Here is a 112,321-nt window from a genome sequence, read left to right on the forward strand (position 1 = left end):
ACGAGCCCGTCCTTTACTACGTAGATTCGTAGTGGGGGAAAGGGGCGGCGGCGCCCGGGATCAGGGGGCGCCGCCGCGGTCTGCTGTCCCGGTCAGAACCGGGAGCGGTCGAACCAGTCGCGGGCCTGCGCCAGCACGTCCGGGTCCAGCCGGTGTCCCCCCGGGTGCTCGCGCGCCTCCACGTCCGCTCCCCTGTCGCCGAGCTGGGCGGCCAGCAGCCGCGCCTGGTCGGGGGTCGTGACGGGGTCGGCCGCCCCGGACCCCAGGAACACCCGGACCCCGGACAGGTCCACCGGGTCGGGTTCGCGCCCCTGGAGGGGAGCCCCCGCCGCGAACAGGGCGGCCCCGCCGAGCAGGCGGGGGTGGAGCAGCAGCAGCGCCGCACCGGTGTTGGCCCCGTTGGAGAACCCGCTGACCACGATCCGGTCGGGGTCCAGGCCGTAGTCCCGGGCCGCGGCGGTGACGAACCCCGCCAGCTCGGCGCTGCGCGCGACCACGTCGTCGACGTCGAAGACGCCCTCGCGCAGGCGGCGGAACCAGCGGTTCATGCCGTTCTCGCTCACACGGCCGCGGGGTGAGAGCAGGGCCGCGCCGGGCGAGAGGGCCCGGCCCAGCGGCAGCAGGTCGCGTTCGTCGGCGCCGGTGCCGTGGAGCAGCAGGAGCGTGGGCGCTCCCGGCCGGGTGGCGGGCTCGAAGACGTGGACGAAGTCCTGGGTCGCCGTCACCGGGGGACCTCCAGCGCGGGCAGGCGGCGGGCGATCTCTTCGCGGCCGGGCTCCAGCCACGGCGGGAGCCTCAGCTCCCGGCCCAGTGCGAGCAGCGGCTCGTCGTAGTCGAAGCCGGGGCCGTCGGTGGCGATCTCCAGCAGGACCCCACCCGGCTCGCGGAAGTAGATGGAGGTGAAGTAGGTGCGGTCGCGGATCTCGGTGACGCCCACGCCGTCGTTCTCCAGGGTCCGGCGCCAGGCCTCCTGGACGTCGCCGTCGGGGGCGCGGTAGGCGACGTGGTGGACGGTGCCGGCCGCGACCAGGCCGCGCTCCGCTCCGGGGGCGGCCAGGACGTCGACGATGGTGCCCACCCCGTCGCCGGAGCCGCCGGTGCGGAAGCGGAGCCGGTCGCCGTCCTCGCCCTCCAGCCGGAAGCCGAGCTGCCCGCTCAGCATCTCCACGGTGCCCTCGACGTCCTGTTCGGTGAGGGTGACCGCGCGGATGCCCCGGACGGCGTGCTCGGGGGGCACCGCTCCCCCGTCCCAGGGGTCGGTGTCGTGGGCGTCGGCACTGGCGGCGAGCTCGATGGCGAGGCCGTCGGGGTCGCGCAGCACGAGCACGTCCTCCTCGCCCCTCTCGGCGGGCCGGGTGGCGTCCACGCCCAGGGAGGCCAGGTGCTCCGCCCACCATCCCAGGGAGCCCTCGGGCACGGAGAGGGTCGTGGTGGTGGCCTGGCCCGCGCCGATCCTGCCCCGGGGCGCGTCGGGCCAGGGGAAGAAGGTCATGATCGTGCCGGGGTTGCCCGCGCGGTCGCCGTAGTAGAGGTGGTAGGTCTCGGGCGCGTCGAAGTTGACCGTGCGCTTGACCAGCCGCATGCCGAGGGCGTTGAGGTAGAAGTCCGCGTTGGCCTGCGGATCGCTGGCGATCGCGGTCACGTGGTGGATTCCCGTGGGGCGCACGTCCATGTCGTCACCTTCCGTCGAAGTCGCCGGTGTGTCTTCGGACCAAGGTAGTTGAATTTTAAACTAACCCGGCCGATGCGTCTCCCCCACCCTCCCCCGGCGGGGCGCCCCCGACGCCCAGGGACACGGGGCGGGCGCCTCCGCGGACCGGCGCCCGGACACGCCGGACAGCCCGGGGCGCGCACGCGGGCGGTGCAGCGCGGACCGGTCCCGCCACCGGGGCGGGGCGGGCGAGCAGGGGGGCGCCGCGGCCTCAGGCCGCGGGGGGCAGGCGGCGCAGCCGCAGCCCCACCAGGGCCGCCGCCGCGCACAGCCCCGCCGCGAAGGCCACGGCGCCTCCCCAGCCCACCGCGTCGTAGACCAGACCGCCGCACCACCCGAACAGGCTGGAGCCGAGGTAGTAGGCGAGCGTGTACAGGGCCATGGCCTGGGCGCGGCCGGTGACCGCGCGGGCCCCCACCCAGGCCGAGGCGGTGGCGTGGGCGCAGAAGAAGGCGAACGTCAGCACCAGCAGGGCGGCCATGAGGCCGGCCAGCGCGGTGGTGAGCAGGCCGCCCAGGCCCGCGGCCATCAGCGCCGTGGCGGCGATGAGGACGGGGTAGCCGCCCCAGCGCCCGGAGAGGTGCCCGGCGACCGCCGAGCCGAGCATCCCTGCGGTGTAGGACAGGAAGAGCAGGGACGCCGCGGACTGGGAGAGCCCGAAGGGCTCGCCCATGAGACGGAAGCCGAGCAGGTTGTACACGGTCATGAACGCGCCCATGAGCAGCAGGGCCTGGGCGTAGAGGGCGGGCAGGCCGCGCGTGGTGAGCGCGGCGGCCAGGCGCCGCCCCATCCCCGGGCCCCCGGGGGCCTTCGCGCCGCCCGGGCCGTCCCCCCGCGCCCCTTCCCCCGGGCGCCCGGAGGGGGGCGCGGCCCCGGCCGCGCGCCGCGGGCGCGGCAGGACCAGCACGAAGACGACCAGGCACACCAGTCCCAGGAGGGTGTTCGCCGCGATCCCCCACTGCCAGCCGCCCAGGTCGGCGGCGAACCCGGCGAGCAGGCGCCCGCCCATCCCGCCGAGGGGGTTGCCCGCGATGTACAGCCCGGTGGCGCGCGCGGCGTCGGCCGGGTGGACCTCCTCGGACAGGTAGGCGACGGCCGCGGCGGGGACCCCGCCCAGGGCCGCGCCCTGGAGCGCGCGCAGGGCGAGCAGGACCCAGAGATCGCCCGCCAGGGGCGTCACACAGCCCAGGAGGGTGGTCAGGGCCAGGGACACGGCGATGACGCGGGCCCGGCCGAACCGGTCGGCGGCGCCGCTCCACACCAGTGTGAACCCGGCCAGTCCCCCGGTGGCCACGGAGACCGTGAGCGCGGCCTGGGACGCGGTGGAGCCGAAGCCGTCGGCGATGGCGGGCAGGACCGGCTGGACCGACCACAGCTGGGCGAAGGTGGCCACGGCGACGGCCACCATGGCGGCGACCGTGCGCCGGTAGGCGGCCGTGCCCGCGCGGAGGCGGGCGTCGTGGTCGGGCGGGGACGTGGTCGCGGTCATGGGTCCACGCTAGGAACCACGGTTTCATACGTCCAATGCATGGTTTGTCCCTGACTCATACTGGAATGCATGGAACATACGGAGGGGTCGGAGCGGGCGGGGCGGCACGGGCGCGCGGACGGGGCCCGGGAGCCGGACGCGGACGCGCTCGCCCGGGTGCTGGCGCCCCGGCTGAGGATGGTGGCGGCGGTCGCCGGGACCGAGCACGTCACCCTGGCGGCCGAGACGCTGGGGGTGCCCCAGCCGACGCTGAGCCGGGCCCTGGCACGGGCCCAGGAGGAGCTGGGGATCGCCCTGGTGGAGCGGACCGGCCGGGGGGTGCGGCTGACCCGCGCCGGCCGGATCCTGCTCCCGCACGTGGAACGCGCCCTGGACGACCTGCGCAGGGGGATGGCGGAGCTGACCGGCGCCGAGGAGGGGCGGGTGGCGCTGACGTTCCTGCCCACGCTGGGGGTGGAGGTGGTGCCGGTGCTGCTGCGGGGGTTTCGCGCCGAGCACCCGGGGGTGCGGTTCTCGCTGACCCAGGAGCCGTGGGCGGAGTCGCTGAGCCGCGTGTCCTCGGGCGGGGCCGACCTCGCCCTGACCTCCCCGCTGCCCTCGGGCAGGGGGCTGGCGTCCGCGGTGCTGCACACGCAGTCGCTGCGGCTGGTGGTGCCCGAGGGGCACGCCCTGGCGCGGTCCCCGCGGGGGGTGGCAGCGGTGGCGGCGGCCGAGGAGGAGTTCGTCCTGCTCAAACCGGGCCGGGGCGTGCGCCACCTGACCGACCGGCTGCTCGACCGGGCGGGGTTCACCCCCCGGGTCGCGTTCGAGGCCGACGACATCTCGACCGCGCGCGGCCTGGTGGCGGCGGGCCTGGGGGTGTCGGTGCTCCCCGCCCGCCCGCGCGGGCCGCTGGCCGGGACGGTGGAGCTGCCGGTCCTGGGCGGTGGCGCGGACCGGCCGATCGGGGTGGTCTGGCCGCGCGAGGGCTCGGGCGGCGGGTACGAGCCCCCGGCCGTGGCCCTGTTCCGCGACTACGTGCGGCGGGTGGGGCCGCGCATCATCCCCGGCCTGACGGGCTGAGCCGCCGCACCGGGGCCCGGCAATTCCGTTGCCCCGCCGCACACGCCGCGCCACGATGGCCGCATGACCTTCTCACCGCCCTCCTCCCCCGCCCGGCCGGTCGCCCTCGTCACCGGGGTGGGCCGCACCGTCGGCATCGGCTCGGCGATCGCCCGCCGCCTGGCGTCCTCGGGCTGGGACGTGGCCTTCACCCACTGGACCCCCTACGACGCGCGCATGGACTGGGGTGTGGAGGCCGGCGCGGCCCGGGCCACCCTGGACGCACTGGCCGAGCGCGGCGCGGCGGCCCACTCCGTGGAGGCCGACCTGGCCGACCCGGCCTCCCCCGCCCGGATCTTCGACGAGGCCGAGGAGCGCCTGGGCCCCGTCACCGCGCTGGTGATGGCCCACTGCGAGTCGGTCGACTCGGGTCTGCTGGACACCACCGTGGAGTCCTTCGACCGCCACTTCGCGGTCAACGCGCGCGCCACCTGGCAGCTGGTCCGCGAGTTCGGGCTCCGCTTCGGCGGGGCGCACGGGACGGGGCGGATCGTCGCCCTGACCAGCGACCACACGGTCGGCAACCTGCCCTACGGGGCGAGCAAGGGCGCCCTGGACCGGATCGTCCTGGCCTGCGCACGCGAACTCGCCCACCTGGGGGTGACCGCCAACGCCGTCAACCCCGGCCCCGTCGACACCGGCTGGATGTCGCGGGAGACGCGGGAGGAGTGCGCGAACCACACCCCCCTGGGACGGCTCGGCACCCCCGAGGACACCGCCGACCTGGTGGACTTCCTGTGCTCCCCCCGGGGGGTGTGGGTCAACGGCCAGCTCCTGCACAGCGACGGCGGCATCTCCGCCTGAGCACGCCGGGCGTCCGCCGAGGGGGCGGCGGGCCCGGCCCCTCCCCGCCGGGTCCGGGGGGCCGGCCCGGTGGGGAGAGGCCGACCGCGCCCGTGCGGAACCTGCCCCTAGACTCGGGGGCGAGCCCCTCGACAGCTGCCGGAAAGAACCTCCATGAGCCAGACGGACGGCGTCCGCACCGCCCACCACGGGCAGGACCGTCTGTCCCTCCCCCAGGTCCGGCTCGACGACCTCCTGGACGAGGTCCGGTCGCGGCTGAGCGAGATCTCCGCCGGCCAGGAGCGCATCCACACGCTCCTGGAGGCGGTGGTCTCCATCGGGGAGGGACTCGAACTCGACCCCCTGCTGGTGCGCATCACCGAGACGGCCGCCAGCCTGGTGGACGCGCGCTACGGCGCCCTGGGCGTGATCGGCCCCGACGGGGAGATGAGCCGCTTCATCCCCGTGGGCCTGGGACCGGACGAGATCGCGGGCATCGCGCACTGGCCCAAGGGCGAGGGCGTGCTGGGCCTGCTCATCAAGGACCCGCGCCCCCTGCGCCTGCGCGAGGTGCGCGACCACCCCGAGTCGCGCGGGTTCCCGGCCGGGCACCCGCCCATGCACACCTTCCTCGGCGTTCCCATCAGCATCCGCGACCAGGTGTTCGGCAACCTGTACATGACGGACAAGCGCGACGGCGCGGAGTTCACCGGGGACGACGAGCTCCTGCTGCGCGCCCTGGCCACCGCGGCGGGAACCGCCATCGAGAACGCCCAGCTCTTCGCCCAGACGCAGAGCCGGGAGACCTGGTTGGACGCCTCGGGCCAGATCACCACCCGGCTGCTGTCCGGCGCCCCTCCCGAGGAGGTGCTGCGCCTGGTCGCGCGCCGCGCCCGGGGGATGGTCGACGCCGACCTCGCGGTCATCGCCATGCCGGGCGAGGAGCCCGACACCCTCACCGTGCGGGTGTGGGACGGGCCCGACAAGCACAGCGGGGCCGTGGCCGCCGGTGCGCGGGGGGCCACGCTCACGTGTGCGCCCCACACCCTGCTGGGACGCGTCTACCGCAGCGGTGAGCCCGTCCAGACCGACGTGTCGGCCTCGGACGGGGACGGGGCGGGCTTCCTGACCCGGCTGGGGGTGGGGCCCGTGCTGGTGCTGCCGTTCGGTCCCCCGGACGGGGCGCGGGGCGTGCTCGTGCTCGCCCGGGGCCGGGACGGCGGGGATTTCCAGGACAGCTGGCTGAGCATGCTGTCGCCGTTCGCCGACCAGGCGGCGGTCGCGCTGGAGCTGGCCGAGGCCCGGCTGGACTCCGAGCGCCTGAGCGTGCTGGAGGACCGCGACCGCATCGCGCGCGACCTGCACGACACGGTCATCCAGCGCCTGTACGCCACCGCCATCACGCTGATGGGCACCGTGCGCCGCATCGACGACACCGTGTCCTCCCAGCGGGTGCAGAACGCGGTCGACGACCTGGACGACACCATCCGCCAGATCCGCTCCACGATCTTCGCGCTCCAGAGCTCGGGCGAGGAGGGCCCCTGGCTGCGGTCGCGGGTGCTGGACCTGGTCAACTCCGCCTCGGAGACGCTGGGGTTCGCGCCCCGCCTGCTCACGCAGGGGCCGATCGACAACGCGGTGGACGAGGCGGTCGGGGAGCACCTGGTGGCGGTGCTGCGCGAGCTGCTGTCCAACGCGGCCCGCCACGCTCGGGCCACCGCCGTGGACGTGGAGCTGTCCGTGGGCGAGGAGCTGGTCCTGCGGGTGAGCGACGACGGCCGGGGCATCACCGGGGGCGTCTCGCGCAGCGGGCTGCGCAACGCGGCCTCCCGGGCCGAGGAGCTGGGCGGCCGCCTGTCGGTGACCTCCGGTCCGGGCGGGGGAGCGTGCGTCGAGTGGTCGGTGCCGCTCCGCCGCACCGGCGGGGCCGGGGAGGTGCGCGGGTGAGGCCCGCGGGGGCCTCCTATCCCTGGTCCATGGACAGCCGCACCGCGTAGGCCGCGGCCTGGGTGCGCCGGGCCATCCCGAGCTTGGCCAGGACCCTGGAGACGTAGTTCTTGACGGTCTTCTCCGCCAGGTACATCCGCGCGCCGATCTCGCGGTTGGTGAGCCCCTCGCCGATGAGCTCCAGGACGCGGCGCTCCTGCTCGGTGAGTTCGCTGAGCGGGTCCTTGCGCACCGCCTCCTCGCGCAGCCGCTTGAGCATGCGCGCGGTGGACTCGGGGTCCAGCAGGGAGCGCCCGTCGGCGACCGTGCGCACCGCTCCGACCAGGTCGGTGCCGTGGATCTGCTTGAGGATGTACCCGGACGCCCCGGCCATGACCGCGCCGTAGAGCGCCTCGTCGTCGGAGTAGGACGTCAGCATGAGCATGCGGGTGTCGGGGAGCAGGGAGCGGATCTCCCGGCACACGGTGACGCCGTCGCCGTCGGGGAGGCGCACGTCGAGCACGACCACGTCGGGGGCGAGCGCGGGGACCCGCGCCAGCGCCTGCGCCGCTGTCCCGGCCTCGCCGACCACCTCGATGCCGTCCTCCTCGTCCAGGAGTGATCCCACACCCCGCCGGACGATCTCGTGGTCGTCCACCAGGAACACCCGGATCGTTCTGTCTCCACCCATCGGGCGGGCACCTCCTCAGAGCTGGGGACGGGAGCCCGAGGCGGCCCGTCCGCCCTGTGTCGGGGTCGCCCGCCGCCGCGTGCCCATTGTCGGGCACCCGCGGCGGGGGCGCTCCGGCCGCGGGAGGGGCGGGGCGGGAGGCAGGCTCCCGTCCACCCAGCCTAGCCAGCGAAGATTCATGCCATATGAGTCGAACGTCCCGTTCTGTTTGAGCCCTGCGTCCCCCCGGGTAAGCGCACAGGAGGGGACCTCCGCCGCCCGACGAGGGGCCGGCGGTCCACGCCTTCGGGGCCGGGACCGGCGAGAATGGCGGGGAACGGAGCGAGGGCACCGACTTCGGGGAGCCTGTCATGGACGGATCACACGGCGCCGGGGCGCCGGACCAGGATCGGGGAACGGTCGCGGGAGCGGCCGCACCGCCCGCCCAGCGGGAGGCGGACGACTACGCGGGGACCGACCGGCTCGCGGAGGAGCAGGAGCTGATGGAGGGCGCCGACGTCGCCGAGGGGGACGACGGGGCGAGCTTCACGGTGCTGGAGCGGCAGACCTGCCTCAACCTGCTGGGCACCCGCGACATCGGCCGGGTGGCCTTCACCATCGACGGGGACGCCGCCCCGACGGTGCTGCCGGTGAACTACGCGCTGTTCAACGACACGGTGGTGTTCCGCACCACCCTGGCGGGAACCGTGATGCGCTACGCGCGCGGCCACGCCGCCTTCCAGGTCGACCTCTTCGACGAGGAGCGCCGTGACGGCTGGAGCGTCCTGGCGAGCGGGCGGTGCAGGTGGGTCCGCGACGCGGAGGAGCTGGCCCGCATCCCCCGGGGCCGCCTGCCCCTGCCCTGGGCGGCGGGCGAGCGCGACCAGGTCCTCAAGCTGGTCCCGGGCCGGGTGAGCGGGCGGCGGGTCCACCGGCCCTGAGCCGGCGGGCGGCGGCGCGGCCGCCTCCGGCCCGTGGCCGGGGGTCGCGGGGCCCGGCCACCGGCGCGTCACCCGGGGGTCGGCGAACGTCTCCCCAGCCTTGTCCGTACCGGGCGTTCGGTCTGTCCGGTTGCGGGTACCGAATCCGTCATGGGAGCACATCACCCCCTTCGGGCCCGGTACGCCACGGGCTCCCCCCACCGCCGTCCGGGCCCGGCCGCCCCCTGCGCGCACCCCGCCCACGGGGCGCCGGGGCCCGGCCTCCGGCGCCCCGGGCAGCTGCCCGTCCCCTCCCGCGTCCCCGGGGACGCGGCCCGCCGCGCCCGCTCCGCGGGACACGGCTCCCACCGGCCCGGCCGGTACCCTGCGGGGCGCCCGGCCCCCTGCGGTCGCCCCGGACGCACGTGAGGGCGGGACCGCGGGGCCGCACGCTCCTGGGCGCCGCGGCGGCCGCCGCGGCCGTCCTCCTCACCGTCTCCGGCGCGCCCCTGCCCTCCGCCCTGTGGGCGCGGCCCGCCGCCCCCGAGACCCCCCGCGACGCCGACGCACCGCTCTCCCTGGAGGTGCTCTCCTCCCGCCCCGACACCGTCATGGGCGACACCGCCCTGGTCAGGGTGGTTCCCTCCCCGTCCGTGCCCGCCGCCGACGTCCGCCTGGACGCGGGAGGCGCCGACGCCACCCCCTCCCTGCGCACGGTGCGCCTGGCCGACGGCACCCCCGCCCTGGAGGGCCTGGTCTCCGGGCTGCCCCGGGGGAACACCGTCCTGACCGCCTCGGCGCCCGGGGCCGGGGGAAGCGCGCAGGAGGGGACCGACCCGGTGACGGCCAGGGTCACCGTCACCGCCCACCCCCTCACGGGCCCGGTCTTCTCCGGCCCCCACCAGGAGCCCTTCGTGTGCGACACCGAGCGCTTCGAGCTGCACGGCGGCGGCACCCTCGGCCCGCCCCTGGACCCCGACTGCTCGGCCCCGACCGTGGTCCGCCACATGTACCGCACCGAGGAAGGGGCCTGGGCCCCCATGGCCGACCCCGACCGGGTGCCCGGCGACGCCGCCCGGACCACCACCTCCACCGGCCACAGGGTCCCCTACACCGTCCGGGTCGAGACCGGCACGGTGAACAGGTCGATCTACGAGACGGCGCTGCTGTACACCCCCGGCGACCCCGGGCCCGACCCGTGGCAGCCGCCGCGGGGCTGGAACCGCCGCCTGGTGTACACGTTCGGCGGCGGGTGCGCGGGCGGCTGGTACGTCCAGGGGACCAGGACCGCCGGGGTCCTGGACCACGGCATGCTCTCGCAGGGGTACGCGGTGGCCTCCGCCTCCCTCAACGTGTTCGGCAACAACTGCAACGACCTGCTGGCCGCCGAGACCGCGGCCGCCGTGGTCCAGCGCTTCTCCCTCACCCACGGCGCCCCCGACCTGACCCTGGGCCGGGGCTCCTCCGGGGGCGCCTACCAGGCGCACCAGATCGGCGACAACCAGCCGGGCCTGCTGGACGGCCTGCTGGTCTCCCACTCCTTCCCCGACGTGGCCTTCTCCGTGGTGCCGACCGCCACCGACGCCCTGCTGCTGCACGAGTACGCGCGCGAGCACCCCGGCACCCTGAGCAGGGAGGAGCAGCGCGCCGTGTCCGGGTTCGCGCGCTGGGACGCCATCGGCAAGCTCGCCGGGGAGGCCGACCGCGTCGACCCCGCGGGCGTGTGCGCGGACCGGGTGCCCGAACGGGTGCGCTGCGAGCTGTACGCGCACACCGGCAACGTCTACGGGACCGACCCCTCGACCGGTCTGCCGCGCCGCCCCCTGGACAACGTCGGCGTCCAGTACGGCCTGGGAGCCCTCCTGGACGGCACGATCGACGCCGACCAGTTCCTGCACCTGAACGAGCACGTGGGCGGCCTGGACGCCGACGGCCGGGTGGTGGAGGAACGCACCGAGGCCGACCCCGCCGCCACCGTCGCCGCCTACCGCACCGGCCGTCTCCTCAACGGGGGCGGCGGACTGGCCGACATCCCCGTCGTGGACCACCGCGCCTACGAGGACGACGTCCCGGGCGGCAGCATCCACATGCGCTTCCACTCTTTCTCGCTGCGCGAGCGCCTGCTCGCCGCCAACGGCACGGCCGACAACCACGTGATGCTCGTGGAGCGGGGCGGGCGGGGCGGGTTCTCCTCCTCCGCCCCGGTGGCCGGAAGGGCCCTGGCCGAACTCGACGCCTGGGCGAGCGGGGTGCGGGAGCTCGGCGCCGCCGACCCCGGCCGCCCCGCCATCGACCACGTGCGCGCCGCGCGCCCGGAGTGGCTCACCGACTCGTGCTGGGTGGGCGACCCCGCCCGCCGGGTGGTGGCCGAGCAGCTCCCGCTCAGCGCCGGGCAGGGGGACGCGTGCGCCGACGCCTACCCCGTGCACGCCTCGCCCCGGCTGGTCGCGGGCGCGCCCCTGGCCCTGGACGTGGTCGCGTGCCGCCTGGTCCCCTTCGACGCCGCGGAGCACCCGGCCGACCTGACCCCCGAGCAGGCCGAGCGCGCCGCGGAGGTGTTCGCCGACGGGGTGTGCGACTGGTCGGCCCCCGGACGGGGGCAGCAGGGGCTCGCGGGAACCTGGCTGCGCTTCTGAGCCGCCGCGGGGGGCGGCGGGGGCGGGCCCCGGTCCGCCGGTGCCCGTGGGCCCGTCGGCGGCCCCGGGCCCGAGGACGCGGAGCCTCCGGGTGCGGAGTCCGCACGTCCCGGCGGCGCGCCCCGGGGCGGCCCGCTAGCGGCCGGCGCCGTCCGGGCCCGGCCCGGCCTCCCCGTCGCGGGGCGCGGCCGCCCCGCCCCCGGCCGGGTCACGGTCGGCCAGGGCGTGCAGCAGGAACGCCCCGCCGTAGGCCGGCCTCCCCCGGCGCTCGTGCTCGGTGAGCACGTACTCGTCCAGGACGGCGAGGATGCGCCGACCCAGTTCGTCCCGGTCCTCGTCGGACAGGTGCAGCACGAACCGCGCGTAGTCGCGGACCGAGTCCGGCCCGGCCTCCTCCAGTTCCCGGCGCAGGGCCTCCACCGGCGCGTCGGCCGCTTCGTCGCCGGCGCCGATCAGCGGCCCGTCCAGCCACCAGGACTCCCCGGTGGCCCGGTAGGGCTTCTCCAGGGCCCCGCTCGCCCCGGTGCGCACGGGCGCGGGCACGAGCAGGCCCGAGTCCACGAGCTGGCGGACGTGGTACAGGACCGTGCCCGGGGTCGTGTCGAGCCGGTCGGCCAGTTCCCGGTTGGTGAGCTCCCGCACCGCGCACAGCCTCAGGATGCGGATCCGCAGCGGGTGGGAGAGGGCCTTGACCTCCTTGACGGTGGCCGGTCGCCTCCTGCGCGCCGGGGGCGCCTCCCCCTGCGCCCGCGTCCCGGTCCCCTCCGCGCCAGCCCGTTCTCCCATGGGGCCAGCGTAGCAACGATCGACAAAAGCCAAATCGATTGTTTTCTCTCAATCACCCTGTCAGGCTCGACCCATGACGGAGACGACCCCCCTTTCCGACCCCCCGCCCCCCACCGGACCCCGGCACCTCGGAGGCCGGTTCTGGACCGTGTGGACCTCCTCCGGACTCTCCAACCTCGCCGACGGGGTCCTCAAGGTCGCGCTGCCCCTGGTCGCCCTGCGCTTCACCGACTCCCCCCTCCTGATCGCGGGCGTGGCGTTCGCGCTGACGATCCCCTGGCTGCTCCTGTCCCTCCCGGCCGGCGCCCTCGCCGACCGGTACGACCGCCGCCGCCTCATGGTCGGCGCCAACCTCGCGCGGGGGCTGCTCCTCGCCGGCCTGGCCGCGGCGCTGGCCCTGGACCTGGGGTCGGTCTGGCTGCTCTACGCGGTGGCACTGGGCGTCGGGACCGCCGAGACCGTCCACGACACCTCGGCCCAGTCGATCCTGCCGCAGGTGGTCGGCCGCGACCGGCTCTCCCGCGCCAACGGGCGCCTGCACGCCGTCGAACTGACCGCCCACCAGTTCGCCGGACCGCCCCTGGGCGGGATCCTGGTCGCCCTGGGCCTGGCCGCCGCCTTCACCGCCCCCGCCGCCCTGTGGCTCGTCGCGGCCGGCACGCTGGTCCTGGTGCGCGGAAGCTTCCGGACCGAACGCGCCGCACCCGCCACCATGCGCACCGACATCGCCGAGGGACTGCGGTTCCTGTGGCGCCACCGGACCCTGCGCACCCTCGCCGCCATGGTGGGCCTGAGCAACTTCTCCACCAACGCCGCCTTCACCGTCATGGTCCTGTTCGCGGTGGGCCCCGCCTCCCCCATGGGCCTGTCCGAGCCCGCCTACGGGCTGCTGCTGACCGCCACCGCGGCGGGCAGCGTGCTCGGCGCCCTGACCGCCGAGCACGTCGAGCGCCTCCTGGGCCGGGCCTGGTCCCTGCGCGTGAGCGCGCTCGCCTTCGCCGTCCTGGTGGGGGTCCCGGCGCTGACCGCCGACCCGCTCGTGATCGGGGCGGGCTTCTTCGTCGGCGGGGTGGGCCTCTCGGTGTGGAACGTGGTCACCGTGTCGCTGCGCCAGCGGATCACCCCCGACCACCTGCTCGGACGGCTCAACAGCGCCTACCGGCTGCTGGCCTGGGGCACACTCCCGCTGGGCGCCGCCGCGGGCGGGCTGATCGCGCAGTTCTTCGGACTGACCGCCGTGTTCGCGGGCATGGGCGCACTGGCCCTGGTCACGTTCCTGTGGCAGTTCACGCTGAGCGAGGCGGACCTGGGCGGCGCCGGGCGCGCCACCGCCGGGGCCTGAGCCCCCCCCCCCCCCCCCGAGCGCCGGGAGAAGCGCCCCTCCCGGCGCCGCGCGGGCCGCGGTGCGGCGCGGGAAAACCACCTGCGCCCCGGAACGTCGCCGGGGATACTGCTGCGATGACCGAACCAGAACACCGGGAGCAGCACGAAGAGGTCCTGGAGGGCGGCAACGTCGCCGACGGGGTCGTACGGGTGGGGCAGACCGTGCGCAAACCGTGGACGCGGTCGTCCCCGTCGGTGGCGTCCCTGCTCCGGTACCTGCACCGGTGCTCCTTCGAGGCCTCCCCGGTCCCCTTGGGCGCGGACGCCCGCGGGCGCCAGGTGCTCGGCTACCGCCCCGGCGCGATGGCCGACACCCTGCCGCCCCTGACGGGGGCCGAACTCCGCCGGCTGGGCGGGATCGTCCGGCGCCTGCACGACCTCACCGCCGGCTTCCGGCCGGACGGGGAGCCGGAGTGGGACATCGCGACCCCGGACCCGCGCGAGGAGGTGCTCTGCCACTACGACCTCGCGCCGTGGAACCTGGTGCGCGACGGCGACGACTGGACGTTCATCGACTGGGACGGCGCGGGGCCGGGCACCCGGATGGGCGACCTGGGGTACGCGGCGCACGGGTTCGTGCCGCTGCACGCGGGCGGCGACCCCGGGTCGGACGCCCTGCGGCTGCGCGCCCTCGCCGACGGCTACGGGTGCGACGACGCCCAGCGCCGTGAGCTGCCCGACGCCGTCCTGCACCGGGTGCGCGGCATGTACGACCTGCTGGAGGAGGGCGCCCGGACCGGCGCCCAGCCCTGGGCCCGGCTGCACGCCCAGGGGCACGCCGACCACTGGGGGCCGGCCGCCGACTACGTCGAGCGCCACCGGGCGGTGTGGCTGGCGGCGCTGACCGGCCCCGGGGAGCCCGCCGCCACGTGAGCGCCTCCGGCGGGGGCCTGCGCCGGCGGGCGGCGGAGGCCCTCCGCGCGGAGCGGGCCGGCCGGCCCGCGCGGTGACCGGCCGGACCGGGCCTGCCCCGGGCGCCGCCGCGGCAGCGCCGCGACCGGTCCGGAAGGCGCCTCCCGGACCGGCTCCGGGAACCCTCCGCGGCGGTACCGGCGCGGAGGGCTCAGGCTGGCCTGGTCCACACGTAGGCCGCCGAGACCGGGTGCCCCCGGAACCTCTCCCACGTGGGCTTGGCCGCCACCCACGTGTCGTCCACCGTGCCCTCGGAGAGCTCGGCCAGGGTCCAGCCGGCGGCCGTCGCGGCGCGCACGTGGTCGCTGATCAGGTGGACGTGCGTGGTGATGGCGATGTCCTCGCCGGAGGCGTCGGTGTAGTGGGTCGGCATCCCGGAGACCATCGAGAAGTGCGGGTGGTAGGAGACCAGCACGCAGGTGCCGCCGGGGCGGGTCAGCCGGAAGGCCTCGGCGTAGAAGGGGGCCAGGTCGGGCAGGTGCTCGTCGATGAGCGAGGCGATGGCCAGGTCGTAGGAGCCCCCCGAAAGGCCGGTGTCGCGCACGTCGCCCAGGGTCAGGGTGTCGTGGGCGCCCCGCTTGCCGGCCAGTTCCAGCATCCCGGAGCTGATGTCGACGCCGTCGATCCGGGCGACCCCGCGCGCCCGCAGCCAGGAGCCGGTGCGGCCGGTCCCGCAGCCGAGGTCGGCGGCGGCGGTCACGGCCGACCAGTCGGGGACGGTGAGCCCGTCCAGCAGTCCGAGGTCCATGGCGTCCAGGACCGAGCCCTCGTAGGTGGCCGACCAGCCGTCGTAGCCGGTGGCCGGGTCCACGGTGCGGTAGTGGCGGGTGTCGAAGTCCGCGAAATCTGGCATGGGGCCGAGTATGGCGCGACCCGGGATCGGGCCGCGAACGCTTTTCCCGTCCCGTGCCCGCTGCCGGGCAGGCGCCGTTCGTACGCCCGGCGCCGCACTCCGGGCCGTGCGGCGGGAGAGGCCCGCCCGAAAGGGCCCTCCGGTGCGGGAGGGACCGTGCGGGAGGGCCGCCCCGCCGCCGGGACCCGGCGGCGGCCGAGCGGCGGTGCCGCGGCGCCGGGTCGCACGGCGGAGGGGGCCGGCTCCGGCGCGGCCGGCACCTCGTGCAGGTGCGCCGGGAGCGCGGCGAACACGTCCGCACCGGCGTTGACCAGGACGACCTGGTTCGGGGAGGGCCCCGGGCGGGAGCGGGGCCGTGGAGCGGCGCCGGGGCCGGCACGGCGGAAAACCGGTTGCGGCGCCCCGGCGCGGCCTCCTACGGTGCATGCCATGTCCTGCTGCCACGCGATCTTCGACGGGGCGCTCGCCTGGTCGGTGAACGCCCACCCGTACGCCAAGCGCCTCCGGTCGGCCCGCCTGCACCGGTAGGCCGGGCCCCGGTCGGCCCCGGTCCCCCCTGGGGGTCCGCGCCGACCGCCCCGCTTCGCGTACGCGTCCCCTTCCGCCCCGCGCTCCCCGCGGCGCCGCCCAGCGGCCCCGGTGGCCGCGCCGGGCGGTCCCTCCCGTGTGGCCCGCCGGTCCAGGCCCAGTCGCGTCCCCTTTCCCACGGACGGGCTGCCCGGACCCCTTCACCCGCACGCCGGCCGGCGTGCCCGTTCGTGCTGCCCGTCCTCGCCTGCCACCCCGCGTGGCCGGAACGGACCTTCCTGTGGCACGAACCGAACGACCCTCCCGGACGAACGCCCGCGACAACCGGCGCCGCCTGTCCCAGAACTTCCTCGCCGACCCCGGCGCCGCGCGCCACGTGGTGCGCGTGTCCGGGGTGGGGCCCCGGGACCTGGTGGTGGAGGTGGGGCCCGGCGAGGGCGCCATCACCCGCTTCCTGGCCCCGGCCGCACGCCGGGTGCTCGCCTACGAGCTCGACCCCCGCCTGGCCGAGCGCCTGGCCGCCCGCTACCGCGATCCCGAGCGGGGCGTCCGCGTCACGCGGGCCGACTTCACCCGTGTGCGCCCCCCGGGCGAGGACTTCGCCGTCGTCGGCAACATCCCCTACGCGCGCACCGCCGACATCGTGCGCTGGTGCCTGGCCGCCCCGCACCTGACCTCCGCCACCCTGGTCACCCAGCTGGAGTACGCGCGCAAGCGCACCGGCGGGTTCGGCAGGTGGAGCCTGCTGACCGTGAGCACATGGCCCGAGTGGTCGTGGGCCCTGGCCGGGCGGATCGACCGCCACCGGTTCCGCCCGGTGCCCCGGGTCGACGCCGGCCTGCTGGTGCTGCGCCGCCGCCGCACGCCCCTGGTGGATCCGGGGAGGATGGGCGGGTACCGGCGCATGGTCGAACTCGGTTTCGGCGGGGCGGGCGGCTCCCTGGGCGCGTCGCTGCGCCGCGCCCACCCGGCCCGCCGCGTGGACCGCGCCCTGGACGCGGCCGGGGTGGCCCGGGGCACCCCCGTCGGCCACGTCTCCCCCGACCAGTGGCTGGAGGTGTTCGACGTGCTGGACCCCCGGGGGCGGTGACCGGGGAGGGCCCGGGGGCGCCTTCGCCCTCCCCGGGCCCAGGCCCCGCGACGGGGGACGCGGGGCGTCCGGCCGCGGCGGTGTCCGGGCGCGTTCTCAGCGCAGGAAGTCCAGGAGCGCGGCGACGAGTTCGGCGGGCGCGTCCTCCTGGACCAGGTGCCCGGCACCCTCGAGGAAACGGAGGCGGGCGCCCGGGATCGCGGCGGCCAGCCGCTCCCCCCGTTCCGGGGGCAGCCAGGTGTCCTGCCGGCCCCACACCACCAGGGTCGGCTGGTCGAGGCGGGCGTACCCGTCCTCCACCTCGGCCGTGTGGCGCTCGTCGGCCTGGGCGATCTGGCGGTAGAACGCGGGCTGCCCCTCCTCCCCCAGCCAGGGCCGCACCAGCGCGTCCAGGGTCCCGGCACGCAGTTCGCGGTGGGCGGCCGAGGCCACGTAGGCGCGCACCAGCGCCTCGTGCAGGTGCGGCGGGAGCGCGGCGAACACGTCCGCACCGGCGTTGACCAGGCGGAAGAAGTCGCTGCCCCAGGGGCGCACGCTCACCGCGTCCACCAGGGCGAGCCGCTCGTAGGCGACCCCGTCGAGCACTGCGGCGCGCAGGGCGACCGCGCCGCCGAAGTCGTGGGCGACCACGGCGGGCCGCTCCAGCCCCCAGTGGCCGAGCAGAGCGGTGAACGCGGCCTGCTGGGCGGGCAGGGACACGTCCTGCCCCTCGTACTTGGCGGAGGCGCCGTAGCCGGGCATGTCCCACACGTGGACGGTGTACCGGTCGCCGAGGGCGCGGACCGCGTGGCGCCACACGTAGGACGAGAACGGGGTGCCGTGCAGGAGCACGAGGGGGGCGCCGTCACCGAACCTGTCCCAGTGGACCGTCCCGTTGGGCGCCTCGAACCTGCGGCCGAGCCTCCAGTCGGCTTCGGTCATCATGAACCCTTCCGTCGAACCGGCCCGGCGCCGGATACCCGGTGCCGGGAGCAGCCAGCCTAGGCAGGACCGGTGACCGGCGGCCCGGGCGGCCCGGGCGGCCCGGGCGGAGGCTCACATCCGCAGGACCGCGAAGCACTCCCCGGGCAGCGCGACGGTGGCGCCGCAGAACCGCGCGGCGCCGTTGGCCAGGACGAGTTCGCGGGGGGCGGCGTCCAGTGCCACCTCGGCGCCGCCGGGGTCCAGGTTGACCACCACCCGCAGCCCGCCCCTCACCAGGACCAGCCTGCGGCCCTCCCCCTCGGCGGTCACCGCGAAGCGGTCCAGCCGCGGGTCGGACAGCTCGGGTTCGCGGCGGCGCAGCGCGATGAGCGCCCGGTACGTCTCCAGGACGAACCGGTGGGGCCCGGCCCCGGGCTGGGACCAGTCCAGGACCGCTCCGTCGCGGGTGGCGGGGTCCATCGGGTCGGGGACCTCCTCCCCGGCCCACCCCAGGGCGGCGAACTCGCGGCGGCGGCCCGCGCGCACCCCCTCCGCCAGCGCGGGGTCCTCGAAGGAGGCGAAGAACGGCCACGGCGTGGTGGCGCCCCACTCCTCGCCCATGAAGACCATGGGGGTGAACGGCGAGCACAGCACGAGGGCGGCGCCGCACACGAGCAGGCCCGGCGAGAGGTGTTCGCCCATGCGGTCGCCGCGCGCCCGGTTGCCGATCTGGTCGTGGGTGCTGAGGTAGGCCAGGAACCGGTGCCCGGGGACGCGGGCGGTGTCCACGGGCGCCCCGTGGGTGCGCCCGCGGAAGCTCGAGTAGGTTCCGGCGTGCCAGAACACGCGGCCGAGCGTGGCGGGCAGCGCCCCGGGGCGGGCGAAGTCGCCGTAGTAGCCGTGGGTCTCCCCCGTCAGGGCCACGTGCAGCGCGTGGTGCAGGTCGTCGGACCACTGCGCGCTCATCCCCAGGCCGCCCGCCTCGCGGGGCAGGACGGTGCGGGGGTCGTTGCGGTCGGACTCGGCGATCAGCGGCAGCGGGCGTCCCAGGGCCGCGGCCAGGGCGTCGGCCTCGGCGGAGAGTTCGGCCGTCAGGGGGACGGCGCGGTCGTCGCGCAGGGCGTGGACCGCGTCCAGGCGCAGCCCGTCCAGGTGGTAGTGGCGCAGCCAGCCCAGGGCGTTGTCCAGGACGTGGCGGCGCACGGGGTCGGAGTCGGGGCCGTCCAGGTTGAGGGAGGGGCCCCAGGCGTTCTCGCCGCGGAAGTAGGGGCCGAACCGCGGCATGTGGGCGCCCGAGGGGCCCAGGTGGTTGTAGACGACGTCGAGGAGCACGGCCAGACCCCGGGCGTGGCAGGCGTCCACCAGGGCCTTGAGGGCGTCGGGGCCTCCGTAGGGGGCGTGGACCGCCGCCCACAGGACCCCGTCGTACCCCCACCCGTGGGTGCCGTCGAAGGCGTTGACGGGCATCAGCTCGACGTGGGTGACGCCCAGGTCGACCAGGTGGTCCAGCCGGTCGACGGCGGCGGTGAGGGTGCCCTCGGGGGTGAAGGTGCCCACGTGGAGCTCGTAGACGACCGCGCCGGGCAGCGCCCGGCCGGTCCAGGAGGCGTCGGTCCACCCGAAGGCCGCGTGGTCGTGCACGCGGCTGGGGCCGTGCACGCCGTGGGGCTGGTCCTGGGAGCGCGGGTCGGGCAGGGGGGTGGGGTCGTCCTCCAGGAGGTAGGCGTACTCGGTACCGGGCCCGGCCCCCTCGACCCGGGCCCGCCACCACCCGTCCGCGCCCCGTTCCATGGGGACCACGCGCGCACCGGGGGCGGGGGAGCCGCCCGGTCCCCCGGCGCCTGCCCCGGGGGCCACGCTCAGGCGGACCCTCTCCAGGCGGGGTGCCCACACGGCGAAGTCGCCGTGGACGCCCAGGCCGGTGTCCGCGGGGGGCCGGGCGGTGGTCGGGGTGGTGTCCGGTGCGCTCACGCAGGGTGTGTACCCCCCGGTCGGCCCCGTCACCCGCGGGGCCGACCGGCCGGTGGGCGGCGGGCGGCCCCGGGCGGGCCGCGCCCCGGGAGCCGCACCGCAGGCTCCCTGGCGGTGTGGGAGGCCGGGGCGGTGGACGGGTACGCGCCCGGGCGCCGGGAGGGGCGACGGCGGGGGCCTCGGGCGCCGGCCCGCGGGGCCGTGTCCGACCGGGGTCTCAGGCGCGGGGGCGGTAGGCGTGCAGCCGCACCGAGGCGGTGACGGTGAACGGCTCGGGGAGCCCGGCGACGCGGGCGCGCAGTTCCCCGGCTCCGATGTGGCGGGCGCTGGGGCCCATGCCCACGACGGTCGCCACGTCCTCGTGGGAGAGCGCCATGGCCAGGCCCAGGCCCTGTGCGCCGACCGGTGCGAAGTGTCCGTGCAGGGACTCCGCCAGGCGCTCGTCCTTGCGCGGGTCCACCTCCAGCAGCCCCAGCGGGGCGCGCAGTTCGGCCAGGTGGTCGGCGGCGGGGACGACGACGAGCAGGACGCCGTCGGGGCGCAGCACCCGGTGGAACTCCGCCGCGTTGCGCGGCGCGAACACGTTGAGCACGGCGTGCGCGGAGTCCCCGCGCAGGGGCAGGCCGCGCCAGGCGTCGGCGGTGACGGCGCCGCCGCGCCCGTGTGCGCGCGCGGCCCGGCGGGCGGCCCACTTGGACACGTCCGCGGTCAGCCCCACGGCGCCGGGCAGGGCGTCCAGGACCCGGGTCAGGTAGTGGCCGGTCCCGCCGCCGACGTCGACCACGACCGGGGCGTCGTCGCCGAGCTCGCGTCGCAGCGCGTCGGCGAGGGCGTCACCCACGAAGTCGTAGTGTCCGGCCTGCTGGAAGCGCAGGCGGTCGGCGACCATCTCCTTGCTGTCGCCGGTCCCGGGGGGCGTGGCCCCGGTGAGCAGGCTCGCGTAGCCCTCCCGGGCCACGTTGAAGCTGTGCCCTGCGGCGCAGGCGAGGCCGCGCTCGTCCGGGCGCAGGCCCTCGCCGCAGGCGGGGCAGGCCAGGAGTGCGGCGACGGTGCCGGGCATCCGCAGCCTGGGGCCGGTGTGGTGTGTGGTGTTCGCTTGCGCCATGATCGCCGCTCAGCCTATCCCCTCGCCCGGACCGGGGCGGGGCGGTGGACGGCCGGGGCGGTCCCGGCCCCTGCGGCTCCGGCCGGGGTCGGCGGGCGGGTGGGCACGGCGAACCCCGCAGCGGTCCCCTGCGCGGGGGCGGGATCCGCGGCTCCGGCCGGGGTGGGCCGCGCGATTCCGGCGCGGGGGCGGAACCACTTCCCGCCGCCGGGTATCTGAGATCGTAGTCACCGTCGACCTCGCAGCCCCCACCCCCTGAGGCGCCCTCGCCCTCCACCCGCAAGGAGCACGCGTGAAACCCCCTGTCGCGGACCGCTACCGACTCGACGAAGTGATCGCCGCGGGCGGCATGGGAACGGTCTGGCGGGGCCATGACCTGCGCCTGGACAGACCGGTCGCGGTCAAGCTGCTGCGCGACACCGCCTTCCAGGACGCCGAGGGCGCCCGGAGGCGCTTCGAGCGCGAGGCCAGGGCCGCGGCCAGGCTCAGGGGGCCCGGCTTCGCGGAGGTCTACGACCACGGCGAGACGGTCCTGGACGGCGAGAAGCTCGCCTACCTGGTGATGGAGCTGGTCGAGGGGGAGTCCCTCACGGCGCTGCTCAGACGCGAGGGCCCGCTTGTGCCCGACCGGGCCATGGAGATCACCGCCGTGGTCGCCCAGACCCTGCAGACCGTGCACGACGAGGGCATCGTCCACCGCGACATCAAGCCCGGCAACATCCTCATCAACCTGGACGGGGAGGTCAAGCTCGTCGACTTCGGTATCGCCCGGATCAACGACGCCACCTCCCTGACCTCCACCGGCATCGCCCTGGGGACCCTCTCCCACGCCTCGCCCGAACAGCTCGACATGGGCGAGCTCACCTCCCGCACCGACATCTACTCGCTCGGCACGGTCGCCTACCAGTGCCTGGCCGGGAGGCCGCCCTTCGACTCCGCCGACCGCGCCGCCGTCATCGCGGCCCACCTGAACGCCGAGCCGCCCCCACTGCCCGACCACGTCCCCGACCTGGTCGCGCACGTGGTGCTCGTCGCGCTGGAGAAGGACCCGCGCGACCGGTGGGGTTCGGCGCAGGAGTTCGCGGCGGCCTGCCGGGACGCCGCGTCCGGGGACCGGACCGTGCTGACCCGGCGCACGCGCAGCAGGAGGGCGGGCCCCCGGGGGATGTGGTCCTGGCGGGGCGGGTTCGTCGCGATGGCGGTGGCCGCCGCGCTGCTGCTGACCGCGACCCTGGTGTGGTCCCCGCTGACGGGGGCGGACGGCTCCCCCACGACCGCGGACGGGGCCGCCGCCGAGGCCCCCGCGCCGACCGGCGGCACGCCCTCCGCCGACGGCGGACCGTCCGCACCCGAACGGGACCGGGGCCCAGGCGCGACGGCCCCCGCCTCGGACTCCGACGAGGCCCCGGGCGCCTCCGAGCGGGAGGAGGACGACGAGGAGGAGGACGAGGAGGAGGACGGGGGCTCCCCGCGGGACGACGGCGCACCCTCGGGCGGGAGCGGTTCGGGGGACGGGACCGGAGGCGGCGGCGGTGGTGGCGGGTCCGGGGGCGGCGGCGGGTCGGCCCCCACCGGCGGCACCGTGCCCGACGTCGAGGGGATGACGACGCACAGTGCCAGGAGCGTCCTGCGCGAGCGGGGGTTCACCAACGTCCAGGGGCAGTGGCAGACCTGGGGCGAGGGGCAGAACTTCCTCCCCTCCGAATGCGAGGTGCTGTCCCAGACGCCGGCCTCCGGCACGGACCAGGACCTCGACGCACCGGTGCGCCTGACCTACTTCTACTCCCGCGGCCTCCCGGACTGCGGCTTCCCCGTCTTCGGCCGGTAGGCGCCCGCGCGACCGCCCGCGGTCCGGCTCCTCCCGGGGGCGCCCCCCCGGGGGGGTGTCGTCGAGCGATGAGCGGCGTCCATGACGTCCGGACCCGAGTTGGGGCAGCCCGGTCGACCAAGGCAACATCTTTGTTCGTTGAGTCCGGTGTCGTGGATCCGAAGGGGTTGTGGCGGATGAGGGTTCTGTTCTTTCCCCATGGCAGCGGGGTGGACGTCTCGGGCGACGCGACGGAGCTCGTCCTCCTGGCCCTCGCCCTCGTCGGGGGGGGAAGGGCCGCGTGGAGACCACCGCCTCGGCCGAGCCGAGCTTCGGCGGCACCGAACTGGCTTCGGTCGAGGTGGTGGGCGCCGGCGGCCCGGGGGGTCGGTGTCAGGGTCGACGTGGAGCGCCGCGTCCTACTCATCGAGGGTGACCGACCCGGCTTGACCGCACTCGCCGACGACGTCCGGTCGATGGCGGGGATGGACGACGGCGGACACCAGCACATCGAGTACTTCCCAGGTCACCACTACCTTGCCGCCGGATCACTGGCCATGGTCGTGAACAGTCCGCACGGGGGCATGCCGGCCCGGTGAACGCCCGATGGCCGCGGTCGGCGGGGGTTCGTGGAAGGTGCCGTCGCGGAGCACGGCGAAGAGGACGGCGGCTCCTCCTCCAGCGGGACACAGCAGAGCGTGGGTCGTGGTGCCCGCCCCGGCCGTCCTCCTTGTCGTGGCAGGCCGGGGAAGCAGGGTCGGCCAGAGCGGCACACGGAGAGGAGGAAGGCCCGTTCGAGCTGCTCGCCCCCGAGGGGCTGTTCACCGCCGATCGAGGAGCCTGAGCTGCGCACGGCCCTCACCGGCGGACCAGCACGGCCACCGGGTAGCGCCGGAGCAGCTCCGCGAGCGGCGCCCACGTGTGCCCGTCGGTGCGCGCGGGCGCGAGGACGCGCCCGGTGAGCCGGTCGGTCCACTCCCCCGGGCCCGCGGGCAGTGCCAGGGCGGTGTCCGCCCACCCCCCGCCCGCAGCCAGCCCCAGCGGCAGGCGGGTGGCGACCGCCACCACGTCGGGGTGGCGCGCCCCCCGCGAGGTCCGGGCGAAGGCCACGGCGTGGCCGGCGGCCCGCCCCGAGGCGGTGAGCGGCAGGTAGCCGGCGGGGCGCAGCTCCCGGCGCAGGCGCAGGCAGGTGCGGACCAGGTGGAGCTTGGCCGCGCCGGTCCCGTCCACGGGGGGAAGCCACCCCTCCTCCAGGCGGGCGAGCATGTCGGCGCGGGCCCGGTGGTCCACGGGCCTGCGGTTGTCGGGGTCGACCAGGGACAGGTCCCACAGCTCGGTGCCCTGGTAGACGTCGGGGACCCCGGGGCCCAGCAGCTGCACGGCCTTCTGGCCCAGGGAGTTGCTCCACCCCGCGCCGCGCACCGACTCCACCGCCGAGGCGACCTCCTCCCTCAGGGCGGGGTCGCCCAGGACCCGGCCGGGCCAGGAGCGCACCCGCTCCTCGAAGTCGGCGTCGCGGTCGGTCCAGGAGGTGCCCAGGCGCGCCTCGCGGGCGGCCTTGAGCAGGTACTCGGCCAGGCGGTCCTCCCCGATGGGCCAGGCCCCGACCAGGGTCTGCCAGCCCAGCAGGTTGAGCGCGGGCTCGGGCAGGGCGCACCGCCCGGTCCAGCGGCGCACCGCGCCGGCGAAGGCCTCCGGCGTCTCGGACAGCGCGGCCAGGCGGGCGCGCACGTCCTCGGAGCGCTTGGTGTCGTGCGTGGACAGGGTCGTCATGGTGGCGGGGCGGGAGGCCTCCCGCCGGGCAGCCCCGTCGTGGAACTCGCCCGGGTCCACGGCGAAGCGCGAGGGGTCGCCGCCCACCTCGTTCAGGGCCGCGAACCTGGTCCCCCGGTAGAACGCGGTGTTCTCGGTCCCCATCGCCACGACCATGCCGCTGGTCTGCTGGATGCGGCGGGCCGGCTCACCGGAGGGGTCGCCGCGCACCAGCCGGTCGATGTCCTCCAGGTCCGGGGCCAGGTCGGGGCGCCGCCCGCGGGCCCGGTCCACCGCCGCGGCCCAGTCGGCCTCCCCCTCGGGAAGGTAGGAGCGGTACACCCCGAAGGCGCACAGGAGTTCGGCGACGGCCTCCTCGCGTCGGCGGGCCGCCCCCTCGGGGTCCGGATCCGCACGGTCCCCGGCCCGGGGCGGCAGCAGGGCGGCGATGCGCCGCACCTCCGCGCGCAGCAGCACGGTGGCCGCGTGGCGGCGCGCCCCCTCGTCGAGGGCCTGCGCGTCCACCTCCACGCCCTGCTCCCGGGCCAGGGCGGTGAAGGCCGCCTCGCCGGCCGGGTCGACGAACAGCCCGCACACCTCCCGCAGGGCGTCGTAGCCGGTGGTCCCGGCCACCGGCCAGGACTGGGGCAGGCTCTCGCCGGGGGCGAGGACCTTCTCCACCACCACCCACCCGCCGAAGCGCCCGGCGAGCCTGCGCAGGTACCCGCCGGGGTCGCTGAGCCCGTCGACGTGGTCCACCCGCAGCCCGTCGAGCTGGCCCAGCTCCGCCCACCGCAGGATCTCGGCGTGGGTGGCGTCGAACACGCCCGGCTCCTCGACGCGGACGGCGGCCAGCCCGTCCACGTCGAAGAACCTGCGGTAGGTGAGTTCGGAGTCGCCGCGGCGCCAGGACACCAGCCGGTAGTGCTGGCGACCGTGGACGTCGCCGACCCGGTCGCCGGGGGCGTACGTGCCCGGGGCCAGGGGGTAGCGCTTGTCGTGGTAGGCCAGGCACCCGTCGACCACGCGGAGGTCGTCCAGGGCCGAGGCCCCGCCGTCCCCGTCGTCGGCCAGCACCGGCACCAGGACGGGTCCGGCGTCGAAGTCGACGTCGAAGCAGCGCGCGTACACCGACGCCCGCCCGTGTTCGAGCACGTCCCACCACCAGGGGTTGGCGTCGGGCCGGGCGACGGACATGTGGTTGGGCACGATGTCCACGACCACGCCAAGGCCGCGCTCGCGGGCCTTGGCGGCCAGGGCGGCGCGGGCGGCGTCGCCGCCCAGCGCGGGCGAGACCGCGGTGGGGTCGACCACGTCGTAGCCGTGGCCGGACCCGGGCGCGGCGGTCAGGACCGGCGAGAGGTAGAGCGCGCCCACCCCGAGCCGGTCCAGGTGGTCCACCAGACCCGCGGCGTCCTCCAGGGTGAACCCGGGGCTCAGCTGCAGGCGGTAGGTTGACGTCGGAGCGGCGGCCGTGGGCGTGCTGTGCGTGCTCGTCACGCACGTACCCGTGCCCGTGCCGCCCGCGTGTCATGCACGCCCGTCACCGCAGGCGGTGAGCGCCATCCCACACGGGGGCGCTTTGGGGGTGTTGGTCCACCGGTGGTTAAATTCTTCGGCGGTGGACCATCACCAGCGACGACGTGCCGGGAACCGGCCGCGGCGGTGAGACCAGGACCACCGACACCGACGAAGGGGATAGAAGCAGTCGTGCTCCCGTCCAACAAGCACACCAAGACCGGCGCCCCGCGCCACCGCGGCGCCTACCGGGGGGCGGCCTCGGCCGCGCTCGCCGGTCTGCTGCTGGCGACCACCGCATGCGGAAGCGACGACGCGGTCCAGGGAACCGCCCCTCCCGCGGTCCCCGACGACCTGGAGTGCTTCTCCGGAAGCCTGTCGGGCGCCGGGTCCAGCGCCCAGGAGAACGCGATGACGACCTGGATCGCGGGCTACCAGTCGGCGTGCGAGGACGCCCGCGTGTACTACGACTCCATCGGGTCGGGCGGGGGGCGCAACCAGTTCATCGACGGGGCCGTGGCCTTCGCCGGGACCGACGCCGCGATGGACCCCGACGAGAACGGCGACGCCATGGAGCGCTGCGGCGGGACGAACACCATCAACCTGCCCGCGTACGTGGTGGCCATCGCCGTGGTGTTCAACCTCGAGGGCGTGGACTCCCTGAACCTGCGCCCGGACACGATCGCCAAGATCTTCAACCAGGACATCACCCGCTGGGACGACCCGGAGATCGCCGAGGACAACCCCGACGCCGACCTCCCCGACCTGGAGATCACCCAGGTCAACCGCGCCGACGACTCGGGCACCACCGAGAACTTCACCAACTACCTCAGCCAGGCGGCCCCCGACGCCTGGCCGCACGAGGCGGGCGGCCAGTGGCCGATCACCCCGCGCGAGTCGGCGCAGGGCAACAGCGGCATCGCCGACACGGTCCAGCGGGCCGAGGGCTCGATCGGGTACGTGGAGATGTCGCACGTGCACGGGATGTCCACGGCGAACATCGGGGTCGGCGGGGAATTCGTGGAGATCTCCCCCGAGGCCGCCGCCCAGGTGGTCGCCGACTCCCCCCGCCGCGAGGACAACGCCAGCGAGCACGACCTGGCCCTGGACCTGGAGTACGGCACGACCGAGGCGGGCAGCTACCCGCTGGTCCTGGTCAGCTACGAGACCGTGTGCGAGGAGTACCCGGACGCGACCGAGGCGGAGAACGTCAAGTCGTTCCTGCGGTACGTGGTGAGCCCCGAGGGCCAGGAGGCGGCCTCCGCCGAGACCGGCTCCACACCGGTCAACGACACCCTGCGCGAGCAGCTCCTGGCGTCGATCGACGCCGTGGGCGCGCGGGACTGACGCCTCCGCCCGGGACGGGGCGGACCGATCGGGCGCGCCGCCCCTGCGGCGCGCCCGCTTGACGTTCGGCGTCGGGTACCTTACGTACGGACCGCGTCGCGCTCGGTCACAGGGCCGGGCGCCGTGGTGGGCGTGCGGGGCCCGCTCGTCTCCGGGCCGGTGTCTTCCCCCATCTGCCCTGACACGGCCGGACCCCGCACGCCCTCCCCCGGGACCCCGCCTCAGCCCTCCTGGGCCGGGTCCCGGCCGGCGGCGGGGCCGTGCGCCCGCTCGCGCCGCAGGCGTCTCAGCGTGCCGCGCCAGGCGGACCTCACCAGGGCGCCCACCGGCCGCCGCCCACCCCGCCGCGCGCCGGACGCCGGCGCCCCCTCCCGGGACCCCGCGTCCCCGTGGGGGCACGGGGCGGCGACCGTGTCGGGGGCGGTGCGCGGCTGCGGCGGCACCGAGCGGTACAGCGACAGGTCGGTGAGGGTCTCCTGGCCCGCGTGGATGCGGTAGCGGCCGTGCAGCTCGGCGACCACGTCCCCCAGGTCCTCCTCCTCGCCGCACACCCGCATGGCCCGGGCCAGGGCCCGCGTCCGCCACAGCCGCACACCGGCGTCGCGGGCGGGCGAGGTGGCGGAGAACAGCTCGGTGAGCCCGGCGCGGGCGCGTTCGGCGCTGGCGAGCAGCCGCGACAGTGCCACCTGCCCCAGCCCCCACGCCACCGGCACCTGGAGCAGGAAGGGCGAGGGGAAGCCGGTGCGGGGCGCGGCGGTGGCGAAGGAGATCCGGGGCTCGCGCAGGTAGTTGGCCTGGACCAGGCGCAGGTCCAGGTGGGGGCCGCCGGGGGCGCCGCCCCCCTCGCGCACGCCCTCCCAGTCGGCGACCAGGGTGATGGCCAGGTCGGTCTCGGCGCTGTCCAGGAGCCGGTCGACGCAACCGCGGACCAGGTCGTAGGGGGCGCCGGACACGTCGACGACGGCGTGCACCAAAGGGATGCGGCGCCGGTGGGCGGGGACCCGTTCGCGGTAGGCGTGGGGGTGGGGCATGAGTTCGGCGAGCACCTGGGTGCGGAAGCGCTCGGAGGGCAGCCGGGTGCGCGCGGTGCCCGCGCGGCCCACGTGCCAGGCGGTGGCGGCGTGCTCGGGCACCATGACCGCGCCCGCCTGCCAGAGGCGGTAGCCGAACTCGGTGTCCTGGCCCAGGTCGAGGTCGGGGTCCACCCCTCCGGCGGCCTCGTACAGGTTGCGCCGCACACCCGCCGCCGCGCCGACGTAGGCGTGGAAGCCGAGGTGGTCGGCGTCGCGCAGGCGGTCGCTCTGGGTGAGCAGGCACTCGACCCACTCGTGGCGGCGGCCGGTGTCCAGGCTCCGGTGCAGGGTCCCGGCCCGGACGCGGGACATGAGCTCCTCCGGGGTCCGGGGGCCGGCGTCGGCGAAGCGGACGCGGCCCAGGGTGACGGCCTCGGCGTGCGTGTGGTGCCAGCGGGCCTGGGCCTCGACGAACTCGGGGCCGGCGACCATGTCGGCGTCCATCCACACGAGGATGTCGCCGGTGCTGGCGTGGGCGCCGTAGGCGCGGGCGTACCCCGCGCCCCATCCGCCCTCGGGGGCGTTCAGGACGCGGCACCGGGCGGGGCGCAGCGGGGGCAGGCGCAGGGCGGGCGAGGAGTGGTCGTCCACGACCACGACCTCCAGCAGGTCCTCGGGGTAGGTCTGGGCCGCGAGGGAGGCCAGGGCGAGGTCGAGTCGGCGCTGGCCGCCGCGGGCCGGCATGACGACGCTGACGCTCAGGTCGGGGGTCCAGCGGCCGATCTCGGGGGGTGTCAGCGCACTCCAGTCGTTGCGGAAGACGCGGGTGAGGACCCGTTCGACCCGCCCGCGGTGGGACACCCCGTCAACATGAGACCCTACGTGCTTATTCAGTGACACAGAGTCACTATAACCCTGTTTCCCCGAACCGCTGCGGCCTTCCCCGATGTGTCACCGGATCACCCGGAGAGCACCCCGGGCACACCGCGGGGCGCGTCGCACCGGCCGGTACGACGCGCCCCGCCGGACCCCGCCCCGGGAGGCGGGCTACCGGCCCCTCCCGGCGGAATCGGCCCTGAGCATCCTCACCCCGAGGACGACCACGCCGACGGCCAGGGCGATGACCACGCCCCAGATCAGCAGGCCGACCACCACGGAGAGCAGCCAGAAGAAGGCGAGCACCACCGCCACGCCGGCGGCGACCCTGAACAGAAGTCGTCCCATGGGCCGAAGGATACGCGGGCCGCACCCGGACAAGAGCGCGGCCCCGCCCTCGCCGTGACCTCGCGCCCGAACCGGCCCGGGCGCCGGGGCCGGCGGCAGGGACGACATCCACCGGTCCACGGCGGCGCCGGGCCCCGCATCGGCCGCCCTCGCGGCCGATCCGCTAGCCGACGCGGACCGCCCCGGAGAAGACGCCGTCCCAGTACGCGGCCAGCGAGACCTCCTCCAGCGGCTTGGAGGGGTTGGAGCCGTGGATCATCATCCCGTTGCCGGAGTAGATCCCCACATGGCTGGGGGCGGACTCGCTGTAGAAGAACAGCAGGTCCCCCGGCTGGACCTCGTCGCGCGAGACGCGCGTGCCCGCGTTCACCTGGTCGTAGGTGGTACGGGGCAGGCTCACGCCCGCCTGGGCCCACGCCGCCTGGACCAGGCCCGAGCAGTCGTAGCCGTCGGGCCCGGTGCCGCCCCACACGTAGGGCTTGCCGATCTGCGCGCGGGCGAAGTCCAGTACCGCCTGGACGTCCCCGGACACCGCGCCGGCGTCCCCTCCGGTGGCGGCCGCGCCCGCGGCGCCGGCCGTCGGGTCCACCCCGCCCAGGCTCTCCAGCACCGCGGCCTGCTCCTCCAGGGCCGCCTCGCCCTCCTCCTGGGCCGACTCGGCCTCGGACAGGGCCTGCGCGGCCCCCTCCTCGGCCGCCGCGGCCTGCTCGCGCAGCTCCTCGGCGCGCTCCACCTCCACGACGTAGTCCGCCAGGACCACCTCCTGCCCCTCGGAGAGGAAGTTGAGGTCGGCCACGTTCTGCAGCGCCGCGTCGGGGGAGCTGTCGAACAGCACCGTGAAGAGGCTGTGCGTGGACTCGGTGTAGGCGACCCGGGCGATCCCGGCGACCTGGCCGGACATGGCGTCCAGGTCCTCCTGCGCCTCGGCCAGCCGGGCGTCGATGTCCTCCAGCTCGGTCCGGGCGCTGGAGTGGTCCTCCTCCGCCTGGTTGAAGGCCTCGTTCAGCACCGAGAGCTCCTCCTGGAGCTCCTCGTAGCGCTGCTGCGCCTCCTCCGCGGTGGGTTCGGCCAGTGCCGGGGCCGAGGAGAGGGCGAGCGCGCCGAGGGCGACGAAACCGACCGTCGCGCCGCGGCGCCTTCCACGCGAACCGGGTTCGGGGTTGCGAGTCAAGGGATCGACTGCCTTTCTCCCACACCCGTCTACCAGCGCAGGGCATCCCGCGGACACACCTGTGGCAGGCGTGCGGGGATGAGCGGTAGGGGGTCCCGGTACGCGGCGGGAAGGCCGCGGGAGGTGTGCCGGGCGTGCTGCGGTGGCCCCCGCCCTCGGGAAGAGAGCTGCTGACGGGCGGGGTGCGACGGAAACCGGACGCCGTCACCCTGATGGTGACCAAGCGGTGCGTTCCGACCTGAGGGAACACTAATTCACGACAAGGGCGAAACGCGACCCTTTCGTTACCTCGCCTTGGGCAACCCCCTGACCTGCGAAGCCGCGCCGACCGAGCGGAAATCCCGACAGCTCCCGCGAAGCGGGCACACAGCATCCCCGCTCCGAACACACCAAAACCAGGTCAACCACCCCCGAAAAAGAGACGTGTATCACGAGAACCGGGGGAAGGGGCGGGGTCCTCCCCCCGCCCCCGACGAACATCACAGGTGGCGCTGCCACCAGTCCAGGACCGCCTCGAAACGCGCGACCCGGTGGCTGGGCAGCCCCGACCTCGACAACTCGTGCCCCTCACCCGGGAACAACAGCATCTCCGCCTCGTGCCCGCGCAGCTTGAGCGCCACGAACAGGCGCTGCGCCTGCTCCACCGGACACCGCCAGTCCTCCTCGGAGTGGATGATCAGGAACGGCACCCCGATCCGGTCGGCATAGGTGAGCGGACTCTCCTTCGCCCACACCTCCGGCGGACCGTACAGCGGCCGCGGGAAGAACGAACCGATGTCGGAGGAGCCGTGGAAGCTCTCGATCGCGTTCACCGCCCGCTCGCTGATCGCCGCACGGAAGCGCCCGCCGTGGTGCGCCGCGATCCACGTCGTCATGAAGCCGCCGTGCGAACCGCCCATGACGCCCACCCGCGAGGAGTCCAGCCGCCCGTCCTCCAGGGCCGCGTCCAGGAACGCCATCACATCGGCCGCGCTCACCTCGCCCACCGCGCCGATGATCGCCCGGCCGTGCTCGTCCCCGTACCCCGAGGACCCGCGCGGGTTGCACATCACCACCGCGTACCCCGCCGCCGCGTACACCTGGGTCTCGTCGAACAGCTGGTGGCCGTAGGGCGCGAACGGGCCACCGTGGATCATCAGCACCACCGGGTGCGGCCCCTCGCCCTCGGGAAGGGTGACCCACCCGTGCACCGGGTACCCGTCGGGCGCATGCGCCGTCAGCTCGGCCATCGGGAGCGGGGCCGGCCCCCGGGCGAACCCCGTGAGCCGCCTGACACCGTCCCCGGACACCACCACCAGCTCACCGCTGGAACGCCCGTCGGCCACCACCGCGACCGTCACACCGCCCGCGCTGTCGAACGACTGGACCTGGACCTTGTCGCCCACCAGCACCCGCGGCACACCGCCCCCGAAGGGCACCAGCACCAGATCGACCGCGCCCCGGTTCTCGGCCAGGCCCAACACCCCGTCCGCCACCACCAGCAGGGGACCCGTCATCCGCGGCCCCTCCCCCGGCGTCAGGCGCGTCGGCACCGCCGAGGCGTCCGCCGGGACCGACCACACCCCGGTCGTGCGCCCCACGAAGTCGCCCAGGTCCGGGCCGATCTCGTCACCGCTGAAGAACACCGTCGAACCGTCCCCGGAGAACCGGCCGCCCCAGGCGTCCAGGTCCCCCGCGGTCACCCGGCGGGGCCGCGCCCCCTCCTCCGGCGCGCACGCCCACACGTCCTGCACCAGGTCGGTGTCGCGCGTCTCGTGCCGCGAGGCGGCGAACAGCAGCTCGGAGCCGTCGGGCCGCCACGCCACGTCGGCGTGCTCGAAATCGCCCCCGGTCACCCGGACCGGCTCCCCCGCCTCACCCGAGGCGTCCACCGGCGCGGACACGAACACGTGCGAGCGGCGGTCGTTGGTGAACCCCAGGCCGTCCAACCGGTACTTGACCTGCGTGATGCGCCGGGGCGGCTCCTTGCCCGGCTCCACGCCCACGTACCGGCCCGGCTCGGGGACCCTGGCGGTGTAGGCGAGGCGGCTGGAGTCCGGACTCCAGCGCGGCGCCCCGGCCCCCAGGGGGTGCGACGTGATCTTCCAGGGCTCGCCGCCGTCGGCGGGCAGCACGTGGATCTGGGCGCGCTCGTCCTCGTCGGGCCGCAGGAAGGCGATCCAGCGCCCGTCGGGGGAGAACACCGGGCCACTGTCCCTGGAGCCCCGGGTGAGGCGGACGGGCGGGGCCGACCCGTCCGTGGGGACCGACCACAGGGAACCGAGGTAGGCGTCCTCCTCCAGGTCCGGTCGGGTCACGGCGAAGACCGCACGCCGCCCGTCCGGCGACAGGGTCGGAGCGCTGAGACTGTGCAGGTGGACGATGTCAGCAGGTTTCATACACGGATGGCCGTCCCGGCGCGGGGGCGCCGCGACCGCCCCCTCCTTATCCCTTTGCGGGGCGCCGTCGTCCGGAGCCTCCGCGTACCAGGTACGGCGCGACCACCTCGGGGCACGACCGCTCGAACACGGGATGCGCTCCGGTCAGGAGACCACCCCAGGGGGACCCTATCCACGCCCGTAGCCGGAAATCCAGGCACTTTCCCGGCTCACCCGCGACAACCGCCGCCGACGGCCCCGCGTCCGGGCCCCGGGCCCGGACGCACCGCCCGGCCTACCCCCCGCCCCGGAAGAACCCCGCCAGGGCGCGGGCCACCAGCTCCGGACGCCCCCCGTTGTCCGCCGCCAGGTGGCCCACCCCCCGCAGCTCCACCCGGCAAGCCCGGGGAAGCACGCGCTCCAGCGCGTCCAGGGCCTCCCCGCCCGGCCCTGTGAGGACCGCCTCGGCCGCGGGCGTCAGCGGAAGGCGCGCTCTCCCGGCCGGGAGAGCAGCGGGCGCGGCACGAGGGCGGTCCCGCCCCCGCCGGGCCCGCACCCCGCCCCCTCACGGCGAAGGAACCACCGGCACCCCGCTCCGGCTCCGCACCGCGCTGTCGGTCTCCAACCGCACACACACCCACCGCCCCTCCACCCGCCGCGCCCTGAACGCGAACACCCGCGACCGCCGGGCACAGCCGATCACCGCACTCGCCTCCACCTCGGGAGCACCCGACCCGCCCGCGTCCGCCCTCTGGTGGAACACCCTCCCCAACCGGGGCGCCAACCCGCACGGGATCGCCCCCCGCAGCCGGCGCAGCTCCTCACGGACCGGAACCGCCAACTGGTCCCGCAGCACCTCCGGCGCACGGCGGCCCACCAGCACCTCCGCCAACCGCTGGGCCAGCAGGTACACCTCACCCGGCGTCCGGTGGCCCGCGAGCAGCGGACCGGCCGCGCACCGGCCCGCCGCCGCCCCGGCGAGCGGGGCCCGGGCCGGTGTCCGCGCCGGACGCGGACGCCCGCCCGGCACCCGGGCACCGGACGAGGGCTGGTGCGGCGCCGGCCGCCGACCCGCCGCCGCGGACCGGCGGTGCGGCCCCGGGGAGTGACGGGCGGCCGGAACCCCCGCATCCCGCGCAACCCCCGACCCGGCGGAGGAACCGGACACGGGCGCCACCGGCGCGCCCTCCCCGGGACGGCCGTCCGGCGCCGGACGGCCCGGCCCCCCGCGACCCGGGAGGGACTCCGGAACCCGGGCCCCGTCGCAGGCCGGCCCACCGGCCCGGCCCCGACGGGCGAAGGGGCCGCGGTGGACCGCAGGGCCGGGACGGCACGCGGGCAACGGGCAGCGGTGACGTGGAGGGGTGGTCGACATGAACGGGTCCCTTCGACGAGGATGACGTCCGCCTACACCCCTCCACAGAGCACGCCGCACACCGCCCGTCCCACCGGGCATTCCAGGTTTTCCGGATTTTCGGGCACCCCACGGCGACGGGCGCACCGCACTGCACAACCGGCATACTGCAAGGCGTGACTCACGCGTACCTCTCCTCCCCCGTACCCGTGGCCCTCGCCCACCGGGGCGGATGGCTCACCGACGACCAGGGCGTGCGCAGCACCGAGCTGGAGAACACGGCGGCGGCCTTCCAACACGCCGTCGACCTCGGATACACGTACCTGGAGACGGACGTCCACGCCACCGCCGACGGCGTCCTCATGGCCTTCCACGACCCGACCCTGGACCGCGCCACCGACAGGACCGGCGCCATCGGCGACCTGCCCTTCGGCGAGGTCGCCCGCGCACGCGTGGGCGGACGCGAACCCGTACCGCTCATGGAGGACCTCCTCGGCTCCTGGCCCGACGCGCGGTTCAACATCGACCTCAAGGCCGACGCCGCCGTCCTCCCCCTCATCCGGGTCCTGCGCCGCACCCGCGCCTGGGACCGGGTGTGCGTGGGCTCCTTCGACCAAAGACGCCTGGACCTGGCCCGGCGCCTCTTCGACCACCCCGTCGCCACCTCCTGCGGACCCGCCGACGTGGTCCGCCTGCGCATCGCCTCCCTCTCCCCCCTGTTGCGCCCCCTGGCCGGCCGCACCCCCGTGTGCGCCCAGATCCCCCTGTGGCACGGCGGCTTCCCCGTGCTCAGCCGCGACCTCATCCACACCGCCCACCGCCTGGGCATGCAGGTGCACGTGTGGACCGTCAACGACCCCCGGGTGATGGAACGCCTGCTCGACGCGGGCGTGGACGGCATCGTCACCGACAACACCACCGCGCTGCGGCGGATCCTCCTCCGCCGGGGCCAGTGGACCGACCGCCCCACCGGCCCCGGCACAACCCTCCAGAACGGATGACCCCCATGGGCGACCCCACGGAGGCGGCGGCGGACAACGCCCCCTCCAGCGACCCGGTCCAGCGCAGGCGCGAACAGCGCGGCTGGTACCTCTACGACTGGGCCAACTCGGTGTTCATCACCTCGGTGGTCACCGTCCTCATCGGCCCCTACCTGAGCAACCTGGCCTGCGTGTCGGCCGGCGCCCCCGACGCCGCGTCCTGCCTGGACCCGTCGCTGACCGTCGCCCCGCTCGGGACCGAGCTCCTCACCCTCCACCCCAACGCGCTCTACCCCGCGCTGACCACGGTCGCGATCCTGCTCCAGATCGTCTGCCTGCCCGTCCTGGGGGCGATGGTCGACCAGTCCCGCCACAAGAAGCGGTGGCTGTTCTGGCTGGCCCTCACCGGGTCGCTGTCCACCCTCGGGCTGTACTTCGCCGACGACGGCTACATGCTGGCCTCGCTCCTGTTCGTGCTGGCGAACCTGCTGTACGGCCTCTCGATCGTGGTGTACAACGCGTTCCTGCCCGAGATCTCCACCTCCGACGAGCGCGACCGGGTGTCGGTGACCGGCTGGGGCATCGGCTACCTGGGGGGCGCGCTCCTGCTGGCCGCCCACCTGGGCCTCGTGGTCGGCGCGGACTCCCTGGGGATCGGCGCGGACGACGCGGCGCGCATCGCGTTCGCCTCCTGCGGCATCTGGTGGGCGGGCTTCACCGTCCTGGCGGTCAAACCGCTGCGCGACAGGTTCGGCGCGATGGCGGCGCGCGGACGCGGCCGCCCCCGGGTGGGACGGTCGGTGCGCGAGTTCGGGCACACGCTCAAGGACATGCGCAGGTACCCGAACACCATCCTGTTCCTGCTGGCCTTCATTTTCTTCAACGACGGCGTGCAGGCGGCGATCCGCTACGCGGCGCCGTTCGCGACACAGGACCTCGGGCTGCAGCAGGACATCCTCATCGTCACGATCCTGGTCATCCAGTTCGTGGCGTTCGGCGGCGCGTTCCTGACCGGGTGGATCTCCCGTTTCCTGGGGACGAAGAACACCGTGCTGGCCTCGCTGGTGGTCTGGGGCGCCCTCGTGGCGGCCGCGTACTTCCTGCCGGTGGGGAACGTGCCCCTGTTCATCGCCATGGGTGTGGGCATCGGCCTGGTGCTGGGCGGGACGCAGTCCCTGGCGAGGTCGATGTACTCCCAGCTCATCCCGAAGGGCAAGGAGGCGGAGTACTTCAGCCTCTTCCAGATCTCGGACCGGGGGTCCACGTTCCTGGGGTCGCTGACCGTGACGATCGCGGTGTCCCTGACCGGCGGCTACCGGGTGGCGATCCTGTCGCTCATCGCGTTCTTCCTCCTCGGAGGGGTGCTGCTGTGGCGGACGCGCATGCGCGAGGGGATCGTCGCGGTGGGCAACCAGGTCCCGAAGAACCTCTGATCCCCGATGACGGGCCCCGGTCTTCGGCCGGGGCCCGTCCGCGCTGTGGCGAACAGCCACCTTTACGACGTAGATTCATCCTGTCGCCCCGACCCCGGCGCGGGGCGTCAGGGGGAGAGGGTCATGAGAGCGGTGGAGCCGTCCACGGCGACCAGGGTGATGGTGAAGCCGTTCATGACGAAGGTGGGGGGCCGGCCGCCGTCCGGCGGCGGGAGGTGCCCCGAGAGCTCGATCCCGGGGCCGAAACCGCTCATGCCCAACCCCTCCCCGTCGACCGCGTCGACCACGAACCGGTCCACCCCGTGGGTTCCGTCCATCGCGAACTCGTCGCCCGCCTCCACCAGGACCTCGCACTCGGCGTCGGCGCAGGCCTCCAGATCGGTGCCGTCGGCCGCCTCCGGCAGGTCCGGGCCCGCGGGCCCGCGGGCCCGGCGGAGGGCTCGGCGGCGTCCGCCGAGGGGGTCGCGCCGGCCCCGGCGGGATCCTGGCCGGACGGTTCGGCGGAGCAGCCGGCGAGCAGGGCCGCCGCGGCCAACGCGGCGGTGAGGGCGGGGAGGGGGTGCGGAAGGGGGCTGGTCATGGTGCCTCGTCCGTGGTCCGGTCGTGCGGGGAGGTGGAGGACCGGGCGACACAGGCCCCGTCACCGAGGGTCCCGGCCCGGTCACGGGTCACCCTACTCCCCGGCCCCGCGCCCGTGGGGGGCCGCGCGGCGAACGCCGGGCCACACCTCGGCGGCGGCGCACGAACCCCCGGAGCCGCAGGACTCGTGTGACCCTGGCCACAACCGGACAGCGCCATCGTGCCGGAAGCGGGTAGACCACGTGGATGAGCGACCTCGCATTCTTCAAGTCCAGCCACTCCCTCGAACGGGGGGAATGTGTGGAGGTGGCCTTCCGCACGACCCCGCGGCACCCCGGGGACGGTGCCCGCGCGACGGCCGCGGGCCCTCCCGTCGGCGCCGCCCTCCGCGACTCCGGGCACCCCGGCCGGGGGCGCCTGGACGTCCCGCGCCGGGAGTGGGCGGTCTTCCTCGGCACGGCGAGGCTGTGACCGTGGGGAGCACAGCCGTGTACCTGGTGGTCCTCGCCATGCTCGTCGCACTGGTCGTGTCCCTGGCGAGCCCCTCCCCGCGGTCGGGGGAGGACGCGGCGGGACCGCACGGATCCGGCGGCGACGGCGGCGGGGCGGGCGACGGAGGCGGCTGACGCGCCGGGGCCCCGAGGGAGCGTCCGCGCCCGTGCCGCCCCCGGCCCGCTCCGCGTCCCCCGTGCCCGGGCTGTCGGCGGTCACGGGGATACTGGGCCCACGGGCAACGGGGGAACGCGGGAGGTGCTGTGCGGGTCGTGCACGGCGTGTGGGTCGGGGACGCGCTGGCGGTCTGGGCGGAGGCGGACGCCCCGTCCCGGGAGGGCCGCGGGGGAACGGGGGCCGGGTCACCGCGCCCGCACCCGTTCGCCGCGGGAACCGCCGAGCTGCGCACCCTTCCCGGCACCGGGTCGGCCTCACCGCTGGTCCTCGGGCTCACCCTCCCCGGCGACACCTCCGCCCCCTCCCCCTCCACGGCGGCCGACGGGGAGCCTGCGGCCTTCCACCCCTGGCGGGTGCCCGCGCTCCGCCTGCCGCCCGCCGGGGCCGAGGCCTTCCTGGCCGCCGCTCCCCCGGTACCGGCCGGCCCCTCCCTCCGCCACCTGGCGGCCGTCCGGGAGTTCGCCGAACAGCTCGTCACCACGGGCTGCGTCCTTCCCGACCTGGTCGGGAACCCGCCCCGGGCGCGGTGGCGCCCCGCGCCCGTGGACTGGGCGGAGGAGCACCTGGCCGCCCTCACGGCCGCCCTCCCGCCCTCCGCCCGCGCCCACATGCCCGGCGAGTCACCGGACCGCGCCGCCCGCTCCTGCGTGCTCGCCCCCCTCGAACTCCTCACGGACGCCGTCGCCCGGCGGCTGGCCGCCCGGCCCCGCCGCGCCACCGGGCCGGACGACGGCACGGCCACCCCCGGGCAGCGCCTCGCCGCCGCCCTCACCGGAACGCGGGACGCCGTGGACGCCGGGACCGCCGACCGCCTGCGCGGCCCCCTCCGGGACTGGCGCTCCCGGCTGCGCGGCGCGGGACGCGCCACCCTCCTCCTCGTCCTGCGCGAACCCGGGCGGGGCGGCCCCTGGACGGTCGAGTTCTGGGTCCGCTCGGTCTCCGACCCCGGGTTGCGCCTGCCCCTGGAGCAGGTCTGGCTGGGCGAGGGCGCCGCCTGGCTCCCCGCCGACGTGGGCGCCACCGCCCTCGCCGACCTCGACCGCGCCGCCCGCCACTACCCCCGGCTGCGGCGCGCGCTGCGCGACCTGGCCCCCGCCCGCCTGATGCTCACCACCGAGGACGCGCAGGAGTTCGTGTCCTCGGCCGCGCCCCGCCTGACGGCCGCGGGGTTCGCGGTGGTGCTGCCCGAGTGGAGCGGCCACCGGGGGATCGGCCTGCGCGTGAAGGTGGAGGAGACCGGGCCCGCGCGGCGCCGCGGCGGGGGCGGGGTGGGCCCCTCCGACCTGGTCTCCGTGTCCTTCGAGGCGCTCCTGCGCGGAACGGGGGCGGACGGGGGCGACGCCGAGCCCCTGACCGGGGAGGAGCTGGCCGAGCTCGCGGAGCTGGCCCGTCTCAAGCGCTCCCTGGTGCGCGTGCGGGGCCGGTGGATGGAGATGGACCCCGAGCGGGTCTCCGCCGCACTGGACCTGGTCACCCGCCGCGGCGGCCACCGCATGCGCACCGACGAGGCGCTGCGCACGGCCCTCGGCGTGGCGGGGACCGCACCCCTCCCCGTGGGCGACGTGGTCGCGGACGGACCCCTGGGCGCCCTGCTGGACGGCGGGGCCGAGGCGGAACCCCGCCCCATGGGCACCCCGGCCGGCTTCCGGGCCTCGCTGCGCCCCTACCAGGACCGGGGCGCGGCCTGGCTGCGCTTCCTGGGCGAGCTCGGCCTGGGCGCGGTCCTGGCCGACGACATGGGCCTGGGCAAGACCGTGCAGCTGCTGGCCCTGCTCGCCGACGAACGCCTCCGCGACCCCGCGCCCGGCCCCACCCTGCTGGTGTGCCCGGTGTCGCTGGTGGGCAACTGGAGGCGGGAGGCGGAGAGGTTCGCGCCCGACCTGCGGGTGCACGTCCACCACGGCCCCGACCGGCCGTCCGGCAACGCGCTCGCCCGCCTGGTGGGCGGCTGCGACCTGGTGGTGACCACCTACGGCGTGGTCACCCGGGACGCGCAGGAGCTCTCCGGCATGCCCTGGCACCGGATCGTGTGCGACGAGGCCCAGGCGCTCAAGAACCACGGGACCCGCCAGGCCGCGGCGGTGCGCTCGCTGCCCGCGGCCACGCGTGTGGCGCTCACCGGCACGCCGGTGGAGAACAACCTCGGCGAGCTGTGGTCGGTCATGGACTTCGCCAACCCCGGCCTGCTGGGGTCGGCCGCCGCGTTCGAGCGGGCCGTCACCGGCGAGGACGGGCCCGACACAGGCCTGGTGCGCCGGATGACCGGACCGTTCGTGCTGCGCCGCCTCAAGACCGACCGGTCGATCATCGCCGACCTGCCCGAGAAGATGGAGATGCGCACCTGGTGCACGCTCACCCCGGAGCAGGCCTCGCTGTACAAGGCCGTGGTCGACGAGATGGCCGAGCGGATGGCGGAGGCCACGGAGAAGGAGCGCAGGGGCCTGGTCCTGGCGACCATGTCGCGGCTCAAGCAGATCTGCAACCACCCGGCCCAGTTCCTCGGGGACGGTTCGGCCCTGGCGGGCCGCTCCGGCAAGCTCGACCGCCTGGAGTCGATCCTGGGCGAGGCGGCGGCCGAGGGCGACAAGGCGCTCTGCTTCACCCAGTACGCGCGGTTCGGCGACCGGTTGGAGCCCTACCTGCGCTCGCGCCTGGGGGTGCCGGTCCTGTGGCTGCACGGCGGCACACCGCGCGCCGAGCGGGAGGAGATGACCCGGCGCTTCCAGTCCATGGAGGGGCCCGCGGTGTTCCTGCTCTCGCTCAAGGCGGCCGGGACGGGGCTGAACCTCACGGCGGCCAACCACGTGGTGCACCTGGACCGCTGGTGGAACCCCGCCGTCGAGAACCAGGCCACCGACCGGGCGTTCCGCATCGGGCAGCGCCGGGACGTGCAGGTGCGCAAGATGGTGTGCGTGGGAACGGTCGAGGAGCGGGTGGACGAGATGATCGAGCGCAAGAGCGCGCTCGCGGACAGCGCGGTCGCGACCGGTGAGCAGTGGCTGGCGTCCCTGTCGGTGGAGGACCTGCGCGAGGTGGTCCGGCTGTCCCCGGAGGCGGTGGCCGGATGAGCGCCTGGTCGGAGCTGTTGTCGGAGTCGCTGGGGGTGCCGGCCGGGGCCGCCTCGGCGGTGGAGCGGTTGTCGGTGCGTCCCGGGGAGGTCGCGGGGCGGGTGCGCGCCGGGGGCGGCCGCGGGAGCGTGCACGAGGTGAGCCTGATCCGCCCGGTGCCGCCCGAGCCGGAGCGGGAGCGCGTGTGCGCCGCACTGGCCTCCCAGCCGGTGTTCCGGGCCAGGATCCTGGCGGAGGAGCTGCCCGTGGCGGCGGACCGCGTGTTCGCCCTGCTGGGGTGGGACCTGGTCCCCCGGAGCTGGGACGCGCTGGTGGCGACGTGCTCGTGCGAGGCGTGGGAGTCCAGGTGCGCCCACCTGGACGCGGTCGCGGCGGCCCTGGGCGCGGAGGCCGACCGGGACCCGTTCGCGCTGACCCGGTGGCTGGGGCTCGACCGCCGCGCCCTGGTGGCCCGGGTCAGGACGCTCTCCCCCGCCGCCGCGCAGGGGCCTCCGGCGCCGGAGGAGGCCGTGTCCGGCGGCGGCGCGGAAGCGCCGCAGGACGTCCGCGGCGGGGCCGTGCGGCCCTCGCGCCCCGCCCCGCCGGACGCCGCGGCGACCTCGGCCGCCGTGTTCTGGTCGGCGCCCGCGATCCCGGCCCCGCCGGCCCCGCCGGGCGGCACGGGTGAGCGCGTCAGGGCCTCCGCCCCGGGGCTCGTGGCGGACGAGCTGCCCGGCTTGGGCCGTCCCGGGGCATGAGGCGCGGCGGGCCGGTGCGCTCTTTCCTCTTTCTACGGAAAACGCCGGTGTGCTCGGACGAACGCGGCTACGATTCGCCTGAAGATCGCTGCACGGCCCTTCCGCCGCAGGGCGGCCCCTCGCGCCGAGGGGTCCGGGGCCGTGCGCAGACCGGCGATCGGCGCGCACGCGCGCGGGCAGAGCGAGGGAGGTGACCGATGGCGGCCCTGGTCCGCTCCGGGCCCACGTTCGGTCCCGGACCGCTCTCCCGGCTCCGGTCCCCGCTCGCCTCCGCATCCCGGGACTCCCGCGCGCCCTCCGCACCGCGGGACCGGACCACCGCCTCCGCACCCCGGAGCGGCCCCGTCCCGCACGACGGCCGGAGCGGCGACACCCCGGAAGCCTTCCGGCGGCATCCCCTCGCCGCACCCGGTCCGGCGCACCCCTCCCGGAGCACCGGCGGCTCCCCACACGGAGCCCCGCGCTCCACGACGGCGTCCCCGCCCCGGGGACCCGCCACCGCTGTGTCGGTCCGCACCGGCGGGCCGACGGGTACGCGAACACGACGAAGAAGGAGGCAGGGGCTCCCTCGGCCCGGTCCGCGGACCGGGTACAGCCCCAGACATCTGATGGCCGATCGCTTCCCCCCCGACATCGACATGGAAACCCCCAGCATCGCGCGTATGTACGACTACCTGCTGGGCGGCAAGGACAACTTCGAGGCGGACCGGAAGGCCTGCGAAGTGCTCGCCGCGGGCACGCCCGAACTCGTCTCCTTCGCGAACGACAACCGCGCCTACCTCTCCAGGGCCGTCGAGTACGTGGCGGCCCAGGGCGTGGAGCAGTTCCTCGACCTGGGAGCGGGGCTCCCCACCGCCAACAACACCCACCACGCGGCGCAGCGCGCCAACCCCCGGGCCCGGGTGGTCTACGTCGACCACGACCCGATCGTGCTCGCGCACGGCCGGGCGCTGATCAACGACAGCGCGGAGACGGCCTTCCTGCTCGCGGACATCAGGGAGACGGACCGGGTCCTCGGCGCTCCCGAGACCCGGCGGCTGATCGACACCGACCTGCCGGTGTGCGTGATGCTGGTGTCCCTGCTGCACTGCCTGCCGGACCACGACGACCCGTTCGGCATGGTGCACAGGCTGACGGAGCGGCTGGCCCCGGGGTCCTGCGTCATCTTCTCCCACATCGTCTCCGACGACCCCGCCTCGGGCGCGTGGATGACCGACCAGATCCTCTCCTTCGGCACGCCGTGGGGACGCGTGCGCAGCCCGGAGGAGGCCTCGGCGGTCTTCCGGGGCCTCGAACTGGCCAGCCCGTGGACCGACGGGCGCGAGGACGGCGGGCCCCGGGCCGTGGACTGCGCCTCCTGGCGCCACCCCGACGTGCCCCCCCGGTTCCGTCCCGAGGACCCCGGGGTGAAGCTGTGGGAGCTGTCGGGGGTGGCGTTCAAGCGCTGACCCCGGCCGCTCCTTCCCGCGGCGCGGTCGGCGGGGACCGCGCCCGCGCCGCGGGAGGGCGCTCAGGAGTCCTCGGCCAGGACCTCCTGGGCGATGGCGAAGGCCCTGTTCGCGGCGGGCACGCCGCAGTAGACGGCCGCCTGGAGGAACACCTCGCCGATCTCGTCGGGGGTCAGCCCGTTGCGCAGCGCGGCTCGGACGTGCATGGCGACCTCCTCCCAGTGGCCGTGGGCGACGAGGGCGGTCAGCACCATGCAGCTGCGGGTGCGGCGGTCCAGCCCGGGGCGGGTCCAGACCTCGCCCCACGCGTAGCGGGTGATCAGGTCCTGGAACGGCTCGGTGAAGCCGGTCGTGCGCGCGCCGGCCCGGTCGACGTGGGCGTCGCCCAGCACGCTCCGGCGCACCCGCATACCGGCCGCGTGGCGGTCGGCGGACGCGAAGTGCTGGGTGAGGAGTGTGTTCACCTTGGCGGCCTGCTGCCAGGACAGCAGGTGCGCGGCGTCGTCCAGCACCGTCAGGCGGGCGTGCGGGACGCGCTCGGCGATGAGTTCGGCGTTGCCCGCGGGCGGGGTGGAGGGGTCGTCGGCGCCCGCGACGACCAGCGTCGGGGCGGTGATGCGGTGGAGCTCCTCGCGCAGGTCGTAGGTCTCGATCGCACCGCAGCAGCCCGCGTACCCCTCGGCGGGGGTGGCGGCGATCTGCTCGCGCAGCCCGGCGGCGTCGCGGGGGTGGGCGCCGAGGAAGCCGGGGGTGAACCAGCGCTCCACCACGGAGTCGGCCACGGCGCCGGTGCCCTCGGCGCGCACCAGGGCGGCCCGCTCGCGCCAGTTCCGGGCCGGTCCCATGTAGGGGGAGGTGGCGAGCAGGGCGAGGCGGTCGATCCGCTCGGGTCGGTGGACCGCCAGCCACTGCCCGACCATGCCGCCGATGGACAGTCCGGCGTAGTGGGCGCTGCCGATGCCCAGCCGGTCCATGAGGGCCACGACGTCCCCGCCCAGGTCCGCCATCGTGTACGGGCCGTCGGGGACCGGTGAGCGGCCGTGGCCGCGGTGGTCGAAGCGGATCACCCGGAAGACCGTGGACAGTGCCTCGACCTGCGGCTCCCACATGTCCACGGTGGCGCCGAGGGACCCCCCGAGCAGCAGCGGCGGCGCGTCGGCCGGTCCGCTCTCGACGTGGTGCAGGTCAACGCTCATGGGTGCGCCCTCCGTTGTTCTCACGATCCGTGTCCTCGGGCCCCGGCCGCGGGTCGTGGCCGGGTGCCTCCGCGGGCCCGTGCGCCCGTGGTGTGCCGCCGGGGGCCGGCGCCGCGTGCGCCTCGGGCCCACCCGTCCCCGTACCCGCACCGGGGGCCCGGGAGACACACGGGCCCCCTGGGACCCCGCCCCCGTCCGGCTCCGGGCCGGGCCCCGGGGCCGTGGCGGCTCCCCGGCCCGTCCGCCCCCCGGTGACCCGGTCGGTGAACACCGCCGCCGCCCCCAGGTAGCCGGAGGGGTCGAGGAGTTCGAGGACGCGCTCCCGGGTGCGGACCCCGGCGAGGCGGGCGGTGAGGACGTCGGCCAGGTCCCTGCCGGAGGCCGCCGACTCGCGGCAGGCGTCGGCGACGAGGTGGTGGGCCTCCGTCCGGCCGAGTTCGGGGGCCAGGTCGGTGGTGACCCGTTCGGAGAGCGCCAGACCCCCCGTGAGGCCGAGGTTGGCGCGCATCCGCCCGGGGACGACCCTCAGCCTGGAGGCGCTGGTCCGCAGCCAGGCCACGGCCCCGCCGGTACGGCGGAACAGGTCGGTGAGGGGCAGCCATTCCGCGTGCCAGCCGCCCGCGGCGCGCTGGTGCTCCTGGATCTGGGCGGCGAGGAGGTTGGCGACGAGTCCCGGGGCCTGGCGGGCGCAGGCCAGGGCGCTGACGGCGGCGACGGGGTTGCGCTTGTGCGGAAGGGTGGAGGACCCTCCGACGCCGGGGCCCCCGTCCTCGACCAGTTCGCCCACCTCGGTCTGGGCGAGCAGGACGACGTCCTGGGCCGCGGTGCCCGCGGCGCCGCAGATCCGGCCCAGGGCCGAGGCGAGTTCGGCGATCCGCCCCCGCTCGGTGTGCCAGGGCAGGACGGGGTCGGCCAGGTCCAGGCGCGCGGCCAGGGCCGCGGTGACCCCGGGGCCGTCCTCGCCCAGGGAGGCCAGGGTGCCGACGGCGCCGCCGAGCTGGACGGCCAGGCGGCCGGTGAGCACGCGGTCGAGCTGGTCGGCGGCCTCGGCCAGACCGTTGGCCCATCCGGCGGCGACCGCCCCGAAGGTCGTGGGCAGGGCCTGCTGGAGCAGGGTGCGCCCGGCCATGGGCGTGTCGCGGTGCGCGGCGGCGAGGTCGCGCAGCTCGTCGGCGAGTCCGCGCAGGTCGGCCAGGAGCGCTCCGCCCGCGCGCCGGGCGACCAGCATGGCGGCGGTGTCCAGGACGTCCTGGCTGGTGGCGCCCCGGTGCACGTGGCGGGCCGCGTCGGGGTCCAGGGCGCGGACGCGGCCGGTGAGCTCCTCGACCAGGGGGATGACGGGGTTGCCGCCGCCCGCGGCGGCGCGCCCCAAAGCGGCCGGGTCGTAGCGGTCGGCGGCGCAGGCGGCGGCGATGCTCTCCGCCCGGTCCCTTGCGAGGCGCCCGGTGTCGGCGAGGGCGTGCGCGAGGGCCGCCTCCACGTCGAGGAGCGCCTGGAGCCAGGCGGTGTCGCCGGTGGCCCCGGCCACGGGACCGCGGTCGAGGACACCGTCGAACAGGCCGGTCATGGGGGTTCCTCGCTAGACGTCGAAGAAGACGGTCTCGCCGTCCCCCTGGATGCGGATGTCGAAACGGTAGCCGTCCGGCGCCGCCCCCGCGACGAGGGTGGCGCGCGCGTCGGGGTCGCCGATGCTGTTCAGCACCGGGTCGGCGGCGTTGGCGGCCTCCTCCTCGGGAAAGTACAGGCGGGTGACGACCCTGTGCAGCATGCCGCGCGCGAACAGGGACACGTCGATGTGGGGGGCCTGGTCCCCGTGGGGGCCCGGCACGGTCCCGGGTTTGAGGGTGAGGATGCCGTAGCCGCCGTCGGCGCCGGTGGGACAGCGCCCGAAGGCGCGGAAGCCGGGGTGGGACCGTGCCCCGCGCGGGTCGTCCGGGTGGTCGAACCGGCCCTGGGGGTCGGCCTGCCAGGTCTCCACGAGGGCGTCGGTGACGGGCTCTCCGGCCCCGTCGTAGACGGTGCCGCGGATCCACACCGCGCCCGGGGCGCCCTCGGCGACGGCGTAGGGGCCGTCGGGCCAGGGCAGGCCGATGTGGAGGTAGGGGCCGACCGTCTGGGCGGGGGTGGTGGGGTGGGTGCTCACTCGTCGTCCTCCAGGATCTCCTCGTCGGACTCGAACGGGGTCTGCTCGCGGCCGCGCAGCACGATGTCCCAGCGGTAGGCCAGGGCCCACTCCGGCCGGGTGGCGTCGTGGTCGTACCGGGCGAGCATGCGCTCGCGGGCCCGGGGGTCGGGTACGGAGTTCCACATCGGGTCCTGGAAGAACAGCGGGTCGTCGGGGAAGTACATCTGGGTGACGAGGCGCTGCGTGAAGGCCCGGCCGAAGAGGGAGAAGTGGATGTGGGCGGGCCGCCACGCGTTGCGGTGGTTGCGCCACGGGTAGGCGCCGGGCCGGACGGTGACGAACCGGTAGCGGCCCTCGGCGTCGGTCATGGCGCGGCCGACCCCGGTGAAGTGGGGGTCCAGGGGTGCGGGCCAGTTGTCGCCGGTGTGGCGGTAGCGGCCCGCGGCGTTGGCCTGCCAGACCTCCACCAGGGTGTGGGGCACGGCCGCTCCGCCGCTGTCGCGCACCTGCCCGTGCACGATGATGCGCTGTCCCTGGGGCTCCCCGTCGTGCCCGCGGGTCAGGTCGTGGTCGTGCTCGCCGACGCGGTCCTCGCCCAGGACGGGCGCGGTGATCTCGGTGAGCGTGTGCGGGAGCAGGGTGAGCGGGCGCCGGGGGTGGCGCAGCGCGGTGCTCCGGTACCCGGGGTGGTCCAGCGGGGGGTGGGTGTCGTGGTCCCGGACGTAGCCGGGGACGTACAGCCCGGACGGCGCGGACGCCGCGTCGGGTGCGGTGGGCATGGGGGTCGTCCCTTCGTTCGTGCGGCTCCGGCTCCCTGCGGTCCGCGGTGGGCGGTGCGGCCCCGGCGGGCGGGGGCGCCCCCCCCCCGGGACCTGTGGTGGGGTGGCCTACTCGGCGTGCAGGACGACGGCGAGGCCCTGGCCGACGCCGATGCACAGCGCCGCCAGCCCCCAGCCCCCGCCGCGCCTGCGCAGCTCGTGGGCGAGTGAGCCGAGGACACGGGCGCCGGAGGCGCCCAGCGGGTGCCCGATGGCGATGGCGCCGCCGTTGGGGTTGACGATGTCGGGGTCCAGGCCCCGCCAGCTGCGGACGCAGGCCAGGGCCTGGGCGGCGAAGGCCTCGTTGAGCTCGACGGCGGCCAGGTCCCCCCAGCCGATCCCCGCGCGTTCGAGTGCGGTCTCGGCCGCGCGGACCGGGCCGATGCCGAACACGTCGGGGTCGACCCCGGCGGCGCCGCGCCCGGCGATGCGGGCGAGGGGCTCCAGGCCGGCGGCGTCGGCGGCGGCGCGGTCGCCGAGCAGCAGTGCGGCGGCTCCGTCGTTGAGGGGGGAGGCGTTCCCGGCGGTGATGGTGCCCTCGGCGCGGAAGGCGGGCCGGAGTCCGGCGAGCTTGTCGGGGGAGCCCTCGCGGATGCACTCGTCCCGGTCCAGGTGCGCGTCCCCGACCTGGACGATCTCGCCGTCGAAGGCCCCGTCCGCCCAGGCGCGGGCCGCCTTGGCGTGGCTGGCGAGGGCGAAGGCGTCCTGGTCCGCCCTGGTGACGCCGTGCTGCTCGGCCAGTCCCTCGGTGGCCTCCCCGAGGGAGACGGTCCACCTCCCGGGCATGCGCGGGTTGACCATGCGCCAGCCCAGGGTGGTGGAGTGCAGGGTGGCGTCGCCGGCGGGGTGGCCCTCGGCGGGCTTGGGCAGGACCCAGGGGGCGCGGCTCATGGACTCCACTCCCCCGGCCACGACGAGGGAGGCGTCCCCGGTCTGGATGGCGCGGGAGGCCTGGACGGCGGCCTCCATGCCGGAACCGCAGAGGCGGTTGACGGTGACCCCGGGGACGGAGGTGGGCAGTCCGGCCAGGAGGGACGCCATGCGGGCGACGTTGCGGTTCTCCTCGCCGGCGCCGTTGGCGTTGCCGAGGACGACCTCGTCGACGTCGGCGGGGTCGAGGCCGGGCGCGCGTCGCACGAGCGAGCCGACGACGTGGGCGGCCAGGTCGTCGGGGCGTACGCCGGAGAGCGCGCCGCCGTACCTGCCGAAGGGTGTGCGGACGGCGTCGAGCACGTAGACGTCGGTCACCGCGGGCCTCCTGGGGGTGGTGCGGCCGGGTCGGGCCCGGCCGCGGGCGAGATGGAACCTAACACTGTTAGGTAACTGTAGGGCGGCGCCTCCGCCGCCCCCTCAGGCGGCCCCCGTCAAGGAGCGCAGCACCGAGAGCTCTGCGTCGGTGGGCTCGGGGGTGACCTCCAGCCCCTCGGCCACCGCGAGGTCCCATCCGGTCGCCGCCCGGACCTCGTCCGCCCCCACGCCCGGATGCACGCCGGTCAGGACGAGCTCGCGCGTGCGGGGGTCGGGTTCGAGGACGCCGAGGTCGGTGATCACCCGCACCGGGCCGGCGCCGCGCAGGCCGAGCCGCTCGCGGTCGCCGGGACCGGAGCCGTGGCCGACCGAGGTGACGAAGTCGACCCGCTCCACGAAGGCCCGCCGGCTGTGCCGCATGACCACGACCACCTCGCGGCAGGACGCGGCGATCTCGGGCGCCCCGCCCGCCCCCGGCAGGCGCACCCGCGGGTCGGCGTAGTCGCCGATGACGGTCGTGTTGATGTTGGCGTACCGGTCGAGCTGGGCGGCGCCGAGGAAGCCGACGTCGATCCTCCCGGCCTGGAGCCAGTAGTTGAAGACCTCCGGGACCGGGACCACCGTGTCGGCGGCGTCGGCGAGGCTCCCGTCGCCGATGGACAGCGGCAGGCGGTCGGGGACCGTGCCCAGCGTCCCGGACTCGTAGATCATCCACAGGCCGGGGGCGTGGGTGCGGCGGGCCAGGTTGGCGGCGGTGCTGGGCAGGCCGATCCCGACGAAGCACGACATGCCGTCGCGCAGCGAGCGGGACGCGGTGACGGTCATGATCTCGTCGGAGGTCCAGGCCACGGTGGTCACAGGCCCCTCCCGGCGGGCTCGGGGGCGGCCGGGCCGGCGGGGGGCGGCGCGGTCGCGGTGAGTTCGGCGAGCCAGGCGGTGAAGGCCTCGCGGTCGCGGCCGATCGCGTCCCAGGCGCGGTAGGCCTCGTTGTCGCGCTCGTAGTAGCCGTGGGCGTAGGAGGGCGCGGCTCCGCCCGCGGCGACGCTGACCCGGTCGAGGACCCGCGCGGGCAGGACGACCTGGCCCGGGACGGGGTCGAGGGCGTCGACGACCTCCTCCACGGTGACCAGGACCCGTTCGGCCGCCAGGGCGGCCTCCTTCTGGACGCCGGTGATGCCCCACAGCTGCACGTTGCCGTCGCGGTCGGCGCGCTGGGCGTGCACGACCGTGACGTCGGGGTTGATCGCGGGGACGGCGGCGAGCTCCTGCCCGCTGAAGGGGCAGGTGATGGTCCTGATGTTGGGGTTGTTCCCGATCAGGTCGGTGCCGGCGTAGCCGCGCAGGATGGCGAAGGGCAGACCGGAGGCCCCCGCGACGTAGCGGTTGGCCATGCCGGCGTGGCTGTGCTCCTCGATCTCCAGCGGGACGGGCCAGCCGTGGGTGACGGCGTCGCGGAAGCGGTGCAGCGAGCCCACGCCGGGGTTTCCGCCCCAGGAGAAGACGAGCTTGCGCGCGCATCCGGCGCCGATGAGCTGGTCGTAGACGATGTCCGGGGTCATGCGGACCAGGGTCAGGTCGCGCAGGCCCTGGCGGATGATCTCGTGCCCCGCCGCCACGGGGATGAGATGGGTGAACCCCTCCAGGGCGACGGTGTCGCCGTCGTGGACGAGTTCGCGTACCGCCTCGTCCAGGGGCACGATCATGGAGAACCTCCCGTTCGTATAGCGAATGGATGTTCTCACAGCGAACACCTTGGGTACGAAGGTAGCGCCGATCCCCGACAGGGTCAAGATGCCGACACGGACGGCCACACCTGTTCGGTATGAGAACATTTCTGGGGACGCCCGTCCCCAGGCCCACACCCGAACCAGGAAGACCACATGCCCGACGAAGAAGAACCGGCCCGCGGCGCCCACTTCGTGCAGTCCCTGGAACGCGGCCTGACGGTCGTCCGCGCCTTCTCCGCGGAGCGGCCGTCGATGACCCTCAGCGAGGTCGCGCGGGAGACCGACCTGACCCGCGCCGCCGCCCGCCGCTTCCTGCTGACCCTGGCCGACCTGGGGTACGTGCGCACCGACGGGCGCCTGTTCTCCCTCACCCCCCGCGTGCTCGACCTCGGCTACGCCTACGTGGCCTCGGCCGGCCTGCCGGACGTGTCCCAGCCCCACCTGGAGGACCTCTCGGCCCGGGTGCACGAGTCCGCCTCCGTGTCGGTGCTGGAGGGCGACGACGTGCTGTACGTGGCGCGCGTGGCGACCTCCCGAATCATGGCGGTCGCCATCACCGTGGGCACGCGGTTCCCCGCTTCGGCCACCTCGATGGGGCGGGTGCTGCTGGCCGGGCGCGACGAGCGCGACCTGGAGGCCTACCTGGGCCGCGTGGAGCTCCGGCCCCTGACCCGGTTCACCATCACCGACCCGGACGAGCTGCGCGCCGAGCTGCGGCGGGTGCGCGAGCAGGGGTACTCGATCGTGGACCAGGAGCTCGAGGAGGGGCTGCGCTCACTGGCCGCCCCCGTCCGCGACGCGGAGGGGCGGGTGATCGCGGCCGCGAACGTGTCGGCGCACGCCAACCGCTCCTCGATCGAGGACGTGCGCCGCGACCTGCTGCCCGCCCTGCTGGAGACGGCCTCGCGCATCGAGTCCGACCTCGCCTCCGTGTCGCGCCGCGGCTCCGGCCGCTGAGGCCGTGCCGCGCGGCCTTCCCCGGAGCGGAGGCGGGCGGCGCGGCACGGGAGGCGGGAGACGGGCGGCGCGGCGGGATGACGCCCGACCGGCGGACCCCGGCCCCCGGGCCCCTGCCGCGTCCGGAGCGGCCGCACCGAGCCCCCGCCGCCCTACAGCGCGCCTTCGCGGTCGTCGGCGCGGGCCCGGTGGCGGCGCACGGCGTCCCTGTTGCCGCAGGCGGGCGAGCAGTACCGCTGGCGCCCGTTGCGGGAGAAGTCGGCGTAGACGCGTGCGCAGCCACGGGCCGCGCACCGGCCGAGGCGGTCCATGCCCCGACCGGTCAGGTGCAGGGCGGTGCCGACCGAGACCAGCGCCGCCACCTGGCGGTGGGCGGGCAGCACGTCGGGCCGGTAGTGCAGGTGCCATCCGGTGCCGGCGTGGTCGGTCAGGCGCGGGGCGGAGGAGTACTCCGCGAGCAGGGCGTTCAGACGCGCGGCGCGGGTCGGGCGGTCGGAGCTGTCGACCACCCCCTCCCACAGGCCCAGGAACTCCCGGACGGCCTCGACGTCGTCCTCGCCGACCGCCCGCGCGAGGACGAACCCCACCTCGGCGCAGCGCCGCTCCAGATCCTCCGCGCCCGTCGGCGGGCGGTTGACCAGGTCCACCGCGAGCGACAGCGGCCCCTGGCCGTAAGGGTTGAGATGCATAATGCCATTACATCAGACTGGGGGCCATGGGTACACGGCACGAACACCTCTGGTCCACCGAGTCCGACCACCCCACCAGCGAGGGCGTCGTCAGCTATCAGCGCTGCGTCTGCGGTGAACGGCGGGTGACGCTGCTCCCGGCCGTCCGCATCGTCCAGGCGCGGGCGGTCCCCTCCGGGGGCCGGTCCGACCGCTGACGGCTCCTCCGGGCCCCGGCGACCCGAGCGGGACCGGGGGACCGGGGCCGCGGGGATCCCCTGTCCGGGGCGCCGACCTCGCCCCTCGTGTTCCGCCGCCGCACCGGATGCGGGGAGCGCAGCCCGGTCGGGGACGGCCGCTTCGCGTCCGGCCCCCTCCGGCGCCCTGGGGACTCCCCCCGGCACCGTGGCGCCTTGCGGCGCCCCCCTCCGGCTGAGATCCTGCCCGCGACACCGCCGGGAGCGCGCGTCCGGGCACACCGCGACCGCGCCACGGCAGAGGCCTTCGGGCCAGGACGCGACCGCGGCCCCAGCGCCGCCCGGAAGGGACACCGTGACCGACGTGCACGCCACACCAGACATCGCAGAGCGGTCGGGGACCTTCGCCCTCGGCGGAGACCTCCCCGTCCACCGGCTGGGCTTCGGTGCGATGCGGATCGTCGGCGAGGGGGTGTGGGGGCCGCCCCGCGACCGCGACGAGGCGCTGGCCGTCCTGCGGCGCGCGGTCGAACTCGGCATCACCTTCATCGACACGGCCGACTCCTACGGCCCCCAGATCAGCGAGCAGCTGATCCGGGACGCCCTGCGCCCCTACCCCGACGACCTGGTCATCGGCACCAAGGCGGGGTTCGCGCGCACCGGTCCCGGCCGGTGGCACGTGCTGGGGCGGCCCGAGTACCTCAAGCAGCAGGTGGAGCTGAGCCTGCGCAGCCTGGGCCTGGAGCGGATCGACCTGCTCCAGCTCCACCGGATCGACCCCGGGGTGCCGCTCGCCGACCAGCTCGGTGCGCTGGTCGAACTGCGCGAGGAGGGCAAGATCCGGCACATCGGCCTGAGCGAGGTGACGGTCGACGAACTGTCGGCCGCCCGCGCGATCACCCCGGTGGCGTCGGTGCAGAACCAGTACGCGCCGTCCTTCCGACAGTCGGAGGACGTCCTGGAGCAGTGCGAGAAGGACGGGACCGCGTTCCTGCCGTGGGCCCCGGTGGGGCGCGGTGAGCTGGCCGGCCCGGAGTCGCCCCTGGCGGCGGTCGCCGCCGAGCACGGTGTCACACCGGTCCAGCTGTCCCTGGCGTGGCTGCTGCACCGCTCGCCGGTGATGCTGCCGATCCCGGGCACGTCGCGGGTGGCGCACCTGGAGGAGAACACGGCGGCCGCGGCGGTGCGCCTGTCGGAGGAGGAGACCGAGCGGATCGACCAGCTCCTGGGCGCCTGAGCCCGCTCGCCGGACGGCGTGGGAGGCCGCGCGCGTGCGGCCCGCCGGCAGACCCGGCCGGCCGCACGCGACCCCCTCCGTCAGCCGGGACGCAGGCGGAAGACCTGGAGGCGCATGTCGTAGTACTTCTCGGTCTCGCCCACCCACTCCATGCCCAGGCGGCGGGCGACGGCGATGGCCCGTTCGTTGCGCGGACGCGCGACGGCGAACACCTCCTCGATCCCCTGCTCGAACGCCCAGGCGATGACGGCCCGGCTCGCCTCCGTGGCGTAGCCGCGGCCCCACACGTCCGGGCGCAGCGCCCAGCTCAGCTCGAAGTCCTCCTCGAAGGGCGGGAGCAGCTTGAGCGACAGTCCACCCACCAGCTGCCCGTCCTGTCGCCGGACGATCGCCCAGCGGCCCGCGGGCGGGATGAGGTTGGGTCCGGCCTCGATCCAGGCGTGCAGGACCGAGCGCATCGCGTCGGTCTCGTTCACCGGATGCCACTCCGGCGTCAGCCAGTGCGCGACCTCGTCGGCCCCGTAGATCTTCAGGGCGTCCTCGGCGTCGCCCAGCTCCCACTCCCGGATGAGGAGTCGGTCGGTTGGCAGCTCAAGGCTCATACCACAACCGTAACCCGGGACCAACGACCACGACAGGGGGGCGGGGGAAGAGTCTGCATCCCCTGCGCCGGCGCGCCTGCGGGGCGAACCGCCGACCCCTCGGGGTGGTACCGGGACCCGATCGTCACGACCCCTTTACACGGAGTTCACCGTTGCCTATCGTGGTGCGCCACGACTGGGAGCGCTCCCAACTACCCCTGTCCCCCGCTCGCACGAGGAGTAGTCACGATGATTCGCAGATCAGCGGCCCTGGGGGCCGTCGGCGCCCTGGCCCTCGGCACACTGCTGTCCGGCGGCGCCGCGCCGGTCGGGGCCGCGTCGGCGCCCGGCGCCGATGCGGCGCGGACCGCCGCCCAGGACGCGCCCTTCTACGTCAACCCCGACACCGGTGCGGCGAACTGGGTCGCCGACAACCCGGGCGACCCCCGCGCCTCCGTCATCGGCGAGCGCATCGCCGGGGTGGCCCAGGCGACCTGGTTCACCCGCTACAACCCCGACACCGTCGAGTCCGAGGTGGCCGCCCTGACCGGCGCCGCCCAGGACGCCGGCGCCGTGCCGATCATCGTGGTCTACAACGTCCCCGGACGCGACTGCGGCAACCACAGCGGGGGCGGCGCGCCCGACCACGCCTCGTACAGGGCCTGGATCGACGCGTTCGCCGCCGGGCTCGACGACCGCCCCGCGACGATCGTCGTGGAGCCCGACGCCCTCTCCCTCATGGGCTCCTGCGCTGGCCAGCCGCCGGCGGAGGTCATGGACTCGCTGGCGTACGCGGGGCGGACCCTCAAGGAGGGCTCCTCCGAGGCCCGCGTGTACATCGACTCCGGCCACTCCGCATGGCACTCCCCCGCGGAGGTCGCCGAACTGCTGCACGGCGTGGACGTCGCCGAGAGCGCGGACGGCATCGCCGTCAACACCTCCAACTACCGCACCACCGCGGACGAGGTCGCGTACGCCGAGGCGATCATCGGCGCCACCGGCCTGGACGGGCTCGGGGCGGTCGTGGACACCAGCCGCAACGGCAACGGCCCGGCGCCCGGCGACGAGTGGTGCGACCCGGCCGGACGCGCCCTGGGAACGCCCAGCACGACCGACACCGGCAACCCGCTCATCGACGCCTTCCTGTGGGTGAAGCTCCCCGGCGAGGCCGACGGCTGCGCCGGACCCGCCGGTTCCTTCATCCCCGAGCTCGCCTACGAGATGGCCGTGAACGCCGGGGGCTGACCGGCCCGGGACCCGGACCCGCGGCCCGCAGGGGCACGGAACCGGTCGCCCCCTCCGGTCTCCGTTGCGATACTGGCGCTCCGGACCCCGCCCGTGTGGCGGGGTCCGGTCGCGTGCGCCCGCCGGCCGGCGGGCGCCCCAGCACACGAGCGCACCGGAGCAGCCCCATGAAGTTCGCCGGAGACCCCCACCACGACGGGTCCCCCGACCACGTCCGCGTCGAGGACGGGCAGGCGGTCCTGCGCGTGCGCGTCCCCGGGGGCGCGGACGCGGTGTACGTCCGCGTCGTGGAGGACGGCGAGGGCGTCCTCGTCCGGGCCGAGGAGGCCGGGACGGTCGGCGGCACCGCCTGGTTCGAGGCGTCGGTCGCCCTGCGCCCGGTGGTGACCGGGTACCGGTTCGCCGTCGTCCGGGGAGCCCGGTACACGTGGCTCAACCAGGAGGGGGCCCACGGCCACGAGGTCACCGACGCGGGGGACTTCCGGCTCATCGCCGGGCCGCCGCCCCCCGCGTGGGTTCCCGGCACGAGCGTCTACCAGGTCTTCCCGGACCGGTTCGCCCGGGACGACGACTCCACCGACCCCCCTGCCGAGCACCCGGACTGGGCGCTGCCGCGCTCCTGGGACGACGAGCCCGAGGGCCTCGGCCGGACGGCGTCCCTGGAGTACTTCGGCGGGACCCTCGACGGGGTGCGCCGCCGCCTGGACCACCTGGCGCGGCTGGGTGTGGAGGTCGTCTACCTCACCCCCGTGTTCCCCGCGCGGTCCACGCACCGCTACAACGCCTCCACGTTCTCCGAGGTGGATCCGCTGCTGGGGGGCGACCGGGCGCTGCGCGAGCTGGTGCGGGCCGCCCACGAGCGCGGTATGCGGGTGATGGGCGACCTGACCACGAACCACACCGGGGACGCCCACGAGTGGTTCCGGACGGCCCGGACCGACCCGGACTCGGTCGAGGCGGGGTTCTACTACTTCACCGAGCACCCCGACGACTACGTGGGCTGGCTCGGGGTGCGCACGCTGCCGAAACTGGACTACGCCTCGGCGGAGCTGCGCCGCAGGGTCTACGGCGCCGACGACTCGGTCCTGGTGCGGTGGCTGACCGGGGAGGACCCGGTGGACGGCTGGCGGATCGACGTGGCCAACATGACCGGGCGCCACGGCGCCCAGGACCTGAACCGGGAGGTGTCCGGGGAGATCGCCGCGCGGATGCGCGAGGTGGACGCCGCACGCGGCGGCGACGGGTCGTGGCTGCTGGCCGAGCACTTCCACGACGCCGGGCCGGACACCCACCACGACGGGTGGCACGGGGTCATGAACTACGCGGGGTTCACCCGCCCGGTGTGGAGCTGGCTGAACACCGCGCCGGAGGAGGTGAAGTACCTGACCACCCGGGCGCCGCTGCCCCGGAACGGCGCCGAGGACGCGGTACGGGCGATGCGCGCGGCGAACGCGGGGCTGCCGTGGCGGGTGCTGACGCACAGCGTCAACGCGCTGAGCACGCACGACTCCGCGCGGTTCCGGACGGTGGTGGGCGGCGACCCGCTGCGGCACGAGGTCGGGGTGGCGGCCCAGGTGACGCTGCCCGGCGCCCCGTTCCTCTTCGCCGGCGACGAGATCGGCCTGGAGGGGCACGACGGGGAGAACGCCCGCAGGCCCATGCCCTGGCACCGGCCCGGCGCGTGGGACCGGGGCATCCTGGACGCGTACACCCGGCTGCTGGCGCTGCGGCGGGAACTGCCCGCCCTGAGGACCGGCGGCCTGCGCTGGCTGGACGCGGGGCCGCACCACATGACGTTCGTCAGGACGCTCGCCGGGCAGGTGGTGCTGGTGCACCTGGCCGACGGCCCGCACACTCCGGTGGCGGCGGCGCCCGCCGACCTGGACGCCGCCCGGCCGGAGGCCGCCGCCTCGGGCGGGGGCGTCCGGCTGGGGACGGACGGGGCCGGAGGGGTGGTGCTCGGCGCCGACGGGCCCGGCTACGTCATCGCCGTCGGGGGCTGAGGCGGGGCGGCGGGGCCGGGCGGCGGCCGGGGACTACACGCCCGCGGCGAGGGCCGCGCGGACGTCCCTGGTGATCCGCCCGGTCACGTCGTCGATGCTCCCGACGAAGTAGAAGTGCCCGCCGGGCAGGGAGTGCCGTTCGACCGGGCCGTCGACGTGGTCGGACCAGGCGTCGAGCCGGCGGGGCGGCATGCCGGGGTCGTCCTCGCCGCCGAAGACCGACAGGGGCACGCGCAGCCTCTCCGCGCCGGGCTCCGGCCGCCAGGTGTCGACCAGTTCGAGGTCGGCGCGGACGAGGGGCTCCACGAGCCGCCACAGGTCGGGGTCGGCCAGGACCGCGGCGGGGGTCCCGCCCATGGCGGCGATGCCGTCGCGCAGGCGGTCGGAGGGCAGGAGGTGCCGGGGACGGTCGCGTTCGGGGCCGGGTGCGGGACTCCACGCCGACACCCCCAGCCAGGAGGGCCCGCGGTCCCCGACGGCCAGCCGCGACGCCATCTCGTAGGCGACGAGCCCGCCCATGCTGTGCCCGAAGAGCCCGAAGGGGCGGTCCAGCTCGTGGCCCACGCGCCCGTTGAGGTACTCGGCCAGTTCCCCGGCGTCCCGGAAGGGCTCCGCGTCGGCGCTGTGTGCGCGTCCGGGCGCCTCCACCAGGCACACGTCCCAGTCGTCGGGGAAGCGGCGCACCCAGGGGCGGTAGCCGAGGGGCGATCCGCCGGCGTGGTGGAGGAGGAAGAGCCGGAACCGGCTGTCGGGGACCGGTCTGAGCCTGGACAGGACGCCCTCGTGCACTGCTCTCCCCCTGCTTCCTCTCCCGGCCGGCTCGCGGTCGTCGCGACAGGGAGAACCTACCAGTCGGTAATACCCATCGGTAACAAAGGGCGAGCACACGGCGGCCCGGCGGCCGACCGCTCCCGGGCGGCCCGCGACGAACCACCCGGTCCGCGTCCGCCCAGGTCAGACCCCTGCGGGGCGGCGCGTCCCCCGGCCCGACGACAGCGGTACGCCGCGGCCCGCCGGTCGGGGACGGGCCGCGCCCCGTGACCGAACGCACCGGACCGGACCGCCGGCCACGACAGGCGGGACGGCGGAGGGACGCGCTCCGGGCGGGCCCGGCGGCGCGAGGGGGCCGCGGGACGGCAGGGAAAGCGGTGGCGCGGGAGAGTCGCGGGACGCGGCTGCCCCTTCCGCCGGGCATGGCACGGAGCGGCGGGAAGACCCCCGGGCGGGAGAAGCGCTCCGGGCGCCGGGGGAACCCCGGGAACCGGGAGCGGGCGCCGAACGGCGTCGCACCGCCCCGGAGGGACGGACGGAGGCGGGGAGGCCGGCACCGTTCCGGCGGGGCCCGACCGGGGGCCGGGGGCTCCGGGGGCACGCCCCGGGAGGAGGCCGGAGGGGTGTCAGGCCCGGTCGGGGCCGCCTTCGCGGGGTTCGTGGCCGGGGCCGCGGTCGACCCTGGGGTGGCGGCTCACGGCGCCGAGCAGCATCTGGCGCCAGGCGGGCATCCCGGGGTCGTCGGGCGCGGGGAGCGCCGGGGCGGACGCGGCGGGGCCCTGCGCCGCCTCGGCCTCGGCGACGCGTGCGCGCAACCGGTCCCTGACCTGTTCGGGCGTGTAGGCGCGGCGCTGCCGCTCGGCGCGCGCGATCACCGCGCCGGTCGCCGCGACGCCCACGAAAGCGGCCACTCCAAGGACTTTCCACCATCGCATGTGCCTAGGCTATCCCTGTGGCAGACACGAGTATGTCCCTGAACGAGGCGCTGGAGCTCACCCGGACCGGTGACGTGTGGGTCTTCCGGGGCACGAGCGTGCCCGACCGCGCCATCCAGATCACCACCAACAGCCCCGTCAACCACGTCGGCATGTCCATCGTGGTGGAGGACCTCCCACCGCTGATGTGGCACGCGGAGCTGGGCCGCTCCCTGCCCGACGTGTGGACGGGACGGCACCAGCGCGGCGTGCAGCTGCACGACCTCCGCGACGCCGTCCTGGTGTGGGGCCGCAAGTACGGGCAGCAGGGCTGGGTCCGCCAGCTCGACCCCCTGGCCACCCGGGCGATGGAGGACGCCGCCCTGCGCGCCGTGGCGCGGCTCGACGGCACCCCCTTCCCCTCCACCGCGCAGCTGGCGGCGAGGTGGGCGCGCGGTCGCCTGCCCCTGCGGCGCCTGCCGTTCGGGAGGCGCTCGCGCGAGCGGGCGCTGGAGACCGCCTACTGCGCCGAGGTGATCGCCCTGACCTACGAGGAGATGGGGCTGCTGCCGAGGGGCCGCCGCACCGGGTACTACGATCCGGGGCGGTTCTGGAGCGGCGACGACCTCGAACTGGAGGGCGGGGCCTCCCTGGGCGGGGAGATCCGGGTGGAGCTCCCCGCGGGCTGACCCTTCGCCCCGGCCGGGGCTCGCCGGCGGGCCCCGGCCCCGCCCGCCCGCCCGGCCCGCGGGGGCGGCCCGTGCCGAGGAGGGCGGGAGAGGGGTCAGGGCAGGTGGAAGAGCTCGGTCAGTGGGACCATGCCCTCGTCGGGGCGGCCGGACAGGCCCTCGAAGAAGGGCGCCATCTCGGCCTGCCAGCGGGCGTTGACGCCGGTGCGCGCCATGGCCTCCCGGGCCGCGTCGAAGTCGTCGGTCTCCAGGTAGCCGACGACGGTGCCCTCGTCGGTGCTGAACAGGGAGTAGTTGTGCCAGCCCGCGGCGGAGAGCGCCTCGCGCATCTCGGGCCAGACGTCGGCGTGCCGTTCCCGGTACTCGTCGAGGCGGTCGGCGCGGACCTTGAGGATGAAGCAGACACGCTGCACGGCGTGGTCCTCCCGGTGGGTGGAAGGCGGCGGGCGGAGGGCTCCCCTCCGCCCGCCGCGGACTGCGGTGGGCCGGGTCAGAAGTCGAAGTCGTCGATGTTGTCGACGTCGAAGACGGTCGGCGGGCCGAGGACGATCTCGCCGTCGGCCCCGACGGTGTACTCGCCCAGGTCCCCGGCCTCGAAGGTCTCGCCCTCGGCCCCGGTGATGCGTCCCGCGCTCAGCGAGGCTCCCGCGTACCCGGCGAGGTAGCCGAGCTCCTCCGGGTTCCACAGCGCGAAGGAGTCGACGGTGCCGTCCTCCACGAACTCGCGCATCTGGTTGGGGGTGCCCAGGCCGGTGATGGCGACCTCGCCCTTGTACTCGGAGTCGCTGACGTAGCGGGCCGCCGCGGCGATGCCGACGGTGGTCGGGGAGACCACGCCGTCCAGGTCGGGGTGGGACTGCATGAGCCCCTGCATCTCCTGGAAGGACTGGAGGTCGTCGTCGTTGCCGTAGACGGTGTCGACCAGTTCGAGGCCCGCGTACTCCTCCTCCGCCAGGACCTCCTCCATGGCGGCGATCCAGGAGTTCTGGTTGGTGGCGTTGGGGGTGGCGGACAGGACGGCGAAGGTGCCCTCGCCGCCGATCTGCTCGGAGATCATCTCGACCAGGGTGCGGCCGATGAGCTCGTCGGAGGACTGGTTGACGAAGATGTCCGTGCAGCTGGCGTTGGAGTCGTAGCCGACGATGGCGGCGCCGTTGTCCCTGGCCTGGTCGAGGGAGGGGCACACCGCGTCGGGGTCGTTGGCGGCGATGACGATGACGTCGCTGCCCGCCTGGCTGGCCGCGTTGATGTACTCGACCTGGGAGTCGGCGGTGGGTTCGGTGCCGCCCCGCTCGGTGAACTCCCCGGCCAGCTCCTCGACGGCGACGGCGCCGCCCTCGTTGACGATGTCGGAGTAGGGGTTGTTGAGCTGTTTGGGCAGGAAGTCGATCCTGAGGCCCTCGGGGATCTCGGCGTCCGGGTCGGCGGTACCGGTCGGACCGGAGGCTTCCTCCTCCTGCGCGTCGTCGATGGTGGTGCCGCCGCAGGCGGCGGTCATCAGCACGGCGAACGCGGAGGCGGCCAGCAGCAGGTGTCGGGGGCGGGGGTCGGTCATGAGGGTTCTCCCTGGGTGGGGTCGGGCGCGGGGTCCGCCGCGGGTCGGGGGCCGGGTTCGCGTGCGGCACGGACCCGGGCCGCGATGTTGGGGGTGACGACGGAGGCGATGAGGATGAGGCCGGTGACGATCTGGAGGACCTCGCTGCTGATGCCGAACAGCTGGAGGGCGTTGCGGATGGTCCCGAGGAGCAGGACGCCGCTCATGACCCCCAGGACCGAGCCGACCCCGCCGAAGATGGACACCCCGCCGAGGAGGACGGCGGCGACGACCTGCAGCTCCAGGCCGAAGGCGGTGTCGGCGCGGGAGGTGCCGTACTGGAGGGTCCAGAAGATCCCGGCGCCGGAGGCGACGACGCCGCTGAGCGTGAACAGCCAGAACCTGGTCCACGCGACGGGGACCCCCGAGAAGCGGGCGGCCTCGTCGTTGTTGCCGATGTCGAACAGGGACCGGCCGACCCCGGTGGCGTGGAGCAGGACCGCGAAGGCGGCGGCCAGGACGAGGACGGCCACGGCGATCCACGGCAGGCCCTCGATGCCGAGGAAGGGCGCGCGGGCTCCGCCGATCCAGTCGCGGGGGTAGCTGGCGACGGCGCGGTCGCCGAGGAGCACGTAGGCGAGCCCCCGGTACAGGGCCATGGTGCCGATGGTGACGGCCAGGGAGGGCAGTCCGCAGACGGTGACCAGGAACCCGTTGAGCGCGCCCAGCGCCGCGCCGACGGCCAGGCAGATCCACAGGGCCGTCTCGATGGGGATCCCGGCCTCCCAGAGCACGCCCAGGGTGGCGCTGGTGAGGGCGAGCGTGCTGGCCACCGACAGGTCGATCTCGCCGGTGATGACGATGAGCGTCATCGGCAGGGCCATCAGGGCGATGGCGGCGATGCTCAGCACCAGGAAGTCGATGTTGCGGCCGGTGGCGAACATGTCGACGAACAGTCCGGCGCCGAGCAGGGCCACCACGAGCGCGCCGACGACGGGGGCCTCCCGGGCGGAGAGCAGGGCCCTGGCCCGGGAGCCGGCCGTCCGCGTGTCCGGTGCGGCCGCCCGGGCCGGGGCGGCGGTGCGTTCAGGCGCCACGGGCACCTCCTCCTCGAAGCTTGCGCGCCGTGCGCAGCGCGAGCAGCCGGTCCAGGCCGATGGCGGCCAGGATGAGCGTGCCCACCACCGCCTGGTGCCAGAACGGGTTGATCTGCCAGATGGGCAGGGCGGCGGTGATGGTGGTGAGCAGGACGGCGCCGAGGGCGGCTCCGTAGACGGTGCCGACGCCGCCGGCGATGGCGACGCCGCCGACGACCGCGGCGGCCACCACCTGGAGTTCCATGCCGGTGCCGACGGTGGAGTCGACGGTGCCGTAGCGGGCGGCGAACAGGACCCCGGCGAGGCCCGCCAGGGCTCCGTTGGCGGCGAAGGCCAGGATGATCCGGCGCCCCGCCGGGATGCCGGACAGGCGTGCCGCGTCGGCGTTGGAGCCGATGGCGTACAGCTCGCGGCCGGAGCGGTGGTTGGCGAGGTAGAAGCCGACGGCGGCGACCACCGCGATGGCGATCGCGGCCGGCAGCGGTACGCCGAGGACGCCGACCCGGCCCAGGAGCAGGAAGGACGCGGGCATGTCGGTGGCGTTGACCTGGCCGCCGTCCGCCCACCAGTGGCCGAGGCCCCGGTAGGCGTAGAGGGTGCCCAGCGTGACGACCAGTGCGGGTACCTGTGCGGTCGTGACGAGCAGGCCGTTGGCCAGCCCGCACGCGAGGCCGATGAGGATGCCGGCGAGCATGGCCACGGGGACCGGCAGGCCGGGGAGGGCCACGAAGAGGGCGCCGGTGCCGAAGGCCGACAGCCCCATCACCGATCCGACCGAGAGGTCGACGTTCCTGGTGATGAGGACGAGGGCCTGGCCGGCGGCCAGGACCGCCAGGACGGTGGCGCCCAGGAACAGGTCGCGGACGCCCTGGGCGGACAGGAACCCTGGGTTGTGCAGCCAGGTGGCGGCGATCAGCAGGACGACCGCGAGCAGCACGCCGAGTTCGCGGAACTGCCACCGGCGCCGGGCCGGGCGTCCGGGGGTCCGGGGAGGGGCCGCCGCGGAGACCCCGGGGGCGGTGGGGGGTGCGTTCATCGGGCGGCCCCGTTCGGTCGCTGTCCGGTGGCCGCGTACATGACGGACTCCTCGTCGGCGTCGGCGCGGTCGATCTCGGCGGTGATTCTGCCCTCGTGCATGACCAGGACCCGGTCGGCCATGCCGAGGACCTCGGGGAGCTCGCTGGAGACCATGACGATGGCGAGCCCCCGTCCCGCGAGGGTGGAGAGCAGGCGGTGGACCTCCGCCTTGGTCCCGACGTCGATGCCGCGCGTGGGCTCGTCCACGAACAGCACCCTCGGCTCGGTGGAGAGCCACTTGGCGAGGACGACCTTCTGCTGGTTGCCGCCGGAGAGGGTGGAGACGGGGTCGTCGATGCGGCCGTAGCGGAGTTCGAGCCGTTCGCCCCACTCGCGGGCGGAGTCGCGCTCGGCGCGCGGGCGCAGGAGGCCGAAGCGGCTGAGGGGCCGGCGGCGGGTGGCGGTCGCGTTGCGTTCGATGGAGGACTCCATGACCAGGCCCTGCTGGCGGCGGTCCTCGGGGACCAGGGCCATGCCCGCGGCCATGGCCGCCCTGGGGCGGCCCGCGGGCAGGGGCGTGCCGTGGACGCGGACGGCGCCCGCGTCGTAGCGGTCGACGCCGAAGACCGCGCGGACGACCTCGCTGCGCCCGGCGCCGACGAGGCCGGCCAGGGCCACGATCTCGCCGGCCCTCACCCGGAAGGACACGTCGGCGAACACGCCGCGGCGTGTGAGTCCGTCGACCTCCAGGACGGTGTCGCCGCGCTCGGCGTCCTCCTTGGGGTAGAGGCTGGTGACGTCGCGTCCGACCATGCGCCGCACGACGGTGTCCACGTCCAGGTCGGGGGTGGGGTCGCAGGAGACGAACGCGCCGTCGCGGACGACCGTGATGCGGTCGCAGAGGGCGAAGACCTCGTCGAAGCGGTGGGAGATGAACAGCAGGGCCGCCCCGGAGTCGCGCAGGGTGCGGGCGACGGTGAAGAGGCGTTCGGCCTCCACCCCGGAGAGTGCGGCCGTGGGCTCGTCCATGACCAGGACCCGGGCGCGCCGCGTGAGGGCCTTGGCGATCTCGACGAGCTGCTGGTCGGCGATGGAGAGGCCGCGTGCGGGGCGGTCGGGGTCCATGCCGACGCCGAGGCGGGCGAAGGCCTCCCCGGTGTCGCTCCGCATGCGCTTGCGGTCGATGGTGCGCAGGCGGGTGAGGGGCTGGCGGCCGACGAAGATGTTCTCGGCGACCGACAGGTCGGGGAACAGGGTGGGCTCCTGGTGGATGACGGCGACGCCGGCGCGCTGGGCGTCGGCCGGCGCCCCGAAAGCGGTCGGGACCCCGTCGACCAGGAGCTGCCCGCTGTCGGGCCGGTGTACGCCAGCGATGGTCTTGACCAGGGTGGACTTGCCGGCCCCGTTCTCGCCGACCAGCGCGTGGATCTCCCCGGGGCGCAGTTCCAGGGACAGCCCCCGCAGGGCCCTGACGCTCCCGAAGGACTTGGTGACGTCCACCAGCGCGAGGGGTGGAGGGACCTCTGTCGGGTCCACGTGCCCTCCTTCTCCGGTGCTGGTTCGACGGGGATCCGTCGAACATTACAAAAACGTTTTAATATGAAGGGGATGTTAAGTGGAACACACACCCCCGTCAAGAGGATCACTATGGAATTGCCAGGTATCGCCCTGGTAACGGCCTTCGGGAGGAGGTCGGCCGACCCCGGATACCGAGGCGCGGGAAGGCCCCGTCACGGGATGGTTGTTGACACGTTTCAATCCGGGTGTGAGCATGATGCCCCGCGCATCGGGGCCGGATCAGTAGCATGCGTTCGCGCAGTTCCCTGATGACCGTCCGAACACGCCCCGGGAGAAGCTCCTTGTCCACCAGGCCCCGATCCACCCGCCCCTCCGTGGGCATCACCGAGGTCGCCCGGCACGCCGGGGTCTCCCCGGGCACCGTCTCCAACGTCCTCAACCGCCCCGAGCGCGTCGCCGAGGCCACCAGGGCCAGGGTCGAGGCCGCCATCGCCGAGCTCGACTACGTGCGCAACTCCTCCGGCAGCAGCCTGCGGTCGGGCCGCAGCGGATCCGTGGGCCTGCTCGTCCTGGACGTCACCAACCCCTTCTTCACGGAGGTCGCGCGCGGCGTGGAGGACGAGGCCGCCGGGGCGGGGCTGGCCGTGGTGCTCCTCAACTCCGCCGAGGCCCAGGACAGGCAGCGGCGCAACGTGCGCCTGCTCGCCGAGCAGCGCGCCGCGGGCGCGGTGGTGATGCCGGTGGACGACGACCTGTCCGACCTGCTGTGGCTGAGCCACCAGGGCACCTCCTGGGTCGCGCTGGACCGGGGCGACGTCGCCGAGGACGTCGGGTGCAGCGTCAGCGTCGACAACCACGCGGGCGGCCTCGCCGCGGGGCGCCACCTCATCGGCCTGGGACACGAGCGGGTCACCTTCCTGACCGGGCCCTTCGCCATCGAGCAGGTGCGGCGCCGCCACCAGGGGCTGCTCGACGCCTTCACGGAGTCCGGCATGGACCCCGGCGCCCACGTCCGGGTGGTCGAACAGCCGCTGCTCAACCCCCAGCAGGGCGAACGCGCCGTGGACGCGGTGCTGGCCGGCGGTCCGCGCCAGCGGCCGCAGGCGGTGTTCTGCGCCAACGACCAGCTCGCCCTCGGCCTCATGAAGGGCCTGGGGCGGCGCGGCCTGCGCGTGCCGGACGACATCTCGGTGGTCGGCTACGACAACGTCGACCTCGCCGACCTGGTCCACCCGGGGCTGACCACCGTCGCCCAGCCCAAGTACGACCTCGGGCGCGCGGCGATGCGGCTGCTCCGCTCGGAGCTCGACGACCCCGGCCACCGGCACGAGCGCGTCCTCTTCACCCCGGAGCTGGTGGTGCGGGGGTCCACCGCCGCGTACCGCTCCTGACCGCGCGGCGTCCCGGCCGTGGGCGGGTACGAGCTGCGCACCCGCACCGCGATGCCGATGACGGACCGGATCGGCGGGGGTCCGCGGGGCCGTGGCCGGGGGCTCTCAGCAGCCGCCGCCCCCTCCCCCGCCGTCACCGCCCCCGGACCCGCCCTCGCCCCCGCCCCGGTGGCCGTCGCCGGGACCGGACCCGTCCCGCATCTCGCGCACCATGCCCGCCCCCATGACGACCAGCGGGACCACGCCCACCACGGCGACGACCAGGACCGCCAGCAGCACCTCGCCCACCGAGCCCATCCGCGCGCCCTCCTCCGCCCGGCACCGCTCCCGGGCACGGTGCGCGGCCGGGTGCCGGAGTCCGCACGGTAGCGCAGGCCCCGGGGCCGCGGCCGGCGGCCGAACCGGGCGGCGGCCGGGGCCCCGCGCGACGGCCCCGGCCGCCGGCACGCCCGACGGCTACTCCGGGTACACGGCGTCGGGCACCGGGACCCTCGCCCAGTCGGTGTCCGACCCCAGGTGGAAGGACGGCTGGGCGGGCTGGTTGTAACCGGTCTGCTGCCGGGCCGCGCCCACCCGGTACTGGGGATCCTGCATGAGCGTGTGAAGCTTGCGGTCGGTCACCTCGGTGCTCGTGTGGATCCTGAGGGCCGTGCTGTCCGCGGTGCGCAGGACCAGTTCCTCCCGCCAGTCGCCGAGCACGTCCGCGACGAGGGCGGGGTTCCCCTTCGTCCCGTTGTTGGTGAGGGTCCCCTCCGCGGTGAGCAGCGTGCCGCGCCTCCAGTCCACGACCGCCGGGACCTGCGCCTGCTCCCCGGTCCCGGTGCGCTCCACGACCTGGGTGGTCATGTCGGCGGCCCAGCGGATGCTCATGTCGGTGCCCGGGGTCCTGTCCCCCAGGTACTCCCCGCCGGCGCTCCACAGCCCGGCCTCGACGTCGTCGCCGGGCGGCATCGAGGACCACGCCTCCAGCCCGGGGACGTCCGGGTCGATGTCGCCGACCATGGCCCTGCCGGTGTCCACGCCCGTGTACCCGCCGAAGAGGACCTCCCCCGTGGCGGCGTCGCGCATCGCGAAGCCGTAGGGCGCGTGCGCGCCCCCCTCGTGCACCGTCCAGACCTCCAGGCCGTCCCGGTCCGGGTCGAGGTCCCCCACGTGCATCGCGTCGCCGTGCCCGAGCTTGGTGTACTCGCCCTCCACCGCGCTTCCGGGGGGCCCGGGGGCGTGCGAGGAGTACAGGAGCGTCCCGTCGTCGTCCAGCGTCGCCGCTCCGTAGACGATCTCCTGGCGCCCGTCCCCGTCCACGTCGGCCACGTCCAGGGAGTGGAACCCCTGTCCGGCCAGCGCGCCCAGCGCGGGGTCCGAGCCCCGGCCCGCGTGCGGCGAGGCGTCGAAGGGGTTGTCCATCGGGACGTGTCCGCTGTCTGCCAGCCAGCGGCGGCGGATCGACTCGCCGTCGAAGTCGTAGGCCGCCACGGCCGAGCGCGTGTAGTAGCCCCGGGCGAACACCGCCGACGGGCGCTCGCCGTCCAGGTAGGCCACGCCCGCCAGGAAGCGGTCGACCCGGTTGCCCGGTTCGATGCGCGCCATGGCGTAGTCGCCCCACAGGAGCCCGTCGTCGCCCCGGCCCGGCTCGTAGCGGACGGTGTCCAGCTCCGCGCCGGTCAGGCCGTCGAAGACGGTCAGGTACTCCGGGCCGTCCACGACGAAGCCCTCGAACTCCCGGAGCAGGTTGCGCCCGCTGCGCCCCGGGGCGTACTCGTCCACGAAGAAGTCCGCGAGCGCGGCGGCGTCGTCCCTGTCGAGCGGGTGGTCGTACTCCGGTTCCAGGCCCAGGGCCTCCTCCACGGTGCCCGGCCAGTTCCCCGCCACCACCTCGGGGTGCCCGTGCCAGTCCTGGAACATCCCGACCAGGTGCTCGTGGTAGTCCGCCGCGCTCATCCGGTGGTCGTCGCCGTGGCCGTGGCCGGCCGCGACGTCCTCCTCCGGCAGCGTCACGTACTCCTCCGTCACGCCCCCGTCCCCGTCGAAGGACAGCGTCCTGGTCCCCGGCGCGGTCTTGAGCATCAGCTCGGACCGTCCGTCGCCGTCGAGGTCGTAGACGAGGAACTGGGTGTAGTGCGCCCCCGAGCGGATGTTCACGCCCAGGTCGACGCGGTGCAGCAGTTCGCCCTCCAGGGTGTAGGTGTCCACGTAGGTGTTGCCGGTGTACCCCCGCTGGGAGACGTCCTTGGCGTTGGTGGGCTCCCACTTGACGACGAACTCGTACCGGCCGTCGCCGTCCACGTCTCCCACGGCCACGTCGTTGGCGGTGTACCCGTACCTCTCCCCCGCCGGGGTCGTGCCGCCCTCCGGCTTGCGCAGGGGCAGGTCGTGGTGGCCGTCCGCCCACACGGACGCCTCGCCGGCGGGACCGATGTCGAGCCGTCCGCCGGAGCTCCTCGGCAGCGGCACGACCTCGTACCGGGAGTCCTCCGAGCCCCCGGGGTCGAGGAGGTTGGTGCTGTCCGCCACGGTCGCGATGCCCCTGCCGTCCCGGTACACGGCGAACCTCGGCCCCCTGAGCCCGGTGTCCGTGTGCCCGGTGACCTCGTGGGCGAGCAGCCGCCAGCTCAGGAGGACGCCGTCCTCGGCCTGGACCGCGACCAGGCCCCGGTCCAGCCGCTCCAGCCGGATCCCCGGGCCGTCCCGCGGCTCGGCCGGGGCGGGGCCGGCGGAGGCGGCCAGGACGACCGCGCACACACCTGCGACCAGGGGGCTTCTTCTCAGGACGGGGCTCCGGGGGATGTCCACGGGCGGCGCCTCCTCGTGCCGGGGTGGCCCACCCTACTGGGCAAGCGCTTTCCAGCCAAGGCCCCCGACCTGCCCCCGGTCGTGGAGGGCGGAGCGGGGCGGCCCGCGGAACGGGCCCCGACGCCTTCGGCCGGACGGGCCGGGGAGCGCCCGCGCCGGCCCGGGGACGGGGCGGAGCCCCCGCCGCCCCCGGCCCGCGCCTCCCCGGACCCGCGCCCGACCTGTGCGAGGTTTTCCCCGGGGGGCCACCGGGCACCGGGCGTGTGTGGCCGCTGTTCCGAGACGGATCGAGGGGGCTTATGAGCTGTCAGGGCGTGGGCGGGGCGGACGGGAGCCGTTCGGACGGGGCGGGGCCGGAGGGGCTGGGCACGGGAGCGCCGGCCGTGGGCCCCGCGGCCGTGGCCGAGGCGGAGCTCGCCACCAGGCGGGGGCCGTTCCGCATCGTGGCCCTGCGGGACCCCTCCGACGGCCGGGAGCACGCCGCGCTGGTCCTGGGCGAGGTGTGCGGGGGCGAGGACGTGCTGGCCCGGGCGCACTCGGAGTGCGTGACCGGCGACGTCTTCGGAGCGCTGCGCTGTGAGTGCGGGGACCAGCTGGAGGCCGCCCTGGACCTGATCTGCGCCGAGGGACGGGGCGTGGTCGTGTACCTGCGCGGACACGAGGGACGCGGTATCGGGCTGGTGGAGAAGGTGCGCACCCTCGCCGTCCAGGACGCGCACGGCCTGGACACCGTGGACTCGGCGACCGCCCTGGGGCTGCCCGTGGACGTGCGCGACTACGGTCCGGCCGCGCGGATCCTGCTCCACCTGGGGGTGCGGTCGGTGCGGCTCCTGTCGAACAACCCGGCCAAGGTGCGGGCGCTCCGGGAGCACGGGGTGGAGGTGGCCTCCCGGGTTCCGCTGCTGATGCCCGCACGCCGGGAGAACGTGGCGTACCTGACCGCCAAGCGGGACCGGCTGGGCCACGACCTCCCGCACCTGGACGGTCCGCGTGGGTGATCCCGCGGCCCTGGGGGCCGCCGCGTGCGCGCAGGCGGCGCTGCTGGTGCTGCTCGCGTGGGCCCCGGGCCTGGGCCCGGCGGGCTGGGCGGCCGGTACCGGCTTCCTGCTGGCGGGGGCGGCCGCCGTGGCGTGGGCGGTGCGCAGGTCCGGGCGGTCCCGGCTGGGTCCCGCGGACCTGGTGACGCTGGCGCGGTCGGTGCTCATCGGCGGCGTGGTCGCCCTGGTGGCGGACGGCGGTCCGGCCTGGCCCCTGGTCGCCCTGGCGTCGGTCGCCCTGGCCCTGGACCTCGTGGACGGCCTGGTCGCCCGGCGCACGGGGACCGAGTCGTCGTTCGGGGCGCGGTTCGACATGGAGGCGGACGCCTTCCTGATCCTGGTGCTGAGCGTGCGGGTGGCCGCGGAGCTGGGGTGGTGGGTGCTGGCGATCGGCGCGATGCGGTACGCGTTCGTCGCCGCCGGGCGGGCGGCGCCGTGGATGCGCGGACCGCTGGCGCCGAGCCGGGCGCGCAAGGCGGTGGCCGCCGTCCAGGGCGTGGCCCTGGTGGCGGCCGCCGCCCCGGTCGTTCCCGCGGGGGGTGCGACGGCCCTGGCCGCGGGCGCCCTGGCACTGCTGGCCTGGTCCTTCGGGCGCGACGTGGCGGGGCTGTGGCGGGCCGGGCCGGGGGCGGGCGGCACGCGGGCCGTCGGACACGGGACCGGCGCACGGCGAGGAGGAGGGTCATGAGCCGTACGGCACGGGCGTTCTGGGTGGGGTCGCCCGGCGAGGGCGAGATCCGGGAGGGCGTGCTGCCCCCTCCCGGGCCCGGCGAGGCGGTGGTGCGCTCCCTGTACTCGGGGGTGAGCCGGGGCACCGAGGCCCTGGTGTTCCGCGGCGCGGTGCCGCCGAGCCAGCGGCAGGTGATGCGGGCGCCCTTCCAGGAGGGGGACTTCGGCTCCGCGTTCAAGTACGGCTACCTCAACGTCGGCGTCGTGGAGGAGGGCGCGCCGGACCTGGTGGGCACGACGGTGTTCAGCCTGTTCCCGCACCAGACGCGGTTCGTGCTCCCGGTCGGGGCGCTGCGGCCGGTGCCCGGGGACGTGCCCCCGGGGCGTGCGGTCCTGGCGGGGGCGGTGGAGACGGCGGTGAACGCGCTGTGGGACGCCCCGCCGCTGCTCGGCGACCGGCTGACGGTGGTCGGCGCGGGGATGGTCGGGTGCACCGTGGCCCGGCTGGCTTCCCGGGTGCCGGGGGTGCGGGTGCAGCTGGTGGACGTCGACCCCGGGCGCGCGGACCTGGCGGAGCGGCTCGGGGTGGAGTTCGCGCTCCCCGGGGACGCCGGCGTCGGGCGCGACCGGGTCTTCCACACCAGCGCCGACCCCGCGGGGCTGGAGCGCTCCCTGGAGCTGGTCCGCGACGAGGGGGAGGTGGTGGAGATGAGCTGGTACGGGGACCGGCGGGTGTGCGTGCCCCTGGGCGAGGGCTTCCACTCGCGCCGCCTGACCGTGCGCTCCAGCCAGGTCGGGGCGGTCTCCCCCGCGCGCCGGGGGTCGCGGGGGCACGGCGACCGTCTCGACCTCGCACTGGAGCTGCTGTCCGACCCCGTCTTCGACGCACTGGTCACCGGGGAGAGCCCGTTCGAGGAGCTGCCGGCGGTGATGCCGCGCCTCGCCGACGGGAGCCTCCCCGCCCTGTGCCACCGCATCGTCTACCCGGAGCCCTGAACGCCGCCGCGTCCCGCGCGGGCGCGGGCGCGGCCGTGGTCGGCCACCACGTCGACCGGTCGAACCCGCGTCCCGCGTACGGGCGCGGGCGGACCGGACGTGCGTCCGCGCCCGCCGAACGGCCTTCCCCACCACGACGCCGGCCGGAACGTCCGGCCGGCCCCCACCGCAGAGGAGCCCGCCGATGTACAGCGTCACCGTCCGCGACCACCTGATGGTCGCCCACAGTTTCCGCGGAGCGGTGTTCGGCCCCGCCCAGCGGCTGCACGGGGCGACGTTCGTCGTGGACGCCACCTTCCGCCGCCGCGAACTCGACGCGGACAACATCGTGGTGGACATCGGCCTGGCCACCCGTGAACTGGGAGGGCTGGTCGCCGAGCTCAACTACCGCAACCTGGACGAGGAACCGGACTTCGCCGGGGTGAACACCACCACGGAGTTCCTGGCCAGGGTCGTCGCGGACCGGCTGGTGGAGCGCATCGACGCGAGGGCGCGGGGCCTGGACTCGGTCGCGGTCACCCTGCACGAGTCGCACGTGGCCTGGGCGAGCTACGAGCGCGAACTGTGAGGACCGTCCTCGTCGTCCCGCACGGGGGCGCTCCCAGCGGCGGCGGGGTCTACGACCGCCGCCTGCGCGAGGCCCTCGCCGGGCTGGGACGCCCGGTGCGGGAGGAGGCGGTGCCCGGGGCCTGGCCCGTCGCGGACCCCGCCGCGCGGGCCGGCCTCTCCCGCGTGCTGGAGGGCGTCCCCGACGGGGCCGCGGTGCTCCTGGACGGCCTCGTCGCCTGCGGGGTGCCCGAGGTCCTGCTCCCCCACGCGCCCCGGTTGCGGCTGGTGGTCCTGGTGCACCTGCCGCTGGCCGACGAGACGGGGCTTCCCGAGGCGCGGGCCGCCGCCCTGGACTCGCGTGAGCGTGCGGTCCTGCGGGCCGCCTCCGCCGTGGTGGCGACGAGCCGGTGGGCGGCACGGCGGGTGTCCGCCCACCACGGGGTGGAAGGCGTGCACGTGGTCGAGCCCGGCGCGGACCCTGCGCCCCTCTCCCCCGTCGGCGACGGCACGCGCCTGCTGTGCGTGGCCTCGGTGACCCCGCGCAAGGGGCACGACGTCCTCGTGTCCGCGCTCGCCGCGCTGGCGGACCTGCCCTGGGGATGCGCGTGCGTCGGCCCGGTCCCGTCCGGGGACGCGGGGGCACACGCGGCCCGCCTCCGCGGCCTGGTCCGCGAGCACGGCCTCGCGGACCGGGTGGCCTTCACCGGTCCCCTCACCGGCGCGGACCTGGAGGCCGCCTACACCGCTTGCGACCTCCTCGTCCTGCCCTCGCGCGGGGAGACCTACGGCATGGTCGTGACCGAGGCGCTGGCCCGGGGCGTCCCCGTGGCCGCGACATCGGTGGGCGGGGTGCCCGAGGCGCTGGGCTCCGCCCCGGACGGCTCCCGTCCGGGGCTGCTGGTTCCTCCCGGGGACCCGGGGGCCCTGGCCGCCGCCCTGCGCCGCTGGCTCACCGACCCCGGCCTCCGCTCCCGTCTGGGGCGTTCGGCCCGCGAACGGCGGGAGGGCTTGGCAGGATGGGAGGAGACGGCCCGGCGCATGGCGGCCGTCCTGGACGGGGAGGCGACGCCTTGAGCACGACCGGTGTCCCGGCGTTCGCGCCGGAGTGGCTGGCCCTGCGCGAGGGCGCGGACGCGCGGGCCCGCTCCACCGCCCCGCTCGCGCTCCTGGCCGGCCACGGGCGGGTGGTCGCCGACCTGGGCTGCGGGACGGGGTCGCTGGGGCGCTGGCTGGGGCCGCGGCTGCCCCGGCCCCAGCGCTGGCTCCTGTTCGACCGCGACCCGGCCCTGTTGGAGGAGGCGGGGAGGCGGGTCCCCGCCGATTCCGTGCGGACCCTCCGCCGGGACGTGGCGGCGCTGTGCGCCCGCGACCTGGAGGGGGTGACCCTCGTGGTGGCCTCGGCGCTCCTCGACCTGCTCACCGGGGCCGAGGTCGCGGCGCTCGCGGAGGCGGTGTCCGCCTCCGGGTGCCCGGCGCTGTTCTCGATCTCGGTGGTCGGGCGGGTGGAGTTCTCGCCCGGGGACCCGTCGGACGCGGCGTTCGCGGAGGCGTTCGACGCCCACCAGAGGCGGGAGGGCCGGCTGGGACCGGAGGCGGCCGGGGCCGCGGCCGCCGCGTTCGAGGGCCTGGGTCGGCAGGTGCGGATGTTCCCGAGCCCGTGGCGCCTGGGGCCCGGGGACGCGGCGCTGACGCGGGCCTGGCTGCGGGGCTGGGCGGGCGCCGCCGTCGAGCAGGACCCCTCGCTCCCCGGCGCCGCGTACCTGGAGCGGAGGCTGGAGGAGTGCGCTCGGGGGGAGCTCGGCGTGACGGTCCACCACACCGACCTGCTGGTGCTCCCGCGTCCCCCGGCCCGCGGATGAGCGCGGCGCGGCCGGGGCCGTCCGCGGCGGGATACGGGCGCGCCGCCCCGGGTAGGTGCGGGACATACGCCCCTCCGGGTCGGACGGGGCGCCCGGGCGCGGAACCGGCACGCCCTCGGAGCACGCCGCGGCCGCCCGGAGAAGGCACGGTGGACCGCGGCGGCCCCGCCGGGCCCGCCGACGTCGGAGGGGCGACGAGCGCATGACCGCCACGACCGCACGGGGGACACGGGAGGGGCCGCGAACCGGCGGCGCCCCGTCCCGCCGGTGGCGGGTGTGGGCCCGGACCTCGGCCGGGGCCGCGATCCTGGCGGCGGTGGTGTGGTGGTTCCCCGGCGGGACGTTCACCGACGCCTTCTCGGCCGTGGGCGCCGGCCCGGTCCTGACCGCCCTGGGGATCGGCGCGGCGACGACGGTGCTGTGCGCGTGCCGCTGGCGGGAGGTGGCGCTCGGGGTGGGCCTGCGCCTCCCGTTCCGGCGCGCGGTGGCCGACTACTACCTGTCCGTGTTCCTGAACGCGGTGCTGCCCGCCGGGGTGCTCGGGGACGTGAACCGCGCGGTCGGCCACGGCCGGTCCAGCGGCGACCTCGGGCGGGGCGTGCGCGCTGTGGTCCTGGAGCGCATGGTGGGGCAGGCGGTGCTGGCCGCGACGGGAGCCGCGCTGCTCCTCGCCCTTCCGGCCGCGCTGCTCGGTCCGGGCCTGTGGGCGGTGGGGGCGGCGTCGGGCTCGGTCGCGGCGGTCGCCCTGGCGGCGGCGTTCGGCCTGCGGGCGGGCCGTGCCCGCGGAACCCGCTGGTGGCGGGCCCTGCGCACCGCCGCGGCCGACGTCCGCTCGGGGGTGTTCGCGCGCTGGCCGCGCGTGGTTCTGCTGTCCGCGGCGGCGCTGGCCGGGCACGTGACCCTGTTCGCGGTGGCGGCGCGCCTCGCCGGTGTCACCGCGCCGGTGCAGCAGCTGGTCCCCCTGGTGGTGCTGGCCCTGCTGGCGATGAGCCTGCCGGTGAACGTCGGCGGCTGGGGGCCGCGCGAGGCGGTCACGGCGCTGGCGTTCGGCGCGGCCGGCCTGGGCGCCGCCACCGGGGTGACGGTCTCGGTGCTCTACGGCCTCCTCTCCCTGGTCGCCGCGCTGCCCGGCGCGGCGGTCCTCGTGTCGCGGTCGCCGCTGCGCCTCCGTGCCCGGGGGCGCCCGGGCGCCGCCCGCGCTGCGCGCCGTGCGGGCGGGGACGCGAGCACGGCCCTGCGCCGGGGCCGCCACCGCGAGGGGCCCGGGCGGCGTCATGAATTCGTTGCCCCCGCCGCCGAACCCGGCGGGCCCGGAGAGGCGATGACGCAGGCATGAGCACCTCTACGACGACCCCGCACCCGACGCCCCCCGGCCTCGCCGCCTCCGTGGGCGCCCTCGCCGCGGCCGCGCTCGGCGGGCTGGCCATCGGCGCGCTGACCTCCTTCAGCCAGGGATGGCTGCCCTTCCACCTGAACTCCCTGAGCAACTCCAGCGGTTCCTGGAGCGTGGCGGCGTTCCTCCTCGCCCTGCTGCCCCGGCGCCGGTGGGCGGCCGTGGCCGCCGCCGCGGCGGCGCTGGCGTGCATGATGCTCGGCTACGACCTGGCCTCGGTCCTGCGCGGCTACCACGCCTCGACGGGCACCACGGCCTTCTGGCTCACCGCGGCCGTCCTGGTGGGCCCCTTCCTCGGCCTGACGGCCCACTCCCTGCGCTTTCGCACCGGCTTCGCCCCCTGGGGCACGGGCATGCTCAGCGGTGTGCTCATCGGCGAGGGGGTCTACGGGCACCTCGTGATCGCCGAGACCACCTCGGTGGCCTACTGGAGCGCGTCCGTCGCCGCGGGCCTGGCCTTCCTGGTGTGGGCGTGCGCTCGGCGCTTTCCCGCGCGGCGCCCGGTCCTGACCTCGGTGGCCGTCACCGCGGTCGTCGGCGGCGCGTTCGTCGCCGTCTACGGCATGAACCCGATCCAGTGGTTCTGGTTCTGACCGGGCCCGGGCCGTGTTCCGCGGACCGTCCAGGTCCTGCGGCCGCCGGGAGGGGGTCGCCCCTCCCGGTGGCCGCGGGACCTGCCCCCGGGGGCGCCGCGCACGGCGGTTCGGCGGGGCGTCCCTCATCCCCGCCGCGGAACACCCCTGCGCATCCCGGCCAGGGGCGAGCGGCGGTCACGGGTGCGCATCCACAGCACCGTCCCTGCCACCACCACCGCACACACGAACCACAGCGGCCCCAGCGCCATGTGGGCCCACGGGACGTCCTCCACGAACCCCGCCGCCGTTCCCGACTGCATGGTCCCGTAGGCGGGCAGGTAGCGCACGATGTCGCTGTCGGCGGCGGGGTTGGCCACCGGGTTCTGGAGCCCCATGTCGATGATGCTGAGCATGATGACGACGAACATGCCCTCCAGCTCCCCGCGCAGGGCCGCCCCGAGGGCGATCCCGATCCCGCCGAACGCGAGCGCGGCCCCGCACAGCGCCATCCACAGCGCCACCGGCCGCTCGGGGGTCCAGTACACGGCCGTCACCGCCGTGGCGTAGGCGCACACCGCCGCCGTGGCCAGGACCAGCGCCGTGAGCTTGCCCGCCAGCAGGTGACTGCGGGGATAGCCCGCCAGGACCAGCCGCTGGTCGAAGCCCACCGACCGGAACGTCACGATGAACATCATGAAGCCGACGATGAGCGTGACGGCGTTGACGGCCCCCGAGATCTGGCTGATGTGGTTGCCGTTCACCGTCAGGTGCTCGCCGCTGGCGCGCAGCAGGAACGTGACGTCGCCGTCGGCGATCACCAGGTGGACCAGGGTGATCCACAGCGGCACGAAGCCCAGCACGAGCACGAGGGCCAGGCGGTTGCGCAGGTGCTCGGTGACCGCGAACACCGTCGCGGTCCAATAGCGGTCCCAGGCCCGACGCACGTTCACCGCCCCTCCCCCGCTCCTGTGGACGCCGGTACCGGTCGGCCCTGTTCCAGTCGCCACAGGCGGTCGAAGCGGGTCGTGTCGAAGGCGATGTGGGAGACCACCAGCACCGACCGGCCCCGGTCGCGCAGGCGGGCGGCCAGCTCCCAGAAGCGTTCGTAGGTCTCCCAGTCGAAGCCCTGGTAGGGCTCGTCGAGGAGCAGCAGGGGCGGATCGTGCATGAGGGCCAGGGTGAGGTTGAGCTTCTGCCGGGTCCCCCCGCTGAGGGAGCCCACACGGTGGCGCCGGTACCCGGCGAACGACAGGAGGTCCATGAGCTCGTGGGCCAGCGCCAGGTCCGGCAGGTCGTAGGCGACCTGGAAGAACCGCAGGTGCTGTTCCACGGTGAAGGACGGGTTGAGGACCGTGTGCTGGGGGCAGTACCCCAGCCGCCCGGCGTAGGCCACCTCCCCCCGGTCGGGCGACAGCTGTCCGGCGAGGATGCGCAGGAGGGTGGACTTGCCGGCGCCGTTCTCGCCGACCACGCCGCCCAGGCACCCCGGGGGCAGTTCCAGGTCGGCGCCGCGGAGTACGCGGTGGTGGCCGTAGGACTTGTGGACGCCGCGGACGCTCAGCGTGGACGTGGCGGGCGCGGGCGTGCCGGCCGTCCCCTGCGGGCTCGGTGACGCGGAACGTACCATGCTCAGCACTCCGCGTTCCGGTGGACGGCCCAGGTTCCCAGGGCGTGGAGCCCCAGCGCCGACCAGTTCCGGGGCAGGTCCCCCCGCAACCGCCCCCAGCCCTCGTCGACCAGCGCGCGGCACTCGTCCTCGCAGGCCCGCACCGCGCCGCAGGCGATGAGCTCGTCGGCGATCTCCGCGGCCTCCGCCTCGTCCGCCACGCCTGTCCGCACGCGTTCCCAGATCACGCGTACGCGGTCGGGGGGCAGGAGGGCGACGGCGTGGGCCAGGGGCATCGTCACCTTGCCCTCCCTCAGGTCCTCGGCCCGGAGTTTGGTGGACGTCAGCGCTCCGGAGGGGTCGCGCACGGTGACCCCCCTCAGGTCCAGCATGTCGTCTCCGATCTGGAAGGCCAGGCCGACCTTCTCCCCGTAGACGCGGACGCCCCGGAGCTGCTCCTCTGAGGCCCCGGACAGGAGCGCGGCGATCTCGACCAGGCTGCGTATGGGCAGGGCCGTCTTGAGGAGGTGGGCGGTGCGGATCCGGCTCAGGAGGGGGCCGGCCTCACCGGTGCGCACAGCCTCGTCCATCGCGGCGGCGTGGCCGGTGATGTCCAGGGCCTGGCCCGCGTGCCCGGCGCGCATGATGCCCATGACGATCCGGTACACGGCCAGGAGCAGGCGGTCGTCCCCGCGCACGAGCGGGGGGAGGACCTGGTCGACGAGGAAGTAGGCGTGCGTCCCGGCGTTGATCGTCAGCGCGTCCCCGAACACCGTGTGGGCGGCGGGCCGCCCCCTGCGCATGGGCGAGCGGTCCTGGATGTCGTCGATCATGAGGTTGCCCGTCTGGAGTGCCTCGATGACCGCGAGCATGGGCCGGAGCCGTTGGGGGTCTCCTCCGTACAGGTCCACGATCTGCAACCACAGGTAGGTCCGCATGCCCTTGCCCGCGCCGTCCGTGGTGTGGCGGAGGGGGCGGACGAGCGCGGCGTGCAGGTCGTCCGCCGTCGAGGCGCCGAGCACCCCGGGGTGCTCCTCCAGACCCGCGAGTGCGGTGAGGGCGTCCCGGTCCGGGCGGTCGGGGTAGACGCGCCTCAGCTCCTCCCTCACCACGGCCTCTATACCGCGCATGTGGGGCTCGAAGCGCGTGATCCTGCCGGCCGGGCGGGATTCCAGGTGTCCGCGTCCGCGGACGGGCACACCGCCCCGGACGCCCTCGACGTCGGCGTGGGCCACGAGGGTGCCGGTGCCGTGGAGGAGGGCGCGGGACTCCTGGGAGGGGGACCACGCCCGCACCCGCAGGCGCAGACCGCCGTGGGCCTCGATCAACCACTCGGTGACGTGGACGCGCATGCTGGCCAGGGAGGTCCAGGTCGCGGCGTCGGTCACGCTCGCCCGCACCGTCGTGCAACCCCCCTCCGGCGAGTGCAGCAGGACCTCCACCGGCTCGGTGCGGGTCCGCCCCGTGAGGGCGTCCACCCGGCCGCGCCGCGTGGCGGTGACGGTCCATCCGTCGTCCAGGCGCGCCACGGCACGGGTCCACACGGGTTCGCTGTCCGGGACCGGTCCGGCCGCGTCGCGGGGAGCGTCCGGCAGGACGCGCTCGTACCAGCCCGTACCGTGGACGGGCCGCTCCCCGTGGGCATCGGTCCGGGTCCCCTCCACGACGACACGCGGCACGACCCGGGACGGCCGCGCCGAGGGGAGGCCGTCCACGGCCGTGTGGGGGGACGCGGGCGCCGCGGGGGTGAGACGCAGGCGCCAGGAGCCCTCGTCGCCGCGCAGGTCGAGGAGGAGGCGGTCCCCGTCCGCGCGCAGGCGGACGACACCGCCGTAGTCGAGGTCGAGGCCGCCCCCGCCCGCCACCACGGGCCCGGGCAGCTCGCGGTCGGGGTACAGCCCGTCGCCGGGCTTGAGGAGGTCCAGCATCGCGGCGCGCACGCTGCGGTCCAGGAAGGGGTCGTTCTCGGCCGCGGCGCGCGCCAGGTCGACGAACGCGGTGTCCGTCCAGGAGGCGTCGGCACGGTGGCCCGTCCCCCGGTCGCGGACGTGCCAGGTGGCGGCGTGGGCGTGGGTGGGGCGGCCGTCCGCGTCCTCGACCCCGTACCGGGCCACATGGACGGTGAGGCCGACGGTGGCGCCGCCGTCGTCGAGCCAGGTGACGAACCGCCAGTAGCCCTCGTCATGGTCCGTCCCCGGCGGGGTGCGCGCGGCGGCGCCGGCGCTCGCCCTCCGGTCCGTGTCGTCCTCGGGCGTCGTCGCCATGCTCACACGTCTCTCCTCACGGAAGAAGGTCGACAGACCGCTGCTGTTTTCCGAACGGACCGTTCTCCCGAAGGGGGCACAGGGCACGGGAACAGAAACCACCCCGTGCCCGACACCCTGAAATACGGCCCACCGGCGAATCTATCGCGCCGGAGGGCTTTTCTTTCCGTTTCCCCCGGAACGGCCCTCCGAACTGCGTTATCCGGCACGACAAAACACCGACGAGGGAGCAACGAGTGGAACAACTTCTTCTATTTCACAAAAGGGATTTTCGACTCAGGCGCCTTCGGAAATGACTTTGTCCTGATCTTTCGCCGCGGTCGTCGGAAGGAGCACGGGGGACACGGACGCGGGCGCGGGCGTGCCCTCGGGGGCGGGTCCGGTCCCGCCCCCGAGGGCACGCGGCGGTGCTGCGTGGGCGGCCGGCGACCGGACCGGGCGGCGAACGCGCCCCCCGGGACCGGCGCGGAGCACCCGGCGGAACCGGCCCGGAGGGGCGGGGTCCACGCCCCTCCCCTCCGGGCCGGTGTCACCGGCCAGGCCTCACCGGAACCCGGCGGGAAGGGACATGAGGTCGATCCCCCACATGAGCGGCAGCATGTAGAGCGTGCCCGCGACGATGAGGGCGAGGGCGATGACGTTCAGCCAGAACCCGGTCCTGACCATCTCCATGATCGTCACCCGGCCGGTGCCGAACATGATCGCGTTCGGAGGGGTGCCCACCGGAAGCATGAACGCGCAGTTCGCGGCCATCGCGCAGGGGACCATCAGCGCGTAGGGGTGGACGTTCAGCGAGATCGCGAAGGCCGCCATGACGGGGAGGATCATCGTCGCCGTCGCGGCGTTGGAGGTGATCTCCGTCAGGAACAGCACGAGGGCGGTGGCGATGACGATGATCAGGACCACGTCGATCCCGTCGAGCGTGCGCAGCTGCTCGCCGATCCACGCGGAGAGGCCGGTCTCGACGAACCCCGCGGCGATGGCCAGCCCGCCGCCGAACAGCAGGAGGATCCCCCAGGGGATCTTCTTCGAGTCCTCCCAACGGAGGATCTTCCTCTCCTCGTCGTTGCGCGACGGAAGCGTGAACAGCACCACCGTGGCGACGACGGCGATCACGCCGTCGCTGATGCCCGGGAGGAGGTCGTCCCAGAGGAACGAACGGGTCACCCACATGAACGCCGCCCCGAGGAAGACGACGAGCACGGCCTTCTCCTCGGCGGACATCCTGCCGAGGGACCTCCTCTCCCCCCGGATGATCTCCTTGCCGCCGGGGAGGTGCTTGAAGCGGACCTTGAACACGACACCGGTCAGGTAGAACCACGCGAAGGCCAGGAGGACGACGACGATCGGGAGTCCGAACACCATCCATCCGCCGAACGAGATGCTCTCGCCGAAGAGTTCCCCGACGGTCGCCGAGAGAATGGCGAGCGGCGGCGTCCCGATGAGCGTCCCGAGACCGCCGATGGTGGCCGCGTAACCGATACCGAAGACGATGGACTTCTCGAACTTCGGCAGGTCCGCGTCGAATTCCCCGCCCCGCAGCGAACGGGCGGCCTGGTAGACGACCGCCAGCCCCACGGGGATCATCATCATCGTGGCGGCCGTGTTGGAGACCCACATCGACAGGAAGCCCGTCGCGACCATGAACCCGAGGACGATACGGCGCGGACTCGTACCGATCGCCGCGACGATCGAGAGGGCGATGCGCTGGTGGAGGTTCCACTTCTCCATCGCGATCGCGAGGGAGAAGCCCCCGAGGAACAGGAAGATGATGTCGTTGCCGTACGCCGCGACCACGGCGTCCCCGCCCAGCGCACCGGTCAGCGGCAGGAGCACGATCGGGAGCAGGGACGTGACCGGGATGGGGATCGCCTCCGTGATCCACCAGGTCGCGACCCACAGGGTGGTGGCGAGGACCGCCCGCGCCTCCGGCGAGAGTCCCTCGGGCTCGAAGAACACGAGCGTCACCGCGAAGAGCAGCGGACCGAGCACCAGTCCGATGACGCGTGCGGGCGTGTACCCGGGTCCGGGATCCCCGGAGCCCCGGGCCGGTCCCGGGCCCTCCGGGGCGCCGGGGGCCCGCTCGGAGACTCCGCCGCCCCCGGGTGACGACGCCACCGGCTCCGGCCGCGGTGCCTTCCTGCGGCTGGAGAACGTCAGGAGCTCTTTGATCTCGCGGTGCGAGGCCCACAGGTTCCCCCGGAGGGGATACAGGTAGGAGTGTGCCATTGCCGTACCTTCTTCGGTCTCTTGCTCGGCGCGACTTGCTGCGGGGGGGTCGGCGCGGGGGGTACGCGGGTCGACATCGGCCATGAGGGAAAAGGGGGACGTGGGCACTCCGCCGGGGAGCCCAGGGGTCCGTCGTCGGTCATGGGGCCGACTTCGCCGGGGGTCGCCGCGGGGACGGTCGTCCGGACCGCCCCGGGGCGGTCGCGGGTGTCGTCGGGACCGGCGGCCCCGCCTCCGCGGACGGTTCGGGGGCCGCCGGTCCCGGCCGGTCAGGCGTGCAGGCCGCGGAGGAGGCGGTGGAACTCCGCCTTGCCCTCGAGCCCGATGCCCGGCAGCTCCCCCGGCGCCACACGGCCGCGGGCGACCACCGCGTCGTCGGTGAAGCCGCCCGTGGGCTGGAACTCCCCGGGGTAGGACTCGTTGCCGCCGAGCTTGAGGGCCGCGGCGATGTGCAGTGAGAACTGGTGCCCCCCGTGCGGGACGCACCGGCGGGAGGACCAGCCGTGCAGGGCGAGCATGTCCAGGACCCGGCGGTACTCCGTCAACCCGTAGCTCAGCGCCGGGTCGACCTGGAGGAAATCGCGGTCCGGGCGCATTCCGCCGTAGCGGATCAGGTTCCGGGCGTCCTGCAGCGAGAACAGGTTCTCGCCGGTCGCGATGGGGTGGCGGTAGTTCTCCGACAGCGTCGCGTTGAGGCCGTAGTCCAGCGGGTCGCCGACCTCCTCGTACCAGAAGAGGCCGTACCGTTCGATGGCCCGGCCGTAGTCCAGCGCGGTCCGCAGGTCGAACTTGCCGTTGACGTCCACCATCAGGCGGGACCCGTCGCCGTCCAGGACGTCGATGACCGCCTCGATGCGCCTGAGGTCCTCGGCCAGGTCGGCGCCGCCGATCTTCATCTTGACGATCTCGTACCCGGCGTCGAGGAAGCCCCTCATCTCGTCCTGCAGGTCCTTCAGGGACTTGCCGGGCGCGTAGTAGCCGCCGGCGGCGTAGACGAAGACGTCCTCGTCCGGGTCGCCGTCACCGTAGTGGTCGGAGATCCACCGGTACAGCGGCACGCCCGCGGCCTTGGCGGCGAGGTCGTGCAGCGCCATGTCCACCACGCCGACGGCGACGGAGCGCTCACCGTGCCCGCCGGGCTTCTCGTTGCGCATCATGACGTCCCACGCCGCGGCGGGCGAGAGTTCGCCGTCGCCGTCCAGCAGTTCCTCCGGCGAGGCGTCCTGCAGCCGCGGCAGCATCCGCTCGCCCAGGATGGCCGTGGCGTTGTACCGGCCGTTGGAGTTGAAGCCGTAGCCCACCAGGGGCTCACCGTCGACCACCACGTCACTGACAAGCGCGAGGATCGTGCAGTCCATCTTGCTGAAGTCGATGTAGGCGTTGCGCATCGACGAGCTGATCGGGATGGTCCCGACGTGGGCGGAAACGATCTTCATGGCCTTCTTCCTGCCGAACCAGTTCTTATAAGTCCCTTATAAGTTATGCGGAGCCTATACTGACCGAGACGGGGGTCACAAGCCCGCGAGCGAGGATTGTGTGAGAGAGGCCACGATGACCAGCGCGAACGTCTTCTCCAGCAAGGGCGGCCTGGCCTACGCGGAGCTGCGCCGCCGCATCACCTCCGGTGAGCTCGCCCCGGGATCACGCCTGTCGCAGTACGAACTGGCGGAGGAGATGGGGATGAGCATCACCCCCCTGCGCGAGGCGATCAGACGGCTGGCCAGCGAGGACTGGGTCGTGATGGACGCCCACCGGGACGTCCGCGTGGCGCCCATGAGCGCCTTCGAGGCGCGCGAGCTGCTGGAGGTCCGCTTCTCGCTGGAACCCTCCGCCACCGAGCTCGCCGCGCTGCGCCGGACGGACCGGGAGATCGCCGCGATGAGGGCGGCGGCCGACGCCCTGCTGCCGGTCACCCGCAGCTGGGGGGAGGAGGCCATCACGGCGCACCGGGCCTTCCACCGGGCGATCTACGCCGCCTCCCACAACAACGTGATGGTCAGGCTCCTGGACGACCTGTGGGACAAGGCCGACCGGTACCGGCGGATCGGGCTGGAACTGCCCGCGGGCGCCGAGCCGCGCACCATCGACCTGAACCAGCACCACAGGATCCTGGAGCTCGTCGTCGCCGGCGAGGGCGCCGCCGCGGCAGGACTGGTGCGCTCCCACATCCGCAACAGCCTGGGAGCCATGGTCACGGACGCCCTCGAGGGCCGGGAGCGCGCCTACCACCCCATCGCCGGGCGTTCGGCCTGAGGCGCCGGCCGCTCGACCGGTGAGCGGCGCCGGCACCGGAGGCGGGCGACGGGGAGCCGCCCGCGCCCGCCGGCCTCCTCCCCCGCGCCGCCGCCGCGCGTTCCCCGGCAGCCGCGAGAGCGCTCAGCGGGACGGGTGCGTCGCCCCGGGCCGCGCCGGCGTACCGGCGCCGCCGGCCTTCCACGCGGTGAGGGCGAGTCCGGCGATGAGCGCCACCTCCCCCAGGTTGCCCACCGCCAGCGGTGCGGACGGCGCCGCCGCGGTCGCGAACATGAACACCGACCCGAGCAGCATCCACGCGCTCCGCGCACGGACCAGCAGCGCGGCGCCGACCAGGATCAGCACGACGATGGCCGTGACGGAGGGGATCGGCACGGAGGACTCGGCGGCGGAGTAGCGCAGCGCGTCCCCCTCCCGGCCGGGGACCAGGGTGAGCCCCACCGCCTCGGTGGCGAGGCCGTAGGCGATGAGCGCCAGCGCCAGGAGCCAGAAGGCGGCTCGGACGGCGCGCCTGCGCGCCCAGCCGAGCCCGAGGTCGCGGGCGGCTCCGACGGCGAAGACGACCAGCAGCGGTGTGACCAGGGCGTGCACGAGGAACCGGGGCAGGTTCAGCGCGTACAGCAGGTCGCCCGCCCCGATGGTGGAGCCGACGGCGACGATCCCGTTGTCGTAGACCAGTCCCGCGGCGACGAGCGCCAGGAGCCAGGTGTGGGCGGAGCGCCGGGTGGCCGCCAGCCACACCAGCCAGAGGGTCAGGCACAGGTGTGCCAGCGCGAACACGGCGAAGACGAGGGAGGTCATCGGCGCCTTTCTATCTCGTTTTCCGAGATGGTAGCAATCCGAGTCTTCGCCTCGACACAGGGCGGTACGCCCTGCCCGGCGACGCACCGGCCCCCGGCCCCCGGCCTCAGGCCGGGGCGCCGCCGGGGCCGGGGTCGGGCGCGACCCCGGGCGCGGGGCGGGGCGCGCCGTCCAGGGCGGCCAGGCACCCCTCGAAGGCCCGGTCGAGCGCGGCCAGGAGGGCGTGCCCCTTGGCCGCCGTGGCCAGCGAGGGCCTGCCGGCCACGCCCGAGGCGGTGTAGGGCGCCAGCCCCACGGTGAGCAGGCGGTCGCGCGGCGGGGTGACGTGGTCGGCGTGCTCGTAGCCCTCGCGGACCAGCTCCGGGGCCGCGTGCAGGAGCACGGAGGTCTCCAGTTCGCCGGCGTGCATGTCGCCGTCGTTGTCGGTGGCCATCCCCGCGGCCGCGCGGGCGGCCTCCCAGTCGCCGGGGCAGGGGAAGAGCGCCATCCGGCCGCCGGACTCCTGGACGGTGTTGGCGAGCACGTGGTTCCCCCCGTGGCCGTTGACCAGGACGAGCCGGGTGTCCCCGAGGGAGGCGGCGATGTCGGTGACGACGGCGTGCAGGGTGGGGGCCGAGATGCTGACGGTGCCGGGCCAGGCCGCGTGCTCGTGGGAGCAGCCGACGGTGACGGGGGGCAGGACGCGCAGGCGGCGGGCGCCGGCGAGGACGCGGGCCAGGACGCAGGCGACGACCGTGTCGGTGACCAGCGGGAGGTGGGGGCCGTGCTGTTCGAGGCTGCCCACGGGCAGCAGCGCCACCCGCGCGGCCCGCTCCCCCTCCTCCGCGCTGGTGGTCAGGGGCAGCAGGGAGCGTACGAGGTCGTCCATGGGCCCAGTATCCCGGCCGTGCGCGGGACCGGCGGAGCGCGGCGCGGCCCTCGGGCGGGTGCGCACCGCCCCGCCCGCGACTCCCGGACCGGCCGGACCCGACCGGGGGACCGGCCCGCCCTCAGCCGCCGAACGGGGCCTCGACCTCGTCCAGGACCTCGTCGACGACCGCCAGCAGGGCGCGCTTCCCCTCTTCGCTCCACGTGGTGACCGCCGTGCGCAGCCCGGCGAGGAACACCGCGACGAGCACTCCGTGGCGCACACCCGGGGGCCCCGCCCTCCCGTCGAGGGCGGCCTCCAGGTCCTGGGCGAGCTGCGCCTGGTTGGCGAGCTGCCGGGCCAGGAGCGAGGGGTGGTCGCGGGCCAGGCGGGTGCGCGCGGCCCACTCGCGGTCCATCGGCTTGCCCCAGGACAGGTAGAGGGCGCGCACGGCGGCGCGCAGCGCGGGCCAGGCCGCCTCCTCCCGCGGCCGTTCGCGCAGGTGGCGCACGAAGGCGTCGATGTAGAGCCGCTCCCCGTGCAGCAGCGCCTCCTCCTTGCACGCGAAGTAGTTGGAGAACGTGCGGCGGGAGATGTTGGCGGCCTCGGCGATGGCCTCGACGGTGACCTGGTCGAACCCGCGCTCGACTGTGAGGCGCACTGCAGCGGTGTGTACCGCTCGTCTCGTCTCGGCCTTTTTACGTTCCCGCAGCCCCGGTGTCCTGTCCACGGTGTTATTCTACATGGAGTGCAAAAATGCCCATCATGCAGTTTTGCCCCCTGAGCAGTCTTCGCGGCCCGTCGAGGCCGCTTCCGTTCTCGCAGAGGTCGTTCTTTGAGCACTACGCGTTCCCTTACCGACACCGGGCAACCACCGATCATGCGCTCCCTGAGCGGCCTGCTCATAGTGCTCGGCGTGACGATGCTCAGCGGCACCATCGTGTCCGTGGCCCTCCCGCAGATCGTCGGCTCCCTCAACGGGACCCAGGCGCAGTACACCTGGGTGGTGACCGCCACCCTGCTGGCGTCGACGGCCTCCACACCCGTCTGGGGCAAGCTCGCCGACCTGTTCGACAAGAAGAAGCTGCTCCAGCTGTCGATCGTCCTGTTCGTCGTTTCGTCGCTGCTGGCCGGGTTCGCGCAGACCACCGGCCAGCTGATCGCGTTCCGCGCCGTGCAGGGCCTCGGCATGGGCGCCTCCCAGGTGCTGGTGCAGGTGATCATCGCCTCGCTGGTCAGCCCGAAGGAGCGCGGTCGCCTCAACGGCTACATCGGCGGCATCATGGCCGTGGCCACCGTCGGCGGACCGCTGATCGGCGGGGCCATCACCGACATCTCCTGGCTCGGATGGCGCTGGTGCTTCTTCATCGGCGTGCCGTTCATGGTCATCGCCTCCCTCGTGCTGGGCCGCACCCTGAAGCTGGCCGACGTCCGCCGCGCCGACGCCAAGGTCGACTACGCCGGAGCCCTGCTGATCGCCTCGGGCGTCAGCACGCTGCTGCTGTGGGTCACCTTCGTCGGCAACGACTTCGCCTGGATCTCCTGGCAGTCCGGCGCCATGGTCGCCGGCAGCGCCGTCCTGCTCGGCCTGGCCGTGTGGGTGGAGTCGCGGGTCTCGCAGCCCGTGATCCCGCTGCACCTGGTGGTGCGCCGGGAGACCGCCATCGCCATCCTGGCCAGCATCGCGGTCGGCATGGCCATGTTCGGCGGCGCCGTCTTCCTGGGTCAGTACTTCCAGCTCGCACGCGGCTACTCGCCCACCGAGGCGGGCCTGCTGACCACCCCGCTCATGCTGGGGGTCCTGGTCTCCTCGACCGTCTCCGGCCGCATGGTGTCCAACTCCGGCCGGGTGAAGCCGTACGTGGTCACCGGCCTGGTCTCCCTGACCCTGGGCTTCCTCCTGCTGTCCACCATCGACGAGACCACCTCGCTGCTCATCGTCTCCGCCGGGATGCTCCTCGTGGGGACCGGCGTGGGCATGTCCATGCAGAACCTGGTCCTCGTGGTGCAGAACTCCGTCCCGCTGAGCGAGCTCGGCGCGGCCAGCGGGGCCATCACCTTCTTCCGCTCCCTGGGCGGCACCATGGGCGTCTCGGTGCTGGGCGCGATCCTGGCCAACCGGGTCGGCACGAACATCTCCGAGGGGCTGGCGGGGGCCGGCGTCGACGCCTCCGCGGCGGCGGGCAGCGGGACCCTGAACCTGGCCGCCATGCCGCCGTTCGTCCGGGAGATCGTGGAGTCGGCGTACGGCTCCTCGACCGGCGACATCTTCCTCGTCGCCACGGGCATCGCCGCGGTGGGCCTCGTGGTGGGCCTCTTCCTGCCCAAGGTGCGCCTCCGCGACACCCTCGACCTGCCCGGCGACGAGGAGGCCCCGTCGGACGGCGCGGCCGAGGACACGACCGGTGACGGGGAGGCCGAGGCCGGACCGGCCGCGGCGAACGGACGGATCCCGGCCGCCGGGAACGCCCCGGGGACACGTGTGGTGGCGCGGGGACAGGCCGCCCGGGTCGTCCGAGCCGCGAAGAAGGAGGACGGCACGGGCTGAGCCCGCTCCCGCCGTCCGGCGCGTCCGCGCGCCGAGGGGGCGCCTCCACCGGGAACACCTCCCGGCGGGGGCGCCCCCTCGTCGTGCCGGGCCCGAACACCGCACCGCCCGGGGCTGGGCGGGCTCCGGACCTCCCGCGCACGGGCGGGCTGGACGCCGTCCGCGTGTGAGCCCCCGGGCGGGAGGGCCGGTCGGCCGTCGGACGGGAATCCGCGGGCAGCCCGCCGAACGGCCGTTCCGCTGCGGGCCCGGCCGCCCGTGTGACAGCATGGCGCGCGTCACGTCCGCCTCCACGCCGAAGGGCGCCGATGAGCTACGCGGGTCTGGTCCGACCGGTCATCGACCGGGTCCACATGGGGGTGCGCGCCCTCGCGCTCCCCCGGCTGCTCCCCCTCTACGAACGGTGGGGGCGGGACCCGGGTTTCGAGACGAGCCTGTACGCCGGGCTGCTGGCCCGTCCGATGGGCGCCGCGGCGTTCGCCGCCGCGTCCGTGTACGCCCGCAAGCCCATCGCCCCGGAGATCGCGGACACGGACGCCGACGGGACCCGCACGCTCACCCCGCTGGGCCGGGAGGTCGCCCTGGCCGTGCAGGAGGTCGTCGGCGCAGCGGCCGAGGAGCTGTGGTCGGTCGGCGTCCCCCCGAACCGGGTGTCGGTGGAGCGGCTGTGCGAGCTGACCGGGCGCCTGCTGGAGGCCGGGGCGGCCACCGGGGGTCCGGCGTTCGGCGCGATGTCCCCGCCGTACGAGCCCGAGGGGGCGGGCGCCGCCCTGGTCCTGACCTCACGCCTCAGCGCGCTGCGCCACCACCGGGGGGACGCGCACCGTGCCGCGTGGGCGGCGGAGGGCCTGTCCGTCGAGGAGGTCCGGGAGCTGACCGGCGGACCCCTGTGGGAGCGGATCGAGGCGGACACGAACCGGCGGGACGAGCCCGTCTACGCCGTCCTCTCGGAGGCCGAGCGCTGGGAGTTCGCCTCGGGGCTGGGCTCGCTGCCCGACGGCCTGCGGGGCTGATCCGCCGGGGCCGCGCGCGCCCCGGGAGGGAGGAGGGGAACGGCCGCCCGCGCGGACTGGGATAATCCTTCGCGCCCCCTTCCTGTCCCCACGTCCGGAAAGCCGACGGAAAGTGCAACCACTCCACCCGACCGATCCCCGGCGCGTCGGCCGCTACCGGCTCACGCACCGCCTGGGCGCGGGCGGTATGGGCCGCGTGTACCTCGCCCTCACCCCCGCCAGCAGGCGGATCGTCGTCAAGGTCGTCCTCACCGAGTACGCCGACGAACCGGACTTCCGGGCCCGGTTCGCCCGCGAGGTCGAGGCCGCCCGCCGCGTGGGCGGGTTCCACACCGCTCCGGTGGTGGACGCCGACCCCGAGGCGGAGTCGCCCTGGATCGCGAGCGCGTTCATCCCCGGCCCCTCCCTGGGCCGGGCGGTGCGCGAGCACGGCCCTCTGCCCGAGCAGGCCCTGCGCGCCCTGGCCGCGGGTCTCACCGAGGGCCTGGAGGCCATCCACGCCTGCGGGCTCATCCACCGCGACCTCAAGCCCGACAACATCATCCTCGCCTCCGACGGCCCGCGGATCATCGACTTCGGTATCGCCCGGGCCCCCGACGCCGCGCGGGTGACCATGACCGGCATGCCGGTGGGCACCCCCTCCTACATGTCCCCCGAGCAGACCGAGGGCGCGGTGGTGGGCCCCTCCTCGGACGTGTTCTCCATGGGGACGGTGCTCGCCTACGCCGCCACCGGCACGAACCCGTTCGCCGCGCCGTCGGTGCCCGCCGTCATCCGGCGGCTCATCGGCCCGGCCCCCCAGCCCGAGGGGGTGCCCGGCCCGCTGCGGGACCTGGTCGCCGCCTGCTGGCGGCACGACCCCGCGGCCCGGCCGGCGCCGGTCGAGATCCTCTCGCTGTTCGGGGACGACGACCTCAGCGGGGCGTGGCCTCCGCCGCACCTGGCCGGCCCCGGGCCGGAGGGGTCTTCCCCGGAGGCCGGGGTCCCGGCGCCGGGGACCGCGCCTCCCACCGGCTCCCCCGCACCGCTGCCGCCCCCCGACACCGCCGCCCCCGGCACCCGGTCGGACGCGCTCACCGTGCTGGAGGACAGGGCCCGGGCCTCGGCCCAGGCGGGGGGTCCCGCCTCCGCCCTGAGCGCCTACCGCACCCTGCTGCTGGAACAGCTGCGCGTCCTGGGGCCGCACCACCACGGCACGCTGTCCACCCGGCGGGAGATCGCGCACTGGACGGGGGCGCGGGGCGACGTGGAGGACGCGCAGCACGCGTACGAGGCGCTGCTGGTGGAGACGGAGCGCGTGCTGGGGCCCGACCACCTCGAGACGCTGCGGACCCGGCGGCACGCCGCCCTCCTGGTCGACCGGGTGCACGGGCACGACCGCGCCCTGCGGGTGGCCGTCCCCCTGCTGCGCGACCATGCCCGCGTGCTGGGCGGGGACCACCCCGAGACGCTGGCCCTGCGGTTCAGGGTCGTCCAGTGGGAGGCCTCCGGCGGGGACCGCGCGGGCGCCCTCGCGGCGTTGCGCTCGCTCCTGGACGACATGCTGCGCGTGCTGGGGCCCGAGCACGCCGAGACCCTGCGGTGCCGCGCCTACGTCGCCCACTGGAGCGGTTGGGCCGGGGATCCGCACGGGGCGGTCGGCCAGCTGCTCACGCTGCTCTCGGACCAGGCCCGTGTGCTCGGTCCCGACCACGAGGACACGGACCGGACGCGGGCGCTCCTGGGTGAGTGGCGGAGCGTGACGGGCTCCCCCGACCGGCGCTTCTGAGGGGCCGGCCCCTCCCGCCCGCGCACGTTCATGGTCTGGGAGGGGCGGTGGCGGGCGCGGCGCACAAGGTTCTTCCCGAAGGCGTGCCGGTGCCCCGGCAGGGGCGGTCGCCCGTCCCTCCCGGGGCACCGCGGCCGACCGCCCCTCCGGCCCCGGCCCGTCCGCGCCCGGACGGGCCGCGCGGGGCCCCGGGTCAGAGGGCGCCGTCGCGCACGGCCGTCTCCAGCGTCCGCTCCAGGGTCCGCAGGTACCCGCCCGTGGTGGTCCGCGCCCGGGGCGTGTCGGGGAAGGCCGTGTTGACGTGCAGGCCCGAGTGGTTGCGGTAGAACCAGAAGAAGATGCCGTCGCTGTGCGACCCCCACACGTGCCCGCACGCCTTGCGCGCGACGTGGCTCGCCCCTCCCGGGGTCCTCCTGAAGTCGAGGTAGGAGAAGAAGTTGACGGGGTAGGGCCAGCTCCTCGGTTCGGCCCCCTGCTCCGTCATCACCTCCACGGCCCGGTCGAAGGGGACGTTGACGTTCCTCAGCATCGCCAGGAGGGCCGCCCGCACCCGGGAGACGACCTCCCCGAAGTCCCCTCCGCCCGCCACGGAGAACTCGACCGGGAGCGTGTTGACGTACCAGCCCATGCTGCGGGCGTGGGCGACGCGGTTGCGGCGGCTGACGGGGAGGAGCCCGCGGTAGATCTCCGGTCCCCCCTCCTTTGCCTGGCTGACCGCCACGGCGGCCAGGATCCCGGCGGTGGGCTCGCTGCCCGCGGCCCGGCAGCGGGCCTCCAGCGCGTCGGCCCCGCGCCCGTCCAGCAGCGTGCGCGCCTCGTTGACGACGGGGTGGAGCACGCCCGGCTCGACCCCCAGGTCGAGCGGGAACCTCGGGAACACGGCGCCGTTGCGCTCCACGAACCCCTTCCAGTGGTCCAGCCGGCTGTCGTCGGGGCCGAGGGCCCGGCCGCGGCGGCGCTCCAGGGCGGCGAATTCGCCGTAGCCGCCGGTCTCGGGCAGGTCGACCGGGCGGCCCGCCGAGAACGCCTCGTAGGCGGTGGCGACGTCGTCCACGACGACGGCCGTGGACACGCCGTCCGACACCAGGTGGTCGCAGGCGAAGTACAGGGTTGTGGCCTCCTCCCCGATCATCGCCCCCATGACGAACCAGGGCCCGCGGAGGGTGTCGGTCCCCTGCAGGAACCGGTGCACGTAGTCCCGGGCCTGGGCGGACGTGGCCACGGGGCCCGCGTCGACGGCGTCGAGCTTGACCTCCTCCGGGTCCAGGACGCTGACGTCCAGGCCCTCGGCCGCCCCCTGGAACACCCAGCGCAGCACCTCGTGGCGGCGTACGAGGTGCAGCAGCGCGGCCTCGAGCGCGGCGCGGTCGAGCCGGCCCCGGATCTCGAACGACCCGCCGAGATAGGACGGGCAGGTGATGCCCTCCTGCTCCATGTGCCGGGCGACGGCGAAGTGCTTGTCCTGGATGTAGGAGGCGCGGCGACGCGGCCGTCCGGGGCCCGTGGCGCCCCCGTGCGTCGGGAAGGCGATCGTCCATTCCACGGCGTACCCGGGCGCGATCCGCAACTCGTCGATGGGAATCTGGAGCACAACGGCCCTTTCCTGTGGTCGGCTGCCTGGTGGCTGGCGCGCGCTGGGCCACCGGGGCCGACAGGAGGTCGAAGGGCCTTGGGAGCGGGCCGTTTCGCCGGGGCAGGGAGATCCGTCGTGCCGAGGGCAGGGCGGCTCACTCGCACCAGGGACGGGGTTCGGTGCTGAACCGCTCATCCTTGCCCAAGATTATAACCATGAGTTACATCACTATTACACATAGTACTTGACGGATGCGTGCGTACCGGTGTTCACCGTCCGGCGGCAGGGCCTCTCCACCGGAGGGGCCGGACGCGCGCGCCCCGCCCGCGAGGGAGCGGCGGACACGGTGCCGCGCAGGGGGCCGGCCGCGCCGCCCCCGTGTGCGGGCCGCCCCGGGCCCCGTTCGCGAGGGATCGGGACCCGGGGCGGCCGGGTGGAGGGGCGGCGGACGGTTCCGGGCGCGACGCCCTACCCCCGCAGGAGGCGCTCGGCGGCCTGCCACGGCGCGGCGGGACCGCTCGGCTCGTAGCGGCGCGTCACGGTGGAGTCCGCGACGATCCGGCGCAGATCCGCCAGGCCGCCGCGGACCTCCCCGACCGCCCGGGCCTGCACGAGCAGGTTGCCGACAGCCGCTCCCTCGGCGGGGCCCGCGACGACCGGCAGGCCGACGGCGTCGGCGGTGAGCCGACACAGCAGGGCGTTGTTGGCCCCCCCGCCCACGACGTGCACCACGTCCACGCGCCTCCCGCTCAGCTCGGAGGCCTGGCGGACGGCCCGCCGGTAGGCCAGCGCGAGGGAGTCGAGGACGCACCGCGTCGTCGCGGCCTCGTCCGCGGGGGGCTCCTGCCCGGTCTGCGCCGCGAACTCGCGGATGCGCGCCGGCATGTCGCCCGGCGGCAGGAACCGGGGGTCGTCCACGTCCACCACGCAGGACAGCGCGGGCACCGCGGCGGCGCGCTCCAGCAGTGCGGCCAGGTCGACCTCCCCGCCCCACACGCGCAGGCACTCCTGGAGCACCCACAGGCCCATGACGTTGCGCAGGTAGCGGACGGTGCCGTCCACGCCGAGCTCGTTGGTGAAGTTGGCGGCCCGGCTCTCCTCGGTGCGGACGGGCGCGTCCAGCTCCACACCGACCAGCGACCACGTCCCCGAGGAGACGTAGGCGAAGTTCGGCGTGGCCGCCGGCACCGCCACGACCGCGGACGCGGTGTCGTGGGAGCCCACCGCCACCAGGGGCGCCCCGGCCGCCGCGCCCACCGCGTCCCGCCGGAGCAGGGGGCCGACGACGGTGCCCGGCTCGACCAGGCCCGGCAGCAGTCGGCGCGCCGGAACCCCGAAGGGCCCCTCCAGGACGTCCAGGCACGCGTCGGCCCAGGCGCGCGCGTCCACGTCGACCAGGCCCGTGGTGGAGGCGTTGGTCAGCTCCGCCACCCGTTCCCCCGTCAGCCAGAACCCCAGGAGGTCGGGGATGAGCAGCAGGTCGCCGTCCAGGGCGGCGAGCCGGCCGCCCTCGGACGCGGCCGCCAGCTGGAAGACCGTGTTGAACGGCTGGACCTGGAGGCCGTTGACGGCGTACATCTCGGCGGCGGGCAGGTGCTCGAACACCCGCTCCGGGGCGCCCGCCGTCCGCGCGTCTCGGTAGTGCACCGGGTTGCCCAGGAGCGCGGCGTCGCCGTCGAGCAGCCCGTAGTCGACCGCCCAGGAGTCGATGCCCACCGAGGCCAGGCCGCCGTGGGGCTCGGCGGCGCGGCGCAACCCCTCCAGGACGCCGCCGTACAGGGACAGGATGTCCCAGTACAGGGTGTCGCGCCCCCGCGCGGGCACCGGGACGGGCCCGTTGGGGAAGCGGGCGACCTCCTCCGTGTGGAGCCGGCCGCCCTTCAGGCGGCCGGTGATGACCCGGCCGCTGGAGGCGCCGAGGTCGACGGCGGCGTGGACGGCCGGGCCCGTCCCGGGGGTGCGGGCGGCGCTCATCGCAGGAACGCGGCGGCCACGCCGCTGTCGACCGGGATGTGCAGGCCGGTGGTGTGCGAGAGCTCCCCGGCGGTCAGGGCGAACACGGCGTTGGCGACGTGCTCGGGCAGCACCTCGCGGCCCAGGATGGTGCGCTGGGCGTAGAACGCCCCCAGGTCCTTCTCCTCGACCCCGTAGACCTTGGCCCGCTGGGCGCCCCAGCCCCCGGCGAAGATCCCGGAGCCGCGCACGACACCGTCGGGGTTGACCCCGTTGACGCGGATGCCCCGGCCGCCGAGTTCGGCGGCGAGCAGCCGCACCTGGTGGGCCTGGTCGGCCTTGGCCGCGGAGTAGGCGACGTTGTTGGGGCCGGCGAACACGGCGTTCTTGGAGGCGATGTAGACGATGTCGCCGCCCATGCCCTGGGCGGTCATCACCCGGGCGGCCTCGCGGGAGACCAGGAACGAGCCCTTGGCCATGACGTCGTGCTGGAGGTCCCAGTCGCGTTCGGTGGTCTCCAGGAGGGGCTTGGAGACGGACAGCCCGGCGTTGTTGACGACCAGGTCGACACCGCCGAAGGCCAGGGCGGCCTCCTCGAAGGCCCGCGCGACCGCGTCGGCGTCGCTGACGTCGCAGGCCACGCCGACCGCGACGTCGGCCCCGCCGAGTTCGGCGGCGGCCTCGGCGGCCCGGTCGGCGTCGAGGTCGGCGACGACCACGCACGCGCCCTCGGCCGCGAGCCTGGCGGCGACGGCCCCGCCGATGCCGCCGGCCGCGCCGGTGACGAGGGCGACGCGGGAGGCCAGGGGCTTGGGCCGGGGCAGCCGGGCGAGCTTGGCCTCCTCCAGGGCCCAGTACTCGATGCGGAACTTCTCCGACTCCTCGATGGGGCGGTAGGAGGAGACGGACTCGGCGCCGCGCATCACGTTGACGGCGTTGACGTAGAACTCGCCGGCGACGCGCGCGGTCTTGGCGTCCTTGCCGAAGGAGAACATGCCCACGCCGGGGACCAGCACGATCGCTGGGTCGGCGCCGCGCATGGCGGGGCTGTCGGGGCCCGCGTGGCGCTCGTAGTAGGCGCGGTACTCGTCCCGGTAGGCCGCGTGGAGCTCCTTCAGGCGTGCGACGGCGTCGTCGAGGGGGGCGTCGGCCGGCAGGTCGAGGACCATCGGGCGGACCTTGGTGCGCAGGAAGTGGTCGGGGCAGGAGGTGCCGAGGGCGGCCAGGCGCGGGTGCTCCGCTCCGGCGAGGAAGTCCAGGACCACGTCGGCGTCGGTGAAGCGCCCGACCTGGGGGTGGTCGGTGGAGGCCAGGCCGCGCAGGACGGGGGCCAGTGCGGCGGCCCGCTCGCGGCGCTCGGCGGCGGGCAGCGCGCCGTACCCGGGCAGGGGCGGCCCGAAGGGCCGGGGGCGCCCGCGTTCGGCGAGGAACGCCTCGGCGGTGCGGATGATCTCCAGGGAGTTGGCCTGGCACTGCTCGCTGGTGTCGGCCCAGGAGGTGATGCCGTGGCCGCCCAGGACCGCGCCGATGGCTCCGGGGTTCTCCTCGGCGATCCGGGCGATGTCCAGGCCCAGCTGGAAGCCGGGCCGCCGCCAGGGCACCCAGACGACGCGGTCGCCGAAGCACTCGCGGGTGAGCCGCTCGCCGTCCTCGGCGGTGGCCAGGGCGATGCCGGAGTCGGGGTGCAGGTGGTCGACGTGGGCGGCGCGGACGAGGCCGTGCATGGCGGTGTCGATGGAGGGGGCCGCGCCGCCCCTGCCGAACAGGCAGTGGTCGAAGGCGGCGACCATCTCGTCCTCGCGCTCCTCGCCCGGGTACACGTCGACGAGGGAGCGCAGGCGGTCCAGGCGCAGGACGGCGAGGCCGTCCTCGGTGAGGGTGCCGAGGTCGCCCCCGGAGCCCTTGACCCACAGGAGTTCGACGGGCCGTCCGGTGACGGGGTCGGTCCGGGTGCCGGCGGCGGAGGTGTTGCCCCCGGCGAAGTTGGTGTTGCGCGGGTCGGCGCCCAGGGCGTTGCTGCGGGCGATGAGCTGGTCGACGACGGAGTCGGGCACGGTGCTGTCTCCCTGAGGGGTGCTGTGGTCGGTGGGTGCGTCCGGCTCGCTCACGCGCCCCACCCGGCCTGGGTCCCGCCCCTGCGCTCGTCGGTGACGCGCTCCATGTAGCCGGAGCGGGCGTGCGCGGCCATGGGGTCGGCGTCGAGCCCCCGGTCCTCGCGCATCTGGGCGAGCATCGGCCGGACGTCGGTGTTGTAGGCGTCCATGAGGGCGGCGTTGGCGGCGAGGACGTCGCCCTCGCGCTGGGCGGCGGCGAGCGCGTCGGCGTCCACGAGCAGGGCCTTGGCGGTGGCCTCCTGCACGTTCATCACCGAGCGGATCTGCCCGGCGATCTTGGGCTCGATGTTGTGGCACTGGTCGAGCATGAACGCGACGCCGGTGTCCTCGGCCGTCCCGCCGCCCCGCACGACCTCGTACATGATGCGGAACAGCTGGAAGGGGTCGGCGGCGCCGACCATGAGGTCGTCGTCGGCGTAGAAGCGCGAGTTGAAGTCGAAGGCGCCGAGCCTGCCGGCCCTGAGCAGGAACGCCACGATGAACTCGATGTTGGTGTGCGCCGCGTGGTGGCCGGTGTCGACGCAGACCACGGCCTTCTCGCCGAGTTCGAGGCAGTGGGCGTAGGCGGTGCCCCAGTCGGGGACGTCGGTGGCGTAGAAGGCGGGCTCGAAGAGCTTGTACTCCAGGAGGAGGCGCTGGTCGTCGCCGATCCGGCCGTAGACCTCCGCCAGCGCCTCGGCGAGGCGGTCCTGGCGCGCGCGCAGGTCGTCCTGTCCGGGGTAGTTGGTGCCGTCGGCGAACCACAGCTTGAGGTCGCGGGAGCCGGTGGCGTCCATGACGTCCACGCACTCCAGCAGGTGGTCGACCGCCTTGCGGCGGACGGCGGGGTCGGGGTTGGTGACGCTGCCGAGCCGGTAGTCGTCGTCCTGGAAGACGTTGGCGTTGATGGTTCCGATGCCCACGCCCAGGTCGCGTGCGTGGGCGGCGAGCGCGGCGTAGTCGTCGACCCGGTCCCAGGGGATGTGGAGGGCGACCGTGGGGGCGGCGCCGGTGAGCCGGTGCACCTGGGCGGCGTCGGCGATCTTCTCCCAGGGGTCGCGCGGGACCCCCGGCTGCGCGAACACCTTGAACCGGGTGCCGGAGTTGCCGAAGGCCCAGGAGGGGAGTTCGATGTGCTGGCGCCGCAGGACGGCCAGGGCGTCGGCGCGGCGGTCGGAGGGTGCTGCCACGGTGGGCTCCGTTCGGGGGACCTGCCGGTCGGACCGGCGTCATTGAATCGTTTCACTCAGGTTTCGCCGAAACTACCTCCAGCTCTTCCCGTGTGTCAATATCCCTCCAACACACAGGGCATGACGTGCGTACATGCGGTCTTGAAACGTTTTATTAACGGGGATGTCGAGACGACGCCGGCGGCCCGGACCCCGTGGTCCGGGTCGCCGGGGCGGTGCGGGCGGGCGGCGGCTCAGGCGCCGAGGGCCATCCGGACGCCGAGGGTCAGCATGAGGGCGGCGATGAGCGCGTCCAGGACCCGCCAGGCCCCGGGCCGCGCGAAGAGGGGGCGCAGCAGCCGTGCGCCGAACCCCAGGGCGAAGAACCACGTGAGGCTTCCCGCGACCGCGCCGGCCGCCCACCACCAGCGGGCGTCGCCGGCCTGCTGGTTGGCGAGCGAGCCGAGGAGGACGACCGTGTCCAGGTACACGTGCGGGTTGAGCCAGGTGAGCACCAGCGCCGTCGCCACGGCGGCCCTGCGGCCGTCCCCGGCCGCGCCGCCGACCACGAGCGCCCCCGGACGCAGGGCGCGGCGCACCGCGATCAGCCCGTAGGCGACGAGGAACCCCGCGCCGAGGAACCGGACGGCGGTGACGAGGCCGGGGGCGGCCCCGAGGACCGCGCCGACGCCGAGGACCCCGGCGGTGATGAGCAGTGCGTCGGACAGGGCGCAGACCAGCACCACGGGAAGGACCGTGCCCGGGCGGCCGTCGATGCCGACGCGCAGGACGTAGGCGTTCTGCGCGCCGATGGCCACGATGAGCGCGAGCCCGGTGCCGAATCCGAGCAGGGCGGGGAGGAGTGTCTCGTTCACCGTCAGAACGCTAGGGCGAGGCGGGCGTGCAGTAAAGCTAAAGTTTCTCAGGACCATGAAGAGAGGCTTAAGATGCCGTTCCAGTTCGACCACCTGCGCACCCTCACGACCCTGGTCGACGAGGGCACCTTCGAGGCGGCCGCGCGGCGGCTGCACGTGACCGCCTCGGCGGTGTCCCAGCGGGTGCGGGCGATGGAGCAGAGCACGGGGAAGGTCCTGGTGCAGCGGACGAACCCGGTGCGGACCACCCCCGCCGGGGACGTGGTCCTGCGCTACGCGCGCCAGGTCCTGCTCCTGGACGCGGACACCGCTGCCGAGCTGCGCCTGGGCGGCGGGGACGGTCCGGGCGGCGGGGCGGAGCCGGTGTCGGTGCCGCTGGCGGTGAACGCCGACAGCCTGTCCACCTGGTTCCTGGACGCGCTGGCGGAGGCGCCCCCGGAACCGGGCACGGTGTTCGAGATCCACCGGGAGGACGAGGAGCACACCACGTCGCTGCTGCGGTCGGGGACGGTGATGGCGGCGGTCACCTCGACCCCGGAGGCGGTCCAGGGGTGCGCGGTGGCGGGACTCGGCGCGATGCGCTACCGGGCGGTGTGCAGCCCGGAGTTCGACGCGCGCCACCTGGGCGGGCGCGCGGACCCGGAACTGCTGGCCCGGGCGCCGGTGGTCAACTTCGACCGCAGGGACGACCTCCAGGACCGGTTCCTGCGGGAGACGACGGGGCGGGAGCCGTCGGGCCCGCGGCACTACATCCCGGCGTCGGAGGACTTCGCCCGGACGGTGCTGCTGGGGTTCGGGTGGGGTGTGGTGCCCGAGCCGCAGTGCGTCGCGGAGATCGGGGCCGGGCGGCTCGTGGAACTGGCCCCGGGGCACCCGGTGGACGTGCGGCTGTACTGGCAGCGGTGGAACCTGAGGTCGCCCGCGCTGGACCGGGTCTCCGAGGTCGTCCGCGCGGGCGCGGCGGCCCGCCTCCACCCCTTCTGACCCGGTCCGCCCGGCCCCCGGGTCGGAGGGGCCGGCCGGGGGCGGTCCGGGGTCCCCCTGGCCCCCGGTCGCGGGACGCGGCAGCCCCGGCCGGACGCGGCTCAGCCTGCGGGACCGCGCGCCTCGGGCACGGGCCAGAAGAAGCTCTCCAGGAGGTCGTGCAGCCGGAGCCGCTCGGGGTCGATCCGGTCGCGGCCGTACGCGTCCAGGAACCTCTCGGCCGAGGCGGGGCCGAACTGGGGGTTCATGTGGCTGCGCAGGCTCCGCGCCATGTCCGCGACGTCGGAGTGCGGGTCCGCCGTGCCCGCTCGGCCGACGTCCACGAACCCGGGCCCGCCGGACCCCGCGACGAGCACGTTGGGCAGGCAGAAGTCGCCGTGGGTGACCGCGGGCCCACCGTCGCCGAGGGCCTCGGCCGCGCTCTCCAGCTCCGGCAGCACGGCCGCGGCCGGAGGGCCCTCCCTGCCGGTGATCTCCCACGACCTGTCGACCAGTCCGGACGCGACGCGCTCGCGGACCTCCGGGAGCACCGACGACAGGGACCGGTCGAAGGGGGCGTCGTCCGCGGCCGTCGCGTGGAGCTCCCGGGCGGCGCGGGCGATCCGGTCCACGACGGAGTCCCGTTCCCCCTCGGGCCAGGGGTCGGAGGCCGGACGGCCGGGAAGCGCCCGCGTCGCGAGCCAGGACCCGCCGTCGTCGGCGCCGGCGCCCAGGACCTCGGGGACCGGCACTCCCAGCCGGGCCAGCCACTCCAGGCGTGCGGTCTCCGCCGCGAGGTCGCGGGCGAGGCGGCCCCGCGCGTCGTCGACCAGCTTGACGAACGCGACCGGTCGTCCCCGGGCGTCGATCAGGCGCAGGACCCTCGCACCCGAGAGGCCGAGTCCGACGGTCTCCCGCCGGACGGCGCGCGTTGCGCGTTCGATGGCCCTCACCGCGTCCGTCATGGACCCGATCGTAGGTTTCGGGGCGGCCCCGCGCCAGCCGCGCCGGCGGCGGGGCACCGGTCCCGGCGGCTCCCGACGCCCCGGCCCGCGCGAGGCGGTGGCCGGGAGCGGGCACGCGTCCCGGGCGAGGACCGCCACCGGCCCGGGCTACCCGGCGCCGCGGGTCCGCCGGCCCATGGGCGGCCACGTCCCGTCGGGGTCGGGCACGGGCGCGAATCCGGCCTGCTCGAAGAAGGCGACGCGCTCCTCCACGTGCTCGCCCTCCTCGGGTTTCAGGAACACCCAGCGTGTGCCCGACCGTCCCGCCACGGCCACGAACGCGTCCAGCAGCCCCGTGCCGACCCCCCGGCGCCTCCACGCCGCGTCGACCACCAGGGCCAGGACGTACCCGTGGGGCGGTGGCACCGGGGCGCCGGGGCCCGTGTAGGCCCCGTCGAGGATCCCCTCGATCCAGCCGACCACGGTGTCCCCGTCGACGGCGACCAGGACCACCATCCCCTCGGGCCACTCGCCGTCGGGGTACCCCTTCACCTCGAAATGCGGGGCCGCGCGCACGATCAGGCGGGCGATCCCCGCGCCGTCACCGGGCAGGGCACGACGAATCAGCATGACGGCACGGTACCGACCGGCCCGATCCGTCCACCGGCACCACCCCGGCTCCGGTGCTCCCCGGCGTGTCGCGGACCCGGCCGCCCGAGCCTCCCGCGCACGCCGGGGCGCCCCGGGATTCGGCCCGACCCAATCGCCCCCGACCTGCGGTTTCGCACTCCGGGAAGGACGCGGACCCGGTCTCCCCCTGCTAGCTTCCCCTGCATGAGAATGCACGAGCGCCCCAGTCCCACCGAGGTCATCTCGGCGTGGATCCCCCACGACGCCCGCTGGCACGAGTCCGCGCGCTCGGCGGCGATCACCGGCGAGGAGGCCCTGCGCCGGTACGTGACCGGCCTGGTGCGCGACCACAGGGACGGCGACGGCGGACGGGAGCTGGTCGACGACCACGACCTGCACAGCGTCGGGGCGGTCGCCGAGGACCTCGGCGTGGCAGGGCTGGGGGGCGTGGACTGGCGGCGGGTCCGGGAGGCGATGCTCGTCCCGCTGCGGGTGCGCGGGGCCGGGTGAGGTCCGCCCCGGCCCCGGCGCCCTCGGGGCCGGGGCCGGGGCGCGCGGGCACGGATCCCGTGTCCGCCCTTCCGGGCCTCCCTACTCGTCGTCGTCCTCCGCGTGGTGGTCGAGGTTGGAGGTGCCCCGGCGCCAGTAGCCGTCGACCTCGCAGGTCGCGTTGCGGACGAACCCGCGCTCCTTGAGCAGGCGGCGGATCGGCTTGAGGGTGTTCGCCTCGCCGGCGGCGTACACGAACCCGTCCCCCTCGGGCAGTTCGAGGGAGCGGAACGCCTCCAGCAGCAGGTCGGTGGTGCCGGGCTCGGCCCCTCCCCGGTGCAGCCAGGTGATCCGGGCCCCGGCGGGGGCTTCGAGCTCCTGCTCCTCACCGGCGTCCACCACCTCGAAGAACGCGAACACGCGGGCGTCGGCGGGCAGTTCCTCCACGTAGCGGGCCGCGGCGGGCAGCGCCGTCTCGTCCACCAGCAGCACGTGGTGGTCGAACTCCCCGCTGATCCGGGCGGTGCCGCGGGGGCCCAGCACGCCCAGCTTGTCGCCGCGCCGGGCGGCCTGCGCCCAGCGTCCCGCCGGGCCGTGGTCGTGGGCGACGAAGTCGACGGTCAGGCGCAGGGCGCCCGTGTCGAGCGCGCGGACGGTGTAGTCGCGGAACACCGCGCCGGGGGCGCGGAAGTTCAGGCAGCGGTCGTCCTCCACGACGGGCAGGACGTGCCCGCCCTCGTCGTTGGGGAACCACAGCTTGACGTGGTCGTCGAAGTTGGCGCTCTCCATCCCGGCGAGGTCGGGCCCGCCGAGGTGGACGCGGATCATGCGCGGGGTGACGCGCTCGACGTCGGCCACTTCGAGGACGCGCGGCTTCAGCGGGTACCTCTGGACGCGGCGCTCGTGGGTCGGGGTGCTCACTGCTTCTCCTCGGTGGTGTGGTTCCGCCCTGGGCGGAGACTGCGGCGGGAACGGGCGCGGGCGGCTCGGACGCCCGACCTCGGAACACCGCTGAGGGTAGCCTTGCCTAAACCCTGTTCCTCGCCCGGGGGCGGCTCGCGGGGTGCGGTCGACCGCTCCGCGCGGAGTGCGGCCCGGCCCGGCGGGTTCCGGCGGTCCGGGCACGGCGGCGGGGGCTCCGGCCGAGGGCGCGGAGCACCTCCGGGACGGGCGCCCCGCACGGAGACGTCACCTCCCCGAAACGCAGCGGGGGCGCGGCGCCCGCCGTCCCCGCGGACGCACACCCGGACACGGCCGGGGCCGCACGCCCCGCGGGGGCGGAGGACCGCCGTGCCCGACCGACGGACACCCGAAGACGGACATTCCACATCATGTCCTAGCCTGGAGACCCATCCCGGCCCACAGTGCCGAGATCCGCCGTGTCCAGCGAGAACGAGTCCGAGGAACAACGTGAACATCAGTCCCCGCGTCACAGCGACCGTCTTCCGCGTGGTGGCGGTCTTCGAGGCCTTCACCTGGGCCGGCCTCCTCGTCGGCATGGGGTTCAAGTACCTCGGGAACGGCAGCGAACTGGGCGTGCAGATCTTCGGCCCCCTGCACGGCGGGGCGTTCATGGTCTACGTGGCCGTCGCCCTGGCCGCCGCGCTCCACCTGCGCTGGGGCGTGTGGCCGACGCTGGTGGCTCTGGCCGCGTCCGTTCCTCCCCTGGGCACCCTCCTCGCCGACTGGTGGCTGCACCGCAGCGGGCGCCTGACGGCCGGCGCGAAGGAGCGCGACAGGGCGCCCGAGCCGGTCGCCTGAGACCGCACCGACCCCGCGGGGCCCGGTGGGACCTGTGGTCCCACCGGGCCCCGCGCCGTTCCCGCGCCTCCCCCGACCTCGGGTTCCGCGTTCCCGCCGTGTCGCGCAAGGGGTGGGCGGACACCGGTCGCGGTCTTTTCGCCAATGGCTTCGGAAACGACAGGGAAATGTCGGGCGAATGACAACGGGGAAACCTGGAAACCCGTCGGTGACGCCATCGCGCACCCCGCGCGAAAGCCATTCGCCCTACACCCGGGATGGGACTTCTGACTACGGGGGCAGGTGGTTTGCATTCTGACCGGAAGCGGACAGAGAAATCTCCGGGTCACCCTTTGCGCACGGTCCGTGGTCCGTGTTCTTTTATGAACTGGCAAGTAACCACCCCCCACGAAGGGTCCCCCCATGCCACACACCCACCCGTCCGGACCGGATCGGCGCACCATCCTGCGCGGAGCGGCCGCGGCCTCGGGAGTCGCCGTCCTCGGCGGCGCGCTCACCGTGGGCGGCGCCACGAGCGCCTCCGCCCAGGCAGCCCCCTCGTTCCTGTACTGGCGGGGCGCCTGGAACGCCCGGCCGCCGTCGAGCCCGATCCAGGTCCTGGCCCAGCGTCCGAGCTACATCGTGGTCCACCACACCGCGACGCCCAACAGCACCAACTACTCGCTCGACCACGCGCTGGCCCTGTCCCGGTCGATCCAGAACTTCCACATGGACAGCAACGGCTGGTCCGACTCCGGGCAGCAGCTGACCATCAGCCGGGGCGGCCACGTCATGGAGGGCCGCGACCGCACCCCGGAGGCCGTCGGGGCGGGCCACCACGTGGTGGGCGCCCACGTCGCCAACAACAACAGCACCTGCATCGGGATCGAGAACGAGGGCACCTACATGACCACGGGGCCCACCCAGGCCCTGACCAACGCCCTCGTCGCCACCCTGTCCTGGCTGTGCGGGGCCTACGGGCTCAACCCCCAGAGCGCGATCCGCGGACACCGGGACTTCAACGCCACCGCCTGCCCCGGGGACGTGCTGTACGCGATGCTCCCCGACCTGCGCAACGCCACCGCCTCCGTGCTCACGGCCCAGGGCGTGGACCTCGGCGCGCTGCGCGAGCCCTCCGGTGAGGGGCCGACCTTCCCGCCCGTGCCGGAGGACGAGCCGCAGCGCGAGTTCTACCACGGCCCCGGCCGGGGACCCGACGACTTCACCCGCTGACCCGGCGCGAGAACGCCTCCCCGTTCGGCGTCGCTCGTGCGCGTCTGCCGGCGGTGCCCGCCGTCCCCCGGCGGGCACCGCCCCTCCCCGGGCCGTCCCCACTCCCGTTCCCGGCCCGGGCCGCCGTTTCTCCCCGTGCCCCCGCTCAGCCGGCGCGGGACCCCGCCCGGATGCGCTCGGTGATCCGGTCGACGTCCCAGCGCTCGGCCGGGGGCAGCGGCATGCCGACCCCGTCGCGCAGGGCGCGGGCACGGTCCAGGAGTTCGGCCGCGGCCCCGTGCTCCCCCGCCAGGGAGCGCGCCCCGGCCAGCCCCTCGAGCGCGAGGGCGACGGCGCGGGGGTCGCCGCCGCGCTCGGCCTCGCCGAGCCCCTGCCGGTGCAGGTCGAGGGCCTCGGCGGCGTCACCGCGCTGCTCGGCGACGAACCCCAGCTGGGTGAGGATGAAGGCGGTCCCGATCCGCCCGTCCACGCGCCGGTTCCACGCCAGGCGGCGGCGCAGCGACCGCTCCGCCAGGTCGAGGTCGCCCCGGCGGCGGGCGGTCAGCGCGATCCCCGCGTCGGCGAACTGCTCGGCCACCGCGTCGGAGTGCTCCTGCGCCACGCTCAGCGCCCGGGAGTGCAGAGTGTCGGCGCGGTCAAGGTCGCCCTCCAGGAGGGCGATCCTCCCCAGGCCGGCCAGCTTGAGGGAGACCGTGCGCCACAGGCGCAGCTCCTCGGCGATCCGCAGCCCCTCGGTGTGCCGGGCGGCGGCGTCCCCGAAGTCCCCGAGCGCCTCCGCCGCCTGGGCGAGGACGTCGGAGGCGTGGAGGACGCCCCACCGGTCCCCCAGCCCGCGCAGGACGCGTTCGCCCTCCGCGGCCAGGCGCAGCGCCTCCGCCGGGGAGCCCTGCACGAACGCGGTCCGGGCGAGCCCCACCCGGCAGACGGCGGCGCACCAGGGGTCCCCCGCCTCCAGCGAGGCGGCGAGCGCCTCCTCCGTCCGGCGGGTCGCGCGGTCCAGGTCGCCGAGGCCCCAGCGGGTGAGCTCCGAGAACCAGGCCAGCCGGGCGCGCTCGGCCGGGTCACCGACCCCGGCGAGGTCCTCGTCGGCGGCGGCGCGCCTGCTCCGGTCGTCCTCGGACCCGGGTGCGGACAGGGCCGTCCGCCACACGACGGCCCGGGCCCGCGCCTCCCCGCCCCGCAGCGTCCGGTCCGGGGAGGGCGCGCCCGCGACCGGGCCGGCCCCCGCGCAGAGCGCGGCGTCCAGGGCGTCGCGGGCCTCCCCGGTGCGTCCGCGCAGGTAGCGGTACCAGCACAGGGCGTTGGCCAGGCGGGCCGCGAGGTGGGCGTCGCCCTCGCCGACCGCGAACTCCAGGGCCGCGCGCAGGTTCGCGCTCTCGCGGTCCAGGCGCTCCAGCCAGTGCCCCTGCTCGGGGCCGCGCAGGAGCGCGTCGGCGCGCTCGGCCAGGTCGGCGAAGTGGGCCGCGTGGCGGGCCCGGGTCCTTCCCGCCTCCCCGGCCTCCTCCAGCCGTTCGAGCGCGTACGCGGCCACCGACTCCAGGAGGTGGTAGCGGGTGCCCCCCGGACGGTCGGCGGCCACGACCAGCGACCGGTCGACGAGGGAGCCGACCAGGTCCAGCACCCGGGCCCGGGGGACGCCCTCCCCGTCGGAGCAGACCTCCTCGGCGGTGTCCAGGTCGCATCCGTCCGCGTGCACGGCCAGGCGGGAGAGCACGGCGCGCTCGGGGGCGTCGAGGGGTTCCCAGCTCCAGTCGATCACCGCCCGCAGGGTGCGCTGCCTGGCGGGCGCGTCGCGGCGGCCCACCCCCAGGAGCGCGAAGCGGTCGTCCAGGCGGGCGGCGAGGTCGGCGGCCCGCATGTGGCGCAGCCGGGTGGCGGCCAGTTCGAGCGCGAGGGGGATGCCGTCCAGGCGGCGGCACACCGTGGCGACGGCGGGCGCGGTGTCCGCGTCGAGGGCGAACCCGGCGACGGCGGCCTCCGCGCGGGCGGTGAAGAGCCGGACCGCGCCGGATCCGGCGAGGGCCTCGGGCGTGTCCGCACCGGGTCCGGGCACGTCCAGCGGGGGGACCGCGAACAGGTGCTCGCCGGTCACGTCGAGGGGCACCCGGCTGGTGGCGAGGATCCGCAGGCCGGGGGCGGAGCGCAGGAGCCGGGAGACCGCGTCCGCGACGGGGGCGACGACGTGCTCGCAGTTGTCGAGGACCAGGAGGGGGCCTCCCCCGCGCAGGAGTTCGGCGACCCTGTCCAGGAGCCCGGGGCCGGCCCCGTCGTCACGCACCCCGAGGACGGCGGCCAGCGCGGGGACGGGGTCGCCGTCCGGGGCGAGTCCGGCGAGTTCCACGAACCGCACGGTGTCCGCGGGGTCCTGCGCCGCCACCGCCAGGGCCAGCCGCGTCTTGCCGACGCCGCCGGGGCCCGTGAGGGTGACCAGGCGCCGGTCCGCGACGAGGGGGCGCAGCGCCCGGAGCTGGACGTCGCGTCCGACCAGGTCCCCCACGGGCGCCGGCGGGAGCCCCGTGCCCGGGGGCCCGGGGCGCCGCGGCCCGGGGTCCGGCGCCGGGGCGTCCGCCGGGCCGCGCGGCGGGTCGAGGGAGGGGTCCTGGGCCAGGACCGCGCGGTGCAGGGCCGCCAGCTCGGGCCCGGGGTCGATCCCCAGCTCGTCGGCCAGCCGGGCGCGGAGCCGCTCGTGGGCGGCGAGCGCCTCGCCCTGGCGGCCCGCGCCGTAGAGGGCCCGGATGTGGGCCGCGTGCAGGCGTTCGCGGTAGGGGTGGCGGGCGGCCTCCTCGGCCAGCTCGGCGACGAGCGCGGGGTGCTCGCCCAGTTCGAGGCGGGCCAGGGCCCGCTCCTCCACGGCGGTCACCCGCAGCTCTTCCCACCGGGCGGCGGCGGACAGGGCGGGTTCGGCGTCCGAGAACTCGGACAGGACCGGGCCGCGCCACAGGCCGAGGGCCCGGGTGAGCAGGTCGGCCCTGCCGCGCGGGTCGGCGGCCGTGCCCGCCCGGCGGACCAGGTCCTCGAACCGGGCGGCGTCGAGGTCGTCCGCCTCCAGCAGGTAGCCGGGGGCGCGGTGGCGGACCAGGGCGCGGGCCCCGGGCTCGGCGCGCTCCAGGTCGCCGCGCAGCTGGGAGACCCGGGCCTGGAGGACGGCGGAGGGCCTGGCCGGCGGGCGGTCGCCCCACAGGTCCCGGACGAGGCGGTCGGCGGGGACCGGCCGTCCGCGGGCGAGCAGCAGGGACGCCAGCAGGGCGCGGACCTTGGCGTCGCCGATCCTGACGGGCCCGCCGTCGTCGGTCCACACGGCCAGCGGCCCCAGCACCCCGAATCGCATGTGCCAACCGTAGTGTTCCCGTGGGGGACCCGTGGCGGCCGCGGCCATCGTGGTGGTCACACGGGGAGGCCGCCGGGCCTCCCCACGGGAGACACCTGGCGGGAAAGATGAGCGAGTACAGCGGCAAGCGCGCAGTGGTGATCGGCGGGACGCACGGAATGGGCCTGGGCGTGGTCGAGGACCTCGTCGCCGGAGGGGCCCGGGTCCTGCTGACCGGGCGCAACGAGAAGAACCTGGAGGAGGCGCGCGGCAGACTGGGGCCGGACGTGCACGTGGTGCGCGCCGACGCCGCCGACCGGGCCGACACCGAGGCGCTGGCCGAGATCGTGGGCTCCGCCCTGGGCGGGATCGACTTCCTCCACGTCAACGTGGGCACGTCGGAGTTCAGCCCGTTCACGGAGGTCACCGAGGAGTCCTACGACCGGATGTTCGCGGTCAACACGAAGGGGGCCTTCTTCACGGTGCAGCGGCTGCTGCCGCTGGTCGCCGACGGCGGGTCCATCGTGTTCACCACGTCGGTCACCAACGTGACCGGGACACCGGGGATGAGCGTGTACACCGGCACGAAGGCGGCCGTGCTGGGGTTCTCGCGGGTTCTCGCCTCGGAGCTGCTGCCGCGCGGGATCCGGGTGAACTCGGTGGCGCCGGGTTTCGTGGACACCCCCTCCATGGGGGTCTCGGGCCTCACGGAGGAGACCAGGGCCGAGTTCATGAGGGTCGGCGACGAGGCCACCCCCATGGGACGGCACGGCACCGTGGCCGAGGTCGCGCGGGCCGTCCTGTTCCTGGGATTCGGGGCCACCTTCACCTCCGGCGCGGAGATCCCCGTGGACGGCGGCCTCGGCCTGGGCCTGAGCACGTCCCTCTAGCGTCGCGCCCGGGAGCGCGGCCGGTGCGACGCGGCGGGCCGGCCGCCGCGACCGCCCGCCCGGCGGGCCGGGCCCCCGCTCGCGGTCGGCCCGGCCCCCGGCGCTCGTTAGGCTGGCGCCGTGGAGCTTCGACAGTTGAGACACTTCGCCGCGGTGTGCGAGGAGCAGCACTTCACCCGCGCCGCCGAGTACCTCGGCATCACCCAGTCCGGCCTGTCCGCGTCGATCCGGGCTCTGGAGAGGGACCTCGACGCCCAGCTCCTCCTGCGCACCACCCGGCGCGTGAGCCCCACTCCGACCGGCCGCCTGCTGTGGGCCGAGGCCCAGCGCATCCTCTCCGCCGCGGACGGGCTCAGGGACCTGGTGGCCGACGGCGACGGCGTGCGCGGCACCCTGGCCCTGGGCACCGAGCAGTGCATGGGGGTCGTGGAGGCCGCACCCCTCCTGCACTCCTACCGCTCGCTGCACCCGCAGGTGGCGATCAACCTCCAGCAGGCCGCCACGGGCCAGCTGATGGACCAGGTGCGGGCCGGACTGCTGGACGCGGCCCTGGTGGCGGGCCCCCTCGAGGGCGAGGGGGGCACGGACCTGCTGCGCATCTCGGAGGAGCCGCTGATGCTCCTGGCCGGTCCCGACCACGCGATCGACGCGGGGGACGTGCTGGCCCAGCTGGAGCGGGAGGACTACGTGGACCTGCACCCGGGGTGGGGCGCGCGGGACTGCGCGGACCTCGCGTTCGCCGAGTTCGGCATCACCCGCAGGGTGGCCCTCCAGGTCAACGACGTGTACACCCTCCTGGACCTGGTGCGCCGCCGGATGGGGGTGGCGGTCGTGCCGCGGCCGGTCGTGGACAAGCCGCAGGCGGCCGGGCTGCGGAGCGCTCCCCTGCCCGGCGGCACGCGGTGGCGGGTCGGGCTGGCCACGCCGCGCGGCTCCCACCCCTCGGGCGCGACCCGCGCTTTCCTCGACCTGCTGCGCGAGGAGCACCCGATTGATGACTCCCACGCGTGAATCCCACTCTTCTCACATGTTGGACATGTGTGAGCCCGGTGCGGCATGGTGGCGGGAGCGGAGCCCGCCGGCTCCGGCCAACAGCCACGTCTTGGGAGCCCAGATGTCTCAGCGGGTACAGGGTGTGATCTCCCGTGCCAAGGGAGCACCCGTCGAACTGACCACGATCGTCGTCCCCGATCCGGGCCCCGGGGAGGCAGTGGTCCGGGTCCAGGCGTGCGGGGTGTGCCACACCGACCTGCACTACCGCGAGGGCGGCATCAACGACGAGTACCCGTTCCTGCTCGGCCACGAGGCCGCGGGCGTGGTGGAGTCCGTCGGCGAGGGCGTCGTCAACGTCCGGCCCGGCGACTACGTCGTCCTGAACTGGCGCGCGGTGTGCGGTGAGTGCCGCGCCTGTCGGCGCGGCCGCCCCCAGTACTGCTTCGACACCCACAACGCCACCCAGAGGATGACCCTGGAGGACGGCACCGAGCTCTCCCCCGCCCTGGGCATCGGCGCCTTCGCCGAGAAGACCCTCGTCGCCGCGGGCCAGTGCACCAAGGTCGACCCGGAGGCCTCACCGGCCGCCGCCGGGCTGCTCGGCTGCGGGGTCATGGCCGGGATCGGCGCCGCCGTCAACACCGGCGGGGTGACCCGCGGCGACTCCGTCGCGGTCATCGGCTGCGGCGGCGTGGGCTGCGCGGCCGTCGCCGGGGCCCGCCTCGCGGGGGCGAACCGGATCATCGCCGTGGACCTGGAGGACCGCAAGCTCGAGCAGGCGCGCGGTTTCGGCGCCACCCACACGGTCAACGCCTCCGCCGCGGACCCCGTCGAGGCGATCCGCGAGCTGACCGGCGGTTTCGGCGCGGACGTGGTCATCGACGCGGTCGGGCTGCCCTCCACCTACGAGCAGGCGTTCTACGCCCGCGACCTGGCGGGCACCGTGGTCCTGGTGGGCGTGCCCACGCCGGAGATGCGCCTGGAGCTGCCGCTGCTGGACGTGTTCGGGCGCGGGGGCGCGCTGAAGTCGTCCTGGTACGGCGACTGCCTCCCCTCGCGGGACTTCCCCATGCTCGTCGACCTCCACCTCCAGGGCCGCCTGGACCTGGGCGCCTTCGTCAGCGAGGAGATCGGCCTGGGCGACATCGAGGAGGCCTTCGTCCGCATGGAGCGCGGCGACGTCCTGCGTTCGGTGGTGCGGCTGTGAGCGGCGCGCGCGTGGAACTCCTGACCACCTCCGGTGTGTTCGCCCTGGACGGCGGCGAGTGGGAGGTCGACAACAACGTCTGGCTGGTCGGTGACGACGAGGAGGTCGTGGTCGTCGACGCGGCCCACGACGCCGACGCGATCCTGGCTGCGGTCGGCGGTCGCAGGGTCGTGGCCGTGGTGTGCACGCACGCGCACAACGACCACGTCAACGCCGCCCCGGCGGTGGCCGACGCCGTAGGCGCCCCGATCCTGCTGCACCCCGACGACCGGGTGCTGTGGGACACGACCCACCCGGACCGCGCCCCCGACGGGGAACTGGCCGACGGGCAGACGGTCGCGGTGGCCGGGACCGGGCTGCGCGTGCTGCACACCCCGGGCCACGCCCCGGGGGCGGTGTGCCTGTACGCGCCGGAGCTGGGGACGCTCTTCAGCGGGGACACTCTCTTCCGGGGCGGGCCGGGGGCGACGGGGCGGTCCTACTCGGACTTCCCGACGATCGTGGGGTCCATCCGCGACCGGCTGCTGACGCTGCCCCCGGACACGGTGGTGCGCACCGGGCACGGTGACTCGACGACGGTCGGCGAAGAGGCGCCCCACCTCCAGGAGTGGATCGACCGGGGCCACTGACGGTGCGGAGGGGTTCGCGGCCCCGCCCCTGCGGCGGGGCCGTCCCCCTCACCGGTCGAGGACCATCTCCCCGACCACCTGTCCGCCCATCACCCGTCCGGTGGGCCGGAACCCCGCACCCAGGTAGAAGCCCTCGGGTCCGCCCCCGCCCGGCACCCACATCACCGTGAGCCTCCGGTTCCCCCGCACGCGCGCCTCGGCGGCGACGGCCCCGACCGCGAACCGCCCGTACCCCCTCCCCTGCGCGTCCCCGGCGATGTTGAGCCGCCAGATGCCGCA

At 75.4% G+C, this 112,321-nt stretch carries 97 protein-coding genes (1 of these 97 running past the window's edge); 45 read left to right on the plus strand and 52 right to left on the minus strand.

Features of this window, described 5'->3' with window-relative positions; genetic code table 11:
* Window positions 1-92 precede the first annotated feature (92 nt).
* The 3 genes from ACFQBR_RS07835 to ACFQBR_RS07845 all read right to left on the minus strand — a co-directional run bounded on the left by ACFQBR_RS07835 (window position 93) and on the right by ACFQBR_RS07845 (window position 3,200).
* Complete coding sequence (locus tag ACFQBR_RS07835; protein ID WP_344180527.1) at window positions 93-725, minus strand: alpha/beta hydrolase; 633 nt, start codon at window positions 723-725, stop codon at window positions 93-95.
* Entirely contained in the window at window positions 722-1,672 is a 951-nt protein-coding gene (locus tag ACFQBR_RS07840; RefSeq protein ID WP_344180529.1) for a ring-cleaving dioxygenase, read from the minus strand. The genes ACFQBR_RS07835 and ACFQBR_RS07840 overlap by 4 nt, the downstream gene beginning before the upstream one ends.
* A 250-nt stretch (window positions 1,673-1,922) precedes the next feature.
* Complete coding sequence (locus tag ACFQBR_RS07845) at window positions 1,923-3,200, minus strand: MFS transporter (protein WP_344180531.1); 1,278 nt, start codon at window positions 3,198-3,200, stop codon at window positions 1,923-1,925.
* A gap of 177 nt (window positions 3,201-3,377) precedes the next feature.
* Between ACFQBR_RS07845 and ACFQBR_RS07850 the strand changes: the two genes are divergently transcribed.
* The 3 genes from ACFQBR_RS07850 to ACFQBR_RS07860 all read left to right on the plus strand — a co-directional run bounded on the left by ACFQBR_RS07850 (window position 3,378) and on the right by ACFQBR_RS07860 (window position 7,031).
* The gene (locus ACFQBR_RS07850; protein ID WP_267950375.1) at window positions 3,378-4,262 is read left to right on the plus strand and encodes a LysR family transcriptional regulator; all 885 of its coding nucleotides are present in this window, start codon (window positions 3,378-3,380) and stop codon (window positions 4,260-4,262) included.
* 63 nt (window positions 4,263-4,325) lie between these two features.
* A complete protein-coding gene (locus tag ACFQBR_RS07855; RefSeq protein ID WP_344180532.1) occupies window positions 4,326-5,105 on the plus strand; it encodes an SDR family oxidoreductase in 780 nt (259 codons plus the stop codon).
* 153 nt (window positions 5,106-5,258) lie between these two features.
* Window positions 5,259-7,031 carry a sensor histidine kinase gene (locus ACFQBR_RS07860; protein WP_344180534.1) on the plus strand — a complete coding sequence of 591 codons (1,773 nt, stop codon included), beginning with the start codon at window positions 5,259-5,261 and terminating at the stop codon, window positions 7,029-7,031.
* 16 nt (window positions 7,032-7,047) lie between these two features.
* Here ACFQBR_RS07860 and ACFQBR_RS07865 read toward each other — a convergent pair whose 3' ends face one another.
* Complete coding sequence (locus ACFQBR_RS07865; protein WP_267949918.1) at window positions 7,048-7,701, minus strand: response regulator; 654 nt, start codon at window positions 7,699-7,701, stop codon at window positions 7,048-7,050.
* A gap of 350 nt (window positions 7,702-8,051) precedes the next feature.
* On the opposite strand from ACFQBR_RS07865, the gene ACFQBR_RS07870 reads away from it, so the two are divergent.
* A complete protein-coding gene (locus ACFQBR_RS07870) occupies window positions 8,052-8,621 on the plus strand; it encodes a pyridoxamine 5'-phosphate oxidase family protein (RefSeq protein WP_344180536.1) in 570 nt (189 codons plus the stop codon).
* Window positions 8,622-9,025: 404 nt separating this feature from the next.
* Window positions 9,026-11,236: a DUF6351 family protein gene (locus tag ACFQBR_RS07875; RefSeq protein ID WP_378552620.1), complete on the plus strand. Its 2,211-nt coding sequence runs from the start codon at window positions 9,026-9,028 to the stop codon at window positions 11,234-11,236.
* Between the two features lie 135 nt (window positions 11,237-11,371).
* Here the strand turns inward: ACFQBR_RS07875 and ACFQBR_RS07880 are convergent, their stop codons facing one another.
* Complete coding sequence (locus ACFQBR_RS07880) at window positions 11,372-12,022, minus strand: ArsR/SmtB family transcription factor (RefSeq protein WP_352982638.1); 651 nt, start codon at window positions 12,020-12,022, stop codon at window positions 11,372-11,374.
* A gap of 73 nt (window positions 12,023-12,095) precedes the next feature.
* On the opposite strand from ACFQBR_RS07880, the gene ACFQBR_RS07885 reads away from it, so the two are divergent.
* Both ACFQBR_RS07885 and ACFQBR_RS07890 read left to right on the plus strand, forming a co-directional pair.
* Complete coding sequence (locus ACFQBR_RS07885) at window positions 12,096-13,364, plus strand: MFS transporter (protein WP_344186734.1); 1,269 nt, start codon at window positions 12,096-12,098, stop codon at window positions 13,362-13,364.
* A 116-nt stretch (window positions 13,365-13,480) separates the two neighbouring features.
* Window positions 13,481-14,278, plus strand: a complete 798-nt coding sequence (locus tag ACFQBR_RS07890) for a phosphotransferase (RefSeq protein ID WP_344186735.1) — start codon at window positions 13,481-13,483, stop codon at window positions 14,276-14,278.
* Between the two features lie 190 nt (window positions 14,279-14,468).
* On the opposite strand, the gene ACFQBR_RS07895 is transcribed toward ACFQBR_RS07890, so the two are convergent.
* Window positions 14,469-15,170, minus strand: a complete 702-nt coding sequence (locus ACFQBR_RS07895; RefSeq protein ID WP_344181411.1) for a class I SAM-dependent DNA methyltransferase — start codon at window positions 15,168-15,170, stop codon at window positions 14,469-14,471.
* A gap of 808 nt (window positions 15,171-15,978) precedes the next feature.
* Here ACFQBR_RS07895 and erm point away from each other — a divergent pair.
* Window positions 15,979-16,788 carry an ErmE/ErmH/ErmO/ErmR family 23S rRNA (adenine(2058)-N(6))-methyltransferase gene (gene erm / locus ACFQBR_RS07900; RefSeq protein ID WP_344181409.1) on the plus strand — a complete coding sequence of 270 codons (810 nt, stop codon included), beginning with the start codon at window positions 15,979-15,981 and terminating at the stop codon, window positions 16,786-16,788.
* A 96-nt stretch (window positions 16,789-16,884) separates the two neighbouring features.
* On the opposite strand, the gene ACFQBR_RS07905 is transcribed toward erm, so the two are convergent.
* The 3 genes from ACFQBR_RS07905 to ACFQBR_RS07915 form a co-directional block, all read right to left on the minus strand.
* On the minus strand, window positions 16,885-17,709 hold the full coding sequence (locus ACFQBR_RS07905; protein ID WP_344181413.1) for an alpha/beta fold hydrolase: 825 nt from the start codon (window positions 17,707-17,709) through the stop codon (window positions 16,885-16,887).
* A gap of 114 nt (window positions 17,710-17,823) precedes the next feature.
* On the minus strand, window positions 17,824-19,662 hold the full coding sequence (gene treZ, locus ACFQBR_RS07910; protein WP_344181407.1) for a malto-oligosyltrehalose trehalohydrolase: 1,839 nt from the start codon (window positions 19,660-19,662) through the stop codon (window positions 17,824-17,826).
* 217 nt (window positions 19,663-19,879) lie between these two features.
* Window positions 19,880-20,767 (minus strand): putative RNA methyltransferase, encoded by an 888-nt coding sequence (locus tag ACFQBR_RS07915; RefSeq protein WP_352982646.1) that lies wholly within the window; start codon window positions 20,765-20,767, stop codon window positions 19,880-19,882.
* 292 nt (window positions 20,768-21,059) lie between these two features.
* Here ACFQBR_RS07915 and ACFQBR_RS07920 point away from each other — a divergent pair, with 292 nt between their 5' ends.
* A complete protein-coding gene (locus tag ACFQBR_RS07920) occupies window positions 21,060-22,595 on the plus strand; it encodes a serine/threonine protein kinase (protein ID WP_344181403.1) in 1,536 nt (511 codons plus the stop codon).
* Between the two features lie 176 nt (window positions 22,596-22,771).
* The gene (locus ACFQBR_RS33665; protein WP_465264162.1) at window positions 22,772-23,173 is read left to right on the plus strand and encodes an Imm32 family immunity protein; all 402 of its coding nucleotides are present in this window, start codon (window positions 22,772-22,774) and stop codon (window positions 23,171-23,173) included.
* 259 nt (window positions 23,174-23,432) lie between these two features.
* On the opposite strand, the gene treY is transcribed toward ACFQBR_RS33665, so the two are convergent.
* Window positions 23,433-25,826, minus strand: a complete 2,394-nt coding sequence (treY, locus tag ACFQBR_RS07930) for a malto-oligosyltrehalose synthase (RefSeq protein ID WP_344181399.1) — start codon at window positions 25,824-25,826, stop codon at window positions 23,433-23,435.
* A 210-nt stretch (window positions 25,827-26,036) separates the two neighbouring features.
* Between treY and pstS the strand changes: the two genes are divergently transcribed.
* Window positions 26,037-27,191, plus strand: a complete 1,155-nt coding sequence (gene pstS, locus ACFQBR_RS07935; RefSeq protein WP_267949904.1) for a phosphate ABC transporter substrate-binding protein PstS — start codon at window positions 26,037-26,039, stop codon at window positions 27,189-27,191.
* Between the two features lie 221 nt (window positions 27,192-27,412).
* Here the strand turns inward: pstS and ACFQBR_RS07940 are convergent, their stop codons facing one another.
* The 5 genes from ACFQBR_RS07940 to ACFQBR_RS07960 all read right to left on the minus strand — a co-directional run bounded on the left by ACFQBR_RS07940 (window position 27,413) and on the right by ACFQBR_RS07960 (window position 33,869).
* Window positions 27,413-29,065, minus strand: a complete 1,653-nt coding sequence (locus ACFQBR_RS07940) for a glycosyltransferase family 2 protein (RefSeq protein ID WP_344181397.1) — start codon at window positions 29,063-29,065, stop codon at window positions 27,413-27,415.
* Between the two features lie 186 nt (window positions 29,066-29,251).
* On the minus strand, window positions 29,252-29,428 hold the full coding sequence (locus ACFQBR_RS07945; RefSeq protein ID WP_344181395.1) for a hypothetical protein: 177 nt from the start codon (window positions 29,426-29,428) through the stop codon (window positions 29,252-29,254).
* A 163-nt stretch (window positions 29,429-29,591) separates the two neighbouring features.
* Complete coding sequence (locus ACFQBR_RS07950) at window positions 29,592-30,599, minus strand: C40 family peptidase (RefSeq protein WP_344181393.1); 1,008 nt, start codon at window positions 30,597-30,599, stop codon at window positions 29,592-29,594.
* A 479-nt stretch (window positions 30,600-31,078) separates the two neighbouring features.
* On the minus strand, window positions 31,079-32,977 hold the full coding sequence (locus ACFQBR_RS07955; protein ID WP_344181391.1) for a S9 family peptidase: 1,899 nt from the start codon (window positions 32,975-32,977) through the stop codon (window positions 31,079-31,081).
* Window positions 32,978-33,521: 544 nt separating this feature from the next.
* Window positions 33,522-33,869, minus strand: a complete 348-nt coding sequence (locus ACFQBR_RS07960; RefSeq protein WP_378552632.1) for an Rv3235 family protein — start codon at window positions 33,867-33,869, stop codon at window positions 33,522-33,524.
* A gap of 617 nt (window positions 33,870-34,486) precedes the next feature.
* Here ACFQBR_RS07960 and ACFQBR_RS07965 point away from each other — a divergent pair.
* Both ACFQBR_RS07965 and ACFQBR_RS07970 read left to right on the plus strand, forming a co-directional pair.
* The gene (locus ACFQBR_RS07965; protein ID WP_344181387.1) at window positions 34,487-35,311 is read left to right on the plus strand and encodes a glycerophosphodiester phosphodiesterase; all 825 of its coding nucleotides are present in this window, start codon (window positions 34,487-34,489) and stop codon (window positions 35,309-35,311) included.
* A gap of 5 nt (window positions 35,312-35,316) precedes the next feature.
* Window positions 35,317-36,723, plus strand: coding sequence for an MFS transporter (locus ACFQBR_RS07970; RefSeq protein WP_344181385.1), 1,407 nt, complete (start codon window positions 35,317-35,319; stop codon window positions 36,721-36,723).
* Window positions 36,724-36,830: 107 nt separating this feature from the next.
* Here the strand turns inward: ACFQBR_RS07970 and ACFQBR_RS07975 are convergent, their stop codons facing one another.
* Entirely contained in the window at window positions 36,831-37,040 is a 210-nt protein-coding gene (locus tag ACFQBR_RS07975) for a hypothetical protein (RefSeq protein WP_344181383.1), read from the minus strand.
* Between the two features lie 508 nt (window positions 37,041-37,548).
* Between ACFQBR_RS07975 and ACFQBR_RS07980 the strand changes: the two genes are divergently transcribed.
* The 5 genes from ACFQBR_RS07980 to ACFQBR_RS08000 all read left to right on the plus strand — a co-directional run bounded on the left by ACFQBR_RS07980 (window position 37,549) and on the right by ACFQBR_RS08000 (window position 43,224).
* A complete protein-coding gene (locus ACFQBR_RS07980) occupies window positions 37,549-37,773 on the plus strand; it encodes a DUF397 domain-containing protein (protein WP_267949895.1) in 225 nt (74 codons plus the stop codon).
* A 2-nt stretch (window positions 37,774-37,775) separates the two neighbouring features.
* Complete coding sequence (locus ACFQBR_RS07985) at window positions 37,776-37,928, plus strand: hypothetical protein (protein WP_267949894.1); 153 nt, start codon at window positions 37,776-37,778, stop codon at window positions 37,926-37,928.
* A gap of 129 nt (window positions 37,929-38,057) precedes the next feature.
* Window positions 38,058-41,039 carry a DEAD/DEAH box helicase gene (locus ACFQBR_RS07990; protein WP_378552637.1) on the plus strand — a complete coding sequence of 994 codons (2,982 nt, stop codon included), beginning with the start codon at window positions 38,058-38,060 and terminating at the stop codon, window positions 41,037-41,039.
* Window positions 41,036-41,776, plus strand: a complete 741-nt coding sequence (locus tag ACFQBR_RS07995) for a hypothetical protein (RefSeq protein WP_378552639.1) — start codon at window positions 41,036-41,038, stop codon at window positions 41,774-41,776. Before ACFQBR_RS07990 ends, ACFQBR_RS07995 begins: the two co-directional genes overlap by 4 nt.
* 608 nt (window positions 41,777-42,384) lie before the next feature.
* Window positions 42,385-43,224: an SAM-dependent methyltransferase gene (locus tag ACFQBR_RS08000; protein ID WP_344181377.1), complete on the plus strand. Its 840-nt coding sequence runs from the start codon at window positions 42,385-42,387 to the stop codon at window positions 43,222-43,224.
* A gap of 62 nt (window positions 43,225-43,286) precedes the next feature.
* On the opposite strand, the gene pcaDC is transcribed toward ACFQBR_RS08000, so the two are convergent.
* The 7 genes from pcaDC to ACFQBR_RS08035 form a co-directional block, all read right to left on the minus strand.
* Window positions 43,287-44,420, minus strand: a complete 1,134-nt coding sequence (gene pcaDC / locus ACFQBR_RS08005) for a bifunctional 3-oxoadipate enol-lactonase/4-carboxymuconolactone decarboxylase PcaDC (RefSeq protein WP_344181375.1) — start codon at window positions 44,418-44,420, stop codon at window positions 43,287-43,289.
* Window positions 44,410-45,987, minus strand: a complete 1,578-nt coding sequence (gene pcaB / locus ACFQBR_RS08010) for a 3-carboxy-cis,cis-muconate cycloisomerase (protein ID WP_344181373.1) — start codon at window positions 45,985-45,987, stop codon at window positions 44,410-44,412. Before pcaB ends, pcaDC begins: the two co-directional genes overlap by 11 nt.
* A 12-nt stretch (window positions 45,988-45,999) precedes the next feature.
* The gene (pcaG, locus tag ACFQBR_RS08015) at window positions 46,000-46,563 is read right to left on the minus strand and encodes a protocatechuate 3,4-dioxygenase subunit alpha (protein ID WP_267949888.1); all 564 of its coding nucleotides are present in this window, start codon (window positions 46,561-46,563) and stop codon (window positions 46,000-46,002) included.
* On the minus strand, window positions 46,560-47,324 hold the full coding sequence (gene pcaH / locus ACFQBR_RS08020; protein ID WP_344181371.1) for a protocatechuate 3,4-dioxygenase subunit beta: 765 nt from the start codon (window positions 47,322-47,324) through the stop codon (window positions 46,560-46,562). Before pcaH ends, pcaG begins: the two co-directional genes overlap by 4 nt.
* Before the next feature lie 108 nt (window positions 47,325-47,432).
* Complete coding sequence (locus ACFQBR_RS08025) at window positions 47,433-48,611, minus strand: thiolase family protein (protein WP_344181369.1); 1,179 nt, start codon at window positions 48,609-48,611, stop codon at window positions 47,433-47,435.
* 102 nt (window positions 48,612-48,713) lie between these two features.
* Entirely contained in the window at window positions 48,714-49,469 is a 756-nt protein-coding gene (locus ACFQBR_RS08030) for a CoA-transferase subunit beta (RefSeq protein ID WP_344181368.1), read from the minus strand.
* Window positions 49,466-50,314, minus strand: a complete 849-nt coding sequence (locus ACFQBR_RS08035) for a CoA transferase subunit A (protein ID WP_344181367.1) — start codon at window positions 50,312-50,314, stop codon at window positions 49,466-49,468. Before ACFQBR_RS08035 ends, ACFQBR_RS08030 begins: the two co-directional genes overlap by 4 nt.
* A gap of 177 nt (window positions 50,315-50,491) precedes the next feature.
* Between ACFQBR_RS08035 and ACFQBR_RS08040 the strand changes: the two genes are divergently transcribed.
* A complete protein-coding gene (locus ACFQBR_RS08040) occupies window positions 50,492-51,295 on the plus strand; it encodes an IclR family transcriptional regulator domain-containing protein (RefSeq protein WP_267949883.1) in 804 nt (267 codons plus the stop codon).
* Window positions 51,296-51,447: 152 nt separating this feature from the next.
* Here ACFQBR_RS08040 and ACFQBR_RS08045 read toward each other — a convergent pair whose 3' ends face one another.
* Window positions 51,448-51,984 (minus strand): CGNR zinc finger domain-containing protein, encoded by a 537-nt coding sequence (locus ACFQBR_RS08045; RefSeq protein ID WP_267949882.1) that lies wholly within the window; start codon window positions 51,982-51,984, stop codon window positions 51,448-51,450.
* A gap of 26 nt (window positions 51,985-52,010) precedes the next feature.
* On the opposite strand from ACFQBR_RS08045, the gene ACFQBR_RS08050 reads away from it, so the two are divergent.
* Window positions 52,011-52,181, plus strand: coding sequence for a hypothetical protein (locus tag ACFQBR_RS08050; RefSeq protein WP_267949881.1), 171 nt, complete (start codon window positions 52,011-52,013; stop codon window positions 52,179-52,181).
* Between the two features lie 334 nt (window positions 52,182-52,515).
* Window positions 52,516-53,397, plus strand: a complete 882-nt coding sequence (locus ACFQBR_RS08055; protein WP_344181366.1) for an aldo/keto reductase — start codon at window positions 52,516-52,518, stop codon at window positions 53,395-53,397.
* A gap of 80 nt (window positions 53,398-53,477) precedes the next feature.
* Here ACFQBR_RS08055 and ACFQBR_RS08060 read toward each other — a convergent pair whose 3' ends face one another.
* Window positions 53,478-53,999 (minus strand): GNAT family N-acetyltransferase, encoded by a 522-nt coding sequence (locus tag ACFQBR_RS08060; protein ID WP_267949879.1) that lies wholly within the window; start codon window positions 53,997-53,999, stop codon window positions 53,478-53,480.
* A gap of 228 nt (window positions 54,000-54,227) precedes the next feature.
* On the opposite strand from ACFQBR_RS08060, the gene ACFQBR_RS08065 reads away from it, so the two are divergent.
* Both ACFQBR_RS08065 and ACFQBR_RS08070 read left to right on the plus strand, forming a co-directional pair.
* Window positions 54,228-55,223 (plus strand): glycoside hydrolase family 6 protein, encoded by a 996-nt coding sequence (locus ACFQBR_RS08065; protein ID WP_344181365.1) that lies wholly within the window; start codon window positions 54,228-54,230, stop codon window positions 55,221-55,223.
* A gap of 167 nt (window positions 55,224-55,390) precedes the next feature.
* On the plus strand, window positions 55,391-57,226 hold the full coding sequence (locus tag ACFQBR_RS08070; RefSeq protein WP_344181364.1) for a glycoside hydrolase family 13 protein: 1,836 nt from the start codon (window positions 55,391-55,393) through the stop codon (window positions 57,224-57,226).
* 33 nt (window positions 57,227-57,259) lie between these two features.
* Here ACFQBR_RS08070 and ACFQBR_RS08075 read toward each other — a convergent pair whose 3' ends face one another.
* Window positions 57,260-58,015 carry a thioesterase II family protein gene (locus ACFQBR_RS08075; protein ID WP_344181363.1) on the minus strand — a complete coding sequence of 252 codons (756 nt, stop codon included), beginning with the start codon at window positions 58,013-58,015 and terminating at the stop codon, window positions 57,260-57,262.
* Between the two features lie 608 nt (window positions 58,016-58,623).
* Complete coding sequence (locus tag ACFQBR_RS08080) at window positions 58,624-58,908, minus strand: hypothetical protein (protein WP_267949875.1); 285 nt, start codon at window positions 58,906-58,908, stop codon at window positions 58,624-58,626.
* 56 nt (window positions 58,909-58,964) lie between these two features.
* Between ACFQBR_RS08080 and ACFQBR_RS08085 the strand changes: the two genes are divergently transcribed.
* Window positions 58,965-59,600 (plus strand): hypothetical protein, encoded by a 636-nt coding sequence (locus ACFQBR_RS08085; RefSeq protein ID WP_267950374.1) that lies wholly within the window; start codon window positions 58,965-58,967, stop codon window positions 59,598-59,600.
* Window positions 59,601-59,695: 95 nt separating this feature from the next.
* Here the strand turns inward: ACFQBR_RS08085 and ACFQBR_RS08090 are convergent, their stop codons facing one another.
* The 5 genes from ACFQBR_RS08090 to ACFQBR_RS08110 all read right to left on the minus strand — a co-directional run bounded on the left by ACFQBR_RS08090 (window position 59,696) and on the right by ACFQBR_RS08110 (window position 64,784).
* Window positions 59,696-60,013 (minus strand): L-rhamnose mutarotase, encoded by a 318-nt coding sequence (locus tag ACFQBR_RS08090; RefSeq protein ID WP_344181361.1) that lies wholly within the window; start codon window positions 60,011-60,013, stop codon window positions 59,696-59,698.
* Window positions 60,014-60,090: 77 nt separating this feature from the next.
* Window positions 60,091-61,155, minus strand: coding sequence for a rhamnose ABC transporter substrate-binding protein (gene rhaS / locus ACFQBR_RS08095; RefSeq protein ID WP_344181359.1), 1,065 nt, complete (start codon window positions 61,153-61,155; stop codon window positions 60,091-60,093).
* Window positions 61,152-62,237: an ABC transporter permease gene (locus ACFQBR_RS08100; RefSeq protein ID WP_344181357.1), complete on the minus strand. Its 1,086-nt coding sequence runs from the start codon at window positions 62,235-62,237 to the stop codon at window positions 61,152-61,154. Before ACFQBR_RS08100 ends, rhaS begins: the two co-directional genes overlap by 4 nt.
* Entirely contained in the window at window positions 62,221-63,267 is a 1,047-nt protein-coding gene (locus ACFQBR_RS08105) for an ABC transporter permease (RefSeq protein WP_344181355.1), read from the minus strand. The genes ACFQBR_RS08100 and ACFQBR_RS08105 overlap by 17 nt, the downstream gene beginning before the upstream one ends.
* The gene (locus ACFQBR_RS08110) at window positions 63,264-64,784 is read right to left on the minus strand and encodes a sugar ABC transporter ATP-binding protein (RefSeq protein ID WP_344181353.1); all 1,521 of its coding nucleotides are present in this window, start codon (window positions 64,782-64,784) and stop codon (window positions 63,264-63,266) included. The genes ACFQBR_RS08105 and ACFQBR_RS08110 overlap by 4 nt, the downstream gene beginning before the upstream one ends.
* Before the next feature lie 290 nt (window positions 64,785-65,074).
* Here ACFQBR_RS08110 and ACFQBR_RS08115 point away from each other — a divergent pair, with 290 nt between their 5' ends.
* Window positions 65,075-66,157 carry a LacI family DNA-binding transcriptional regulator gene (locus ACFQBR_RS08115; protein WP_378552651.1) on the plus strand — a complete coding sequence of 361 codons (1,083 nt, stop codon included), beginning with the start codon at window positions 65,075-65,077 and terminating at the stop codon, window positions 66,155-66,157.
* Between the two features lie 105 nt (window positions 66,158-66,262).
* On the opposite strand, the gene ACFQBR_RS08120 is transcribed toward ACFQBR_RS08115, so the two are convergent.
* Both ACFQBR_RS08120 and ACFQBR_RS08125 read right to left on the minus strand, forming a co-directional pair.
* A complete protein-coding gene (locus ACFQBR_RS08120) occupies window positions 66,263-66,454 on the minus strand; it encodes a hypothetical protein (protein ID WP_344181351.1) in 192 nt (63 codons plus the stop codon).
* Between the two features lie 159 nt (window positions 66,455-66,613).
* Complete coding sequence (locus ACFQBR_RS08125) at window positions 66,614-68,947, minus strand: rhamnogalacturonan lyase (protein WP_465264163.1); 2,334 nt, start codon at window positions 68,945-68,947, stop codon at window positions 66,614-66,616.
* Between the two features lie 299 nt (window positions 68,948-69,246).
* Here ACFQBR_RS08125 and ACFQBR_RS08130 point away from each other — a divergent pair, with 299 nt between their 5' ends.
* The 8 genes from ACFQBR_RS08130 (at window position 69,247) to ACFQBR_RS08165 (ending at window position 76,043) form a co-directional block, all read left to right on the plus strand.
* A complete protein-coding gene (locus ACFQBR_RS08130; RefSeq protein WP_344180547.1) occupies window positions 69,247-69,945 on the plus strand; it encodes a GTP cyclohydrolase II in 699 nt (232 codons plus the stop codon).
* A complete protein-coding gene (locus ACFQBR_RS08135) occupies window positions 69,938-70,672 on the plus strand; it encodes a CDP-alcohol phosphatidyltransferase family protein (RefSeq protein ID WP_267949865.1) in 735 nt (244 codons plus the stop codon). Before ACFQBR_RS08130 ends, ACFQBR_RS08135 begins: the two co-directional genes overlap by 8 nt.
* Entirely contained in the window at window positions 70,669-71,649 is a 981-nt protein-coding gene (locus ACFQBR_RS08140; protein ID WP_267949864.1) for a zinc-dependent alcohol dehydrogenase, read from the plus strand. The genes ACFQBR_RS08135 and ACFQBR_RS08140 overlap by 4 nt, the downstream gene beginning before the upstream one ends.
* Window positions 71,650-71,833: 184 nt before the next feature.
* Complete coding sequence (locus ACFQBR_RS08145; protein ID WP_330162148.1) at window positions 71,834-72,217, plus strand: 6-pyruvoyl trahydropterin synthase family protein; 384 nt, start codon at window positions 71,834-71,836, stop codon at window positions 72,215-72,217.
* On the plus strand, window positions 72,214-73,272 hold the full coding sequence (locus ACFQBR_RS08150) for a glycosyltransferase family 4 protein (protein WP_344180550.1): 1,059 nt from the start codon (window positions 72,214-72,216) through the stop codon (window positions 73,270-73,272). Before ACFQBR_RS08145 ends, ACFQBR_RS08150 begins: the two co-directional genes overlap by 4 nt.
* Window positions 73,269-74,057 (plus strand): class I SAM-dependent methyltransferase, encoded by a 789-nt coding sequence (locus ACFQBR_RS08155; RefSeq protein ID WP_378552657.1) that lies wholly within the window; start codon window positions 73,269-73,271, stop codon window positions 74,055-74,057. The genes ACFQBR_RS08150 and ACFQBR_RS08155 overlap by 4 nt, the downstream gene beginning before the upstream one ends.
* Window positions 74,058-74,259: 202 nt before the next feature.
* Window positions 74,260-75,393, plus strand: coding sequence for a lysylphosphatidylglycerol synthase transmembrane domain-containing protein (locus ACFQBR_RS08160; protein WP_378552660.1), 1,134 nt, complete (start codon window positions 74,260-74,262; stop codon window positions 75,391-75,393).
* Window positions 75,390-76,043, plus strand: a complete 654-nt coding sequence (locus ACFQBR_RS08165; RefSeq protein ID WP_344180556.1) for a DUF6518 family protein — start codon at window positions 75,390-75,392, stop codon at window positions 76,041-76,043. The genes ACFQBR_RS08160 and ACFQBR_RS08165 overlap by 4 nt, the downstream gene beginning before the upstream one ends.
* A gap of 125 nt (window positions 76,044-76,168) precedes the next feature.
* Here ACFQBR_RS08165 and ACFQBR_RS08170 read toward each other — a convergent pair whose 3' ends face one another.
* The 5 genes from ACFQBR_RS08170 to ACFQBR_RS08190 all read right to left on the minus strand — a co-directional run bounded on the left by ACFQBR_RS08170 (window position 76,169) and on the right by ACFQBR_RS08190 (window position 83,560).
* Window positions 76,169-76,975 (minus strand): ABC transporter permease, encoded by an 807-nt coding sequence (locus ACFQBR_RS08170; RefSeq protein WP_344180558.1) that lies wholly within the window; start codon window positions 76,973-76,975, stop codon window positions 76,169-76,171.
* Entirely contained in the window at window positions 76,972-77,652 is a 681-nt protein-coding gene (locus ACFQBR_RS08175; RefSeq protein ID WP_344180560.1) for an ABC transporter ATP-binding protein, read from the minus strand. Before ACFQBR_RS08175 ends, ACFQBR_RS08170 begins: the two co-directional genes overlap by 4 nt.
* A gap of 2 nt (window positions 77,653-77,654) precedes the next feature.
* Window positions 77,655-79,895 (minus strand): polyprenyl synthetase family protein, encoded by a 2,241-nt coding sequence (locus ACFQBR_RS08180; RefSeq protein WP_344180633.1) that lies wholly within the window; start codon window positions 79,893-79,895, stop codon window positions 77,655-77,657.
* Window positions 79,896-80,438: 543 nt separating this feature from the next.
* On the minus strand, window positions 80,439-82,124 hold the full coding sequence (locus ACFQBR_RS08185; RefSeq protein WP_344180562.1) for an SLC13 family permease: 1,686 nt from the start codon (window positions 82,122-82,124) through the stop codon (window positions 80,439-80,441).
* A gap of 269 nt (window positions 82,125-82,393) precedes the next feature.
* Window positions 82,394-83,560 (minus strand): enolase C-terminal domain-like protein, encoded by a 1,167-nt coding sequence (locus ACFQBR_RS08190; protein WP_267949855.1) that lies wholly within the window; start codon window positions 83,558-83,560, stop codon window positions 82,394-82,396.
* Window positions 83,561-83,675: 115 nt separating this feature from the next.
* On the opposite strand from ACFQBR_RS08190, the gene ACFQBR_RS08195 reads away from it, so the two are divergent.
* Entirely contained in the window at window positions 83,676-84,377 is a 702-nt protein-coding gene (locus tag ACFQBR_RS08195) for a GntR family transcriptional regulator (RefSeq protein WP_267949854.1), read from the plus strand.
* A 123-nt stretch (window positions 84,378-84,500) separates the two neighbouring features.
* Here the strand turns inward: ACFQBR_RS08195 and ACFQBR_RS08200 are convergent, their stop codons facing one another.
* The 3 genes from ACFQBR_RS08200 to ACFQBR_RS08210 all read right to left on the minus strand — a co-directional run bounded on the left by ACFQBR_RS08200 (window position 84,501) and on the right by ACFQBR_RS08210 (window position 86,686).
* Window positions 84,501-85,178 (minus strand): hypothetical protein, encoded by a 678-nt coding sequence (locus ACFQBR_RS08200; RefSeq protein WP_344180565.1) that lies wholly within the window; start codon window positions 85,176-85,178, stop codon window positions 84,501-84,503.
* Window positions 85,179-85,284: 106 nt separating this feature from the next.
* A complete protein-coding gene (locus tag ACFQBR_RS08205) occupies window positions 85,285-86,046 on the minus strand; it encodes a creatininase family protein (protein WP_344180567.1) in 762 nt (253 codons plus the stop codon).
* Between the two features lie 121 nt (window positions 86,047-86,167).
* The gene (locus tag ACFQBR_RS08210) at window positions 86,168-86,686 is read right to left on the minus strand and encodes a TetR family transcriptional regulator (RefSeq protein ID WP_344180569.1); all 519 of its coding nucleotides are present in this window, start codon (window positions 86,684-86,686) and stop codon (window positions 86,168-86,170) included.
* A 219-nt stretch (window positions 86,687-86,905) separates the two neighbouring features.
* Between ACFQBR_RS08210 and ACFQBR_RS08215 the strand changes: the two genes are divergently transcribed.
* From ACFQBR_RS08215 to ACFQBR_RS08225, 3 genes are all read left to right on the plus strand, one after another.
* The gene (locus tag ACFQBR_RS08215; protein ID WP_344180571.1) at window positions 86,906-88,573 is read left to right on the plus strand and encodes an MDR family MFS transporter; all 1,668 of its coding nucleotides are present in this window, start codon (window positions 86,906-86,908) and stop codon (window positions 88,571-88,573) included.
* Window positions 88,574-88,881: 308 nt separating this feature from the next.
* A complete protein-coding gene (locus ACFQBR_RS08220; protein ID WP_344180573.1) occupies window positions 88,882-89,586 on the plus strand; it encodes a hypothetical protein in 705 nt (234 codons plus the stop codon).
* A 112-nt stretch (window positions 89,587-89,698) separates the two neighbouring features.
* A complete protein-coding gene (locus tag ACFQBR_RS08225) occupies window positions 89,699-91,354 on the plus strand; it encodes a serine/threonine-protein kinase (protein ID WP_344180575.1) in 1,656 nt (551 codons plus the stop codon).
* 193 nt (window positions 91,355-91,547) lie between these two features.
* On the opposite strand, the gene ACFQBR_RS08230 is transcribed toward ACFQBR_RS08225, so the two are convergent.
* The 5 genes from ACFQBR_RS08230 to ACFQBR_RS08250 all read right to left on the minus strand — a co-directional run bounded on the left by ACFQBR_RS08230 (window position 91,548) and on the right by ACFQBR_RS08250 (window position 99,017).
* The gene (locus ACFQBR_RS08230; protein WP_267949847.1) at window positions 91,548-92,945 is read right to left on the minus strand and encodes a condensation domain-containing protein; all 1,398 of its coding nucleotides are present in this window, start codon (window positions 92,943-92,945) and stop codon (window positions 91,548-91,550) included.
* A gap of 450 nt (window positions 92,946-93,395) precedes the next feature.
* The gene (locus tag ACFQBR_RS08235) at window positions 93,396-94,901 is read right to left on the minus strand and encodes a rhamnulokinase (RefSeq protein WP_344180578.1); all 1,506 of its coding nucleotides are present in this window, start codon (window positions 94,899-94,901) and stop codon (window positions 93,396-93,398) included.
* Complete coding sequence (locus ACFQBR_RS08240; RefSeq protein WP_352982683.1) at window positions 94,898-96,997, minus strand: bifunctional aldolase/short-chain dehydrogenase; 2,100 nt, start codon at window positions 96,995-96,997, stop codon at window positions 94,898-94,900. The genes ACFQBR_RS08235 and ACFQBR_RS08240 overlap by 4 nt, the downstream gene beginning before the upstream one ends.
* Window positions 96,985-98,163 (minus strand): L-rhamnose isomerase, encoded by a 1,179-nt coding sequence (rhaI, locus tag ACFQBR_RS08245; protein ID WP_344180582.1) that lies wholly within the window; start codon window positions 98,161-98,163, stop codon window positions 96,985-96,987. Before rhaI ends, ACFQBR_RS08240 begins: the two co-directional genes overlap by 13 nt.
* 233 nt (window positions 98,164-98,396) lie before the next feature.
* Entirely contained in the window at window positions 98,397-99,017 is a 621-nt protein-coding gene (locus ACFQBR_RS08250; RefSeq protein WP_267949843.1) for a LysE/ArgO family amino acid transporter, read from the minus strand.
* Window positions 99,018-99,089: 72 nt separating this feature from the next.
* On the opposite strand from ACFQBR_RS08250, the gene ACFQBR_RS08255 reads away from it, so the two are divergent.
* A complete protein-coding gene (locus ACFQBR_RS08255) occupies window positions 99,090-100,001 on the plus strand; it encodes a LysR family transcriptional regulator ArgP (protein WP_344180584.1) in 912 nt (303 codons plus the stop codon).
* Window positions 100,002-100,102: 101 nt separating this feature from the next.
* Here ACFQBR_RS08255 and ACFQBR_RS08260 read toward each other — a convergent pair whose 3' ends face one another.
* Window positions 100,103-100,945, minus strand: coding sequence for an aminoglycoside 3'-phosphotransferase (locus ACFQBR_RS08260; RefSeq protein WP_344180586.1), 843 nt, complete (start codon window positions 100,943-100,945; stop codon window positions 100,103-100,105).
* Window positions 100,946-101,092: 147 nt separating this feature from the next.
* Complete coding sequence (locus tag ACFQBR_RS08265; protein WP_344180588.1) at window positions 101,093-101,554, minus strand: GNAT family N-acetyltransferase; 462 nt, start codon at window positions 101,552-101,554, stop codon at window positions 101,093-101,095.
* A gap of 204 nt (window positions 101,555-101,758) precedes the next feature.
* Between ACFQBR_RS08265 and ACFQBR_RS08270 the strand changes: the two genes are divergently transcribed.
* Window positions 101,759-102,064 carry a hypothetical protein gene (locus ACFQBR_RS08270; protein WP_344180590.1) on the plus strand — a complete coding sequence of 102 codons (306 nt, stop codon included), beginning with the start codon at window positions 101,759-101,761 and terminating at the stop codon, window positions 102,062-102,064.
* A gap of 81 nt (window positions 102,065-102,145) precedes the next feature.
* Here ACFQBR_RS08270 and ACFQBR_RS08275 read toward each other — a convergent pair whose 3' ends face one another.
* Window positions 102,146-102,964: a siderophore-interacting protein gene (locus tag ACFQBR_RS08275; RefSeq protein WP_344180592.1), complete on the minus strand. Its 819-nt coding sequence runs from the start codon at window positions 102,962-102,964 to the stop codon at window positions 102,146-102,148.
* Between the two features lie 489 nt (window positions 102,965-103,453).
* Here ACFQBR_RS08275 and ACFQBR_RS08280 point away from each other — a divergent pair, with 489 nt between their 5' ends.
* Complete coding sequence (locus ACFQBR_RS08280; RefSeq protein ID WP_267949837.1) at window positions 103,454-103,804, plus strand: DUF3817 domain-containing protein; 351 nt, start codon at window positions 103,454-103,456, stop codon at window positions 103,802-103,804.
* Between the two features lie 402 nt (window positions 103,805-104,206).
* Complete coding sequence (locus tag ACFQBR_RS08285; RefSeq protein WP_344180594.1) at window positions 104,207-105,016, plus strand: peptidoglycan recognition protein family protein; 810 nt, start codon at window positions 104,207-104,209, stop codon at window positions 105,014-105,016.
* 145 nt (window positions 105,017-105,161) lie between these two features.
* On the opposite strand, the gene ACFQBR_RS08290 is transcribed toward ACFQBR_RS08285, so the two are convergent.
* The gene (locus tag ACFQBR_RS08290) at window positions 105,162-108,344 is read right to left on the minus strand and encodes an ATP-binding protein (RefSeq protein ID WP_378552678.1); all 3,183 of its coding nucleotides are present in this window, start codon (window positions 108,342-108,344) and stop codon (window positions 105,162-105,164) included.
* A 107-nt stretch (window positions 108,345-108,451) separates the two neighbouring features.
* Here ACFQBR_RS08290 and ACFQBR_RS08295 point away from each other — a divergent pair, with 107 nt between their 5' ends.
* The 4 genes from ACFQBR_RS08295 (at window position 108,452) to ACFQBR_RS08310 (ending at window position 112,042) form a co-directional block, all read left to right on the plus strand.
* Window positions 108,452-109,213, plus strand: coding sequence for an SDR family oxidoreductase (locus tag ACFQBR_RS08295; RefSeq protein ID WP_344180598.1), 762 nt, complete (start codon window positions 108,452-108,454; stop codon window positions 109,211-109,213).
* A gap of 120 nt (window positions 109,214-109,333) precedes the next feature.
* Window positions 109,334-110,224, plus strand: a complete 891-nt coding sequence (locus ACFQBR_RS08300) for a LysR family transcriptional regulator (RefSeq protein ID WP_344180600.1) — start codon at window positions 109,334-109,336, stop codon at window positions 110,222-110,224.
* A gap of 103 nt (window positions 110,225-110,327) precedes the next feature.
* The gene (locus ACFQBR_RS08305) at window positions 110,328-111,413 is read left to right on the plus strand and encodes an S-(hydroxymethyl)mycothiol dehydrogenase (RefSeq protein ID WP_267949832.1); all 1,086 of its coding nucleotides are present in this window, start codon (window positions 110,328-110,330) and stop codon (window positions 111,411-111,413) included.
* A complete protein-coding gene (locus ACFQBR_RS08310; RefSeq protein ID WP_267949831.1) occupies window positions 111,410-112,042 on the plus strand; it encodes an MBL fold metallo-hydrolase in 633 nt (210 codons plus the stop codon). Before ACFQBR_RS08305 ends, ACFQBR_RS08310 begins: the two co-directional genes overlap by 4 nt.
* 48 nt (window positions 112,043-112,090) lie before the next feature.
* Here ACFQBR_RS08310 and ACFQBR_RS08315 read toward each other — a convergent pair whose 3' ends face one another.
* On the minus strand, window positions 112,091-112,321 hold the 3' end of the coding sequence (locus ACFQBR_RS08315) for a GNAT family N-acetyltransferase (protein ID WP_344180603.1). 240 nt of this gene lie beyond the right edge of the window; 231 of the gene's 471 nt are visible here — the last part of the coding sequence; the start codon falls outside the window, past its right edge; the stop codon is at window positions 112,091-112,093.

This window comes from Nocardiopsis tropica (assembly GCF_042660575.1).
Taxonomy (GTDB): Bacteria; Actinomycetota; Actinomycetes; order Streptosporangiales; family Streptosporangiaceae; genus Nocardiopsis; species Nocardiopsis tropica.

What these genes read in the sequence shown, in the direction of transcription:
- ACFQBR_RS07840 (WP_344180529.1), bottom strand. Translation starts at nt 1,672, where the DNA reads ATGGACGTGCGCCCCACGGGAATCCACCACGTGACCGCGATCGCCAGC.
- ACFQBR_RS07845 (WP_344180531.1), bottom strand. Translation starts at nt 3,200, where the DNA reads ATGACCGCGACCACGTCCCCGCCCGACCACGACGCCCGCCTCCGCGCG.
- ACFQBR_RS07850 (WP_267950375.1), top strand. Translation starts at nt 3,378, where the DNA reads ATGGTGGCGGCGGTCGCCGGGACCGAGCACGTCACCCTGGCGGCCGAG.
- ACFQBR_RS07855 (WP_344180532.1), top strand. Translation starts at nt 4,326, where the DNA reads ATGACCTTCTCACCGCCCTCCTCCCCCGCCCGGCCGGTCGCCCTCGTC.
- ACFQBR_RS07860 (WP_344180534.1), top strand. Translation starts at nt 5,259, where the DNA reads ATGAGCCAGACGGACGGCGTCCGCACCGCCCACCACGGGCAGGACCGT.
- ACFQBR_RS07865 (WP_267949918.1), bottom strand. Translation starts at nt 7,701, where the DNA reads ATGGGTGGAGACAGAACGATCCGGGTGTTCCTGGTGGACGACCACGAG.
- ACFQBR_RS07870 (WP_344180536.1), top strand. Translation starts at nt 8,052, where the DNA reads ATGGACGGATCACACGGCGCCGGGGCGCCGGACCAGGATCGGGGAACG.
- ACFQBR_RS07880 (WP_352982638.1), bottom strand. Translation starts at nt 12,022, where the DNA reads ATGGGAGAACGGGCTGGCGCGGAGGGGACCGGGACGCGGGCGCAGGGG.
- ACFQBR_RS07885 (WP_344186734.1), top strand. Translation starts at nt 12,096, where the DNA reads ATGACGGAGACGACCCCCCTTTCCGACCCCCCGCCCCCCACCGGACCC.
- ACFQBR_RS07890 (WP_344186735.1), top strand. Translation starts at nt 13,481, where the DNA reads ATGACCGAACCAGAACACCGGGAGCAGCACGAAGAGGTCCTGGAGGGC.
- ACFQBR_RS07895 (WP_344181411.1), bottom strand. Translation starts at nt 15,170, where the DNA reads ATGCCAGATTTCGCGGACTTCGACACCCGCCACTACCGCACCGTGGAC.
- ACFQBR_RS07905 (WP_344181413.1), bottom strand. Translation starts at nt 17,709, where the DNA reads ATGACCGAAGCCGACTGGAGGCTCGGCCGCAGGTTCGAGGCGCCCAAC.
- ACFQBR_RS07915 (WP_352982646.1), bottom strand. Translation starts at nt 20,767, where the DNA reads ATGGCGCAAGCGAACACCACACACCACACCGGCCCCAGGCTGCGGATG.
- ACFQBR_RS33665 (WP_465264162.1), top strand. Translation starts at nt 22,772, where the DNA reads ATGAGGGTTCTGTTCTTTCCCCATGGCAGCGGGGTGGACGTCTCGGGC.
- ACFQBR_RS07945 (WP_344181395.1), bottom strand. Translation starts at nt 29,428, where the DNA reads ATGGGACGACTTCTGTTCAGGGTCGCCGCCGGCGTGGCGGTGGTGCTC.
- ACFQBR_RS07955 (WP_344181391.1), bottom strand. Translation starts at nt 32,977, where the DNA reads ATGAAACCTGCTGACATCGTCCACCTGCACAGTCTCAGCGCTCCGACC.
- ACFQBR_RS07970 (WP_344181385.1), top strand. Translation starts at nt 35,317, where the DNA reads ATGGGCGACCCCACGGAGGCGGCGGCGGACAACGCCCCCTCCAGCGAC.
- ACFQBR_RS07975 (WP_344181383.1), bottom strand. Translation starts at nt 37,040, where the DNA reads ATGGACGGAACCCACGGGGTGGACCGGTTCGTGGTCGACGCGGTCGAC.
- ACFQBR_RS07980 (WP_267949895.1), top strand. Translation starts at nt 37,549, where the DNA reads ATGAGCGACCTCGCATTCTTCAAGTCCAGCCACTCCCTCGAACGGGGG.
- ACFQBR_RS07995 (WP_378552639.1), top strand. Translation starts at nt 41,036, where the DNA reads ATGAGCGCCTGGTCGGAGCTGTTGTCGGAGTCGCTGGGGGTGCCGGCC.
- ACFQBR_RS08000 (WP_344181377.1), top strand. Translation starts at nt 42,385, where the DNA reads ATGGCCGATCGCTTCCCCCCCGACATCGACATGGAAACCCCCAGCATC.
- pcaDC (WP_344181375.1), bottom strand. Translation starts at nt 44,420, where the DNA reads ATGAGCGTTGACCTGCACCACGTCGAGAGCGGACCGGCCGACGCGCCG.
- pcaB (WP_344181373.1), bottom strand. Translation starts at nt 45,987, where the DNA reads ATGACCGGCCTGTTCGACGGTGTCCTCGACCGCGGTCCCGTGGCCGGG.
- pcaH (WP_344181371.1), bottom strand. Translation starts at nt 47,324, where the DNA reads ATGCCCACCGCACCCGACGCGGCGTCCGCGCCGTCCGGGCTGTACGTC.
- ACFQBR_RS08035 (WP_344181367.1), bottom strand. Translation starts at nt 50,314, where the DNA reads ATGATCGTGCCCCTGGACGAGGCGGTACGCGAACTCGTCCACGACGGC.
- ACFQBR_RS08040 (WP_267949883.1), top strand. Translation starts at nt 50,492, where the DNA reads ATGCCCGACGAAGAAGAACCGGCCCGCGGCGCCCACTTCGTGCAGTCC.
- ACFQBR_RS08045 (WP_267949882.1), bottom strand. Translation starts at nt 51,984, where the DNA reads ATGCATCTCAACCCTTACGGCCAGGGGCCGCTGTCGCTCGCGGTGGAC.
- ACFQBR_RS08050 (WP_267949881.1), top strand. Translation starts at nt 52,011, where the DNA reads ATGGGTACACGGCACGAACACCTCTGGTCCACCGAGTCCGACCACCCC.
- ACFQBR_RS08060 (WP_267949879.1), bottom strand. Translation starts at nt 53,999, where the DNA reads ATGAGCCTTGAGCTGCCAACCGACCGACTCCTCATCCGGGAGTGGGAG.
- ACFQBR_RS08065 (WP_344181365.1), top strand. Translation starts at nt 54,228, where the DNA reads ATGATTCGCAGATCAGCGGCCCTGGGGGCCGTCGGCGCCCTGGCCCTC.
- ACFQBR_RS08070 (WP_344181364.1), top strand. Translation starts at nt 55,391, where the DNA reads ATGAAGTTCGCCGGAGACCCCCACCACGACGGGTCCCCCGACCACGTC.
- ACFQBR_RS08085 (WP_267950374.1), top strand. Translation starts at nt 58,965, where the DNA reads ATGTCCCTGAACGAGGCGCTGGAGCTCACCCGGACCGGTGACGTGTGG.
- rhaS (WP_344181359.1), bottom strand. Translation starts at nt 61,155, where the DNA reads ATGACCGACCCCCGCCCCCGACACCTGCTGCTGGCCGCCTCCGCGTTC.
- ACFQBR_RS08105 (WP_344181355.1), bottom strand. Translation starts at nt 63,267, where the DNA reads ATGAACGCACCCCCCACCGCCCCCGGGGTCTCCGCGGCGGCCCCTCCC.
- ACFQBR_RS08115 (WP_378552651.1), top strand. Translation starts at nt 65,075, where the DNA reads ATGACCGTCCGAACACGCCCCGGGAGAAGCTCCTTGTCCACCAGGCCC.
- ACFQBR_RS08120 (WP_344181351.1), bottom strand. Translation starts at nt 66,454, where the DNA reads ATGGGCTCGGTGGGCGAGGTGCTGCTGGCGGTCCTGGTCGTCGCCGTG.
- ACFQBR_RS08130 (WP_344180547.1), top strand. Translation starts at nt 69,247, where the DNA reads ATGAGCTGTCAGGGCGTGGGCGGGGCGGACGGGAGCCGTTCGGACGGG.
- ACFQBR_RS08140 (WP_267949864.1), top strand. Translation starts at nt 70,669, where the DNA reads ATGAGCCGTACGGCACGGGCGTTCTGGGTGGGGTCGCCCGGCGAGGGC.
- ACFQBR_RS08145 (WP_330162148.1), top strand. Translation starts at nt 71,834, where the DNA reads ATGTACAGCGTCACCGTCCGCGACCACCTGATGGTCGCCCACAGTTTC.
- ACFQBR_RS08160 (WP_378552660.1), top strand. Translation starts at nt 74,260, where the DNA reads ATGACCGCCACGACCGCACGGGGGACACGGGAGGGGCCGCGAACCGGC.
- ACFQBR_RS08165 (WP_344180556.1), top strand. Translation starts at nt 75,390, where the DNA reads ATGAGCACCTCTACGACGACCCCGCACCCGACGCCCCCCGGCCTCGCC.
- ACFQBR_RS08175 (WP_344180560.1), bottom strand. Translation starts at nt 77,652, where the DNA reads ATGGTACGTTCCGCGTCACCGAGCCCGCAGGGGACGGCCGGCACGCCC.
- ACFQBR_RS08180 (WP_344180633.1), bottom strand. Translation starts at nt 79,895, where the DNA reads ATGGCGACGACGCCCGAGGACGACACGGACCGGAGGGCGAGCGCCGGC.
- ACFQBR_RS08185 (WP_344180562.1), bottom strand. Translation starts at nt 82,124, where the DNA reads ATGGCACACTCCTACCTGTATCCCCTCCGGGGGAACCTGTGGGCCTCG.
- ACFQBR_RS08190 (WP_267949855.1), bottom strand. Translation starts at nt 83,560, where the DNA reads ATGAAGATCGTTTCCGCCCACGTCGGGACCATCCCGATCAGCTCGTCG.
- ACFQBR_RS08195 (WP_267949854.1), top strand. Translation starts at nt 83,676, where the DNA reads ATGACCAGCGCGAACGTCTTCTCCAGCAAGGGCGGCCTGGCCTACGCG.
- ACFQBR_RS08200 (WP_344180565.1), bottom strand. Translation starts at nt 85,178, where the DNA reads ATGACCTCCCTCGTCTTCGCCGTGTTCGCGCTGGCACACCTGTGCCTG.
- ACFQBR_RS08205 (WP_344180567.1), bottom strand. Translation starts at nt 86,046, where the DNA reads ATGGACGACCTCGTACGCTCCCTGCTGCCCCTGACCACCAGCGCGGAG.
- ACFQBR_RS08215 (WP_344180571.1), top strand. Translation starts at nt 86,906, where the DNA reads ATGCGCTCCCTGAGCGGCCTGCTCATAGTGCTCGGCGTGACGATGCTC.
- ACFQBR_RS08220 (WP_344180573.1), top strand. Translation starts at nt 88,882, where the DNA reads ATGAGCTACGCGGGTCTGGTCCGACCGGTCATCGACCGGGTCCACATG.
- ACFQBR_RS08235 (WP_344180578.1), bottom strand. Translation starts at nt 94,901, where the DNA reads ATGAGCGCCGCCCGCACCCCCGGGACGGGCCCGGCCGTCCACGCCGCC.
- ACFQBR_RS08255 (WP_344180584.1), top strand. Translation starts at nt 99,090, where the DNA reads ATGCCGTTCCAGTTCGACCACCTGCGCACCCTCACGACCCTGGTCGAC.
- ACFQBR_RS08260 (WP_344180586.1), bottom strand. Translation starts at nt 100,945, where the DNA reads ATGACGGACGCGGTGAGGGCCATCGAACGCGCAACGCGCGCCGTCCGG.
- ACFQBR_RS08265 (WP_344180588.1), bottom strand. Translation starts at nt 101,554, where the DNA reads ATGCTGATTCGTCGTGCCCTGCCCGGTGACGGCGCGGGGATCGCCCGC.
- ACFQBR_RS08270 (WP_344180590.1), top strand. Translation starts at nt 101,759, where the DNA reads ATGAGAATGCACGAGCGCCCCAGTCCCACCGAGGTCATCTCGGCGTGG.
- ACFQBR_RS08285 (WP_344180594.1), top strand. Translation starts at nt 104,207, where the DNA reads ATGCCACACACCCACCCGTCCGGACCGGATCGGCGCACCATCCTGCGC.
- ACFQBR_RS08290 (WP_378552678.1), bottom strand. Translation starts at nt 108,344, where the DNA reads ATGCGATTCGGGGTGCTGGGGCCGCTGGCCGTGTGGACCGACGACGGC.
- ACFQBR_RS08295 (WP_344180598.1), top strand. Translation starts at nt 108,452, where the DNA reads ATGAGCGAGTACAGCGGCAAGCGCGCAGTGGTGATCGGCGGGACGCAC.
- ACFQBR_RS08305 (WP_267949832.1), top strand. Translation starts at nt 110,328, where the DNA reads ATGTCTCAGCGGGTACAGGGTGTGATCTCCCGTGCCAAGGGAGCACCC.